The organism is Nocardioides baekrokdamisoli (genome assembly GCF_003945325.1).
Taxonomy (GTDB): Bacteria; Actinomycetota; Actinomycetes; order Propionibacteriales; family Nocardioidaceae; genus Nocardioides; species Nocardioides baekrokdamisoli.
Window position 1 is genome coordinate 285,223 of sequence record NZ_AP019307.1, and the last position, 115,343, is coordinate 400,565.

The following is a 115,343-nucleotide window of genomic DNA, read 5'->3' on the forward strand; positions in this document are numbered from 1 at the left end:
ATCGCGAGCGGCAGCATCGGGAAGACATGTCCGTACGCCGGGAGCGCTGAGAACAAGATCCGCACCGCGCCAGTATGTCGGGGTTGAATGGCACCCGTGGAGTGGACCGTCTGTGGCGTGGTCGTGGAGTGGCGTGGACCGTCGCCGTACTTCTTCCTGCCGATGAGCGTCGAGGACAGCGCCGAGCTCAAGATCGAGGCCGCCGGCCTGGAGTACTGGGGCCAGGTGGCTGTCCTTGTCGAGCTCGGTGGCGCCACCATCGAGACCGCGCTGTTCCCGCAGGGGGACCGTTACATGGTGCCGCTGCGGGCCGCGGTCCGGCGTGCCGAAGGCCTCGAGGTCGGCATGGAACTCACCGCCACCGTACGAATCCGCTACGACCGGTGACGCGGCACTAGATTGACGCGGGTGAAGCGCCACACCCGCCCCCGTCAGAACAAGGGCGCAAGCCACGTCGGTGAACGATTCGAGGTCGAGGTCGGGCCTGTTGCCCACGGCGGCTTCTGGATCGCACGGCACGAGGGGCGGGTGATCTTCGTACGCCATGCCCTCACCGGCGAGAAGGCGATCGTCGAGGTCACCGAAGGGTCGGACGGCGACACGTTCTGGCGCGCAGATGCGGTCGAGATCCTCGAGGCATCCCCCGACCGGGTGCAGGCACCGTGTGAGTACGCCCGCCCCGGCGGTTGCGGTGGCTGCGACTTCCAGCATGTCGCGGTCACGGCCCAGCGTGATCTGAAGGCACAGGTCATCAAGGAGCAGTTCCGCCGGTTGGCGAAGCTGGAGGTCGACATCACGGTGCAGCCCGTACATGGCGACAAGGAGGGACTGCGGTGGCGGACCCGGCAGACCTACGTCGGCCCCGGCAAGGGCATGCGCAAGCATCGGTCCCACGACGTCATCCAGATCGACGACTGCCTCATTGCCCGGCACGACGCGCGCGAGGGCGGCGAAGGCAGCCTCACCGAGACGGTGGACGCCGCTGGCACGCAGCGGACGTTCCAGGTCGCAGCGGACGGGTTCTGGCAGGTGCACCCCGGCGCGCCCACCGCACTCGTCGAAGCCGTGCTCGATGCGCTCCAGCCACAATCCGGCGAGTCGGTGCTCGATCTGTACTCGGGCGTCGGACTCTTCAGCTCGTTCCTCGCCGAGCGAGGCGCGTCCGTGACGGCGATCGAGGGCGAGAAGGTCGCCAGTGAGTACGGCGCCGGCAACGTGCTGAAGGCCCGGTCCATCACCTCGGACGTGGCTGCCTGGCTTGCCCTGAACCCGGGGGAGTCGGACCTCGTCGTCCTGGACCCGCCGCGGGCCGGTGCTGGCCGGAAGGTGGTCACCGCCATCGCCGACCGTTCGCCGCGGGCGATTGCGTACGTCGCCTGCGATCCGGCCGCGCTGGCGCGCGACGTGGCGACGTTCGCCGAACTCGGCTATCGGATGTCGGATCTCAAGGCGTTCGATCTCTTCCCGATGACGCACCACGTGGAGTCGGTGGCGCTACTCGTTCCCGACCGGGTCCTCGCCTAACAGGCTCTTGCGGGTCGTCTCCGTGAAGCCCTCGCCGGCAGTCTCGATGGCTCGATAGAGCGACTGCGACAAGGTGTCGTGCGCTTCCTGCAGTTGTTGACTGCGGGCCCGCGTACGCGGGATGCGGTTGAAGACTCCGAACGAGACCGAGGCCAGCGCGCCGTGGCCCACCCGAGCGAGCGATGCACCGATCTGGACGACGTCGTTCACGGCGTCGGTGGCGTCGGCGACCGGTTGCCGCCAGGCGCGAATCCGCCGGGCCTCAGCACGCCACGCCTCAGTGCGTACGAGCCGGTTGCGAACGGTGCGCGCGTGGGCGCTCAGTGTCTGCCAGCGGATGTAGAGGTTGAGGGTGAGTGCGGTCACGCCGGTGGCGGCGCCGAGCGCGAGCAGCGCCAGGATCAGATCAGTCCGCAGCATGGATCAGCACCTCGGCGACGACGCCTTCCTCAGCGAGCTGTGAGGAGATCTGCTTGGCCGCCTCGTTGTAGACCATCTTGGTGATCGCGTCCGGCTTCCAACTGCCGACCAGCGATGCGGCGCGTACCTGCGAACTCGCGAGCTCGATCGGGTTGAGGATCTCGATCGTGATGATCGGCCGGTTCGGCACAGCGGGCACCGGGGGAGCCGGGGGCGCGTCGACGATGCCGTCGAGTTCAGCGGCCAGATCGGCGATCCGCAGCTCCAGCACCTGAGCCTGACGGCGCATCAGCACGTACGCGGTCAGGCCGCACGTGGCCACGATCAGGGCGGCTGCGGCGATGGCGATGCTGATCCAGGTCACGCGCACATCTTTGCCTATCGGAGGGCCTCGCGGCAGGTGCGACTCGACAGTGGTATCTTGACATCAAGAGACATTTGAGATGTGGACACCCGTCTATCCCTCCTCGCATTGGACGCGGCAGGATGAGAGTGTTGGCCGGATCACATCGGGACTGCCTCTGACAGGCACAGCACCGCATGGATGTACCTCACAAGGAGATGAGCGAGTTGGCGAGCAAGGACAGCTTCGGGTCCAAGAGCACCCTGGACGTGAACGGGACCGCGTACGAGATCTTCCGTCTCGACAAGGTCGTCGGCGAGGGGCTTGACGTCGCCTCGCTCCCGTACTCGCTCAAGGTCCTGCTGGAGAACCTGCTTCGTACCGAGGACGGTGCGGACATCACCGCCGCCGACATCAAGGCGCTGGCCGGCTGGGACGAGACCGCCGAGCCCGACAAGGAGATCCAGTTCACGCCGGCGCGCGTGATCATGCAGGACTTCACCGGCGTGCCGTGCATCGTCGACCTGGCCACCCTGCGCGAAGCCGCTGCCGAGCTCGGTGGCGACGCATCCAAGATCAACCCGTTGTCCCCGGCCGAGATGGTCATCGACCACTCCGTCATCGCCGAGGTCTTCGGCAGCGCCGACGCCTTCGAGAAGAACGTCGAGATCGAGTACCAGCGCAACCGCGAGCGCTACCAGTTCCTGCGCTGGGGCCAGACCGCGTTCGACGACTTCAAGGTCGTCCCGCCGGGCACCGGCATCGTGCACCAGGTCAACATCGAGCACCTGGCTCGTACGGTCTTCACGCGCGTGGTCGACGGCGAGCTCCTCGCGTACCCCGACACCTGCGTCGGCACCGACTCCCACACGACCATGGTCGACGGCCTCGGCGTCCTCGGCTTCGGCGTCGGTGGCATCGAGGCAGAGGCCGCGCTGCTGGGTCAGCCGGTTTCCATGCTCATCCCGCGGGTCGTCGGCTTCAAGCTGACCGGTGACCTGCCCGAGGGCACCACTGCCACCGACCTCGTCCTGACCATCACCGAGCAGCTGCGCAAGCACGGCGTCGTCGGCAAGTTCGTCGAGTTCTACGGCGCCGGCGTCGCGAAGCTGCCGCTCGCGAACCGCGCCACCATCGGCAACATGTCGCCGGAGTTCGGCTCCACGGTGGCGATGTTCCCGATCGATGACGAGACCATCAACTACCTGCGTCTGACCGGTCGTGACGAGCAGCAGCTCGCGCTCGTCGAGACGTACGCCAAGGAGCAGGGCCTCTGGCTCGACCCGAACGCCGAGCCGCGCTTCTCCGAGAAGCTCGAGCTCGACCTGTCGACGGTCGTCCCCTCGATCGCCGGCCCCAAGCGTCCACAGGACCGTGTCCAGCTGACCGACGCCAAGACCTCGTTCGAGGGCTACCTGCCGTCGTACACCTCGCAGCCGAACGCCTCGATCCCGGTGACCCTCGCAGACGGTACGAGTTTCGAGCTCAGGAACGGCGCGGTCACGATCGCCTCGATCACCTCGTGCACCAACACGTCGAACCCGTCGGTCATGCTCGGTGCTGCGCTGCTGGCGAAGAAGGCCGTCGAGAAGGGCCTGACCAGCAAGCCGTGGGTCAAGACCACCCTTGCTCCCGGCTCGAAGGTCGTCACCGACTACTACGACAAGGCCGGCCTCACGCCGTACCTGGAGAAGCTCGGCTTCGACCTCGTCGGCTACGGCTGCGTCACCTGCATCGGCAACTCGGGTCCGATCATCCCCGAGGTCTCCGCCGCGGTGAACGAGCACGACCTGGCCGTCGTCTCGGTGCTCTCCGGCAACCGCAACTTCGAGGGTCGCATCAACCCCGACGTGAAGATGAACTACCTGGCGTCGCCGCCGCTCGTCATCGCGTACGCGATCGCGGGCAACATGGACGTCGACCTGTTCCACGACGCCCTGGGTCAGGACACCGACGGCAACGACGTGTTCCTCAAGGACATCTGGCCGACGCCGGCCGAGGTCGAAGCCACCATCGCCTCCGCGATCGACCAGGACATGTTCACCAAGGACTACGCCGACGTGTTCGCTGGTGATGCCCGCTGGCAGAACCTGCCGACCCCGACCGGTGACACCTTCACCTGGGACGAGGACTCCACGTACGTCCGCAAGGCGCCGTACTTCGACGGCATGTCGAAGACCCCGTCGCCGGTCACGGACATCGAGGGTGCCCGCGTCCTGCTCAAGCTGGGCGACTCGGTCACGACCGACCACATCTCGCCTGCCGGCAACATCAAGAAGGACTCGCCGGCCGGTCAGTACCTGACCGAGCACGGCGTGGAACAGCGCGACTTCAACTCCTACGGCTCGCGCCGAGGCAACCACGAGGTCATGATCCGCGGCACGTTCGCGAACATCCGTATCCGCAACCAGATCCTCGACGGCGTCGAGGGCGGCTACACCAAGGACTTCACGGTCGACGGCGCTCCGCAGGCGTTCATCTACGACGCCTCGCAGAACTACCAGGCCGCAGGCATCCCGTTGGTCGTCCTGGCCGGCAAGGAGTACGGCTCAGGGTCGTCGCGCGACTGGGCCGCCAAGGGCACCTCGCTGCTCGGCGTCAAGGCTGTCATCGCCGAGTCGTACGAGCGCATCCACCGCTCGAACCTGATCGGCATGGGTGTCATCCCGCTGCAGTTCCCGGCTGGCCAGAACGCCGAATCGCTCGGCCTGACGGGCGAGGAGACGTTCTCGATCTCGGGCATCACCGAGCTCAACGAGGGGCGTACGCCGAAGACCGTCAAGGTCACCGCCGGCGACAAGTCCTTCGACGCGGTCGTCCGTATCGACACCCCCGGTGAGGCGAACTACTACCGCAACGGGGGCATCCTGCAGTACGTCTTGCGTAACCTGCTCAACGGCTGATCAAGCCACGACGAGGGCCCCCACCGCATCGGCGGTCGGGGGCCTTCATCGTCGTGAGGCACGATCCGGTGGTGGGTCCGTCAGCGGGTCGGCATGACCAGACCTCGCGCGATGCGGAGGACGACGTCGGTCGGGAGTGCATGTCTGTTGCCAGCGCCGGGTTCGCTCGTCACTGTGATGGTCACGCCGGCGACCTTCCACCAGATGTACGTGATTCCCGCCGGGCCGCGCTCGTCGATGAGAAATGCGGTGTGTCCGCTCACCGTGATCGGCTCGATCGGAGTTCCGGTCATCTTGGACAGGTCCGGAGCCGACGGCCATGGCGTCTGGCTGATGCGGATCGGACCATGCTGGTCGTCTCCTCGGAGTCCGTACACCCGCGTCCACCCGTCGGCCGGAAGATTCAGGACCGGTGTCACATTCGACGGCAGGAAGCCGGGTGCAGACAGGCTCTGCTCGGTGACATACGGGATTGGCTTCCCGGTACTGTCGTCGATCAACCGGCGCCTTCCCAGCGGTTGCTGCAGCACCAGCGAGATTCGTGTGAGTCGGAGGTCGATGGGCATACAGACCATGTCTCCGTCCGGCTCATGCCCGGTCAGACGGATCCGTACGTCGGCGTGTGTCGCCATCACGACAGCCGAGAAGTTGCTCTCGCAGGCGCCGTGCTGACCGGGAATGATGACCGTGCGGCCGTCGGTGGAGACGAGGGCCTCGCGGACCGGCAGAACGCTGACAGGGCCGTTCGGTACGGCAAACGTTGCCCGCGAAGTGGTCGGGGCTGCAGCGGGCGTGGCGGTGCCGCAGGCGCTCACGACCAGAGCCAACACAGCAAGGGCAACTGGACGGCGCACTGTCTCCTCCAACGATCGGTGTTGCTCCTGATGACGTTGCGACCCGAAGCTTTGGTTCCGTCTCAGACCGGGCAGGGAGATCCTTCGCAGCACGGCCGGATATAGCCGCAGCCGTCGCAGCGTTCGTGCGAGGTCTCCCAGCGCATCCGGGTGCTGCAGTTGGGGCATGGTTCGGTCAGATCACCCATGCCTCCCACGGTAGCCAGACAACAGCCTTCCTCGGGGTAGCGTTGGGCCCGTGTTGGTCGCCTTCTCCGTCGCCCCCAACGGCACCGGTCGCTCCGACGGCTCAGTCGCGGACGCGGTCGCCGCCGCGGTCCGGGTCGTCCGCGAGTCAGGCCTGCCGAACCGGACGTCCTCGATGTTCACCGAGGTCGAGGGGGAGTGGGACGAGGTCTTCGATGTCGTCAAGCGCGCCACTGACGCGGTGGCTGCGTACGGATCGCGGGTGTCCTTGGTGCTCAAGGCTGACATCCGGCCGGGGTTCACTGGCGAATTGGATGCCAAGCTCGAACGCCTCGAGTCCCACCTGCACGGTTCCGGCGAGTGAAATTTGACCACCGGGACGCGGCAGGGAACCTTGTCTCTGTGAAGCGTTGGAGACGTCTGTCGACCGGCCTGGTGGCCGCAGCGTTACTGGCCACCTCGGCGTGCGGCTCATCAACATCGCAGACTGCCCCTTCGACAACCACGACGACCACCACCTCTGTCGTGACCCCCAGTGGGACGCCTACCAAGAGTGTCGTGTGCGCGAGCGGCACGCCGATCTACATGGTTCAGCCGTACGCGGCGGTGCAGGCGCTGACCGCGGCGTACAAGCCAGTGATCGCCTCGCTGTCGAAGTCGCTCGGTTGCGCGGTCAGGTTCCAGGTTGCGAGTTCGATCCGGGCGGAACTCTGGAGTGCATCTCACGGCAAGGTCACCTTCGCGGAGTTCGCGGGCCTCGGGTCAGGGTTCGCCCTGGGGGGCAAGCACCCGGCGATCGAGGTCCTGGCGACGTACGAGTCCGACTTCAACGGGACGCCGGCGGCCTTCATCTCCGCTCTCTACGACGATCCGCGGTACGGGGACGTCGACCTGATGGGTCTGGCCGGCAAGCGGGTGGCGTTCACGACACCCGGCAGCCTCAGCGGCGACTACTTCCCGCGTGCTGCGCTCACCGAGGCCGGCGTGATCTCCAAGGTGACGATGGTTTACACCGGGTCCCACCTGAAGGCTTTGCGAGCCCTCACGTGCCCGCTACGCGCGGAGGTACTGCGCACGTCCTGCACGAAGTTCAACTACGCCTCGCTCAACTCGCGCGTGATGGGCCCGGCAGCGGAGTCCCACGAGTGGGATCCCGGCAAGTACACCCAGATCTGGCACTCAGACGCGATCCCGTACACCGCGATCGGGGTGTCGACTGCCCTCCCGTCGGAGACGCGCAAGCAACTCCAGGCAGCTCTGCTGGCCGTTCCTGCGGCGGCCGTGCACGGCATCGCGCGCCTGATTCAGTTCGATGCCCCGAAGATCGGCACCGGGATGGTTGCCATCAGCAGCAGCAACTACTGCCTGAGCTCGAACCTCGACCTCTGTGACGTGATCAAGACCCTCAAACTGACGCCGGCCCAGGTGCGACCACTCGACGGCGAAGGGCTCTAGTCCGAACCTGATGTGGGCACGTCATCGCCGACCGGCAGAAGCCCTGACGATACGATCAACCGCATGGGTCATCTCGAGTCGCTCACCGGTCCTCGCGACCTCGACCCGCTTGATCACGACCAGTTGCTTGCCCTCGCCGCGGAGATCCGCCAGGCACTGATCAGCACGATCGCCCGGACCGGCGGCCACCTCGGGCCCAACCTCGGCGTCGTCGAACTGACCATGGCCATCCACCGGGTCTTCGAGTCGCCGAAGGACCGGGTCATCTTCGACACCGGCCACCAGTCGTACGTGCACAAACTGCTCACCGGCCGCGCGGCCGAGTTCGACAGTCTCCGCCAGGAGGGCGGCCTGTCGGGCTATCCGAGCCAGACGGAGTCCGCCCACGACATCGTGGAGAACTCCCACGCCTCCACCGCGCTCTCCTACGCAGACGGGCTCGCGAAGGCGTACACGATCACCGGCGAGGACCGACACGTCGTCGCGGTGATCGGCGACGGGGCGCTGACGGGCGGCATGGCCTGGGAGGCCCTCAACAACATCGCGATCGCCCACGACAGCAAGCTCGTGATCGTGGTCAACGACAACGGCCGGTCCTACACACCCACCATCGGTGGCCTGGCGACGGCGCTGACGGCACTGCGCACGAACCCGAAGTACGAGCCGTTCCTCGACATGGTCAAGCGACGCCTCAACGCCGTCCCCGGCGTCGGCCCCACGGCGTACGAGGTCTTGCACGCGGCCAAGAAGGGACTCAAGGACGCGCTGGCGCCTCAGGGTCTGTTCGAGGATCTGGGACTCAAGTACGTCGGCCCGGTCGACGGTCACGATCTCGAGGCCATGGAGCATGCTCTGCGCCAGGCCAAGCACTTCGGGGGCCCGGTGCTGGTGCACGCGATCACCCGGAAGGGCTTCGGCTATCAGCCAGCCGAGGACCACGAGGCCGACCAGTTCCACGCCCCCGGCGCGTTCGACATCGAGACGGGGGAGGAGACGCCGAAGGGCAGGATCTGGACCGACGTCTTCTCCGACGAGATCGTCGCCATCGGTGAGCGCCGTCCGGATGTCGTCGCGTTGACCGCGGCGATGATGCATCCGGTGGGCCTGGACGCGTTCCAGAAGCGGTTCCCGGAGCGTACGTTCGACGTCGGGATTGCCGAGCAGCACGCGGCCACGTCTGCGGCGGGTCTTGCGCTGGGCGGCCTGCACCCCGTCTTTGCGGTGTACGCCACCTTCCTCAACCGTGCGTTCGACCAGGTGCTGATGGACATCGCGCTGCACAAGCTCGGCGTGACGCTGGTCCTGGACCGGTCCGGTGTGACCGGCCCCGACGGTGCCTCGCACAACGGCATGTGGGACATGTCTATCCTGCAGCTGGTGCCGGGCCTGCGCCTGGCAGCTCCGCGTGATCCGGCCCGACTGGTCGAACTGCTCAACGAGGCGATCACCGTGTCCGACGCCCCGACCGTCGTACGTTTTCCCAAGGGCGGGCCACCGGCCGACATGGACGCCGTCGATCGGATCGGTTCAGTCGACGTACTCCGGGCCGACGGCTCCAAGGATGTGCTGATGGTCGGCGTCGGCGCCATGGCCGCCGTGGCGATGCGAGCCGCGGACCTGATCGCTGCCGAAGGCATCGGGGTCAACGTCATCGACCCCCGCTGGGTGAAGCCGGTCTCGCCCGATCTGGTGGCGTTGGCGGCTGAGCACTCCCTCGTCGTCCACATCGAGGACAACGGGGTCCAGGGCGGCTCCGGCGCAGCGCTGATGCAGGAACTCGCCGCCCAGGGCGTTCAGCGGCCGATCCGGCTGCATGGCATTCCGCAGGAATTCCTCGAGCATGCCGAGCGCGGCGCGATCCTCGAACGGATCGGCCTCACTCCGCAGGCGATCGCCCGCGACACCCTCGCGGCCTTCTCCGCCCTCTGACCCGCCGAAACCCGGCATCCGTCACGCCGAAACCCGACGTCGGCCACCCCGAGACCCGACACTTGGCGTACGAAAACCAACGAGGGCGCCGGCCGAAGCCGACGCCCTCGCTCGAGTCTGTGACTCAGTGGAACTTCTTGCCCGTGACCTTCTCCGAGATCCCCTCGCGGTCGAGGAGTTGGGTCAGACCACCGTTCCAGAACTGGAAGCCAGCGCCGGTGATCATGCCGAGGTCGATGTCCTCCGGGCCCTGGGCCACGCCCTCGTCGAGCATCCGCCGAGCCTCGTCAGCCAGCGCCTCCAGCGTCTGCTGGCGTACGTCCGACGCCTCAAGCACAGTGGTGCCTACGGTGAGGAGCGCCTCGACCTCCGGGTCGACGGTGCGACCGTCGGGGCCGAAGTACGACGCCTTCTTCGCCTCGACGACCTTGTGAAGGTTCTCGGACAGGTAGAACCGGTCCGGGAAGGCTTTCGCCAGCGTTTCGTTGTTGTGGTAGGCGATGGCCGGTCCGACGAGCGCCATCAGAGCGAACGGCGGCATCGGCGTGACACCGGCGAATGCCGCGTCGACCGTGGCGATGGGCGTGCCCTCGTCAGCGATCTTCGCAACGGCGCCCATGAAGCGACCGAGCAGACGGTTCACGATGAACGACGGGCTGTCCTTGACCAGGATGGTCGTCTTGCCGAGACCCCGACCGGTCGCGAAGGCGGTGGCCAGTGCGGCGTCGGAGGTGTTCGAGCCCTTGATGATCTCGAGTAGCGGCATGATCGCGACCGGGTTGAAGAAGTGGAAACCCACGACTCGCTCCGGGTGCTTGAGCTCCGAACCCATCTCAGTGATCGACAGTGACGAGGTGTTGGTCGCGAAGACAGCCGTCTCCGGCGCAACGGCCTCGGCCGCAGCAAAGACCTTCTTCTTGACCGACATCTCTTCGAAGACCGCTTCGATGATGAAGTCGGCGTTGCCGAACGCCTTCGCATAGTCGACCTCGGCGGTGACCAGGGCCTTGAGGCGGTTCGTCGTACCGACCGAGGCGCGGCCCTTGGCGAGCTTCTTGTCGAGTTCGGCGTGGACGTACGCGACGCCCTTGTCCGCACGCTCCTGGTCCAGGTCGACCATGACGACCGGCACCTTGAGCTTCGAGACGAACAACAGTGCGAACTGCGAGGCCATCAGACCGGCGCCGATGATGCCGACCTTGGTCACAGGCTGCGCCAGCGACCGGTCCGGGGCACCTGCAGGACGCTTGGCGCGCTTCTGCACGAGGTCGAACGAGTACAACGACGCGAGCAGCTCCGGGGTCGCGGCCATGGCGACCAGCGCGTCGTCCTCGGCGGCGAACCCTTCGTCGCGGGTCGCGGTCTTGGCGCCGGCAAGGAGCTCGACGGCCTTCTTGGCTGCCGGGGACTTGTCGCCGGTCTTGGCCCAGGCGAAGAAGCCGGCGTTCTTGACGGCCTCGTCCCAGGTCTCGTCCCGGGCGATCTCCGGACGCTCGATCTTGATCTGGCCGTTGAGCACCGCGTCGGCCCACAGCATCGACTGCTCGAGGTAGTCCGCACCGTTGAACTCGACATCGGCGATGCCGGCCTCGACGACCTCGGAGCCCTTGATCACCTTGCCCTGGTTGAGCGGGTTGCTGATGAACAGTTCAGCGGCCTTGGCCGGACCGATGAGGTTCGGCAGCAGGTACGCGCCACCCCAGCCGGGCACCAGACCGAGCATGACCTCGGGCAGACCCACGGCCGGGACGGAGTCGATCACGGTGCGGTAGTTCGCATGCAGGGCAACCTCGAGGCCACCGCCCAGGGCGAGACCGTTGATGAACCCGAACGACGGTTTGCCGCCCTCGTCACCCAACTTGCGGAAGACCGCGTGTCCGAGCTCGGCGATCGTACGGATGCCGTCCGAGCCGCCCGACTGCAGAGCAGTCAGATCCGCACCGGCAGCCAGGATGAACTGCTTGCCGGTCACGGCGATCGCGTCGATCTCGTCGTCGGCCAGCGCCGCGTCGTACGCGGTGTTGAGGGAGACGAGGCCCTTCGGGCCGAACGTGTTCGGACGGGTGTGGTCGAGACCGTTGTCGAGCGTGACCAGGCCGAGGACCTTGCCCGAGGGCAGGGTGACCTTGCGCAGCTTCGCCTCGGTGACGACCTCGTCGTCGCTGAACAACTTCTCGACGTCTGCGAGCAGCGTGTTGATGTCAGTCATCACTTGTCACCCTTCCAGTTCGGGTTCTCCCAGATCACGGTGCCGCCCATGCCGATCCCGATGCACATCGAGGTCAGGCCGTACCGGACCTCCGGACGCTCCTCGAACTGCCGCGCGAGCTGCGTCATCAGGCGCACGCCCGAGGAGGCCAGTGGGTGGCCGAACGCGATCGCGCCGCCGTACGGGTTCACCCGAGCGTCGTCATCCGCGATGCCGAAGTGCTGCAGGAATGCGAGCACCTGGATCGCGAAGGCCTCGTTGAGCTCGAAGGCCTGGATGTCGTCAATCGTGAGGCCGGCCTTGGCCAGCGCCTTCTCGGTCGACGGGATCGGGCCGACGGCCATGATCTCGGGGGCAACGCCGGCGAAGGCGAACGAGACCAGACGCATCTTGATCGGCAGACCGAGTTCGAGAGCCACGTCCTCGGCGGCGAGGAGACACGCGGTGGCACCGTCGTTGATGCCCGCCGCGTTGCCCGCGGTCACACGACCGGCGGGACGGAACGGCGTCTTGAGGCCCTGCAGCGACTCGAGCGTCGTCTGCGGACGCATCGGCTCGTCGGTGGTGGCCAGACCCCAGCCGTGCTCGGCTGACTTCGTCGCCACCGGGACCAGGTCCGGCTGGATCTTGCCGGCGGCGTACGCGGCGGCAGCCTTCTGCTGCGAGGCCACGGCGTACGCGTCGCAGCGCTCCTTGGTGATGTCCGGGTAGAGGTCGTGCACGTTCTCCGCGGTGTTGCCCATGACGAGCGCGTCCGGGTTCACGATCCGCTCAGAGACGATCCGCGGGTTCGGGTCGACGCCCTCACCCATGGGGTGACGGCCCATGTGCTCGACGCCGCCGGCGATGGCCACGTCGTACGCACCGAAGGCAATGCCACCAGCGACCGCGGTGACCGAGGTCATCGCACCGGCACACATGCGGTCGATCGCGAAGCCGGGCACCGTGTTCGGCAGACCGGCGAGGAGCGAGGCGGTACGCCCGATCGTCAGACCCTGGTCGCCGATCTGCGTGGTCGCCGCGATGGCGACCTCGTCGATCCGCTCCGGCGGGAGGTTCGGGTTGCGGCGAGTCAGCTCGCGGATGCACTTGATGACGAGGTCATCGGCTCGCGTCTCGGCGTACTGTCCCTTGGCCTTGCCAAAGGGGGTACGTACGCCGTCAACGAACACGACCTCACGGGCAGTTCGGGGCACCGTGTCTCCTGATGAGAGGGGATTGAGTCGAAACTGGATGTTACTCCTCAGTAACTTTGAGTACAGCCCGTGGGACTGTGGCTCGCGTCACGGGAATATCCTGTCCCTTGGAGGGGCTGCACAACAGTGCATCCGCTTACCGGACTTCGAGGGGGATTTACTGATGGGCAAGTCCCGCTTCGTGCACATCGTCGATGACGTGCCGGCCATCAACGAGGCTGAGCGTCTGACGATGGTCGTCGTGCTCGATGGATTCCTCGATGCCGGCAATGCGAGCGCCCGCGCGGCGCGACACCTCGTGGAGGCCTCGCGTACGGCGCCCGTGGTGGCGACGTTCGACGTGGACGCGTTCCACGACTACCGGGCCCGCCGGCCGGCGATCTCCTTCATCCGTGATCACTATGAGAACTACGACGCGCCGCGGCTGGTCGTCCGGCTGCTGCGCGACGCCGGGGACGAGCCGTATCTGCTCCTGCACGGTGCCGAGCCCGACAACCGCTGGGAAGCCTTTGCGAAGGCCGTCCGCGACGTCGTTGAACGTCTGGGCGTGACCCAGGTGATCTCCATGGGATCAGTGCCGATGGCCGTGCCGCACAGCCGTCCGCTGAACATCACCCACCACGCGAACAACAAGGACCTCGTACCTGACGGCAGTTCGTTCGTCGGCGAGCTCCGGGTGCCGTCGAGCGCGCAGTCGTTGGTGGAGCTGCGGCTGGGGGAGTGGGGCCACGACATGCAGGGATTCGTCGTGCACATCCCGCACTACCTCGCCCAGCTCGACTACCCGCAGGCGTCGGTGGTGCTGCTGGAGCGAGTCGAGCGCGCAGCCCGGATCACGGTCGACCTCTCGACCGTGCGGTCGGAGGCTGTGACCCGCGAGGAGGAGATCACGAACTACCTGCGCGAGCACGACGAGGTCGCCGAAGTCGTCCAGGCGCTGGAACGTCAGTACGACGCGTTCGAACGCGCCGAAGCCAGCGAGTCGAATCTGCTCGCTCCCAACCAACCACTTCCCACTGCGGAAGACTTGGGTCGAGAGTTTGAACAGTTCCTTGCCGGCCTTGACGAAGGTAACCAGAACGAATGACGGAGATGGCAGATCGGACGGCGCGCCAGGCCGTCGATGATCTCGTACGCGTCCTCGACCTCGAAGAGGTCGACGAGGACCTGTTCCGCGGAGCACCGGCTCCCAACGAGCGTGGCCGGGCCTTCGGCGGACAGGTCGCCTCACAGTCGTTGATGGCGGCGATCCGTACGGTCGGCGAGGGACTCACCGTGCACTCGATGCACTCGTATTTCCTACTGGCGGGCGACCCTGACAAGGCGATCGTCTATGACGTGGACCGGATCCGGGACGGCCGCTCGTTCGCCACCCGTCGAGTCGCGGCGCGCCAACACGGGCGCCCGATCTACTACATGACGGTGAGCTTCCACCGGCACGAGGACGGCTACGACCATCAGGACCTGATGCCGGAGGTGCCGCCTCCCGCCGCCGGCCTCGACATGCTCGAGATGATGGCGAAGGGCGGCTTCGCCGAAGGCGAGGCGCTGGCGAAGGAGTGGGCAGCAGTCGATGTCCGCACCCTGGGCAACTCCCAGCGCGGCCTGGTCCCGTCGAAGGAGCGCCCGTCACAACAGCGCGTGTGGTTGCGGATCGCCGAACGCCTGCCGGACGACCCGAACCTGCACCTCGCAGTCTTCACCTGGGCCTCTGACATCTCGCTGCTCGGGGCGGCGCTGGCAGCGCACACCGTACGCAGCGCGCACGTCCAGATGGCGTCGCTGGACCACACGATCTGGTTCCACCGACCGTTCCGTGCCGATGAGTGGTGGCTGTACGACCAGGAGTCTCCCTCCGCCCAGGGCGGCCGGGGTCTGTCGATCGGCCGCGTCTTCACCGAGGACGGGGTCCTGGTCGCCACCACCGCCCAGGAGGGCATCATCCGACCGCCGCGTACGTCGTCGGCCGAAGTCGGCACCCTCGCCTGACGTCGAACGCAAGAAGGCCGCCGGTCCGTGAGGATCCGGCGGCCTTCTGTGCAGCTCAGAGTGCTTGCGTACGCCCCAGCAGGTGGATCGTGTCCGACCCGGACTTCGTGAGCGAGAACGCGTACCCGCCGGGGATCGGCTTCGAACCGAACGCCACCTTCGACGGCAGGAACGTCGGCTTGCGGAACGACGCATCGACCTTCACGGCATCCGGCAGACGGCTGTCGATCGCGGCGACGCTGCGCGCCATCGTCCAGAAACCGTGGGCGATCTGACGCTTGAACCCGAGCGCCTTCGCCGTGATCGGCGTGAGGTGGATCGGGTTGATGTCACCTGACACCGCTCCGTACTTGCGGCCGAGGTTGGCCGGAAGGTTCCACGTGACAGGGCCGGCCGGGACACGCTCGTACGTGTCGGGCCACTCGGCGTCGGGGTTGCGCTTGCCGCGGCTCAGGTACGCCGACGTCTCCTCCCAGACCAGCTCGCCGTCGATGCGAACCGCAGTCTTGAACAGGAAGATCGACCCGGCCGGGTGCGGAACGGCTGCGCCCACCGACATCTCCACGTCGAGGGTCTCGCCGATCCGGATCGGACGGTGCTGCGAGATCGAGTTGTCCAGATGCACCATGCCCATCGCCGGCACCGGGAAGGAGCGATCGCTCAGAGCCTTCAGTTGCAGCGGGAACGACAGCATGTGCGGGTACGGGAGGGGGAGCGTGTCCTTCAGTTCGAAGCCACACACCTCCGCGAACGGCGCCACCATCTCGCGAGTCACCGTCACCGGCGGACGCGTGAAGACGAAGCCGTCGTAGCCACCGACCTTGCTGATCCCGGGAAGGGACCCGATGACCGGAATGGCCGGGAGGGCGGCCTTGACCAGGTCCGCCACCCCCGACTTTCCGTCGAACGTCTTGGTGGTCGGCATCTCAGGCGCCCAGCATCATCTGGCCGCAGACGCGGACCACGTTGCCGTTGACCGCGGTCGAGGCCGGCGAGGCGTACCAGGCGATCGTCTCGGCGACGTCGACCGGCAGACCGCCTTGCGACATGGCGTTGAGGCGCTGGCCGACCTCACGGGTGGCGAACGGGACCGCGGCGGTCATGGCCGTGATGATGAACCCCGGGGCAACAGCATTGATCGTGATGCCGTCCTTGAGCTGGGTGGCGAGCGAGTCGACGAAGCCGATGACGCCGGCCTTGGAGGCGGCGTACGAGGTCTGCCCGAGGTTGCCGGCAATGCCGGCGATGGAGGCGACGCCGACGACGCGACCGTTCGCGTTGATGACCTTCTGCTTGAGCAGTTCGTCGGTGATCAGTTCCGGGGCGAGCAGGTTGATCTCGAGGACCTTGCCGAAGCGCTCAGGGGTCTGGTTGGCGAGCTTCTTGTCCATCGTCACACCGGCGTTGTGCACGACGATGTCGACGCCACCGTGGTTGTCCTTGAGGTGCTGGGCGATCCGCTGCGGAGCGTCTGCGGCCGTGATGTCGAGCGTCAGCCAGTCGCCGCCGAGTTCATTCATGACCTTGACGAGGTCGTCCGCTGCCTGCGGCACGTCCAGGCCGACGATCTTCGCGCCATCGCGGTGCAGGACGCGGGCGATTTCCTCGCCGATGCCACGGCTTGCGCCGGTCACGAACGCGACCTTGCCCTCGAGCGGCCTGGTCCAGTCGGCGACGGCAGCAGCCTTCTTCTCCTTGTGCGCACCGATGCGGGCGACCTGGCCCGAGACGTAGGCCGATTTCGGGCTCAGGAAGAAGCCGAGCGTGGAGAGCAGCGAGTTCTCGTACCCCTCGGCCACGTAGACGAGCTGAACGGTGCTGCCCTTGCCGATCTCCTTGCCGAGGCTGCGCGTGAAGCCCTCCAGACCGCGCTGAGCGATCTTCTCGGCACCTTCGACGAGCTCCGGCGGCGTACCGATGACGATCACCCGGGCGCACGACTTCAGGCTGCGCAGCACCGGCGTGAAGAACTGCTGGAGCTCGACCAGACCCGCGACATCCGTGATGCCGGTGGCGTCGAAGACGAGGCCCTTGTACTTCTGGCCATCGGCGTGGGCGTCCACGCTCTCGATACCGAGCTGGGCGAGGAGGCCGGCGAGGTCGTCAGCGATGCGACCACGACCGCCCGTCAGGACGGTTCCCTTCACCAACGGGTCACCTGCGGAGTAGCGGTCCAGGGCGGTCGGCTGGGGGAGACCGAGGTTCTTGGCCACGATCTGGCCGATCTTCGACTGGGTGAAGCTCTGGTACTTGTCGCTCATCGGGACTCTTCCTTCAGGGAGGGCTGTATAGGGAAAATGTAACTCCGTGTTGCAGAATTGGATCAACCCGCCCTCCAACGGAGAAGGAAACACTTCATGTCTGACCTGCGTCGCGTCGCGATTCTCGGCGGCAACCGCATCCCGTTCGCTCGCTCGAACGGTGCCTACGCCACTGCCTCCAACCAGGAGATGTTCACCGCCGCTCTTGACGGTCTCGTAGCCCGTTTCGGCCTCGAGGGCCAGCGCCTCGGCGAGGTCGCCGGTGGTGCGGTCCTCAAGCACAGCCGGGACTTCAACCTGATCCGCGAGTCGGTCCTCAGCACGAAGCTGTCGCCGCAGACCCCGGGACTCGACATGCAGCAGGCATGTGGCACCGGCCTGCAGGCGATCAACTACATCGCCAACAAGATCAAGGTCGGCCAGATCGAGGTCGGCGTCGGCGGCGGTGTGGACACCACGTCTGACGCCCCGATCGCGATCGGTGAGAAGCTGCGCAAGAAGCTCCTCAACGTCAACAACCAGCGCTCGACCGGCGACAAGATCAAGGCGCTCGCCAAGATCCGCCCGGCGGACATCACCATCTCGGCACCGTCCAACGGCGAGGTACGTACGGGCCTGTCGATGGGTGACCACGCGGCCATCACGGCCCTGGAGTGGAAGATCACCCGTGAGGCCCAGGACGAGCTCGCGGTGAAGTCGCACCACAACATGGCAGCGGCGTACGAGGCCGGTTTCATGGATGACCTGATCACGCCGTTCCGTGGCCTCGACCGCGACAACAACATGCGCGGCGACTCCTCAGTCGAGAAGCTCGCCACGCTCAAGCCGGTCTTCGGCAAGGGCGAGGCCGCCACGATGACGGCGGCCAACTCGACGCCGCTCACCGACGGTGCGTCGGTTGTCCTGCTGTCGACCGAGCAGTGGGCCAAGGACAACAACCACGAGGTGCTCGCGTACTTCGTGGACTCCGAGGTCGCGGCTGTCGACTTCGAGCACGGCGCCGAGGGCCTGCTGATGGCGCCGGCGTACGCGGTTGCCCGGATGCTGAAGCGCAACAACCTCTCCCTGCAGGACTTCGACTTCTACGAGATCCACGAGGCGTTCGCCTCGGTCGTGCTGTCGACGCTGGCTGCCTGGGAGGACCCGGTGTTCTGCAAGGAGCGCCTCGGCCTCGACAAGCCGCTCGGTTCGATCGACCGTTCGAAGCTCAACGTCAAGGGCTCATCCCTCGCCGCCGGGCACCCGTTCGCCGCGACCGGCGGTCGCATCGTTGCGCACACGGCGAAGATGCTGGCGGAGAAGGGCAAGGGCCGCGCGCTGATCTCGATCTGCGCCGCAGGTGGTCAGGGCGTCGTCGCCATCATTGAGGCGTAGTGAGCGCCTCGTAGCAACTCAGTCAGTGACTGGCCGCGGCCTCCGGGTCGCGGCCAGTGCTGCTTCCCGGAGGTAGCGGCGTACCTGCTCGCGCGGCAGCGGACGAACGATCGGCTCGCCGTCCTCGCCGTACGCGATGAAGATCCCGAGCCGTGCTTGCTGCAGGGCGCCGAGCGCACTGGCGTAGAGCATGTTGGCCATGACCGCGGGCTCCTCCACCTCGAACTCGCCCGATGCGCACCCGGCCTCGACAACGCGTACGAAGCTGCGCAGGCAATCCGCGATCAGCTGGCCCAGTCGCAACAGCGCCTCCTGGGGGACCTCGCCCCGCAGTTCGGCCCAGGCCTGACTGGTGAGGACCTGCGCGCAGTCGACAAAGGCCGGGTGGTCCATCGCATACAACGCAAACGTGTCGACGGTGCGCACCAGACGGTCGGTGGGGGAGTCGCCCTCGTCGGAGGCGACGGCGAGCGTCGCACTGAGCTCGGTCAGGTAGTTGACCATCGTCAGGGCGAAGATCTCGTCCTTGCTGGAGAAGTGGCGATAGACGATCGCGCGGTTGATCCCGGCTGCGCGCGCGATGTCCTCGATCTGGGCGTTGTTGACGCCACGCTCCTCGAACAGGGCACGCGTGGCGCTGAGGATCTCGCGCTTGCGCTCGCGTCGGCGCTCCGCTGTTGCGTTCCGCTGGGCGGTGCGTCCCGGGTCGCCAACGGCGTGCGTACGAGTGGCGGCCATGCCCGAAGTCTAGGCTGCGGCACGTGCAGGAGCAGGGACCGGCTACCAGGGTGTGGCGGCCGGACCACGCGCTCGACCTTCGGCTCCTGCTGGTCCATCGGCACGGCGCGCAGGACTCGTCGTACGGGCTCGAAGGCGGACCGGACGTGCAGGCGGCTCGCCATTGGCGCGGCGTACGCACTCCGATCGGCCCGGGCACCATGGCGATCTCGCGGGCATCGGGTGGCGTCCTGGCGGAGGCGTGGGGACCGGGTCGTGACTGGTTGCTGGACCAGGTGCCGGACCTGCTCGGCGAGTCGGATCGGCCCGAGGAGTTCCGACCGTCCGATCCATTGATCCGTGATCTGCTCGCCCGGCACGGATCGCCGCGTTACGGCAGATCAGGTCGCGTCATCGAGGCACTGGTCCCGACGATCTTCGAGCAGAAGGTGACCGGTCAGGAGGCGTTCGCAGGCTATGCGAACCTCCTCCGGCGATTCGGCGACGTGGCGCCCGGCCCCAGGGACGACCTGAGGATCCTTCCGTCTCCCGACTCACTGCGCAGCATCCCGAGTTGGGACTGGATCAAGCTGCCGATCGACTCGGGCCGATCGCGGCCGCTCCTGCGGGCGATGGCCGTCGCGGACGCGCTCGAGCGCGCCGAACAGCTGTCGGCAGAGGTCCTCGGTCAACGGCTGCGCAGCCTCCCCGGAATAGGGGAGTGGACCGAGGCCGAGGTGCGGCAGCGTACGCACGGAGACCCCGATGCGGTCAGCTTCGGTGACTACCATGTCGCGGCCAACGTCGGATGGGCGCTGACGAACGCACCGTGGACCGACGACCAGATGCGCGAGTACCTGGAACCGTTCACCGGGCACCGCCGCCGAGTGGTCGATCTGATCACCTCGTCGGCCGGCGCACGACCCCGTCGAGGCCCTCGAATGTCGCCGCGTACACACCTGCCGAAGTAGCCCTGAGCGTGTCTCGCTCCGGTCTAGACCAGTGGCCACCGGACGGACATGAAGTCGAGAAACTTGATGTGACCCAAGTAACTGCGACAGTGTGTTCGCCGTTACACTCCTGAATTCCAGATCAACTGAGGGGGCGAGTGGTGGGATCTGTTTCCCATGCCTGCGTGGCGACGTCCACGGGGTGCTCACGATGAGCTTTACCAGCGACATGACCCGGCGCGCGAAGGCTGGGATCACGACAGGTGGCAACCTCGTCCAGCTCGGTGCCGAGTCCTCGACGTTCGTCATGGTCGACATCATTCGGCGCAAGTTCAGTTGGAGTGAGTTCTTCCTCCAGGCGTGGTTCATGGTCCGCGTTTCGCTGGCACCCACGATCCTCGTGTCGATCCCGTTCGGCGTCATTCTTTCGGTCCAGATCGGTGCAGTTGCCTCACAGGTCGGCGCGGTCTCCTTCACCGGCGCGGTCAACGGCATCGGCGTTCTGCGTCAGGGAGCACCACTCGTCGCGTCCTTGATGATCGCCGGCGCGGTCGGATCTGCGATCTGCTCCGACATCGGCGCTCGAACGGTCCGTGAAGAGATCGACGCGATGAAGGTGATGGGCATCAACCCGGTCCAGCGTCTGGTCTCGCCGCGCGTACTCGCCGCGCTGGTCGTGTCCCTCATGCTCGCCGTGATCGTGGCCATGACCTCGATGGCCACTGCCTTCATCCTGGTCGTCGGCGGCGGTCAGGTCTCATCCGGGACGTACGTGAACTCGTTCGTGGCGTTCAGCAAGCCGTGGGACCTCTACATGGCCCTGATCAAAGCCCTGATCTTCGGCTTCATCGCCACCATCGTGGCCTGCCACAAGGGCCTCTCGGCACGGGGCGGTCCGAAGGGCGTGGCCGACGCGGTCAACCAGGCCGTCGTCCTCTCGGTCATCCTGCTGGCGGTCGTCAACGTGGCGCTCACCGAGGTGTACGCGATGTTCTCCGGAGAGGGAGTCTGATGGCGAGCGTCCTGTCCCGAGTGACGAATCCTGTCGTCGACGCGTTCGCGACCGTCGGCGACTTCGCGACGTTTGCTGCCAGCACGTTTGCTGTGGTCCCGAGCACCATCCGGATGTACAGCAAGGAGATCCTCCGCCAGCTGAAGGACATCGCCTGGGGCAGCGGCGCGCTGCTGGTCGGCGGCGGCACCGTGGGCGTCATGGTTCTGCTCTCACTCGCGGCTGGTACCTCGCTTGGCATCGAGGGCTTCAGCGGGTTGCAACTGGTCAGCCTTGCCCCTCTGACCGGCTTCATCTCCGCGAGCGCCAACACCCGCGAGCTCGCCCCGCTCATCGCCGCGCTGGCTCTCGCAGCACAGGTCGGGTGCCGCTTCACCGCCCAGATCGGCTCGATGAAGATCTACGAGGAGGTTGACGCCATGGAGGTCATGGCGATCCGACCGATCCGCTACATCGTCGCCACCCGCGTGATCGCCTGCATGATCGGCATCATCCCGCTCTACCTGATCGGTCTGATCGGCTCGTACCTCGCCTCGCAGTGGTCGGTCGTGTTCCTGTTCCACCAGTCACCGGGCCAGTACCAGCACTACTTCGACACCTTCATCCTCGGCCGCGACGTCCTGTTGTCAGTGATCAAGATCGTGGTCTTCGCCGTGGCGATCACGCTGATCCACTGCTGGTACGGCATGGGCGTGGGTGGCGGGCCTCAGGCCGTCGGGGAGGCTACGGGCGCGTCGATCCGCGCCAGCATCGTGGTGGTCGTTCTGCTCAACATGTTCATGACGCTCATCTTCTGGGGTGGCGCGTCCGGATTCCGGATCTCGGGGTGACGTCGATGTTGAACAAGAACAGAGGGACCAGGCCCCCCACCAAGAATCAGTTGGCGCTACGAGGCCTGATCTTCATCGGCATCATCGCCCTGCTGGTCGGCCTGATCGAGTTGCAGCACAACGGCGCCTTCGGCGGTCAGCCGAAGGTGACCGCTCAGCTTCGCAACGCCGGCGGCTCGTTGCCCAAGAACTCCGACGTCAAGGACAACGGCGTCATTCTCGGCTTCGTGAGCTCGGTCTCGCCCGGACCGAACGGCCTGGTCGACGTTCAGCTCACACTGAAGGACTCGACCATCAAGACGATCCCGGCAGGTGTGGTGGCGCGCATCCTTCCCGCGAACGTGTTCGGTACCTCGTACGTGGACCTGGCGCTTCCGCCGGATGCGACTGCCACCGGCGCCTTGCAGCCGGGCGCAACGATCCCTGCGGACACTCGATTCGACACGATCGAGTTGCAGAACGCTCTCGACGACATCGACCGCCTGGTGAAGGCGCTCTCGCCGAAGGACTTGTCCGCGGCGTTGGGTGCGATCTCGCACGCCCTGGACGGTCGTGGCACGACGATCGGTCAGACGGCTGTCGAGTTCGACAACTACCTGAAGGTGCTGCAGCCCGAGATCCCGACGCTGCGAGCCGACATCGCCAAGAGCGCTCAGGCTCTGGGCGTGGTCAACAAGGTGGCACCCGGTCTGCTCAATGCCACCGGTCACGCGCTCAACCTGCTCGACACGTTCGTGCAGCACCAGGCCGACCTCGATGCCCTGCTGAAGTCGGGCATCAACCTGGCCAACACCTCGAGCGACTTCCTCGCGAAGAACTCGCCCCAGCTGATCAAGTGGCTGCACGACGTGAGCCAGCTGACCGACGCGCTGTACGACAACCGCCGACTCGGCATCACCGGCCTCATCCAGGTCAACGCCCTGCTCGGCCAGTTGCTGAACACCGCCGTCACCCGGGGCTACGTACGCGTCGACATCAACCTCGTTCTCGCCGCTCCGAGGGGCTACTGATATGACCGGGCTCAGGACGGTAATCGTCAAGTTCAGCATCTTCGCAGCCGTGTCGGCGCTGCTGTTGTTCATCCTGCTCAACACGATGCTCAACCCGGTGTCGGGGGCGACGAACACCTACTACGCGAAGTTCCAGGACGTCAGCGGGCTTCGGGTCGGCGACGACATCAAGGTCGCCGGCGTACGCGTCGGCCGGGTCTCCGCGATCAGGACCGACCCAGGTGCGAACGGTTCGTACGACGGCGCCGTCGTCTCGCTGCAGATGCAGCGATCGCAGCCGATCCCGACGAACGCTGACCTGATCATGCGCTACCAGAATCTGGTGGGTCAGCGGTACCTGTCCATCCAGTTCCAGGACGCGAACGGCAACGCAATCGCTCCGGCCACGACGAGCATCCAGAACGGTGGCTGGATCGACAAGACGGACAAGGGCTTCGACCTCACCGATCTGCTCAACGGTTTCCAGCCACTCTTCAAGGAGTTGAAGCCCGAGGACGTCAACACGCTCTCGAGCACCCTCATCCAGGTGCTGCAGGGTGAGGGCCCGACGGTCGAGTCTCTGCTCGTGCAGACCGGGCAGTTGACCACATTCGTCGCCAATCGCGACAAGGTCATCGGCAGCGTTCTCGACAACCTCACCCCGGTACTGCAGGACTTCGCCGCCCACGATGCCGACCTGCGGACCACGGTCCTCAGCCTGAAGGACATGTTCACCAGCCTCGCGAACGATCGGCTGCAGATCGGCGGCGCCATCGACGGCCTCTCCAACCTCGTGGTCACGACCAACAGCATCCTCGGCCAGGTCAAGGCGCCACTCGAGGGTACGGTCGCCGAACTGCGTCAGGCGGCGGACATGCTCGCCGCCAGCCGTACCAACCTGGTCAACGGCATCAACGGCTTCAGAACGGCCATCTCGGGCATCGGACGCGCAACCTCGTACGAGAACGCGCTGAACATCTACGTCTGCGATCTCAGCATCGCGGTCGGAGGCCTCCCCGCAGTCAACCCGGGTAACCCGGCCAACGGTTCGGCGGTGTGCAAGTGAAGTCCGTGTCCACCCGCGACCCGTACAAGGTCGGCCTCGGTCTCATCGCGGTGATCGCGATCCTCGGCGTAGTCCTCGTTCTGCTCGCCAAGGCGAGTTTCGGCACTCACGACCATGAGGCGGTGTTCAAGAACACCGGCGGCCTGCGTCCCGGCGAGGCCGTCGAGGTACGCGGCGTGCAGGTCGGCAAGGTCACCTCGGTCTCGCTCGACTACACCGATCGGGACCCGCAGGGGAGCCCGACGGTCCTCGTCAAGTTCAACATGAACAGCGACATCTCACTGGGACAGCAGACAACAGCGACCGTGAAGGTGGCCACGCTGCTGGGTACCCACTACCTCGAGGTCGACCCGTCCGGCCCCGGCGCTCTCGGCCGGATCCCGTTGGCGAGTACGAACGTTCCGTACAACCTCCAGGACGCCCTCGACAAGGGCTCCGACGTGGTCGGCAAGCTCGACACGAAGGTGATTGCCAAGTCGCTGGTCACCCTGGCCGACACGTTGGGTGACTCGAAGAACGCCATCGGGCCAGCCCTCCAGGGAGTCAGCGCAGTCTCCATGCTGATCGAGAAGCGCGGCGAACAGACTGCCGCGTTGCTCACCGCCGCCTCGGCGGTGACGAAGGAACTCAAGGACAATTCCGGCAACCTCACTGTGCTCATGCAGCAGGCCAACCTGGTGCTGACCGAGATCAACTCCCGTCAGGACGCGATCAAGCAGCTCCTGTCGCAGTCGGTCACGCTGGCCACCATGGTCAGCAGCCTGATCCAGAACTCCCGCGCGGACCTCAAGCCTGCTCTCACGTCGTTGGATGCGGTGATCCAGACCTTGAACAGCCAGTCCAAGCAGTTGCAGGCCGGGTTCGACCTGCTGGCGCCATCGGTCCGCTATGTCGCCAACGCGGCCGGCAACGGTCCGTGGCTCGACCTGTGGGGCCAGGATCCGCTGCTGCCCGCCGATGACTCGACCGGAGGCCTGCTGTGAAGAAGATCGGTATCGCAGTAGTGGCACTGCTGCTGGTGATCGGCCTGGTCATCTGGAGTCCGTGGACCTCGAACAAGAAGCACATCACCGCTGTGTTCCAGGATGCCGCGGGGCTCTTCGTCGGCAACGACGTGGGTGTGCTCGGTGTCCCGGTCGGCAAGGTCACCTCCATCACGCCGAATGGCGCCGATGTGAACGTGGTCATCGAGGTTCCGAACAGCGTCGACGTCCCGGCCAACTCCTTCGCCAAGATCGTGGCCCGCTCGGTTGCAACAGACCGGTACGTCGAGATCCAGCCCTACATCAGTGGTGCCAAGATGCAGGACGGCGGCACGATCCCGGTCTCGAACACCGCCTCACCTGTCGACTTCGACGCAGTGCTCAAGTCCCTCGACGTGCTGTCGACCGGACTCAGCAACTCGCCTGAAGCCAAGCAGGCAGTGCAGCGGCTCGTTGACTCCGCCTACACGGCACTCAACGGCAAAGGCCCGCTGCTGAACCAGACGATCACCAGCCTCGGCGGGTCGACGAAGATCCTGGCGGACCAGCGCCAGAACATCGTCGACCTGATCACGTCGCTCGACGATGTCGTCAAGGTGGTCAACAAGAACCAGGGGACCGCGAACACCTTCATCAAGCAGGTGTCTCAGGCGAGTGTCCTTCTGGCGTCGCAGAAGCAGAGCTTCCATGCTGCTCTGGTCGCGCTCAACACCGTGGTCGCGCAACTTGCCCAGTTCGATCACGACAACCGGGCCCTCATCACGTCGAACCTCACCGACGCGACAACCCTGATGAAGACGGTGCTCAGCCGTCAGAACGAGGTTTCAGAGATCCTGGAGACGTTCCCGGCCGCGTTGCGGAATCTGCATGACGCCGTGTCCGGCGGTCGTCTGCGTGTCCGGCTCGAGCCGACCACGCTGTTGCCGCTCGGGTCACTCCTTCAGAAGCTCTGCACGGGCGCGCTCGATCCTGTGTGCACGTTGATCGACGGCACGTCCGGCCTGACGACCCTCTTCCCGGGACTCTAGGAGCGATGATGCACATTCGACGTACGAGTGGCCTTCTCGCTCTGGCGATGCTCGGCCTGACCGCCTGCGGTCCCACGTTGGGCAGCCTTCCCCTTCCGGGCAAGGGCGTCTCGGGCAACACGATCCACGTGACGATGGAGTTCGGCGACGCGCTGAACCTCGCGCAGGGCGCGCCGGTCAAGGTCAACGGGGTGGACGAGGGCAAGGTCCAGAAGATCTGGGTCGACAACTACCACGCAGTCGCTGACGTCGAGATCAAGACGGACGCGAACCTTCGCAAGAACATGGTCGGGCGTCTGCGCTACACCACCCCGTTGGGCGAGTTGTACGTCGACATCACGAACCCGCCGACCGGGGAGATTCTCAAGGGTGGGGAAACCATCCCGTTGGCGGCCACGACCACGGCACCCACGGTCGAGGACGCTCTGTCGTCGGCTGGTCTGCTGATCAATGGCGGTGGCCTCGGCGCGATCGAGAAGATCTCGACCGAGTTGAAGCACGCTTTTGTCGGCAAGGAGCCGGTGTGGCGTGACCTGCTGGTGCGGATCAACTCCACGGTCACCCAGGCCAACGCCTCGACCAAGGACTTCGACGCGGCCCTGACCGCTCTCAACGGGGTTTCGGTGACGCTCGGGAAGAACCGCCAGGTCATCGACCGAGCCCTCAAGGAGATCGCCCCGGCGGCCGCCGTACTGAACTCGGAGGCGCCGAATCTCACTCAACTCCTGACGGCGGTCGAGAAGTTCGGCAGCCAGGCGAACTCGACACTCCAGGCGAGCAAGACCGACCTGCTGACCACCTTGTCCGAGGTGCAACCGGTGCTGGCGGAGCTGGCAGCAAACAAGGGCAGCTGGGCCAAGAGCCTCGATGCACTCGTGCTGGCGGCGAACGCCGTCAAGCGGATCATTCCGGGCGACTACCTGAATCTGGGCGGCAGCCTCAATCTGACGACCGATCTCCTGAGCGGTCTCGGAGGTACCGGTGGAACGGGCGGGACCGGTGGCGGCGGAGGTACGGGGGGCGGCGGGGTGTCCGGCATCACAGGCACCGTTGGCGGCATCATCAACAAGCTCATCAACGGAATCGTCGGGAAGCCGGGCCCACAGAAGTGCACCGGAATTCTCGTCGCGGGCATCTGCCTCTAAGGGGACGTGACCATGTTGAAGAAGATCCTCACGGACAAGCTCTACCTCAGCCTCGTCGGCGTGATCGCCGTGTTCCTGGCGGCGGTCGCCTGGGTGTACTCAGGCGTCCTCGGCGTCCCGCTGTTCCGCAGCACACCGTCGGTGACCGTCAACCTTGCAGCAACCGGTGGGCTCTACGTCGGCTCGCCGGTGACCTTCCGGGGCGTGAAGGTCGGCAAGATCACCTCGATCAACCTGTCCGGCAAAGGCGTGGCGGCGCATTTCGACATCACTACCGGAACCAGCGTTCCCGGCCCGACAGCGGCCAACAACGTGGTCGGCAAGGACGGCACTCCGGTCCAGCCGTACGCCCGTGTACGCAGTCTGTCACCAGTCGGGGAGCAGTACCTCGACCTCGAGCCGCTGTGCACCCAGCCGGTGCAACCCGGCCAGACCTGTCCTCAGTCGGACTACGCGCAGCCTCTCAGGAACGGCGACACGATCAACGCCGCAGCGACCGACATCCCGGTCACCCTGGGTCACACGGTGGAGGGCCTGGACCAATTGCTCAAGCAGATCGATGAGAAGAAGTTGAAGGCGTTGCTGACCACCGCCGCGACCGGCTTCGGTGGCACTGGTGACGCACTCGGCAGCTCGTTCGACAACATGCACCTCCTGCTGGACGACCTCGCGAAGGTGCAACCGCAGACGATCGACCTGATCCACAACGTCAGCCCGACGCTGGACATCATCAACAACAACTCCGGCGACCTCCAGGCGCTCGCCAACAGCGCCAACGACTGGGCGACGTACCTGGACGCCAACAAGTCCGACCTGGTCACGCTGCTGCAGCAGACGCCGGCAAACCTGGCCACGCTCCAGGGCCTGGTCAACTCGTGGGCGCAGATCCTGCCGACGTTCTTCCCGACGGCGCTGCAGTTCGGCACGCTGACAACGCAGCACAACAACGCGATCCGGCAGTTGCTGGCGTCGTACGCGCCTGGTCTTGCCGCCGTCGAGAGCACCGTCTGGCAGGGTCGGTTGAACCTGTTGCTGATCGGAAGCCACGACATGCGCTGTGGCAACTACGGGACGACGCGACACACGCCGAAGACGACGGGTACGACGCTTCAACCCAACGCGCACTGCACCGCGGTCCCGCGCGGCGAGAGGGCCAAGGTCACGAACTGACGGCGGCTCTCAGAGCAGCGGTCGCAGGGGGCGCAGGATCAGCTCGGTGAACTTGCGGTGCACGTCGCGCGCCTGCCACTCGGCTTCAGTGAGTTCGAGCGAGTTGGTGAGGTCGAGCCGGAACGTGTCCTCGAGTTGTTGTGCGAGGCCGGGGTCGACGACCTCCATGTTGACCTCGTAGTTGCCCGACAGGCTCAGCCGGTCGATGTTTGCAGTGCCGACCGTCGACCATTCGCCGTCGACGGTCGCGCACTTGGCGTGGATCATCGCGTCACGGAAGCGGAAGACGCGTACGCCGCCGTCGAGGAGCTGCTGGAAGTAGCCGCGGGCGATCCAGTCGGCCACGATGTGGTTCGACTTCAGCGGGAGCAGGATGCGTACGTCGACCCCGCGAAGGGCAGCATCGTTGAGTGCGTCGACAAAGTCCTGGTCCGGCATGAAGTACGCGGTCGTCAGCCAGACGTTCCGGCTCGCCCGGTTGATGGCATCCAGATACATCGCCCGGATCGGGAACAGCCAGAGCCGCGGGACGTTCTTCTGGACGCGTACGTGCGGGTCCCAACTGGTCTGGCCGTTGTCGTGGATCAGCGGACGTTCGCGGCGACCGAACCGCCTGCGGTGGTGCAGGTTCCAGAAGTCGACGAACGTGCGACGTAGCTCACGGGCCGCCATGCCGGTGACCTGCAGGTGCGTGTCGCGCCATTCGGTGGCGTACGTGGTGCCGATGTTGTATCCGCCGACGAACCCGACCTCGTCGTCGACCACCATGATCTTGCGGTGGTCCCGGCCGTACCGGCTCATCCGCAGGAAGCCGAGGCCCGTCGGAATGGTCGGGTAGCGCAGCACGTGGATGGCCGCGGGAAAGCGTTTGAACCGTGGCGGCACGACCATGTTCGCGAAGGAGTCGTAGATCGCGTACACCTCGACGCCGCGGGCTGCGGCTGCAACGAGCGCGTCCTTGAAGCGCCTGCCGATCGCGTCGCCCTTCCAGATGTAGGTCTCGAAGAGGATCTCGTGCTCAGCGGTGTCGATCGCCGCGATCATCTCGTCGTACAGGTCACTCCCGTACGTGTGGAGCGTGAACGACCCGTCTCCGAGTGGTGTGGTCGTCGGTCGCTGGTGCGGGAAGGGGAGGGTACGCCGTCCCTGCCGGCGGTACATGTCGACGAGCGTCATCCCGATCGCCAGGACGAACGGCACAGCCAGGGTGGACACGAGCACACGACGCAGGTGACGCAGCAGCCTCAGCACGGTCGCCAATCTATCGGCTGGCCCACGGCAGCGACCGCGTTTCTGTCGGTGGTGGGTCGTACGCTCTGAGCCATGCGACCAGTCACTGATCTCGAGCGCCGCGTCGCCCCCTTCGAGGTGATCTCGGACTACGAGCCCGGGGGCGACCAGCCGGCGGCGATCGCGGAGATCACCCAGCGCCTGCAGGCGGGGGAGAAGGACATCGTCCTGCTCGGCGCAACCGGTACGGGCAAGACCGCGACCGTCGCGTGGGTCGCGGAGCAGGTGCAGCGCCCGGTGCTGGTGCTCCAGCCGAACAAGACCCTCGCCGCCCAGTTCGCCAACGAGCTCCGGCAGCTGATGCCCAACAATGCGGTGGAGTACTTCGTCAGCTATTACGACTACTACCAACCCGAGGCGTACGTCCCTCAGACGGACACCTACATCGAGAAGGACTCCTCGATCAACGAGGAGGTCGAGCGGCTGCGTCACAGCGCGACGAACTCGCTGCTGACCCGACGCGACGTGATCGTGGTGTCGACGGTGTCCTGCATCTACGGTCTCGGCACGCCCCAGGAATACATCGACATGATGCTGCGGCTGCGGGTCGGCGAGCAGCATGACCGGGACACGATCCTGCGACGCCTCGTCGACATCCAGTACACGCGCAACGACATGGCCTTCACCCGGGGCACGTTCCGCGTGCGCGGCGACACCCTCGAAATCTTCCCGGTGTATGAGGAGCACGCCGTCCGGGTCGAGTTCTTCGGTGATGAGATCGAGCGACTGATGTCGTTGCACGCCGTGACCGGCGAGGTGCTGACCGAGGACCAGGAGCTGTACGTGTTCCCTGCGACGCACTACGTGGCCGGTCATGAGCGGATGGAACGCGCGATCGGCGGGATCGAGTCGGAGCTCACCGCGCGCCTTGCCCAGTTCGAGACGGAGGGCAAGCTCCTCGAGGCGCAGCGACTTCGGATGCGCACCACGTACGACATCGAGATGATGCGTCAGGTGGGCAGTTGCTCGGGGATCGAGAACTATTCGATGCACATCGACGGCCGCTCGCGCGGCACGGCTCCCAACTGCCTTCTGGACTACTTCCCCGAGGACTTCGTCGTCGTGGTCGACGAGTCGCACGTGGCGATCCCGCAGATCGGCGGCATGTACGAGGGCGACATGTCTCGCAAGCGCAACCTCGTGGATCACGGATTCCGTCTGCCAAGCGCGATGGACAACCGCCCGCTCAAGTTTGAGGAGTACCTGGAGCGCATCGGACAGACGATCTACCTCTCGGCGACGCCCGGCAACTACGAGTTGGACAAGGCCGGCGGCGACCGGCCGCCGTACGTGGTGCAGCAGATCATCCGTCCGACAGGTCTGATCGATCCCGAGGTGATCGTGAAGCCCACCAAGGGCCAGATCGACGATCTGATCCACGAGATCCGTACCCGCACGGTGAAGAGCGAGCGCATCCTCGTCACCACACTGACCAAGAAGATGTCCGAGGACCTCACTGACTATCTGCTCGAGGCCGGGATCCGTACGCGGTATCTGCACTCCGAGGTCGACACCCTCAAACGGATCGAGTTGCTGCGCGACCTGCGACTGGGTGAGTACGACGTACTGGTCGGGATCAACCTTCTGCGGGAGGGGCTCGACCTGCCCGAGGTCTCGCTCGTCGCGATCCTGGACGCCGACAAGGAGGGCTTCCTCCGGTCGGACAAGTCGCTGATCCAGACGATCGGACGCGCCGCCCGCAACGTCTCTGGCCAGGTGCACATGTACGCCGACCGGATCACGCCGTCGATGGCTGCGGCGATCGACGAGACGAATCGTCGTCGCCAGATCCAGGTGGCGTACAACACCGAGCGTGGCATCGACCCGCAGCCGCTGCGCAAGAAGATCGCCGACATCACCGAGATGCTGGCGCGCGAGGATGAGAACACCCAGGAGCTGCTCGACACCTGGGCCGGGACTGAGGCGAAGCGCCGGGGCGGGAGCAGCGCCCGGATCCGTCAGACCGTGCCGGTTCTCGGTGATGCCACCCAGTTCGCGGCACGTGATGCGGTCGGTATGCCGAGTGCCGAGTTGGCGGGCCTGATCCAGGACCTGACGGACCAGATGAAGGCCTCTGCTGCCGAGCTTCAGTTCGAGGTCGCTGCCCGTCTACGAGACGAGATCCAGGACCTCAAGAAGGAACTGCGACAGATGATGGAAGCAACGAAGTGAGGAGCGAGCACCGGGCGCCGAAGGCGCACGAGTGCTCGCGACGAACGAGGAGCAGTGGCGCGCAGCGCCACTCGGCAACGAAGTGAGGTCCCGGGCGCCGAAGGCGCACGAGTGCTCGCGACGAACGAGGAGCAGTGGCGCGAAGCGCCGGCCGGCGACGAAGTGAGGTCCGACGAACGAGGAGCAGTGGCGCGCAGCGCCACTCGGCAACGAAGTGAGGCCGCGCCGACACCGATAGCCTCAGACTGTGCTCCGCCTGACTCCCTTCACCGCATGGATGATCGGCGTTGCGGCGTACCTGTTCGCCGGCTTCAATCGCTCCAGCCTCGGCGTGGCGGGACTCCTCGCAGTTGATCGATTCCACATCTCGGCGGCCGAACTCTCTGTCTTCACCATGGTCCAGCTCCTGGTGTACGCGTGCGGCCAGGTACCGGCAGGACTGCTGGTTGATCGCTTCGGGCCGAGGGCCGTCCTCACCTGCGGTGCCGTCCTGATGACTGCGGCGCAAGCAGGCTTCGCGCTTGCCACCACCTATCCCGAGGGCATTGCAGCGCGGATCGTCCTCGGCGCGGGCGACGCGATGACGTTCATCTCGGTCGTGCGGCTGATTGCTCTTTGGATGAACCCGCGCGGTGTCGCGCTCTACACCCAGCTCACCGGCGCCGTCGGCCAGATCGGTGGGATCGCTGCAGCCATCCCGCTGTCCATGGTGCTCCAGGCCAAGGGATGGACCACCTCGTACCTGCTGGCGGCGGCACTCGGCCCCCTCGTCATTGCCGCATTGCTGCTCGTTCTGCGAGATGCGCCGGAGGCCAGGACAGTGCGAGGCACTCCGTTGGGTGTTCATGAGGTGTCGCAGAACATCCGGGTCGCGTGGCGTCAGCCCGGCACGAGGCTCGGCTTCTGGGTGCATTTCACGCTGCCTTTCAGTGCCACCGCCCTAGGCCTTCTGTGGGGGTTCCCGTTCCTGGTCAAGGGGGAGGGGCTGTCCCACTCGACAGCGGCCGCACTGTTGTCGCTGCTGACCTTCGCCGCGGCTGTCTGCGGACCGCTCCTCGGCTGGTTCGTCGGCCGGCATCCGTGGCACCGGTCAACCATGGCCCTGGTCCTGATCGCGGCGATGGCGGTCATCTGGGCCGCAGTGCTCTTATGGCACGGCACCACCCCGATCCCGCTCCTGGTGGTGCTGATGCTGGTCTGTGGCGTCGGGGGGCCCGCGTCGCTGATCGGCATCGACATGTCGCGTACGTCCAACGCCGCGCAGCGCCAGGGCAGCGCGTCGGGTCTGGTCAACACCGCCGGATTCTTCGCCTCACTCATCGCCGTGGTCGGCATCGGCTTGGTGCTGGACCTGCAGGGGAGTGGCACCGACTACCCGCTGGGTGCGTTCAGGCCGGCACTTGCGTTCCAGTACGCCCTGTGGTTCACCGGCGTGATCCAGATTGTTCGCTACCGCCTACTTCTGCGTAACCTAGTCTCGCGAGAACAGGTTCTAGGCGGGGATACATCTGTCGATCTCGTTCGTTGATCAGGCTGAGCCGGACGAATGAGTGTTACGCGTTGTACCGGTTAGGCTGTCTCGTCCATCGCACGGTCCGGCAAGGGGGTCAAGAGTGCGCATCGCCTTGCTGTCGTACCGAAGCAAACCACACGTGGGCGGGCAGGGGATCTACCTCCGCCACCTCTCTCGAGAGCTCGTCGCGCTCGGCCATGAGGTCGAGGTCTTCAGTGGACAGCCGTATCCCGAGCTTGACGAGGGCGTACGCCTCACGAAGGTTCCCAGCCTGGATCTGTACCGGGAGCCGGATCCGTTCCGGATCCCGAAGTTCAAGGAGTTCCGCGACCGCACGGATGTTCGCGAATTCCTGGTGATGTCGACCGGCGGATTCCCCGAGCCGGAGACCTTCGCGACCCGCGTGGTGAAGTTGCTCGCCGAGCGGCAGGGCGACTTCGACATCGTGGTCGACAACCAGACGCTCGGATCGGCGATGCGTGACATCGAGGCGTTGGGCTTCCCGTTCGCGGCCACGATCCACCACCCGATCACGATGGACCGCCGGATCGAGCTCAAGGCCGCACGCAATCCGAAGAAGAAGTGGGGCGTGTGGCGGTGGTACGGCTTCGTCAGCCGCCAGATCCGCACCGCCCGGCACATTCGCACCATCATCGTGCCGTCCGAGTCGTCCAAGCGCGACGTCGTACGCGAGTTCGGCCTTGACCCGGCGCGGATCACGACCGTCCTCCTGGGCGTGGAAGACCGGTTCCTTCCGCCGACCACGCCGCGGATCAAGGGGCGGATTCTTGCGATGGCGAGCGCCGACGCGCCACTCAAGGGCATTGCCACCCTTCTCGAGGCATTCGCGAAGCTGCGTACCGAGCGCGACGTCGAACTCGTGCTGGTCACCAAGCCCAAGGCGGGCGGCCGCACTGAGCGGCTGCTGGACAAGCTCGCGATCGCCGACTCGGTGCATTTCGTGCACGGGATCTCTGATGAGGACCTGGTTGCGCTGATGGGTTCGGCCGAGGTCGCCTGTGTGCCGTCGCTGTACGAGGGCTTCTCGCTGCCGACGGCCGAGTTGATGGCCTGCGCCACGCCGCTGGTCGTGTCCCGTGCCGGAGCCATCCCCGAGGTGGTCGGGCCGGATGGGCTGTGCGCTGATCTGGTCGAGCCGGGCGACGTGGGCCAGTTGGCCGCGGCCGTGGGCAAGTTGCTGGACGATCCCGAGCGCCAGGTGGCCTACGGTGCCGCCGGCCGCAAGCGAGTCGAAGAACTTTTCAGTTGGCGTGCTGCGGCGGCCAACACTGCTGCGGTCTTCGAGACCGCGATCGAGGACTACCACCGACGGATCAGTCGGGGCTGAGGAGAACACCATGCTGACTGTTGATTTCGACCGACTGGGCGTCGAGCCCGGCGACCGGGTGCTCGACATGGGTTGTGGCGCCGGCCGCCACGCCTTCGAGCTCTACCGTCGTGGCACCGACGTCGTTGCGTTCGACCAGGACGCCGACGAGCTGGCCAAGGTCACCGAGTGGTTCTGGGCGATGAAGGAGGCCGGCGAGGTCCCGGCGGGCGCCGAGGCGTCCACGAAGGAGGGCGACGCGCTGCAGTTGCCATTCGCCGACGGTGAGTTCGACCGCATCGTCGCTGCCGAGGTCCTTGAGCACATTCCGGCCGACATCCAGGCGATCGCGGAGCTCGTGCGCGTCCTGCGCCCGGGCGGCACGCTGGCCGTCTCCGTCCCGCGCTGGTTCCCCGAAGCAGTGAACTGGGCCCTGTCGGAGGAGTACCACTCGAACGAGGGCGGCCACATCCGCATCTACACCGACGCCGAACTGATCACCAAGGTCAAGAACGCCGGCATGCAGTTCGACGGCAAGGGGTACGCCCACGGATTGCACGCTCCGTACTGGTGGATCAAGTGCGCGGTCGGCGTCAACAAGGACGACCACCCGCTCGCCAAGGCGTACCACCGCCTGTTGGTCTGGGAGATCGAGAAGAACCCGCCGGCCCTGCGAGCCGTCGGCAAGGTGCTCGATCCGATGATCGGCAAGTCGATGGTGCTCTACTTCACCAAGCCTGAGGCCGCATGACGGCAGGTACGCCCCACGCCGCCCCTTCGGTCGACGGCATCCTCACCGCCGAGCAGGTCGTCGCCACCGCACGAGCCATCGTGGCGATGCAGGAGCCGCAAGGCGCCATTCCGTTCACGACCGGCCAGCACGCGGACATCTGGAACCACGTCGAGGCCGCCATGGCGCTTCTCGCCGCCGGACTCGTGGACGACGCCGAGCGAGCGTACGCGTGGGTCCTGCCCTGGCAGCGTCCTGACGGCTCGTGGCCGGCGCGCGTCGAGGCGGGCGTGGTCAGCGACGACCGTGGCGAGTCGAATGTCTCGGCCTACCTGGCCGTCGGTCTCTGGCACCACTGGCTGATCCGACGCGATCGCGCGTTCCTGGACCGCTACTGGCCCGCCGTACGCGCCGGCCTCGACTGGGTCGTCGACCAGCAGTTGTCCTTCGGCGGCATCGCCTGGACCTCGGAGAACCGGTTCGCACTGCTGGCCGGATGCTCCTCGATCTACCAGTCCCTCCGTGCCGGCGTGGCGCTGGCCGACCTGATGGACGAACCGCAGCCCGAGTGGGAGCTCGCAGGCGGCCGTCTTGGACATGCGCTGCGCGAACACCGCGACCTGTTCGAGGACAAGTCGAAGTACTCGATGGACTGGTACTACCCGGTCCTGGGGGGCGCCGTACGCGGGCCTGCCGGATCGGCGCTCCTCGACTCCAAGTGGGACGAGTTCGTGGTCCCGGGTCTCGGCGTGCGCTGCGTCAACACGAACCCGTGGGTCACGGCTGCCGAGAGCAGCGAACTGGTGATGGCTCTGGACGCCCTGGGCCAGGACGACCTTGCGTACGAACTGCTGCGCGATGTGCAGCTGATGCGCGACGCCGACGGTGCCTACTGGACCGGCTGGGTCTACGGCGATCCGAACCATGAGAACGAGCACACGGACGTCTACTGGCCGCCAGAGCACACCACCTACACCGCAGCCGCAATCATCCTTGCCGTCGACGCTCTCGGCGAGCGCCACGGACACTCGACCCCCGGCTCGGGGATCATGCGGGGCACGTCCCTGGCTCCGGACTTCCCGGAAATCGCCTTGGAGTGCGGCTGTGACTCAGAGGCTGCCCGGCTCGCCTGACGTGCGCCGCAGCAGTCGGAGCGAACCGACGTCCTCGATCTCCTCGTACTGGCCGCTCGCCAGCGCCGGCAGGTAGATCTCCTCGTACGGCGGGCGGCCGCCGTCGGCAGGGTCCGGGAACACGTCATGGATGGCCAGCAGGCCGCCGACGGCCACCCAGGGCGCCCACGAGAGGTAGTCCTGCCGCGCTGGCTCCACGCCATGGCCGCCGTCGATGAACAGCATTGAGATCGGCGTGCGCCAGTGCCGTGCGACGACGGGGGAATCCCCGACGATCGGGACGACGGTCCCCTCGAGCTGAGCGACCTGCATCGTCCGACGGAAGTTGGCCAGTGTGTCCATCAGCCCCGTGGTCGGGTCCACGAGGCTGTCGTCGTGATGCTCCCACCCGGCCTGGTTCTCCTCGGAACCCCGGTGGTGGTCGACGGTGAAGACGGTGGAATCGGCGAGTTGAGCCGCAGCACCGAGATAGATCGCCGACTTCCCGCAGTACGTACCGATCTCGACGATCGGTCCATGCGCGGCGCGGGCCAGCGCATACTCATAGAGCGCCTGTCCCTCGTCGTCCGGCATGAAGCCCTTGGTGGCACTGGCGAGGGCGAGAAGGGTGTCGCTCATCGGGTTCATCAAGGTCGCCCTCACTCGCGGACGGCGTTCGGTAGGTCGACAAAGATGTCCGTGATGATGTCGTCGCCAGATCCGTACTTGCTCAGGTCAGTGACGCCCGCCCCGCTCAGCACGTCCACGTCGAGGTAGCTGCGGCCAGTCACCTCCGCGGAGGGCTTCCGGAGGAGCTCGATCGCGGAGTCAGCCATGATCTCCGGGGTACGCGCCCGGCGCATGCCTTCCTCGCCACCGAGGATGTTCTGGACCGCAGCCGTGGCGATCATCGTCTCCGGCCACAAGGTGTAGCCGGCAATCCCTTCGGCACGGAACTCCTCGGCAAAACTCAGCGTCAGCAGTGTCATGCCGTACTTGGCCAGCGTGTACGCCGGGTGGGCGCCGAGCCAGTACGGGTTCATGTTCAGCGGTGGCGACAGAGACACGATGTGAGCGTTCGTGGACGCCCGCAGGTGGGGGAGGGCCGCCTGGGTGAGCAGGAACGTGCCTCGGCACTGGATCTGCTGCATGAGGTCGAACTTCTTGACACTCACGTTCTCGGTCTTGTTGAGATCGATGGCGGAGGCGTTGTTGATGACGACGTCGATGCCTCCGAACCGCTCGGCTGCGAGCTCAGCGGCGCGCAGCGTGCTCTCCTCGTCGCGTACGTCGCCGACAACCGCGAGAGCCTGGCCACCAGCCGCCTCGATCTCTGCAACAGCCGTGTGAATCGTGCCCGGCAGGCGCGGATCCGGTACGTCCGTCTTCGCGAGGAGCACCAGGTTGGCTCCCTCGCGCGCGGCAGCGAGGGCGATCGAAAGACCGATGCCACGGCTGCCCCCGGACATGAGGATGGTGCGGTTGGCGAGTGAAGTCACTCCGGAAGACTAGTGAGTGGCGTACAGATGACAACGGTGTGACCCCGATTTGGCTGTCCGAAAACGGGTCGGCTAGTGTTTCACCCGTTGCCGAGGCCGACAGGCTGAGGAAACATGCGGACGTAGCTCAGTTGGTAGAGCGCAACCTTGCCAAGGTTGAGGTCGCGAGTTCGAGCCTCGTCGTCCGCTCGGAGAGGTCTCTCCACGGTGTGGGCAAGCGTTAGTGACAAGCTCCAGCGTTTGGCCTCGCGGTGGGTTGGCCGAGAGGCGAGGCAACGGACTGCAAATCCGTGTACACGGGTTCAAATCCCGTACCCACCTCGACAAAAATTCATAAGCACGGGCGATTGGCGCAGTGGTAGCGCGCTTCCCTGACACGGAAGAGGTCACTGGTTCAAACCCAGTATCGCCCACCATCACGAAACGGTCCCTGACCTGCGGCAACGCGAGTCAGGGACCGTTTTGGTCAGCCCACCTGGTCCCGGTGACGAGCAGGCGCCATCCAGACTCGCTCACAGAAGTCTGCGGCATGCTCGAGCGCCGCCCGAGCCTCGGGGATCCACCCGGCCATGGCCTGGAAGACGTGGACGTCGAGGTTCCACTGCCGGAGCTCGACGTCGGCCCCTGCGGACTGCAGATCGGCGGCCAGAGCCTCGATGTCCGGGTAGAGCGATTCGCCTGCCGCAGCCTGTATCAGGATCGACGGCAGGTCGGGGCCGACCGCATCCTGCGGTGTGAGGTGAGCGGACGAGATCTCGCGGCTCGTCGCGTACCGAGCCATCGTCGGGATGGCGCGTGGGCCGAAGATGGCGCACCCGGGGTAGTCACGTTGGTCTGATTGGTCACGCCACCCGGGCAGCGGACTGTACGTGACACCGGCGGCCGGCATCGGAAGCCCCTTGGCCGCGGCATGCGCCAGGGTCGAGAAGACCAGGTACCCACCTGCTGAATCACCCATCAGGATGGTCTCGGAGGCAGGGGTCTGAGCCGTCAGGGCTGCGTACGCGGTGGCGCAGTCCTCCACCGAGGCCGAGATCGGTGAGCGGGGGAGCTGTCGGTAGTCGACTGCCAGGATCTCGGCTCCGGTCGTTGCCGCGATCTGGGACAGCATCCCGCGATGCAGGTGCCAGCCGCCGACGATGAACGCTCCGCCGTGGAAGTAGAGGATCCGCCGACCAGTCGCAACATTGTTCGGCGTGACTCGTTGGACCGGCACGCCGCCGAGTTCTGTGCGCTCGAACGACGTTCCCGGGACCACCCACGCGAGCAGGCCTGCGTAGTCGATGGCCCGGTAGGGCCACGGGAACCATGGAGCCAGCGACCAGACACCGATGATGGGGCGGACAGTCCGCCGCAGGACCAGACTCAGGCCACGGGCCCGCAACGACATCGGAGCGAGGGCCGGCGAGGACTCGCCGACGCGCGCGCACAGGGGCAGGAGCACGTTCCATGACCTTCAGTTCGTGCGACGCCTGGCGGCGATCGCGTACCCGGCACTCTTGCATGCAGGAGCCGCACGACGACGTTCATCGACCCAACTTCCGCAAAACGTGTCTGGTCGGACAGGCCGGGACCAACCAAAGAGCCCCTGGGCCCTGATCTAAGGTCGTACGCATGCAGGTGTGGGTGAACGGATCTCTCCTCGCTGACCCGACGCAGCCCGTCGTGTCGGCATTCGACCACGGCCTGACCGTTGGCGACGGTGTCTTCGAGGCGATCAAGATCCTCGAAGGGCAACCCTTCGCGCTGGGACTTCATCTTGATCGCCTCGATCGAAGCCTTGCTGGGCTGGGGCTGCCGTCTGTGGAGCGGTCGTATGTCGAGCAGGGCGTGGCGGCCGTGCTCGGCGCCGCGTTCATTCCGCACGGACGTATCCGCGTGACCGTCACCGGCGGGCCCGCGCCGCTCGGCTCAGGCCGTGCCGATCACCCACCGACCGTGATCGTGGCTGCGTCGGCTGCCCCTGTCTCGCCTGAACAGACCTCTGTCGTCACGGTGCCGTGGCCGCGCAACGAGCGTGGCGCAACAGCGGGCCTCAAGTCGACCTCGTACGCCGAGAACGTCATCGCGCTGGCAGAAGCTCAACGCCATGGTGCGACGGAGGCCATCTTCGCGACGACGACGGGCCTGTTGTGCGAGGGGACCGGCAGCAACGTGTTCTACGTCGTCGGTGGGGAATTGCGTACGCCGACGCTGGCCACGGGCTGTCTTCCGGGAGTGACCCGTGCCCTGGTCCTGATCTGGTTCGGTGGACGCGAGGTGGACGAGCCGATCGAGGTCGCCGAAAGTGCCGACGAAGTCTTCCTGGTGAGCACCCTGCGCGACGTTCAGGCGGTCACGCGGTGGGGCGATCGGGAGCTGGCCGAAGGACCGATCACACGGGCGGCGCGGGCGCGCTGGCGCGAACGCGAACGGGACGAACTAGGCCGCTGAGGACAGCAGCGCCTCAGCGAGGGCGTCGAGGTCCAGGAAGTCGCTCTCGGTGCCGACGGGAACAACCGCGATGGATTCGGCCACGAACTCCTGCAGCTCACGGGTCGGCGCCTGGCCGACCAGGTGACCGTTGGGGGAGCTGAAGTCCAGGACGGTCACGGCGCGCGCGTCCTCATCGATGCTGGGATACACCTTGATGTCGCCCTCGCCCGCAGGCGAGGTCAGACCCTGCAGCAGCAGATGGCGAGCCATCATCCACACGACGTCGCCACTGCCGGCGTGGAAGGTGAGGGTCACCGCGTACGGGTCCGTCTTGTCGTACGACATCGTCGTCGGCACATCCACGGACCGACCCCACGGGTCCACGCAGGCAAGCGTGATGTCCTGATCGATCCCGGTCTGGTGACTACGGCGCATGCCGATGAGACGTACCGTCCGCTGCTCCATGACGCGGATTCCGGAAGACTCAGCGAGTGATCGCGGCCACAACTCGTTCGACCGGCGATCCGAGGTCGTACCGCTGCGTGAGCGCCTGCAGAACCGCTGGGTCGTGCGGCGTACTCGGGGTCTCGGTCCCCACCAACGACAGTGGCAGCGTACGCGCCACGCCGACGACCGTGGGAGCGACCTCGAGGTAGTCGGCGCCGGCCAGGATCTTGCTCCGGACGCTGGGGGAGAGGGCCGTCGCGGGGTCCTGGGCGGCGGACTGGATTCCCGCGAGGTCGCCGTAGGTCTGCAGCAGGGTTGCCGCGGTCTTCTCACCGATTCCGCGTACGCCGGGCAGCCCGTCGGACGCATCGCCGCGCAGGGTCGCGAAGTCGGCGTACTGGGCCGCGTGCACGCCGTACTTGGCAAGGATCCACGCATCGTCGACGCGATCGTGCTGGGCTACGCCCCTGGTCGTGTAGAGGACCCGTACGTTGCGCGCATCGTCGACCAGTTGGAACAGGTCCCGGTCACCCGTGACGATCGCGACGGGCCCGGTGGCCATCGTGCTGAGCGTGCCGATCACGTCGTCGGCCTCGTGGTCATCAGCACCGATGACGGCGATCCCGAGGGCAGCCAGGACGTCGAGAATGATCGGGATCTGCGGCTGCAGATCATCGGGCACCACCTCGACCGCCACGCCGTCGGCCTCGCTGCCGACACGGGCTGACTTGTAGGAGTCGATCAGTTCCACCCGCCACGTGGGGCGCCACGAGTTGTCCCAGCAGCACACCAGGTGGGTCGGTTGATACTGCGAAACGAGCGTCGCGATGAACTCGAGGAGACCCCTCACGGCGTTGACCGGCGTGCCATCAGCCGCACGGGTGTCCGGCACACCGAAGAACGCCCGGAAGTAGAGCGACGCCGTGTCGAGGAGCATGAGTCGGGGTTCCACGTCTGCATCCAACCATGTCGCTACGCTTGCCTCTTCCAGAGCAAGGAGTGCACCGGTGCCTGTTGACGGCTTGGGTCGTGTCGTGATGGTGATCCCCACCTTCAACGAGGTGGAGAACATCGAGTGGATCGTCGGCCGACTTCGTCGCGCGCAGCCCGGTGTGGACGTCCTGGTCATGGACGACAACTCCCCGGACGGCACCGGCGACCTGGCTGACGCCATGGCTTCGGCCGACCCGCACATCCATGTCATCCACCGCACCGAGAAGGCGGGCCTCGGCGCCGCGTACCTCCACGGCTTCGCCTGGGCGCTGGAGCAGGGCTACGACGTCATCGGCGAGATGGACGCGGACGGCTCGCACCAGCCGGAGGAGCTGTACCGACTGCTGAACGGGTTGCACGCAGCCGATCTGGTCATCGGCTCGCGCTACATCCCCGGCGGCTCGGTGCTGAACTGGCCGATCAAGCGACTCATCATGTCGCGTGGCGGCAACTTCTACGTCCGACTCCTGTTGGGCACCGAGATCCGCGACATCACCGCCGGGTACCGCCTCTTCAGGCGCTCCACCCTCGAGGCGATCGACCTGAAGTCCGTGGAGTCGGCGGGCTACATCTTCCAGACGGACCTCGCGGCGCGTACCGTCCGAGCCGGACTCACGGTGGCCGAGGTTCCGATCCAGTTCGTCGAGCGCGTACGCGGGAACTCGAAGCTCGACGGATCCGTCGCCAAGGAGTCCATCAAGATGGTCACCCGATGGGGGATCGCCGAGCGGAAGAGCCGCATCTCCGAGCGCAAGGCTGCCCGGGACGCGTGAGCGAGGCGCAGAAGGTCAGACGGAGGTCTTCTTGCGGCGCGACGGACGGTGCAGGTGCGCCGGCCCGATCTCGCCGTCACGCAGCAACTCCAGGCGCTCCTTGAGGATCTCCTCGAGCTCCTTCTCCGACCGACGTTCGAGCAGCATGTCCCAGTGCGAACGCACCGGCTTCTCGACCTTCGCCTCCGGGTTCTCCACGGCCGCGTTGGTGGCCTCGGAGCCGCAGCGCTGACATTCCCAGTGGTTGGGTACGTCGGCCTCGTCGGACATCGTCACCTCGAACCGGTGACCCCGGGTGCACACAAAGGTGACCTGCTGGCGGCCGGCGAACTCAATGCCGCGCTCATCCTCGAAGCTCTTGCCACCGAGACTTGCTCCGCGCAATGTCCGCTCTGCCATCTGGCACCTCCCAGGTCGTTTGGTGATGAGACTCCCGGGCATCGATGTCATGACGCCGGTCGAGGGTCTGCCTTCTTCAACGGTTGCGCAGTCGGATCCGTTCCCGCAACCCCCGACGCGCCACGAATCGCTAGTTCGTCCGCCAGAGGCCGTGGGTGATCAGGACGTCCTTCAGCAGGTCCGTGCGGTCAGTCATGATCCCGTCGACCCCGAGAGCGATGAGCCGCTCCATCTCGGTGGGCTCATCGATCGTCCACACATGAACATGCTTGCCGGCTGCGTGAGCGTTGCGAACGAACCGGCGGGTGACCACTTCGACCCGACGACCCCTGATGCTGGTGTGGACAGGCACCTGCAGCGCGACGCAGGGGAGGGCACGCAGCAGCCGAGCCACGAGTGGCGACGGGCACAGCACGAAAGCTGCAACCTCCCGCGGATCCGCCGACGTGGGCACCTGGCCGGCGGTCAGACGTCGGAATCTACGCAGCCGAGCCGACGAGAAGCTGCCGACGATGACCCGCCCGGAGAGTTGTCGACGAGTCACGAGATCGGCGAGGGGTCCGGTGGCGTCGTCGGCCTTGATGTCGACGTTGAAGGTCACGTCAGGGAACGCGTCCACGAGCTCGGCGAGTGTCGGGATCGCGTGGCGCCCGCCCACCCGTGCCTGCCCGATGGTGCCGGACGGCAGCTCAGCCAGACGTCCGCTTCCGTCGGTCACCCGATCGAGCTCATCGTCGTGGAACGCGAACAGCACGCCGTCGATCGAGGCATGCACATCGGTCTCGAAGTAGCGGTACCCGAGGTCGTACGCGTGCTGGAACGCTGCGAGCGTGTTCTCCAGGCCCACGATCTCCGGGTGGGTCGCTCCGCCACGGTGCGCGAACGCGAGCACGTCGATCAGATGTCGCGGAAGGGCACGATGTCTGCGCCGAGCTCGTTGAGTCGCTCAGCCAGATCCTCGTAGCCGCGAGCAATGACGTACGTCGACCGGAGCACGCTGGTGCCCTTGGAGGCGAGCATCGCGAGCAGGACGACGACAGCCGGCCGCAGGGCCGGTGGGCACACGACCTCGGCGCCGCTGAAGCGCGTCGGGCCATCGATGAGTACGCGATGCGGGTCGAGCAACTTGACCTGCGCACCGAGCTTGTTCAGTTCGGTGAGGTAGATCGCGCGGTTCTCGTACACCCAGTCATGCAGCAGCGTCTGCCCCGACGCGACCGCCGCGATGATGGCGAAGAACGGCAGGTTGTCGATGTTGAGGCCCGGGAACGGCAGCGGGTGGATCTTGTCCAGCGGCGCGTGCAGGACGGACCGGCGCGTGGTGATGTCGACCAGCCGGGTGTGCCCGTTGGCGGCGAGGTACTCGTCCGTGCGGTCGTACTTGAACCCCATCTCCTCCAGGGTGGCCAGCTCGATCTCGAGGAACTCGATCGGGGCGCGCCGGATGGTGATCTCGGAGTCGGTGACGATGGCGGCTGCCAGCAGCGACATGGCCTCGATCGGGTCCTCGGACGGGGCGTAGTCGACGTCCACATCGATCTCGGCGACGCCGGTCACCGTGAGGGTCGTGGTGCCGATGCCATCGACCTGAACTCCGAGTTTCTCGAGGTAGAAGCAGAGGTCCTGCACCATGTAGTTGGACGAGGCGTTGCGGATCACTGTCGTGCCGGGGTGCAGCGCGGCTGCCATCAAGGCGTTCTCGGTGACCGTGTCGCCCCGCTCGGTGAGGACGATCGGGCGTGCGGGGGCTATCGGTTGGCTCATGGCGTGATAGCTGCCCTCGGTGGCCTTGACCTCGAGGCCGAAGTGGCGCAGAGCAGCCATGTGCGGCTCGACGGTGCGCTCACCCAGCTGGCAACCGCCTGCGTACGGCAACTCGAAATCGTCGGAGCGGTGCAGCAGAGGGCCGAGGAACATGATCACCGAGCGCGTACGCCGTGCAGCAGCTTCGTCGATGTCGCCGAGGGCTAGAACCTTCGGGGGAGTGATCTCCAGATCACCTTCGTCATTGAGCCAGCGCACGCCGACACCCATGGAGGACAACACCTCGAGGAGGCGGTTGACCTCCTCGATCCGCGCGACCTTGCGCAGGGTCGTACGCCCGCGGTTGAGCAACGAGGCACACAGGAGTGCGACGCCAGCATTCTTGGAGGTCTTGACGTCGATCGCACCCGACAACGTCGTGGGTCCGGTGACGCGCAGATGGGTCGGACCGGCTCCGATCTCGACGATCGAGGAGTCGAGCGCATCGCCGATCCGCGCGATCATCTCCAGCGAGAGATTCTGCTGGCCCTTCTCGATCCGATTCACCGCGGACTGGCTGGTCCCCAGTTTGTCGGCCAGCTGCGCCTGGGTGAGCCCACGGTGCTTGCGTGCATCGCGGACGACGTTGCCGATGGTCGATTTGTAGCCCTCAGTCACCCGACAACCTTAACTCACATATGAGATACGGCAAGAGTCTGAGGCCCTCGCACGGCGCGTTGATGGGCTTCGGTCGCTAGGGTGAGGACATGCGCGCGACGATGCTCCACGGCCCCGGTGACATCCGCTTCGAAGAGGTCCCGGACCCGACGATCAGCAAGCCGACCGACGCCATCGTCAAGGTGATCGCGTCCTGCATCTGCGGCTCCGACCTCTGGGGTTACCGCGGAGACAACGGCCCGCAGGAGCAGGCGACGACGATCGGCCACGAATGCCTCGGCGAGGTCGTCGCCGTGGGGTCAGACGCACGCAATTTCAAGGTCGGGGACACCGTCATCGTGCCGTTCGACCACTGCGACAACACCTGCATCCACTGCCTCGCCGGCAACCAGCAGGCATGTGTGAACCTCGGGTTCACCGGCAGCGGCCAGGGGGAGTACACGCTGGTCAACCAGATCGACGGATCCTGCGTGAAGATCGACCCGCCGTCGCCGGAGCAGTTGCCGTCGCTGCTGACACTGGCAGATGTCATGGCCACCGGCTGGCACGCTGCAGTGGCCGCTGGCGTCAGGCCAGGCGGTACGGCTGTCGTAGTCGGTGACGGCGCCGTCGGGCTCCTCGGCGTCCTCTCGGCGGCGACGATGGGCGCCGAGAAAGTCATCGCGCTGTCACGTCACGAGCCGCGACAGAAGGTCGCCACCGCCTTTGGCGCGACCCACATCGTCGCCGAGCGCGGAGAGGATGCGACGAAGGCTGTCATGGAGCTCACCAACGGCACCGGAGCTGACGCGGTCCTCGAGTGCGTCGGCACAGAGCAGTCGATGACGACGGCCTTCGACGTCGCGCGTCCTGGGGCCACGGTCGGGTTCGTCGGCGTACCCCACGGGGTGAAGTTGCCGGTCCGGCGGATGTTCACGCACAACATCGGGCTCGCCGGCGGGATGGCGCCCGTACGTCGCTATCTGCCGGACCTGCTCGCGCGGGTCCAGTCCGGTGCCATCAACCCAGGCCTCGTCTTCGACCTCGCGTTGCCGCTGGAGCAGGTCGCTGCTGGCTACACCGCCATGGCCGACCGCACGGCGATCAAGGTTCAACTGACCTACTGATCGCGTCCGATCACGGAATCAGGATGACTTTGCCCGCGGCATGCCCTTCGGCGACGAAGATCTGCGCCGCGGCCGCTTCTGCCAACCGATAGCGGGCGACGACGCGCGTCCTCAGGTCACCACGGGCGGCTGCGTCGACCAGCGGCTGCCGGGCAGCGGCACGGATCTCCGTCCCGGGGTCGGCGCCGACACCGCGTCCAATCTTCTGGACACCTCGCTGCGTCGGATACGGACCACCGACGATGGTGGTGACCCGCGCGTGGTCTGCGACCAGTTCGAGGGAGGTGTCGATCGCCTCCTCGGTGCCCACCAGATCGATCGCCGCATCGATGCCGTCCGGCGCGCACGCGCGTACGCGGTCGACGAGGCCCGGGCCGTACGCGATCGGCTCGGCCCCGAGCTCGCGTACGAGATCGAAGTTGCGCTCCGAGGACGTGCCGATCACCCGGATCCCATCGGCAACTGCCAGCTGGATCAGCGCCTGCCCGACACTGCCCGACGCTCCGTGCACGAGGACGACGTCACCGCGTACGGCCTGCACGCGCGTCAGGGCGTGAACCGCGGTGACGCCGACCAGCAGGAGGCCGGCTGCCTCATCGAAACTGAGGTTGGCGGGCTTCAGGAACACATCGCCGGCATCGACGATGACCCGCGTCGCGTACCCGCCGAACACCCGGAATGCGAGCACCTCGTCGCCTACCCGGAACGGCGCCCCGGCGCCGACGGCATCGACGACGCCGGCAACTTCGTGACCCGGTCGCAGTGGGAACTCCGCCGGGCCGTCCGCGATGCGCTGCTTCACGTCGACCGGATTCACGCCGATGGCACGGACCCGGATGGCGATCTCGCCGGCGCCCGGCTCGCGGTCCGGCTCCTCGCGGAACTCGAGGACCTGGGGTCCGCCCGGCTGATCTGCAACGACGTAAGTGGCCATATCGGCCCCAACCGCGACGCCGCCGATGTCATTCCTCGGACGACGTGCCACGATCGGGATGTGGACGCGAACCCGGCCTTCCAGCAGCGGTTGCGCGACCTGGAGTTGCTGCGGCGCGTACGCGACCGGATCGACCGCGAGTACGCGCAACCTCTTGACGTGGAGGCTCTCGCCCGCGACGTCCACATGTCGGCAGGTCACCTGTCGCGGCAGTTCAAGGACGCCTACGGCGAGCCTCCGTACGGCTATCTCATGACTCGCCGGATCGAGCGGGCGATGGCGCTCCTGCGGCGCGGCGATCTGTCGGTGACAGATGTGTGCTTCGAGGTGGGCTGCCAGTCGCTCGGCACCTTCTCCACCCGGTTCTCCGAACTGGTCGGGATCCCGCCGAGTGAATACAAGCGTCGTGCCGGCGAGGGTGACCTCGAACTGCCCTCATGCGTCACCAAAGTCGTGCACAGACCGATCAGGAATCGAGAAGCGCCACCGGGTCGGCCTGACTAACGTCGACATCATGAACCTGACGATCCACACCAGCTTCTTGCCACAGACCGACCCTGAGGCTGCTCTGGCCTTCTACCGCGACGCACTCGGTTTCGAGGTCCGCCAGGACGTCGGCAAGGGCGAGATGCGCTGGATCACGGTGGGCCCGGTCGGCCAGCCGGAGACCAGCATCGTCCTCGAGCCGCCGGCCATCGACCCGAGCCTGAACGACGCGGAGCGCCGTACGATCGCCGAACTGATGGCCAAGGGGTCGTACGCCCGGGTCATCCTGGCGACTCCCGACCTCGATGCGTTGTTCGACAGGGTGCAGGCGACGGGGGCAGATGTGATCCAGGAACCCACGGACCAGCCCTACGGCGTACGCGACTGCGCGTTCCGCGATCCGGCCGGCAACCACGTACGCATCAACCAGGTCCGCTCCTGAATTGTCGGCGGAGTCTGGAAGCATCGACCCCGTGACCGAACTCGCCGACAACCACGACTGCATCCGTGTCCGCGGTGCGCGGGAGAACAACCTCAAGGACGTCTCCGTCGACATTCCCAAGCGTCGGCTGACGGTCTTCACCGGGGTCTCCGGCTCCGGGAAGTCCTCCCTGGTGTTCGGCACGGTGGCGGCGGAGTCACGCCGACTGATCGACGAGACGTACTCGACGTTCATCCAGGGCTTCATGCCGAATCTGCCCCGACCCGAGGTGGATGTCCTTGAGGGCCTGACGACGGCGATCCTTGTGGACCAGGAGCGGATCGGCGCGAACCCGCGCTCCACGCTCGGGACGGTCACCGACGCGAACGCGATGCTGCGGTCGCTCTTCAGCCGACTCGGACAGCCCTACATCGGGGGACCGACTGCGTTCTCCTTCAACATCCCCACCACCAAGGTCGGGGGTGTGTCGGTCACCGAGGCGGGGAAGAAGAACGTCGTCCGCAATCAGGTCTATCTCGGCGGCATGTGCCCTGAATGCGAGGGTCGTGGGTCGGTCTCGACACTCGACCTGACCGCGATCATCGACGACTCGAAGTCCCTCGACGAGGGCGCCATCCTCGTGCCCGGCTACACCGCGGACGGCTGGATGGTCGCCGCATTCAAGGACGTCGTGCCTCCGGATGTCCCGATTTCCCAGTTGACCGACGAGCAGCGTCAGGACCTGCTCTATGCCGAGCCGCACAAGCGCAAGGTCAACAACATCAACCTGACGGTCGAGGGACTTATCCCCAAGATCCGGAAGTCGATGTTCAGCAAGGATCCCGAGTCCCTCCAGCCGCACATCAAGGCGTTCGTCGAGCGCGCCGCGGCCTTCGGGGAGTGCACGAGGTGTCATGGCACGCGCCTCAACGAGTCGGCGCGTACGCCCAAGGTCATGGGCAAGGACATCGGCGAGGTCTGCCAGATGCAGGTCACCGATCTGGCTGACTGGGTACGCACCATCGACGACCCGGGGGTCGCACCGCTGGTGGCGACGCTGTTGCACCTGCTCGATGCCCTGACCGAGATCGGACTCGGGTACCTGTCGCTGGATCGTCCGTCCGGGACGCTGTCCGGGGGAGAGGCGCAGCGCACGAAGATGGTCCGCCACCTCGGCTCGGCCCTGACCGATGTGACGTACGTCTTCGACGAGCCCACCATCGGTCTGCACCCGCACGACATCGAGCGGATGAACAAGCTCCTGCTGGAACTTCGCGACAAGGGCAACACCGTGCTCGTCGTCGAGCACAAGCCCGAGACGATCGCCATCGCCGACCACGTCGTCGACATGGGACCGGGCGCGGGAAGTGCCGGGGGAGAGGTCGTCTTCGAGGGTACGTACGACGCCCTCCGGTCGGCTGATACGCAGACGGGTCGGCATCTCGCCTACCGAGCGACGCTCCGCGAGTCCACGCGTACGCCGGCGGGCCAGATCGAGATTCGCGGCGCGACGTCCCACAACCTCAAGAACGTCGATGTCGACCTTCCGACAGGTGTGCTCACGGTCGTGACCGGCGTCGCCGGCTCCGGCAAGAGTTCGCTGATCCACGGGGCGCTGGCTGGTCGGGATGGAGTCGTGACGGTGGATCAGACGCCGATCAAGGGATCTCGACGCAGCAACCCGGCGACGTACACCGGACTTCTTGAGCCGATCCGCAAGACCTTTGCCAAGGCCTGCGGTGTGAAGCCGGCCTTGTTCAGCGCCAATTCGGAGGGGGCCTGCCCGACCTGCAACGGAGCCGGCGTCATCATCACCGAGCTCGGATTCATGGACACCGTCTCGACGCCGTGTGAGGACTGCGGCGGCAAGCGGTTCCAGGCATCCGTCCTGGAGTATCGGGTCGGCGGGCTCAACATCGCAGACGTACTCGATCTGCCGGTTGCTGAGGCGCACGCGTTCTTCGCATCAGGTGAGGCGAAGACACCGGCGGCCGCGAGCATCCTGGGCCGCCTCGAGGACGTCGGCCTCGGCTACCTCCGACTGGGACAGCCGCTCAACACGTTGTCCGGGGGAGAACGCCAACGTGTGAAGTTGGCAATGAGCATGGCCGTCAGTGATGCCCAGGTGATCGTTCTCGACGAGCCGACCACCGGATTGCATCTCGCCGACGTCGCCAATCTGCTTCGCCTGCTCGACAGGCTCGTTGACGCTGGACGAACGGTGATCGTGATCGAGCACCATCAAGCTGTGATGGCCCACGCGGACTGGATCGTCGACCTGGGCCCAGGCGCAGGACACGACGGAGGGCGCGTGGTGTACGAAGGTCCGCCTGCCGAACTCGTCCAGACCAAGTCAACGATCACCGGCGAACACCTGGCTGCGTACGTCGGAATGTGAGTGGGGGAGTCACTCCCCTGTTGACATATCGTCGAGCTTGCCGCGGATGGGTGGCACGTAGGTCGACCTCGCGCGCGGGGACGACAGGGTCTCGTCGCTGTAGTACTGGCGGACGAGCCCACTGTCGAGCAGATCCGGGTTGGCGTCGATGAACGCCTCAAAATTCTCGGCTCCTTGCGCGGCCAGTCGTTCGGCGACGAGCACCAGGAACATGCCAGTGATCGTTTGATGGAACTTCTCAGGCTTCCCAGCTACCGCTGCGAACCGACGGATCCCGTCGGAGTACCGGCCGAATGCGACCGGGAACGGATCGCGGCTCACGGCCAGGAACGCCATGCGTAGGTGGTCGCGGTGTGCGAATCCAGGAGTTTGAATGCGGCCTTCGTAGAACTCGTCAAGCTCATCGACGGCGCCGTCCTCGACGAGGTGGTGCGCGTCTCGACTCGTGAGGCTGACGTCGTACACGGACTTCAACGACGCGATCTTCTGGATGGTGTCCGCACTGAAGGGCACCTTCTTGCCCTCGAAGACGTGCAGGAGCACACCCTCGAGCAATTCGCCCAGCGGCATGTCGAGCGCCTCCGCCAGCCCCTTTGAGGTCTTGAGAATCCCGCGTTCAATCCGAACGCCGGTCTGTACACGCTCGATCGTTACCATGGTACCAGCATACCGCCGGTCGGCATGCGAGGCTGAATCAGGCTGTCCAAATGACCGATAATGTGCGTTATGTCAGATATCGAAGGGACTCGAGCCTCTGTGCACGCGGATCGCCACTCCCCACGATCTCCGCCACCCAGCGGATCGCCTCGTCCAGATCGACCGTCGAATCGTGCGCGAGGAGCATCGACTCGATGTCCGGCCAGTCCTTGGAACGGTTGAACAGCGCCTTGAACACCGTCAGGTCAGTCGCTGACAGGACACGTACAGTTGAATCCATCATCGGCACGAACTCGGTTCGGGTCCGAACGACCTCATGGAAGTCGCCAGCGATGAAGAACAGGTCCAACGGGATGGAAATGCCCGCAGGGTTCGGCCATGTAATCCGGACCTGATCGTCTCGTTCGATTGCTGCGATCGTGTCCGCATCCCAGGGAACGTCGGCGGGCATCAGTTCCAGGACTTCCCTGCCACGCGACGCGAGCACCGACACATTGAGGTCGATGTCCGAGGTGCCCCGCGGGTCATCGACGTGGTAGCCCAGCGCAAGGGCCCCGCCGATTGCGCATTCAATCCCGGCACTGGTCAGGCGTCCATACACGTCTACGGCGCGTTGCAGAACAACCAGGGGGTCCCTCATGAGGCCGCCAGGACCTTGAACGGCGGGAACTCGAGCTCGCCCCGCTCGCGCCTGCGCAGTTCAGTTGCCACCACGACCACTCGCTCAAGGATCTGAGCCCGCTGCGCGGTCGTGGTCGGGCGGGGCTGCATGTCCGGGTTGTTCGGAATCAGCCAGGAAGGGTCCTTCCGCAGCTCGACGGGCGTCCACGCCAGATCCAGTCTGAAACCCGCAGACTCCCCCAGACGCTCCAGCTGAGCCACTGATGGCTGCCGCTTGCCGAGCAGATACTCGTCCAGCGACGAGCGACTGATCCCGGATCGTCGCGCCAGTTCCGCCTTGGAGAGGCCGGAACGGCGTACGACGTCCTCAACGATGGACTGAACTGTCATGCGTCCATTGTATGTACGAGATGTCGTACATACAATGGGTTACCCGGAATCAGGCCAGGGCCAACTCCATGTAGACACTGTTCGGGTCGACGACGTAGTCCGCGAACGGACCGCGAACGGAGAATCCGGCTGCCACATACAGGCCGCGCGCCGGCTCGAAGTACGGCTCGGCTCCGGTCTCCAGCACCACCCGGGCAGCTCCCGACGTACGCGCCTGCTCCAGGGCGAACGCCAACATCTGGCGGCCCACCCCTCTCCCCCTGGCCGCTGCGGTCGTACGCATGCTTTTGATCTCGACGTCGCCGGCACCCAGGTCTTTGAGTGCGACCGTTCCGACGAGCGAGTCGTCGATCCACGCGGACCAGAACCGGATGTTCGGTGCCCTCAGGCCATCGAGATCCAGGGCGTGTACGGACTCGGGCGGTGAGACCGATCGCATGTCGTCCAGATGCTCCCGCAGGTGATCCGCGATCGCCGGTCGACTGAGGTCATCGAGCTCCATGCGAAGATCCGTCACCAGGCAGACACTACGATGCCCGCATGCGTCGTGCCGTGATCATTGCCGCCCTTGCCACTCCACTACTTGCAGCCTGCGGGTCGGGTTCCACCTCCAGCTCATCGATGCCGTCGGACACCTCAACCTCGGGTCCGACCACAACAGTCAGCATCCCGGCGACCACACCGTCGACCACTCAGGCTGGCGGCGGCTCGGCGACCTGCGCTTGGACCGACACCGGCGGTGCCGCCAAGCCGGTCTCGATGCCGCCTGCCACGGTGGCGAAGAAGAACTACACCGCGACGATCGAGACGTCCGTCGGCACCCTGCGGGTCCAGCTGACCGGCTCCGCTACTCCGTGCACGGTCGCCTCGTTCGTCTCACTGGCGAAGCAGGGCTACTTCAACAACACGTTCTGTCACCGGATGGGCAACACGGCGGGATTCGAGTTCCTGCAGTGCGGCGACCCGACCGGCACCGGAACTGGCGGCCCCGGCTACACGATTCCCGACGAGATCACCGGCAGCGAGACGTACAAGGCAGGGACGCTGGCGATGGCCAACACCGGCGCGCCGGACAGCGGCGGGAGCCAGTTCTTCATGGTCTTCGGGGACTCACAGTTCTCGCCGAACTACACCGTCTTCGGCCAGCTCGACGCGGCAAGCATCGCGGTCCTCAAGCGTGTCGGAGCAGCCGGCATCGGCGCTGCCGGCCCGGCCGGTGGCGGCGCGCCGAAGGAGAAGGTCACGTTCAAGAGCGTGACCATCAGCTAGTCCTGGATGGGCCCGGCCAGGTACGTCACGGGCGTGCCGAGCTCGACCGTACGGCTCACGGTGCAGAGACGTTCGTGACTGCGTTGAATGGCACTTGGCAGGATCTCGCGGGCTGCATCGCCACCCTCTCCGTCCGGGAATGAGACATCGAAGGTCACCTGAATGTTGACCAGATGATTCCCGGCTTCGTCCCGGATCTTGTCGGCCTCGGCACGAGCGTCGAACGAGATGAACGGCGCTCGCTTCCCGGTGATGTAGTCGATGTCGATCGCACTGCACCCTGCCAGCGCAGCGAGCAGCAGCTCCACCGGAGTGAAGTCGGGGTCCTCCCCCTCCCCGAAGGTGATCGATCCGCCCCGAACATTGTGTGCTTGGTAGCGGTGCTCACCGATCTTGGTCAGGTCCACGCGCCGCAGGTCATCAGCCATGACGCCAGCCTGCCATGCCTTCCTCGGCGTGGGGTGGCCGAAACTGTCGGTGGTCACTCCTAGCGTGAGAGCCATGGGATTCGTGGTGTTCGTGTTGGGCCTGGTGCTGGGCGCAGCCGTTGGTGCTGGAGTGGCATGGCGACTGTTGTCATCAGCGCGTCAGCGGGCCGTCGACGCGGCAGTTGCCAGAGTCACGGACGAAGCCGCGCACGAGCGTGATCTTCGGGCTGCTCAGCAACAGACTCTGATCACCCAGATCGAAGCCCACGGACTTCAGGGCCGCGCCGAGATCGAGTCTGACCTCGCGGCCGCCCAGGCCGAGATCCGCGGTCTCGACGATGCCCTGCGCCGCGCCCAGGCGCAGCTGGCAGACCTGATGGAGCTCCAGCGTCGCGCGAGCACGGAGCGAGATGAGCGCGACGTCGAACGCAACCGCAACGAGAACGCGCAGGCTCAGGTCCTCAAGACGATCGCCCCGGTCGCCGATCAGCTCAAGAAGATGCAGTCCAAGGTGGAGCAACTGGAGTCGGAGCGCGTACGTCAGCACGGCGAACTCGCCGAGCAGATCCGTACCGCTCAGCGCAGCATGGAGGCTTCCCGCGAGGCGGCATCGAACCTTGCTTCAGCGTTGACCAACAACGCCGTACGCGGCACCTGGGGCGAGACGCAACTGAAGTCGCTGGTCGAGTCCGCTGGCCTACTCCCCCAGGTCGACTTCATGACCCAGGCGACCATCGAGGCCGAGTCCGGCTCGCGACGCCCCGACATGGTCATCAACCTCCCGGGTGGCAAGCACTTGGCCATCGATGCGAAGGTCCCGTTCAACTCCTACTTCGAGGCGCAGCGCGCCGACATCGATCCGGCCACGCGGATGCAATTGCTGCAGGACCACGCCAAGAAGGTTCGTGGCCATGTCGACGCCCTGGCCGCGAAGGGGTACTGGACGGGCCTCGAAGCATCGCCCGAGTTCACGATCGCCTTCATCCCGAACGACGAGTTGCTGCGGGTCGCCCTGGAGACCGATCCGTCCCTTCAGGAGTACGGGTTCGGCAAGGGCGTCATCCTGGCGACGCCGACCAACCTCTGGGGCCTGCTCAAGACGGTCGCCTTCACCTGGAAGCAGGACGTCCTCACTCAGGACGCCAAGGCACTCTTCGACCTGGGTCGTGAGCTCTACGGCCGCGTGGTGAAGTTGTCCGAGCACGCGGAGAAGTTGCGCCGTTCGCTGGAGACCACGGTCAAGTCGTACAACGCCTTCGCCGGCACTCTCGAGACCCGCGTACTCGTCACTGCGCGCAAGCTCGACCGGTTCGACGAGTCCGCCATCATCTCCCCCGCCCGAGAGATCGACACCACTCCCCGCGCGCTGACTGCGGGCGACTTCGAAGCGCTCGCCGACGTCGAGCGCCCGGAGCTGCTGTTCGACGTGGTCGATGCCGAAGTCGTCGAGGACGGATTCTCCGACGCGGTGTAGGCGGGTTGCTTGGTGTTCAAAGAGAATTCGCACGAACCCTTCACAGACGCTGTTACTTGTCAGTAACTTGTGCAGCGGTCCACACACGTGACCGCCATCACACCCCACCATGTCTGGAGGAGTTCGTGTCACCTTCACTGCAGCGCGCACTCGCACTCGGTTCCACGGCAATCGCAGCGATTGCCACCACCCTCGTCACCACCCCGGCCGCCCACGCCGACGGCCCCGGCGTAGGCGTCGCTTGGGTTGTCTCCGTCGGCGACAGCTACATCTCCGGCGAGGCCGGCCGTTGGGCAGGCAACTCCAACAACGGCGAGTCCTACATCGACGCCGGCGGCGCGAGCACCTACTTCGACAACGCCAGTCACACAGCGGAGACGATCAACCGCTGCCACCGCAGTTTCGCCTCCGAGATCAGCGTCGGCAGCGGCGTGAACGGCCTTGACCTGGCATGCTCCGGCGCCACCACGGCCACCGTGGCGTCCGACTCCAACGGCTACTTCAAGCCGGGCCTGGACTTCTACAACGGCTCAGCAGGCCAGGGTCAGGCGTTGATGCTGCAGAACTTCGCGGCGACTCACAACGTGAAGCTGGTCGCCGTCTCCATCGGCGGGAACGACTTCAACTTCGGCTCGATCGTGCAGCAGTGCGTCACCGACTTCCTTGGTTCACCGTCGTGGTGGAAGGACTACTGCAACGACGACAGCGTCGTCACCAACGCCATGGCTTCCAGCAACGTCGCTGCCCAGCGCGCCAACATCAAGAACGCGTTCCTCAACATCCGCACCGCCATGCGCGACGCCGGGTACGCAGACACGTCGTGGACGCTCGAGGTGCAGAACTACGTCTCGCCACTGCCCAACGGCAGCAGCATCCGCTACAGCGAGTCGGGTTACAGCCGTCAGAACACCGGCGGTTGCGGCTTCTGGAACAACGACGCGAACTACGCCAACTCGACCCTGCTCCCGACGATCAACAACGCCGTCTTCGGCGCTGCGACCGACTCGGGCATGACCAACATCAAGACCCTCAACCTCTCCAGCGCGTTCAACGGCCGTCGGCTCTGCGAGAACACGGTCGGACTGATCGAGGAGAAGGGTCTGGCCGGCTGGTGGTCGACCGGGGCTGTTGACCAGACCGAGTGGGTCAACCAGATCCGTACGGTCTCCACGGCCAACTCCGACTACTACATCCAGGAGTCGCTGCACCCGAACTACTGGGGTCAGCGCGCTCTCGCGAACTGCCTCCTGCAGGCGTACAACGGCGGCGCCCCGAAGTCGGGCACCTGCGTACGCGGCGCCAACGGCCTCAACGCCGCTGGTGAGCCGAACATGGTTCTGCAGTAGCGCAGACCAAGTGAGAAGGGCCCGGGGCCGTGCGTTCAACCGCAGCCCCGGGCCCTTCGTCATGACGGAGGGTCAGTCCGCGAAGGACTCGATCGGCGGGCAGGCACAGACGAGGTTGCGGTCGCCGTACGCGTTGTCGATCCGTGCGACCGGCGGCCAGTACTTGTCCGGGTCGATTCCCGCGGGGAACACCGCGAGCTCACGCGAGTATGGCCGCTCCCAGTCGCCGACGAGGGCGCGGCTGGTGTGAGGGGCACCCCGGAGTACGGAGTTCTCGGGGGTCCACTCCCCTGCCGCGACCCGGTCGATCTCGCCCTTGATCTGGATCATCGCCTCGATGAAGCGGTCCAGTTCGGCCAGGTCCTCGGACTCGGTCGGTTCGACCATCAGCGTGCCGGCCACCGGGAACGACATCGTCGGCGCGTGGAAGCCGTAGTCGATGAGGCGCTTCGCGACGTCGTCGACGGACACACCGGTCTCGGCCGTCATCCCCCGGAGATCGAGGATGCACTCGTGGGCCACCAGGCCGGAGTCGCCGCGGTACAGCACCGGGTAGTGCTCGCCGAGGCGAGCAGCCACGTAGTTGGCACTGAGGACAGCAGCCGCCGTCGCACGGGTCAGGCCTTCGGCTCCCATGAGGCGTACGTACGCCCACGAGATCGGCAGGATGCCGGCCGAGCCGTACGGCGCAGCGGAGATCGGACCGATGCCGTCTGCCTTCTCGGTGTCCGGGTGGAACGGGTGCGAGGGAAGGTACGGGGCGAGGTGCTCGCGGACCGCGACCGGACCGACGCCCGGACCTCCGCCACCGTGAGGGATGCAGAAGGTCTTGTGCAGGTTCAGGTGCGAGACGTCGCCCCCGAACTCGCCCGGCTTCGCGTATCCCAGCAGTGCGTTGAAGTTGGCGCCGTCGATGTACACCTGGCCGCCGGCCTTGTGGACAAGTTCGCAGACCTCAGTGATGCCCTCTTCGTACACGCCATGGGTGGAGGGGTAGGTCACCATGATCGCCGCCAGGTCCTCGGCGTGCTCCTCACACTTCGCGCGCAGATCGGCCAGGTCCACGGTGCCGTCCTCCGCGGACTTCACCACAATCACCCGCATGCCGGCCATCACGGCCGACGCCGCGTTGGTGCCGTGCGCGGATGAAGGCATCAGGCAGATGTCGCGGTGCGTGTCTCCGTTGGCGAGGTGGTAGCCGCGAATCGCGAGCAGACCTGCGAGCTCGCCCTGCGACCCGGCGTTCGGCTGGATCGAGACCTTGTCGTACCCGGTGACCTCCGCCAACCAGCCCTCGAGCTCGGAGACGAGCTGCTGGTATCCGGTCGCGTCGGCAGCGGGTGCGAAGGGATGCAGTTCGGCGAAGCCGGGCAGCGAGATCGGCTCCATCTCAGCCGTTGCGTTGAGCTTCATCGTGCACGATCCGAGCGGGATCATCCCGCGATCGAGGGCGTAGTCGCGGTTCGACAGTTTCGCGAGGTACCGCAGCATCTGCGTCTCGCTGCGGTGCGCGTTGAACACGGGGTGGGTGAGGAATTCGCTCGTGCGGACGAGTGACTCAGGCAGCGTGACGGACGCAACGCCGGTACGGCCGACGCCGAAGGCCATCAGCACTGCGGTCACGCTTGCTTCGGTGGTCAACTCCGAGGTCGAGAGCGCGACCGTGTCGGCGTCAACGAGACGCAGGTGGATCCCCACTTCACGCGCGGTCCTGACCACGGCCGCTGCGCGGCCCGGCACGGACACGGTCAGGGTGTCGAAGAACGTCGTGTTGACGACTGCGATGCCAGACGCCGCCAAGCCGGCAGCGATGTCGGCGGCATGCAGGTGCGTACGCTTCGCGATCGCGGCGAGGCCTTCGGGACCGTGGTAGACGGCGTACATCGACGCCGTGACGGCCAGCAGGACCTGCGCGGTGCAGATGTTCGAGGTCGCCTTCTCACGGCGGATGTGCTGCTCGCGCGTGCCGAGCGCCAGACGGTACGCCGGGCGGCCCTCCGCGTCGATGGAAACACCGACGAGGCGACCTGGCATGTGGCGCTCGAGGCCCTTGGCAACCGCCATGTAGCCCGCGTGCGGACCGCCGTAGAAGAGCGGGACGCCGAAACGCTGCGACGTACCGACGACGACATCGGCGCCGAAAGTGCCGGGTGCCTCCAGCATCGTGAGCGCGAGCAGATCGGCAGCGACAACGACGAGAGCGCCCCGGCCATGCGCCGCCTCGATGATCGGCCGCGGGTCGCGGATCTCGCCGGACGCACCCGGGTACTGCACCAGGACCCCGAAGAGGTCGCCCTCGGGCAGGCCCTGCGACAGGTCAGCCACGACGACGTCGATGCCCAGCGCCTTGGCGCGAGTGCGTACGACCTCGATCGACTGCGGAAGCGCATCGGCGTCCATCACGAAGGCGCCCTTGGCGTTGCGCTCGGCGCGACGGACCAGGGTCATCGCCTCCGCGACAGCCGTGCCCTCGTCGAGCAGCGACGAGTTCGCCACCGGCAGGCCCGTCAGGTCGCCGATCATCGTCTGGAAGTTGATCAGGGCCTCAAGACGGCCCTGGGAGATCTCGGGCTGGTACGGCGTGTACGCCGTGTACCAACTCGGGTCCTCGAGCACGTTGCGCCGGATCACACCCGGGGTGACGGTGCCGTAGTAGCCCAGGCCGATCATGGGCTCCCCCGGCACGTTCTGGCTGGCCAACTTCCGCGCCAGGGCGCCGACCTCGACCTCGGACAGCGGCTCGGGAAGGTTGAGCAGATCCTTGGTGCGAATGGCTGTCGGCACTGCCGCATCCATCAGGTCTTCGAGCGACTCGTACCCGAGGCGCTGCAACATCGATGCGATGTCAGCGGGGGCCAGACCGATGTGGCGGTCAACGAAGGCGCGGGCTTCTGACACAACTGCTCCTGGAGGACGACGGAATGCGGCCCTCCCCCTCTGTCAGCGCAGTCGGATGACGGCGACTTCAGAGTTGCAATGCCCGTACGGTCCTGGTGCCTGAGAGGTTCCGGGGAGGAATTGCCCCTTCGGCGCTCCTACGTCCTGCGACTGGAGCTCTCCCGCACGGGTGTCAGCGCACCCAGTCTATCGGGTGCACTGGTGGAAACGCAGAAGCCCGGCCGTCATGAGCGACAGCCGGACCCCCGGAGCTTGTGATGTCGGTGTTCAGACCGCGGTACGCGCCGCCCGCCGGGCCGCCAACTCGTCGCCTGCGACGGTCACGGGCGCCTCGTCGGCGCTGCGCTCGCTCGGAAGCTCGGACAAACTGCCCTCGATCTCGCGCCAGACGCCACCGATCGCGATACCGAAGACACCCTGACCGCCGGCAAGAAGGTCGATGACCTCTTCGCTGTTGGTGCACTCATAGACCGAGGCACCGTCACTCATCAGCGTGACGCGGGTGAGGTCGTCGGTGCCACGCTCGCGAAGGTGGTTGACCGCGATCCGGACCTGCTGCAGCGAGATGCCGGCATCCAGGAGTCGCTTGATGACACGGAGGATCAAGATGTCGCGGAAGCCGTACAGGCGCTGAGACCCGGAGCCGGACGCGCTGCGTACCGACGGCTCGATCAGGCCGGTGCGCGCCCAGTAGTCGAGCTGACGGTAGGTGATGCCGGCTGCGGCACACGCGGTCGGGCCGCGGTAGCCGAGGTCGCTCGGCAGGGGTGCGACGTCGTCGGTGAAGAGCAGGCCTTGGTCGTCGGCAACAGCCTGCGCCTCGGCGTAGGCATGCTCCTGAACCGGCGTGGCTGCCTTGTCGTGCTCGTTCACGTCATCCTCCGTCGTCTCTCTGGTCAGAGTAACCCCGTGAGGGGAAGTTGGGCGATCCATGGATCACACCGTTGGAGTTACACCAGCGACACTTCAAAGTACGGCGGGAGGTGCCCTCGGTCAAAGATGTTCTGCGGCGTGTCGAAAACTCTAACCCTCAAGTTCAGGTTGAGACTTTCGTTCGATTCCCTCAGCGATGGATGCCGGAGCGTACGAGCGTCGCGTGCAGGCGTACGGACAGACTCGCGATCTCGCCCGCCACATCGTCGGCACGGGCGGCAGCAGCCGGGTCCGATGACCGCCGATAGGGCGAGGCAACCTGCTCGATGAGACCGACCTCCCGGTCGGCAGCCGCCTTGAAACCACGCAGGTGCCGCGGCTCCAGGCCGTACGCGTTCATCTCCCGGGCGGTCGTGGCCACGATCAGATCATCCCTGTCGTAGTAGCCAGCTCGTGACGGCGAGACCATACCCATCGCCTCCAGTTCGGCGAAGAAGCTCTCGCTGACATCGGCGAGCTTGATGAGTTCGCGGCGCGAGATCCTCATCGGCTCGCGGCGTACGAACTCACCCGGCTGCGGGGCGCCGTCGGCAGCCAACACCCGCGGCGGAACGGTGGGCTCCTGGGCGCCGATGGCCGGCGGCTCCAACCCTCGGTCCATCGCGTCCAAGTGCTCGGCGATCACCTTGAGCGGCAGGTAGTGGTCGCGCTGCATCCGCAGGATGTATCGCAGTCGAGCCACGTCCTCGTGGGAGAACTTGCGATAGCCCGAGGCCGTCCGCTCAGGAGTGATCAGGCCTTCGGCCTCGAGGAATCGGATCTTCGGAATGCTGACGCCGTCGAAGTCCGACTTGAGCAGATCCAGGACGTGCCCGATCGAGAACCGTTCCTCGCCAGACGCCGAGGCAGGCGCCAGACCCATCACTGGTCCCCGTGACCGGAGTAGAACACCAGCTTGAACTTGCCGATCTGGACCTCGTCGCCGTCCTTCAGCAGGACGCGGTCGATCCGATCGCGGTTGACGTACGTGCCATTCAGACTGCCGGCGTCGCTGACCGCGAAGGTGTCCTCGGTGCGACGGAACTCAGCATGGCGCCGCGAGACGGTCACGTCATCGAGGAAGATGTTGCTCTCCGGGTGACGGCCGACGGTGACGAGGTCCTCGTCCAGCAGGAAACGCTGACCTGCGCCCGGGCCACGCTGCACGACGAGCATGCCGTTGCCGGACGGCAACGCATCCACCGTGGCGGCATCGATCGGGCGGAGAAGGCGGTCAGAGGTGTCGCTGACATCGAGCTGCATCGTCGCGGTCGACTCAAAGTTCAGCGGAGTGCCGCACTGGGAGCAGAACTTGGCATTGCTGCCGTTCTCGCTGCCGCACGAGGTGCACCGCATCGCCGACTCCTAACCGGGCCTGGGGGCGAAAAGTCGCACCCTCAAGTACAACGTGACTGTTCGACCCGAACCTATCAGGTCACTGTCCGAGAGTCGCCTCGTACGCGGCGGCGTCGAGCAGGCCGTCGACCTCGGCGGCGCTCGACGGAACGACCTCGAACAACCAACCGGCGCCGTAGGGGTCCGTGTTGAGCAGTTCCGGCTGACCATCGAGGTCGGCGTTGACCGCGACCACGTCGCCGGACACCGGCGCGTACACGTCCGAGACCGACTTCGTCGACTCGAGCTCGCCCACCGAGGAGCCGGCCGCCACGGTGTCCCCCACCCGCGGCAACGAGGCGTACACGATGTCGCCGAGCGCGTCCTGCGCGAAGTCGGTGATCCCGACACGGACCGAACCGGCGGTCTCGCCCGGCTGACGAACCCACTCGTGCTCGGCGGTGTAGCGCAGGTCGGCGGGGATCGAGGTCACGTGAACTCCTAGGGGGATCGAAGGTTGGGATGAGGCTATCGGGTGACGACTGGACGTACGAGAACCTGGGGCTTCTGGGCCACGTCGACTGTCGCTCCGTTGGGATTGCCCTGCACGTCGTGCTCGAGGATGTACTCGGGTCCACGCGCAAAGGTCACGGCACCGGCGAGCGTGGTCGGGTCACCGATGGCCGTGAGGACGTACGGGGAATGGAGCTGGACCCCGTCAACCGTGATCCCGGCACCCGTGGCGTCAATGGCCGTGTCAGCCACCACGCGTACACGATCATTGAACGACATCGCCTCGACACCGGCAGACCGAAGTTCCTCGATCAGGTCCAGGACGGAGGCGGTCGCGACACCGTTGTCAGGGTCGGTGATGGTGATCGCGATCCCCGGGCCCTGGGCCGGAACCGTACCCGCGAGGATCTTCAGGTCCGACAGCTGTTTGTCGGCCTGGGCGAGGGCTGCCTGCCGGTCGCTGGTGTTCTGCTGGAGATGCAGTCGCGTCTGCTCGAGCTGGGTGATCTGACTCTGCACGCGCTCGGACGTCGCCGACAACGCACTCAGCAGGTCCACGAGGTCCTGCTCCCGGTAAGCCGAGTAGTTGGTGTCGTCGCTGTTCGTACGCACCTGGGTGACCGCGGCGAAGCCCAGGACCGCCAGCAGCACGGCGATCACGGCCTGCCCCCTCTTGCCGCGGAACAGGATCGATCGCTTTGGCCCGTCAGGCATGGAAGATGTGCCGTCTGATCGCCGCGACGTTGGAGAAGATCCGGATGCCGAGGACGACGATGACGCCGGTCGACAACTGGCCGCCGACCCCGAGCTTGTCGCCCATGAACACGATGCCTGCGGCAATCACGACGTTCGACACGAACGACACCGCGAAGACCTTGTCCGAGAAGATCTTGTCGAAGTGCGCACGCAGACCACCGCACACCGCATCGAGAGCCGCCACCACGGCGATCGGGAGGTACGGCTGCAGTCCGACCGGCACCTGCGGCTGGAAGATGAGCCCCAGCACGATGCCCACGAGGAGGCCGATGCCTGCGATCACTGCTGGTCCTTCCCCGAGGGCTTGGCGTAACTCAACGTAAGCATGCCCGATGACCCTGCAGGAACGGTGACACTGCCGGGGTACGCCTCCGAATAGGTGAATCCGAACGTCGAGGCGCCGGACCGGAAGGTGCCCCCACTCACCGTCGCCGACCACGTCCCGACCGCAGGGCCGACCGCCGTCACGACGTAGGGCGAACTGAGTGAGACACCGTTGAGCCGGATCACAGACCCCGAATTGCGCATCGCGCTCCGCGTACTCAATCTCTCCCCGTTGATCGATATCGCCTTCGCGCCCGCGATCCACAGGGCGTTGACCAGCGCCCGAAGGTCGGAGTCCTGGACCTGTCCCCCGGAGGAACCCCCATCGGTCACGGTGACCTGGATACCGGTCCCGCTCACCGGCGCCGAGCCGGCTTGCGCGCCCAGGTTGTTCAGATCGCCAAGCGCGGCGCGCCACTGCCCGTCCACCCGGCCGTAGGCATTCGTCGCGGACGACGTGGACGCCTGCAGGAGGGACAACCGTCGCCCTTCGTCGTTCAGCGCCGCCTTGGCCGCGGTGACGCGCGCGATCAGGTCGTCCTTGTCGGTCCGCTGAAGCGCTGCGCTCCGCGACGTCTGCACGAACGCGATGGTGCCCAGGATCCCCGCCAGAGCCACCACCGTTGCGATCACGGTACGTCGCCGGCCGGGCGGTGCCTGGCTCGGACCGCGGGCCGCCACCACTTCGTAATCGGCGTCGAGCGACTGCTCCGTGATCAGGGTCAAGAGCGGAACCGCTGCCCGCGCGCGGGCTGTCGCCCGGTCAGGCAACGCGCCGCCCTCGACGTGGTGACGGGACGGACCGGATCAGCGAGGCGACCTGGCGGGCGTAGATGATCCCGACCCACCAGTAGAGCCCGACGCCCCACAACGTGAACGCCCAGGCGAAGGTCCGGGCGATCTCGTGCACCGCACCGTGTCCGTTGGCGAGCAACAGCAACGGGAAGGCGTACAACAGATTGAACGTCGCTGCCTTGCCGAGGTAGTGCACCGGCAGCGAGGACACCCGGCGGGAGCGCAACAACGGGACGAGCGTCCACAGGAACACGTCGCGGAGCAGCACCATGGCGGCAAGCCAGGCCGGGATCGAGTGATTCGCCCACAGCGTGACGGCGGCGGCGAGGATGAAGAGGCGATCCACGATCGGATCGAGGAGCTCTCCGATCCGGGTCACGTTGCCGGTACGCCGGGCCAGCCAGCCGTCGAAGAAGTCAGTCGCACCTGCGACGACCAGGACGCCGAGTGCGTACAGATGCCGCTGATGGCTCAGGACGAGCCAGACGAAGATCGGGATCGTGAGCAGCCGGACGACTGTCAACGTGTTCGGGAGCGACCAGCCGGAGCGAGGCTGCGTGGTCACCATGGAAGCCAATTAAAGACCCTCCTCGGCGTGTGCCGCATCGCGGATCTCGCCGACCAGTTCCTCGATGACATCCTCGAGTGTGATGACGCCGAGCGTGTCGCCGTCGGTGCTGACGACGCGTGCCATGTGGGCTCCGTCGCGGCGAAGTATGGCCAGTGCGTCATGCAACTGCTCGCCCACACCCACCACGGCGAACGGCCGGATCCAGTGGGCATCCAAGGTGCGGGTCCGCTGGTCCTCGTCGCCGAGCGCGTCCTTGATGTGGAGGTATCCCACAAGGTCACCACTACGGGCGATGACCGGGAACCGGCTGAATCCGGTCGCGGCGCACGCTGCTTCGACGTCGGCTCCGGTCGCGTCCTGCGCCACGGTCGTGAGGCCCTCGACAGGCAGGAGGATCTGGTCCACAGACTTCTCCGTGAAGCCCAACGCTCCGGCGAGGCGGTCGTACTCGTCGTTCTCCAACAGTCCCTCTCCGTGACTCTCGGTGACCATGGCCTCGATCTCGGCCAGTGTGTACGCCGAGTGCGTCTCGGTCCTCGGCTCGATCCTGAAGAGCCACAGGGTGGCCCCGGCCGCGGCATTGAGCACCACGATCAGCGGACGCAGCATTCGCGCCAGGGCGTACACCGCCGGGACCAGGATGACCGCAGTTCGCTGCGGGCCCGCGAGCGCGAGATTCTTCGGAACCATCTCCCCCAGGACCACATGGCACGCAGCCACGACGGCGAGAGCCAGGGCGTACGCCACCGGTTCAGCCACCGCGTCGTTGATCCGGACGGCGTGAAGCAACGGATGCAGGGCGGCCGCGGCACCGGGCTCGGCGATGGCACCCAGGAGCACGGAGCAGAGCGTCACTCCCAGCTGGATCGCGGCGATCATCGGCGGCATGTTCTCCATCGCCTGCAAGGTCCGCTCGGCGCGTCGCGAGCCACGTTGGGCCAACGGCTCGATCTGCGAGCGACGGGTTGCCACCAAGCCGAACTCAGCCGCCACGAAAACGGCGTTCCCGGCGATCAGCAGGACCGCGACGACGAGGAGCACGAACGGATTCATGACTCCTCCCGCAGTTCGATCTGATCGATCCGCAGGCCGTCCATGGCACGGACCCGGAGATGGGCGGTACCCGAGTCCGTCTCGACCGTCACGTCGTCACCGACGGCCGGGATCTCGCCAGCGAGCCACAGCACCAGCCCAGCGACTGTGTCGTAGTCCTCGTGCTCCGGGAGCGCGATCCCGGTCAGGTCCTCGACCTCGTCGGGGCGGAGAAGTCCGGAGACGGTCCAACGGCCGTCACGCTGCTGCTGGGCACTGGTGTCGGTCGGGTCGTGCTCGTCGGCGATCGCGCCCACGATCTCCTCGATCACGTCCTCCATGGTGACGATGCCCGCCTGGTCGCCGTACTCGTCGGCGACGACTGCCATCTGCATGCCCTGCCGACGGAGCAGTTGGAGCAAGGGATCCAGGCGGAGAGAGTCCGGTACCACCACGGGCCGCGCCATCAGGTTCCGTACGCGCGCGTTCGGCCGTTCGTGCACCGGCAACGCCACCGCGTTCTTCACGTGCACGGTGCCGACCACCTGACCGTCGTCATCCAGCACCGGGAAGCGCGAGTGTCCGGTCGCGCGGGTCAGCTCGATGACGGCCTCGGCGCGGTCCGACTCGTGGAGGCTGGCGGTGCGTACCCGCGGGGTCATGATCTCCCCCGCCGTACGACTGGCGAACTCCACCGACCGCTCCATCAACTCGGCCGTGTCCGCATCCAGGGTCCCCTGGTTGGCGCTGTGCTGGATCAGGGACGTCAGCTCGCCGGAACTGCGAGCACTGCGCAGTTCCTCCTGTGGTTCGGCACCCAGCTTGCGTACGGCTGCGTTCGCGAGCGCGTTGAGCCCGTTGATCGGCCACCGGGTCACCTTCGTCCACGCGCGCAACAGGCCTTGTGTCCCCCGCGCGACCTCGGCCGGGCGGGCAAGTGCGATGTTCTTCGGCACCAACTCGCCGTAGATCATGGTGATGATCGATGCTCCCACCAGCGACACGGCGAGCGAGACGACGTTGGCCAGATGGTGGTTGAGCTCGCCGAGCGCCGGATGCAGCAGCTTTTCGACCGCGGGCTCCGCCAGAAAGCCGATCCCCAGGTTGGTCAGCGTGATCCCGAGCTGAGCGCCCGACAGGTGCGTGGAGAGCGACGACAACGCAGTCACCACGCCCGCAGCCCGCCGGTCCCCTGCCTCTGCCTGTTGTTCGATCAGGACACGGTCCACCGTGACCAGCGCGAACTCAGCAGCGACGAAGATGCCGCACGCGAGGATCAGCAGCACGCTCCCGGCGAGCAGCGCAGCGGTGGTCATGAGGGGGCTCCGTACGCCCGATGATCGCCGTCCATTTGGGCACCACCATACCGACTCGGCGCAGCCGGATTCCGGAGGTTGGAGCCCGGGCTCGTCTGACATATCTGGCCGCCGCGGGGAGGCGCCCACTGGGCCACCGATATGTCAGACGAGCCCTCCTTGCGATAGCGTTCTCGAGCCTCCTCCGGGAGGCATCGGGCTGTGGCGCAGTTTGGTAGCGCACTTGACTGGGGGTCAAGGGGCCGCAGGTTCAAATCCTGTCAGCCCGACCGATGTACGAGCCCCTCCGGCCAGCGTTCTCGCAGGTCAGAGGGGCTCGTTCGTTCCCTGCGTCCTGTGGCCTCGCCGAGAGGCGAGGCGGCCTGAGTGTTGATCGCGAACCGTACGTGAGAATGCACCGGTGAGCCGAACGCGTTTTGTCGTTGATCTGCCAGCCCCCGCCGCCGCCGCGGCACCCGTCGTCGGCGGCGGGCTGCTGGCCGGCGTGGCCGAAGCAGACATCACGCCACCTCCGGGCATGCCCAAGGCCGGCCATTCGAAGAACGCGGTCGACGGGGACGGCTTCCGCACCCGGTTGCGGGTACGCGCCTTCCACCTGGCACACGGGGACACCAGCATCGTGCTACTCGCCTGTGACCTGCTGGCGGGCTCGGCGTACGTCCATCGCGAGGTTGCTCTCCGGATCGCGGACCTGGGGATCCCGGCTTCGGGTCTCTTCATGGCCGTGACGCACACGCATGCCGGGCCCGGGCAGTACAGCGGCAGCGACATGTACAACATCTGGGCGGCGAACCGACCCGGTTTCGACCCGGCGTACACGAACTTCCTGATCGACCAGATTGTCGACGTCGTACGCCGGGCGGTCACCTCGCGCCGACCCGCGCGGGCAGCGTTCGGGACCACCGAGGTCTGGGGCGCGACCCGGAATCGCTCCCACGGCGCCCACGTACGCAACGACAACGTGATCGATAAGCGCACGGACCTGCAGCGGCCCTACAGCACCATCGATCCCGACCTCAGGGTCCTCAGGATCGACGACGCCGAAGGCCCGATCGGCGTCCTCGCCTGGTTCGCGATCCACGGGACCGGCATCCGACCTGCCGAGCCGGCCTATCACGCTGACCACTGGGCGTATCTCAACGACGAGCTCGCCGCCGGCATCCAGGCACAGACCGGAATCCGGCCAGTTGCCGGCTCGGTCGTAGCAGCACACGGCGACATGACGCCCGCGGTCCGGCCCGGCATGACGGTGTATCCCGAGGCGGAGCGTGTCGGTCGACTGATCGGTGCGGCTGGTGCGCGCCTGCACGCAGATCTGGCGGACCAGTTGACCGACGACTTCCCAATTGCCGCCGGACTCCGTGAGATCGACCTGGCTGCTCGTCCGTCCTACGACGGCGTCGTACTCCCTGCACCGAGGGTCGGTTTCCCGAAAGCCGCAGGCGCCCAGGAGAACCTGACGGCGGTGATCGCCCAGGTGCCGCCGTTCAAGGCTGGCTCGACCAGGCTGCGGCCTCATCCCGACCAGGGCGAGAAGCGCATGGTCGGGGTGATCGATCCATTGCACGCGCTGCTCGTGGCCCCCGATCACGCCTTCCCGGAGATCCTGCCCATCCATCTCCTCCGACTGGGACCGGCGGCTGTGGTCGGCCTACCTTTCGAGGTCACGGTGGAGGCTGGCCGACGGATCTCCGAGGCCGTGGGTGCGGAGCTTGCCGACGGCCCTACCACCTTCATCTCCTCCCTGGTCGACGACCACTGCGACTACCTGACGACGCGCGAGGAGTACGCCGCCCAGTACTACGAGGGCGCGAGCACGCTGTTCGGACCTGACCAGACCCGGTGGGTCCAGGCTGCGGCCACGGCCGTGGCGGCCGACCTGGCGCAGCACGGACGGGTCGAGGACGTACTGCCACGGCACTTCGACTTCGGCATCAGGACGTACGTGCCGCGACCGAACGGTGCACCGATTGATCGTCGTCCTGGAGCCGCCGAGTTCCGGGAATCCACGGCGACTGACGACGCCCACTGGCGGATGGGCTGGAGCGACGTACCTCCCGCCGACCTGCACTGGCACGAACCTCTGGTGCGCGTGGAGGCCGAACAACCCGACGGCTCATGGGTCCAGGTTGCCGACGACCAAGGGGTACGCATGGGCGTCAGCCACGTGCAGCGACGCAGTCGGCACGAGTACGCGGTCAGCTGGTACCAACCGCCGCTCGGGCGTCCCGGGCGGCACCGATTCGTGCTGCTGGCGAACGCCGGTCAGCCCGAGGTCTTCGGGCCACCGTTCGATTAGGCTCCGCCCATGTCGTTGCCCCGCCCGCTCGCGTACGCCCTTGCCCCGCTGCTCCTGGCCGGCCTGGTGGCATGCGGTTCTTCGAAGGCCGCACCGTCGGTGAAGGACGCCGCGTTGGCATTCCAGACGGCGCTGCTGAACGACGACCCAGCCGGCGCATGCAGCCACATCGACCCGGCGTTCGTCACCGCGCAGATCGCCAAGGCAGGACCCCTGCTCAAGGGCAAGGACTGCACGACGCTGTTCACGACCGTGCTGACGCTCGCGAAGTCGACCGGTCAACCGATCCGCCCCGCGAAGGACATCACGGTCCTCTCCCAGACGTCCGACACCGCGTCCGTGCGCATCACCGACGCGACCGGAAACGTTCAGATCAGTACCTGGAAGCTCGAGAACGGCGGCTGGAAGGTCACCGCGACCGGAGCCAACTGAGCGCGGCTCCCGGCCTCGCTCACGTCCTCTTGCGCTTCTCGCGTACGCGCTGCTGCAGCACGATAGGCGTACCCACGAAGCCGAACTCCTCACGCAGCCGGCGCTCGATGTAACGCTCGTACGCCGCATCGAGTTTGCCGCTGGTGAAGAGCACGAACGTCGGCGGCGCCGTCGACGGCTGAGTGGCGTACACGATGCGTGGCTGCTTGCCACCGCGGACCGGGTGCGGGTGCTCCGCGACGAGGCGGCCGAGGAAGGTGTTGAGCGCGCCGGTGCCGATGCGGGTCTCCCACCCCTCCAACGCCTTCTCGAGCGCGGGGACCAGACGGTCCACGTGCCAGCCCGTACGCGCGGTGATGTTGATCCGCGGAGCCCACTGGACCTGGACGAGCTCCTGCTCCAACTCACGCTCGAGGAACGACCGACGGTCCTCGTCCACCAGGTCCCACTTGTTGATCGCGACCACGAGTGCCCGGCCGGCCTCGCGAGTCTGCTGCAAGATCCGGATGTCCTGCTCGGAGACCTTCTGGCCGCCGTCCAGGACGAGGACGCAGACCTCGGCCCGGTCGATCGCGCCGGACGTACGCAGAGAGGCGTAGTACTCGAAGCCGGAGGCCTCCTTGACGCGCTTGCGGATCCCGGCCGTGTCGATCAGGAGCCAGTCCTGGCCGCCCAGCGTCACCACCTCGTCGACGGGGTCGACGGTGGTGCCCGCGACGCTGTCGACGACGACGCGGTCGGAGCCTGCCAGCTTGTTGAGGAGCGAGGACTTGCCGACGTTGGGACGGCCGACCAGGGCGATCCGGCGCAGACCGCTGGGTTCGACATCGTCGATCTCAGGTGTCTCCGGCAGCGCGGCCAGGATCGCGTCCAGGAGGTCACCCGAGCCACGGCCGTGCAGGCCGCTGACCGGGTACGGCTCGCCCAGCCCCAGTTGCCACAGGGAGGCCGCTTCGCCCTCCTGACGCAGGTCGTCGACCTTGTTGGCAGCCAGAAGCACCGGCTTGTCGGAGCGACGGAGGATCCTCACGACCGCTTCGTCGGAGTCCGTGATGCCGACGGTTGCGTCGACCACGAAGAGCACGGCGTCGGCCAGGCCCACGGCGATCTCGGCCTGCGCCGCGATCGAGCCGCCCAGGCCCTTGGCGTCGGGGTCCCAACCGCCGGTGTCGACCAACTGGAAGGACCGGCCGTTCCAGTCGGCGTCGTAGAAGACGCGGTCACGGGTCACGCCCGGGACGTCCTGGACGACAGCCTCACGGCGACCGATGATCCTGTTGACCAGGGTCGACTTGCCGACGTTGGGACGTCCCACCACGGCAAGGATGGGCAGGCGGGTGTCTTGGGTCGTCATCAGGCGGCTCCTCGGTCGGTCAGGATGAGTCCGGTCTCGGCCTCGGCTTCTTTGAGCGCAGTCCGCAGGTGTTCCTGGATCTGGTCGCTCACGTCCGCGACGTGAGCGCGTCGACGCGGCCACATCTCGGCGTCGAACTGGATGGGTTCTCCGAACCACATGTCGATGCGGGCGCCACGGGGCGGGGCGTCCTCACGGCTCAGGTGGATGGCCTTCGTACCGAAGGAGATCACGGGTACGACCGGCGCACCGCTGACCAGGGCGAAGTACCCGACGCCGTGAGCGAATGTGTCGAAGAGACCGTTGTCCCGTGCGCCCTCGGGGTAGATCCCGAGCACGCGTCCGGCCTTGAGGACCTCGAGGCCCATCCGGACCGCGCGGGCGTCCGGCGTGTGGCGTACGACCGGAATCTGACCGGCCCAGTTGAGGAACCTGCCGGTCTTACCGACGTACATCTCGGACTTCGTGAGCGCATGCACCGGACGCGGCGCCAGGGTCGCGAGCAGCGGCCCGTCGATGACGTCGACGTGGTTGCCCGCCAGGATCAGCGGTCCGTCGCACACACGGTCCTCGTGGTGCAGCCGGATGTCCCAGCGATGGCGCATCAACCGGCGGACGAGGGGCCTGGCTCTGCGCATCCCGGTTTCCGAGGCGAGATCGGTCATCGCCGCAACCCCGCGACCAGATCGAGAACCTGCGCGACGACCGCGTCGAGGGTGAGGAACGTGCTGTCGATCGTCACTGCACCATCCGCCTGCACCAGCGGAGCCGTCGCGCGGGTCGAATCGATCGCATCCCGGGCAGCCAGGCTGGCCTCGGTGGCAGCGACATCGGCGCTGCCCTCCTCCAGCGTCCGGCGCGCAGCGCGGGCCGCCGGATCGGCGGTCAGGTAGAGCTTGAGATCGGCTGCCGGCCACACCACGGACCCGATGTCCCGGCCCTCGACGACGATCCCCCGGGGCGCCCCGATGATCGCCTCTCGCTGCATCTGGACCATGCGCGTACGCACTGCGGGAACCCGGGCGACCAGGGACACGTGGGCGTTGACCTCGTCGGTCCGGATCGGCTCACTGACGTCATCGCCGTCGAGCAGGATCCACGGCGTCAACGGGTCCGTGCCGACCTCGATCCGCGACAGGGAGGCCTTCTCGGCCACCGCTGCCTCCGACGACGTGTCGACTCCGTGACTCAGCATCCACCACGTCTCCGCGCGGTACATCGAGCCAGTGTCGAGGTAGGCCAGGCCCAAGGCATCGGCGACGCGTCGCGACGTGCTCGACTTGCCTGATCCGCTGGTGCCGTCGACAGCGATCACCAAGGGCCTCATGGGCCCTGATGCTATCGGTGAGCGGGCCAGCCACTCCCATTCAGAGCCTCGAGCACGGCCTCGGCACTCGACTCCTCGACCCAGATGTGTACGGACCCGACGGGTCGCTCCGGTTCGTGGTCGATGCGTACGTCCTCGATGTTGACGCCCAACTCGGCCGCGTCGGCGAACAGCCGGGCCAACTCACCCTGCCGGTCCTGCACGGTGACCCAGAGTTCGGCGAGCGTACGCGCAGGGCCGCCGTGCTTGGCAGGGATGCGACCGACACCGTCGTTGCCCGCCGCCAGGATCTGTTGGATCGCGCCGATGTCGCCTCCTCGAAGCGCATCGATCACGTGGGCGAGATCCCGACGCGCTCGGGTGAGGAACTCGATCAGCGGCTCCGGGTTGTTGGTCAGGATCTGGCTGTACAGCTCAGCAGAACCGCCCGCGACCCGAGTGACATCGCGAACGCCCGGCCCACTGAGCTCGACATGGCGATCGGGTGCGTCCACGAGGCCACCAGCGACCACGGCCGCCATCAGGTGCGGAAGGTGCGAGATCCGGGCGACGGCCTCGTCATGGTCCTCGGGGTCGAACCGCTTCGGTACGGCCCCGACAAGACGCGCCAGAGCTTCGACGAGCAGGATCGCTTCTGGGTCGGAGCCGACGTGCGGGGCCACCGCCCACGGCCGTCCTTCGAAGAGGTCCGCGGTGGCCGACAACGGACCGGAACGCTCCGTACCTGCCATCGGATGGCTGCCCACGTAGCGGGCAACGTCGATGTGATCGGCGACCGCCTTGAGCGGCGCCATCTTCACGCTGCCGACGTCGGTGACGACCGCATCGGTCTCGTCGAGGGCACGGCGGATCGTCTCCCCCAGGTACGTCGGCGGCACGGCGACGACCACCAACTCCGGAAGATCGTCGGCCGTCCGGGGCCGACCGGCTCCGAGACCGCTGGCGGTGCGGAGGTGATCGGGGTTGACGTCGGTCAGCAGCACCTCGACGCCCTGGCGCCTGAGCGCCAGGCCGAGCGACGCGCCCAACAGACCGACGCCGATGATCTCGACCGGCCCGGTGAGGAGGGTGTCAGGCATCAGTGCCGTCAGTGTTCTCATCGTCGGTGTGCACGTTCGTCAGGTCGCGGCGCAGGTGCGCGGCGCCGTGCAGGTAGACGTGGGTCACGTCCGCCTTGGACCGGTCAGTCTCAACGTGAGCGAGCAGCCGGATCACCCGGGGCATCGACCCCTCGATGTCGAGCTCGCGGGCACACAACAGTGGCACGTCGGTGAAGCCGATCTGGCGGGCCGCATACGCCGGGAAGGCGCTGGTCAGATCGTCAGTCGACGTGAAGATGATCGAGATGAAGTCATCGAGGGACAGGTCGTTGGAAGTCATCACCTCGCGGACCAGCTCCTCGGTGCGACCGAGCACCTGCTCACGCTCGTCGACCTCAATCTGAGTGGCGCCCCGAACGGCACGTACGGCCACGATCTCTCCTCCTGAACGACTGGACCACAGGCTAGTCGGCGCGACTGTCAGAGCCCGCCGGTGTCCAGCAACGTCCCGACTTCCTCGGCACCGAGTTCGCGGACCTGACCAGGCTTGAGATTGCCGAGGGCGAGGTCGCCGATCTTCGTCCGCGCCAGCTGCCGGACCGGGTGGCCGACTTCTGCGAGCAGACGACGGACGATGCGGTTGCGGCCCTCGTGGATGACCAGCTCGATGATCGACTGCTCGCTGCGCGCATCGAGGATCTTGGCGTGGCGTACGTCCACCGCGCGATCCTCGATCACGACGCCTTCCTGCAACTGCTTGATGATCCTCGGCCAGACGTGGCCCTTGACATGCGCGACGTACGTCTTCTCCATCTCGTACGACGGGTGCGCCAACCGTTGGGCCAGATCGCCGTCGTTGGTCAGGATGATCAGCCCGCTGGTGTCGGTGTCGAGTCGACCGACGTGGAACAGCCTCTCCGGACGGTCCTCGACATAGTCCTGAAGTGTCGGACGACCCTCCGGGTCGCTCATCGTCGAGACCACTCCGCGCGGCTTGTGCAGCAGCAGGTAGACCTTGTCCGACACGGGCGGCAACCGCTTCCCCTTGACGCGGATCAGGTCGGTCACGGGGTTGACCTTCGTCCCGAGCCTCGTCACCACCTCACCGTTCACGGTCACCTGCTCGCCGAGCATCAGTTCCTCGCTGTGACGCCGGCTGGCGACGCCTGCGAGCGCGAGCAACTTCTGCAGGCGGATCAGACCCTCATCATCGACGGGGATGTCACGCATCGATGTTCTCCTCGACGCCGAGTGCGTCCTCCATGTCGGCCAGGTCCGGAAGGTACGGAGCCAGCTCAGGCAATTCGTCGAGCGATGAAATGCCGATGCGCTCCAGGAAGTACGACGTCGTGCGATACAGGTGCGCGCCACTGATGTCGTCGGTGCCCGCCTCCTCCACCAACGCGCGGGACAGCAACGTACGCATCACGCCGTCCACGTTCACGCCGCGAATCGCGCTGATCCGGGACCGTGACACCGGCTGCTTGTACGCAACGACGGCCAGCGTCTCGAGCGCCGCCTGCGTGAGCCGGGCAGTCTGGCCCTCGAGCACGAAGCCCTCCACGACGGCGGCGTACTGCTCACGTGTGTAGTAGCGCCAACCGCCGGCGACCTGACGTAGTTCGAAGCCCCGGCCGGTCTCGTCGTACTCCGCCTGCAATGCCTTGAGGTTCTCGATGACAGCCTCGACCGGATGCCCGACGGCCGTGGCCAGAGTCATTGCGTCCAGGGGCTCGTCGGCCACCATCAGGACTGCTTCGAGCGCCGGCTGGAGTTCGGCCAGGGGGATGTCGAGTGCTGTCTGGGTGTCGGCCGTCATGCGGGGTCTCCTTCAGCTGCGGGCGGCAGCACGGGCTGCCCGTCGAATTCGTCGGTGATCAGTTCGTCGATGAGCGCGTCGCTGTCCGTGGTCTCATCGCCGGTCCAGCGAACGGTCAACTCCCCCAGCGGGGTGAGCTGGTCGAACGCAACCGCCCCTTCGCGGAACAGTTCGAGAAGACTGAGGAAGCGCGCCACCGTGGTGAGGGTGTCGGGAGAGTCGCTCACCAACGACCGGAAGGTCGAGGCGCCGTTGCGGCGGAGCCGCTCGATGACGATGATCGCCTGTTCCTTGACGCTGACCGCGGGTGCGTGGATGTGCTGCAGGTTCATCTCCGGCGGTCCGGGCTTCGGCTCCATGGCCTTGGCAGCCAGAGCGGCGAACTGGTCCAGGCCGATCCCGATGAGCACTTCCGGCAGCAGGTTCGCGAACCGCGGTTCCAACTGGACCGAGCGCGGATGACGGCCCTGCTCGTCGGCCATCTTCTGGGCGAGCATCGCGGCAACGTCCTTGAACGCGCGGTACTGCAGCAGACGCGCGAACAGGAGATCACGCGCCTCCAGCAGAGCGAGGTCCTCCTCGTCGTCCACGTCCCCCTGGGGCAGCAGCCGCGCCGCCTTCAGGTCGAGCAGGGTGGCAGCCACCACCAGGAAGTTCGACGTCTGCTCGAGGTCCCAGTCGTCCCCTGCAGCCCTCACCTGAGCGATGAACTCGTCGGTCACCTTGGCGAGAGCGACCTCGGTGATGTCGAGCTTGTGCTTCGCGATCAGGCTCAGCAGAAGATCGAACGGTCCCTCGAAGTTGTCGAGGCGTACGGCGAACCCACGATCGACCTCAGCGCCGGCCTCGGCGGTGGTCATCAGGACGTACGCAGCCGCTCGGCGATCTGGGACGCATCTCCGTGCTCGGCGAGGTCACCCAGGATGATCGCGAGGGCCTCGCGTACGACGCGGCCACGGTCCACCGCGGAGCCGGTGATCTTGCGCAGCGTCAGCCGAGCGTGCTCCAACTCGAGCAACTCATCCGAGGTCAGATAGACCGTCATCTTCTCGTCGTGGCGTACCCGGCCACTCGGCTGCTTCTTCGCGGGCTCGGCTTCGGCTTTCGGAGCGGGTACGGCGCGTGGGCCACTGACTTCGGCGGGATCCGACGTCGGCCGGAACAGGTCGTCGGCCGCCGGAAGGGCTACGCGTCGCGCTGCCATCGAGCGAGCACCTCCCGGGCGAGCTGGCGGTACGCCTCGGCGCCCGTGCTGGTCGAGGCATACTCGGTGATCGGCTCGCCGACCACGGTGGCGTCGGAGAACTTCACCGTCCGGCGGATGACCGTGTGGAAGACCATGTCGCCCCACGCCTGGACGAGGCGCTCCATGACCTCGCGCGAGTGCAGCGTACGGCCGTCGAACATCGTGCCGAGCAGACCGCTGATCTTCAAGCCTGGGTTCAGGCGCTGCTGGACCTTGTCGATGGTGCTCTTGAGCAGTGCGACGCCGCGCAGCGCGAAGTACTCGCACTCCAGCGGCACGATCACCTCGTGGCTCGCGGTGAGCGCATTGACGGTGAGCAGGCCCAGCGACGGCTGACAGTCGATCAGGATGACGTCGTACGCGGCGAGCGCCGGCTGCAACACCCGCGCGAGGGTCTGCTCACGACCCACCTCGTGCACGAGCTGGACCTCGGCGGCGCTGAGTTCGATGTTGGCAGGCAGCAGGTCGACACCCTTGACACCCGAGTCGACGATGACCTCGTCCAGCGTGACGGTCGAGTCCATCAGCAGGTTGTAGATGGACATCTCCATCTCGTGCGGGTTGAGCCCGAGCCCGACCGACAGGGACCCCTGGGGATCGAAGTCGACGAGCAGCACCTTGCGGCCGTACTCCGCCAGGGAAGCTCCCAGGTTGATCGTCGTGGTGGTCTTCCCCACGCCGCCCTTCTGGTTGCACATCGCGATCACCCGCGCGCCGCCGTGGCGCTCCAGCGGGGTCGGTTCCGGAATGACCGGCATCGGTCGTCCGGTCGGCCCCAGTTCGGCGCGTTCAGCAGTGATGCTCACGACTCTCCCCTTGCGTTTGCACATGTCGACTTAGCGACCAATTTGGCCGACTCTATGACCGCCCCGGAGGGGCCACAACCCCGGGTCAGCGCCGGGACGCAATCTGTGGAGGGCGTACGCCTGCCCGTGCACAACCGACCCTCTGCCTGTGCAGGAACCTGTGGAACAGATGGTGCTCAGCGGGCGGTTGGGGATCACATCGCTCCGCGGCGCGCCGCGGTCTGGTTGACTCGCGGACGAAACATCGACTCGTTACCGTCCAACCCTGTTTGGCCGTACTACGGTGCGGCGATAGTTCAGCATTCCGCGATCGTCTGAAGGCAAGGTTCCATGCACGTACTCACTCTCGGTCGCGCCGCGTCTGCGGCCATCGTGGTGTTCGCAGGACTCGTCGGTCCAGCCTCCGCGGCTACAGGAACACTGCTCTCGGCGGCGCGCCCGACGCTGCCCACCTCCGTGACCGAGATCGACGCGTCCGAAGGCGCAACTGCGACCTCGCAGATCCCGATTCCTTCAGGGATCACGCCTACCGAGGTGAGGGGTACGTTGCGACTCGATGATCCGAGTGCGACGGCGGTTGTGCTGCTGGGTGGAGCGTCGGTCTTCACCGGGACAGGCAAACGGATCTATGACCTCGACCTCCAGGTGCCACATGGCTCCGTGAGTGAAGGGCAACTACCTATTACCGTGCGCTATCTGTCGGGAGACTCCGCCGATGCGTGTCGCACTGTCGATGCCCAGGCGCGACTCACGGCGATTGCGGTCACGTACACCGGGGTCGAGTCCACACCAACCAGTCTGGCGACGTTCTTCCCCGTGGTTGCTCCCCAGGTGAACGTCAGTGTTGACCCGGGAGGATCTGATGATGTCCTGGAGGCCGCGCTCGTCGCTGTCGGGGCCATCAGCCACCGTTACGGATCTCCCACGAAGGTGACCTTCAACGGCGACGCCGGCGCGGCCCCGGGCACCCGCCGAATTGCGATCGCGGCCGGCCCGGACCCGGTCCGCGCGGCGATTTCCGATGACGGCGGCGTGCCTACGTTGACCCTGACCGGGTCGGGCCGCCAACTGAGCGAGGCGGCCGCGTATCTCGGAGCAGCCGACCCTGTCCGACTTCTCGACTCGGTCGAAGCCAGCGGCCCGGCAGTCACCACCACGCCGAGTCCCGCGCCGCTGCAACAAACCTTGCAGCATGTCGCTGGGACCGACCAGTTGGCGCTGTCCGGATACGGCTCCTCCCAGGCGTACGTAGGCATCAACCAGGACGCCTTCGGCGGGCCGATCGACAGCCTGAGACTCCATCTCCCGTTCACCAACACCGCTGTTCCGAGCGGATCAACCGCTCAGCTCGATGTGTTCTTCAACAATCACCTGATGTGGTCCCGCGACCTGGGTGCGGGTGACGGATACTCAGTCGCGGCCGACTTCACGGTCAACGCCAGCGATCTCAACCGCAGCAACGGTTTGGTGGTACGCCTGTCGGCGACAGCTTCTGTGGGACATTGCCTGAGCGGCCCGCTGGCCTTGCCGTTGGAAGTCCATCTGTCGACAGCGGATGCCACGATGACTGCCAGTCGAGGCTTCGGTGCGCTCTCCGGTTTCCAACGCTTTCCCCAGGTGCTCGCAGGCAGTTTGGCCGTAGCGTTGCGCTCGACAGGGGCGGACCGGATGACGAACGCGGCAGCGGCAGCCGCCATCATCTCCGCTCTTCAGCAGGTCTCCTCGACCCAGTTGAGGATCCATCTGGTCACCCCAGACGCATTCGTCAACGGTCACGACACGGGTCTGCTCGTGGGCGCAACGGGCACCGATGCGAACGCACTCCACGCTCCGCTCCGCCTCGTCTCAAACCGTCTTCTCGGCAACGCGAACACAGAATATGAGGCATCCAACGACCAACCGTTCGCGGCGCTGGAGGCGATCGCGCGATCTGACCGCGACGTCCTTCTGCTGGGTGGTTGGAATCCGGGGTCGACCTCGGGCGAGATGCTCACGTCGCGCTTGACCCGCTATCTCACGATCACCGGCTGGAGCGGGCTCACCGACGATCTCGTCGTCGCCACCCTTCACCAGCAGCCGTTCACGATCTCCAGCGGGGCATATGTTCCGTCGGCTGCGCAGTTGGCCGAGCACGGACGTGCCGCGTACTGGCTCTTCCTTGGAGCGCTCGTCCTGGTCCTCCTGCTGGGGCTGAACTACGCCCTCGCCCGACGCCGGCGGCGTGCTATCGCGGAGATCGTCGATGCTCAGGAGAGAGCGGACGCCGCGGAGGCAGACTGATGTCGCTCGGATCGGGGCTGCTGCGCGCCGGCCGCCCAGCGACAGACCGGTCGTCATCGGACGAATCCGGAGCCGCGACGATGCGGATCAGGCTGTGGACGATGTTGGACGCGACCCCCGCCGGTCGACGTGTCCCGGGGACTGTGCCGGTCTTCCTCGTCGGAGTCGCCCTCGGGGCGGTGGCCTCGGCGTGGGCCGTGCATCGCGGGATCAACATGGACTACGGCGACTCCATGGCGCATCTGACGATCGCCCGCCGGATCGTCGACAGCAAGACCCCCGGCTTGCAACAGCTGGGGACGGTATGGCTGCCGCTGCCACACCTCCTGCTCCTACCGCTGGTGATGAACCTCTGGCTGTGGCACACGGGAATTGCGGCGTGCATCCTCGGCTCGCTCTGTCTCGGCGCGACGTCCGCGGGTTTGTACCGCATCATGGCCAGGCTCGACTTCGATGGCATCGGTCGTCTGGTCGGTCTGAGCATCCTGCTGACCAACCTCAGCCTGCTCTACGCGTGCACCGAGGCTCTCACCGAACCTGTGTTGATCGCTTGCATCGTGTGTTGCCTGGCGGGTCTGGCCGGCTGGACTTTTGCACCACGTCGCTTGTCAGGCGGGGAGTTGTCGGTGTTCGCCGGTATCCCGGCAGCTGGCGCGGTTCTGTCGCGTTACGAGGGCTGGGCTCTCGTGCTCAGTGGCGCACTCTACGTCGGTATCGTGTCGTGGCGGCGCCGCGACACGTGGCGACAGATCCTCGTCTGCTGTTTCGCGTTCGCCGTCGTACCAGCCGCGTCGGTCGGCTGGTGGCTCGCGTACAACATGGCCTGGTACGGCAATCCGCTCGAGTTCCTGACCGGCCCCTACTCGGCGGCCGCGTTCACTCAAACCTTCATCCAGCAGGGACTGCTCAGCACGAAGGGCAATCTGGGCCTTTCGACTGAGGTGTACGTCGAAGCATTGGTGCAGACCTCCGGACTCGTACCAATGCTTCTTGGCGTGTTGGGGGCGCTGGTCATGACCGTGCGGTGGGGGCTCTCCAACCGCGCGTTGCTGATCTGGTTGGCCGGCACCTCGAGCGTCTTTCTGTTGTTCAGCCTGACCACCGGCCAGCACATCATGGTCAACCCGGCCTCTGCCCCACCCGGTGCCGACTACAACAATCGCTATGCGCTCTCAGCTGTGCCATGGTTCGCCCTGCTCACGGCCTTCCTGGTCGGATCAAGCCGCGGGTTCCGCCGTACGCGCATCGCCGGATCGGTGGTGATCATCGCCTTGATGGTCGGACAGGTCGCGTACTGGCTAGGCGATCCTCGCGATCGCCTGAGCGTGATCAATGAAGGCGAGAGCGGCCACGTTGCTTTCGTCGGCGTCAAGGCAGCCGCAACCTGGCTGCGAACCCACTACGACGGCGGCGACATCCTGATGGATGAGAGCTCGGACAAGCTCGCGATCGCCCCGGTGCTGGGCATCCCGATGAACCAGATCTACAACCGGTCTTCTGGTGCGGGTTTCGAGGAAGCCATCGCCGACCCGGCTACGCATGTCCGATGGGTATTCATGCACACGGCACTGCCGAAGAATCTGAGCACCCAATCGGCCTACGACCACGTCGCGATCGTGCTTCTGAAGGACCCCGGATTCACCATGCGGTTCAAGTTGGTCTACTCCCAGGATGGATTCGGCATCTACCGCCGGACGGGGTCCGATCATGGATGAGCGCCGCATTGGTGATGTTCTTCTGGCCCGGGGACTCGCGACGCAGGAGCAGTTGGCACAGGCCGCGTTGGACCAGGAGCGGTATGGCGGGGCGATCGGTCGCCAGCTGATCCTCCGGCAGGTCTGCAGTCGCCTCGATCTCTATTCGGCGCTGGCGGATCTCTGGGACGCCCCGTTGGTTGATCTCATTGCTGAGCCGCCCGAGACGGAGCTCGGTACGGCGATCTCCCACCGGCAAGCCCTGGATCAGGGATGGGTTGCGTGGCGCCGAACCGGGTCCCAGCTCGTGGTGGCGACAACCGTCACGCCCACCGAGCGGATCGCCTCTGCCGCACGGTCCATGTATGGAGCCGGCAGTGTGACCTTTCGGACGACGACCGACTGGGACCTCTGGAACGCGGTGGAGCGTGTCCACCGAGGGACGCTCTTGTTCAAATCGCAGGATGAACTGGCCGAGGCCCAGCCGGCTTCGTCAGCACGTGCGGGCCTGACGGGCTGGCAGTCCCGTACGCCGCTCTCTCTCATCCCACTGATCGCCATTGCTGCCGCCGTCAGCCCTCGTCTGACCTTCGTGGTGGTGCTGACGCTGGCGAACTTCGTCTTCGGCGCGGCGATCCTGTTCAAGACGGTCGCAGCCGTGATGGCTCCGTGGCAGGCGTACCGCACGCAACGCCGACGCCTTGCCGAGTTGCGTGAGCGGAGCAGACGCGGCCTGCCGCCGGTCTGGAGTCCTCACCGCGACGACGCTGACCTTCCCATCTTCACAATCCTGATGCCCGTCTACCATGAGGCGAACATCGTCACGAAGCTCCTGGCCAACATCGGGGCGCTGGACTACCCACGGTCAAAGCTCGATGTCATGTTGCTCATGGAAGAGGACGACCACGAGACAATCGCGGCCGCCAGAGCAATGAATCCGCCTGACTATGTCCGGCTGGTGGTCGTACCACCCGGCACCCCTCAGACGAAACCGCGCGCTTGCAACTACGGCCTTGCGCTGGCGCGCGGCACGTACGCAGTCATCTACGACGCCGAGGACCGGCCCGACCCCAACCAGCTCCGGCTCGCGGTAGAGGCTTTCGATCGCGACGAATTCGAGCGCACCTACCTCGGAAGCAAGCAGAAGCCGCTGGCCTGCGTCCAGGGCAAGCTCTACTACTTCAACGCGGACTACAACGTGCTGACCCGGATGTTCGCCATCGAGTATGCGCACTGGTTCGAAGCCATGCTTCCGGGGATGGACGCCACAGGTGTCCCTCTGCCGCTCGGCGGAACATCGAACCACTTCCATGTGGATCGCCTACTCGAACTCGGAGCCTGGGATCCGTTCAACGTGACCGAGGACGCCGACCTCGGGCTGCGGGCATCGGTCAAGGGATACCGCGTCGCGGTCATCGACTCCGGCACCGGCGAAGAAGCCTGCTCCCAGACCCCCGCCTGGATCCGGCAACGCACCCGGTGGATCAAGGGCTACATCGTGACGGCGGCCGTGAACACGCGGCATCCGATTCGATTTGCGCGCAACACAGGAGTGATGGGGGTCATCGGGATGGTCGGCCTCATCATGGCAACGCCGCTGGCATTCCTCGTGTACCCGCTGTGTCTTGGCTTCACCGCAGCCACCTACGTCGGGGTCCAGTTCCTGGGGCTCTACCTGCCGAGGGTGGTGGTCGTCACCAGTGTTACGACCTTCCTGTTCGGCAACGCCCTCATGATCGTGTCAGCCATGATCGCAGCCACCTCCCGATACAACTGGCGCATTGGCATCTTCGCGATCTTCAGTCCGGTCTACTGGTTCCTCCACAGCACAGCTGCATGGCGGGCGTCCTTCCAGGTCCTGCGCGACCCTCACGGCTGGGAGAAGACCCCTCACGGACTCAGCGAGGACTACGAGAGCGAGGCCCACACATGAGTTCGCCTAGTCGCTCGGGCTTCCCACAACGAGGGGCCCCGATGCGCTGTTCGCCGAGAGTCGGATGTGCTGCGCACATTGTGTCAGAGCGTGGGCGGGCCTGGGCCGAGCTTCAGCGTCCACGTGGGTGAGCGGCCGCGAAGACCTCACGCAGGCTGTCGACCGTCACCATCGTGTAGATCTGGGTGGTCGTGACTGAGGCGTGACCGAGCAGTTCCTGGACGACGCGTACGTCGGCGCCGCCCTCCAGCATGTGCGTCGCGAACGAGTGCCGCAGGGTGTGCGGCGAGACCTCAGCGGTGACGCCTGCGGCTGCCGCCGTCTTGATCAGCAGGTTCCAGGCGGACTGCCGGGAGAGCCGGCCTCCGCGCGCGTTGAGGAACAACGCGGGCCCCGACGCCGCGGCGACCAGACTCGGGCGGCCGCGCACGAGGTAGTTGTCGACCGCCTGGCGCGCAAAGCTGCCGACTGGTACGACGCGCTGCTTGCCGCCCTTACCGCGAAGCAGGACCGTGCCGTCGACCAGATCGACGTCGTCCACGTCGAGCCCGACAGCCTCGGAGATGCGGGCACCGGTGCCGTACAGGACCTCGAGCAACGCCTTGTCCCGCAGGCTCAGGACGGTCTCGCCGTCACCCGTCGCGGCGAGGATGGCTTCGACATCGCTCAGAGCCAGGGCCTTCGGCAGGCGCTTCGGACCCCGCGGTGGTCGGACGGCTGCCGCCGGGTCGATCGTGGTCATCCCGTCGCGGACGGTGAACTTGTGGAACCCTCGCGCAGCGACGACCGTACGGGCAGCCGAACTTGCCCCGAGCTGTGGATGGACGTCGTCACCCTGTCGCAGGTGCGCCAGGAAGGACTGCACCGATTGCTCACTGATCTCATCAAGATCGGTGATCCCGTGGCCACCCAAGTACTCGGCATACCGCTTCAGATCACGGCGATACGACGACAACGTGTTGTCTGCGAGCCCGCGCTCCACGGTGAGGTGATCGAGATACGTACGCACCGCGACCTCGATCTTCACGAGAGGTCACCCCGTTGGCGCCTGACCGCGTATGTCAGGACCGCTGTCGCGGTGGCACCGTTACGCACATCGCCGGCCAGGACGGCGTCCAGGAGCTCTTCGAACGCCACCCACTCGCGGGTCATGTACGCCTCCTCGTGCTCGAGGACGAAGTCGCCGTGGCCGATCTCGGTGAGCTCACGGGCGAGGAAGAAATGAAAGACCTGGGTCGTCATCCCGGGCGAGACCAGCGTGGTCAGCAGGTGTGTCCAGCTTGCGGCGCCGTACCCGGCTTCCTCCTGCAGTTCACGCTTGGCCGTCGCCAACGGCGACTCCCCCACTGCGTCCAGCAACCCGGCTGGAATCTCCACCACGTTGGCCTGCACGGAGTGCCGGTACTGACGCACGACGAGTACGCGGTCGTCCACGTCGACGGCAAGAACCGCAACGGCTCCCGGGTGCTCGACCACCAGTCGCCCGAACGGCTCACCGCCGTCCGGAGTCGTGATCTGGTCCTCCCGAACCGCCACCACCCAGTTGTCGCGGTGGATGTCGCGAGTCCCGACGACCGGCCAGGAGGTCGGTTCGTCGCGCAGCATCAGGGCGTCAACCTCAAGCCTCGTCGGAGATGACGAGGTCGGCGTCGGTGAGTTCGACCTCGCGGTGCAGACCCGACTCGTCCATCGGGAAACGCTGTTCCTTCTGCCGCGCGATCGCAGCGGCGATCAAGCCCTGGAACAGCGGGTGCGGACGCGTCGGACGCGACTTGAGCTCGGGGTGTGCTTGCGTGGCGATGTAGTACGGGTGGACGTCCTTCGGCAGCTCGACGAACTCGACCAGACCGAGATCAGGGTGCTTGCCCGAGAAGACCAGACCAGCACTCTCGAGGCGGTCGACGTACTCGTTGTTGACCTCGTAGCGGTGGCGGTGCCGCTCCTCGATCACGTCTGCGCCGTACACTTCGCGGGCAAGGGTGCCCTTCTTGAGCGCGGCCTTCTGAGCACCCAGACGCATGGTGCCGCCCAGGTCACCGGCACCGTCGACGAACGCCTTCTGCTCGGCGATCGTCGCGATCACCGGCTCCGGGGTCTCCGGATCGAATTCGGTCGAGGCTGCCTTGTCCAGACCCAGTTCGTTGCGGGCGTACTCGATCACCATGCACTGCAGGCCGAGGCAGATCCCCAGAGTCGGGATGCCCTGCTTGCGGGTGAAGTTCAGCGCGCCGAGCTTGCCCTCAAGTCCGCGGATGCCGAAGCCACCGGGCACGACGACACCGTCCACATCACCGAGGTGCTTCGCGGCGCCTTCCGGGGTCTCACACAGGTCCGAGGCGATCCATTCAATGTTGACCTTGGCCTCGTTGCCGAATCCGCCGGCCCGCAACGCCTCCGCCACCGACAGGTACGCGTCCGGCAGGTCGATGTACTTGCCGACCAGCCCGATCGTCACCTCCTCCTTCGGGTGGTGCACCCGGCGGAGCAGGTCGTCCCAGATCGTCCAGTCCACGTCACGGAACGGCAGATCGAGACGGCGTACGACGTAGGCGTCGAGGCCCTCGCGGTGAAGAACCTTGGGAATGTCGTAGATCGAGGGAGCGTCCGCGGCCGTGACGACGGCCTCTTCGTCGACGTCGCACATCAGGGCGATCTTGCGCTTGATGCCCTCCGGCAGTTCGCGATCGGCGCGGCACACGATGGCATCGGGCTGGATACCGATCTGGCGCAGTGCCATCACCGAGTGCTGTGTCGGCTTGGTCTTGAGCTCCTTGGACGGACCGATGAACGGCACCAACGAGACGTGGACGAAGAAGACGTTGTCGCGGCCGATCCGCTGACGTACCTGACGCGCGGCTTCCAGGAACGGCAACGACTCGATGTCGCCGACTGTGCCGCCGATCTCTGTGATCACGACGTCGATGTCGTCGGAGTGCATCGCCAGGATCCGGTCGACAATCTCGTTGGTGATGTGCGGGATCACCTGGACCGTCTCGCCGAGGTAGTCGCCGCGGCGCTCCTTGGCGATGACGTTCGAGTAGACCTGACCGGTGGTCACGTTGGCGTTGCCGACGAGGTTCGTGTCGAGGAAGCGCTCGTAGTGTCCGATGTCGAGGTCGGTCTCCGCGCCGTCATCAGTGACGAACACCTCGCCGTGCTGGAACGGGTTCATCGTGCCCGGATCGACGTTGAGGTACGGATCCAGCTTCTGCATCGTGACCGTGAGGCCCCGGGAGCGAAGGAGGCGGCCGAGGCTGGATGCCGTCAGACCTTTTCCGAGGGACGACGCAACGCCGCCGGTGACGAAAATGTGCTTCGTCGAGTTGTCATGTCCGTGTGCGCGAGGCCCCGATCCCATGGAACTCCAGAGTAGTGGATGGGTCCGACGTTTGGTGAACTGGGCGCGCCGATCAGTTGCGGCCCGCGGCCGCCCTGGCCACCTCACGGAGCTCTCGAGCGTGGGCCAGCGCGGTCTCCGACCCCTCGAGGCCAGCGAGCATCCGGGACAACTCCTGCTCGCGCTCGTCATCGGTGAGTACGCGGAGGTCAGAACTCGTCACACCCTCCTCGCTCGACTTGTTCACCACCACGTGAGTGTCCGCATACGCCGCGACCTGAGGCAGATGGGTCACCACCAGGACCTGTGCCGATCGCGCCAGCATCGCCAGCCGGCGACCGACGTCCACGCCCGCCGACCCGCCGATCCCGGCATCCACCTCGTCGAACACGAACGTCGGCACCGGCGACGTCGCAGCCACCACGACCTCCAGGGCCAACATCACGCGTGACAACTCACCACCGGACGCACTCTTCGCCAGCGGCCGGGGTGGAGAACCAGTGTTGGCGGCGATCAGGAACTCGACCTCGTCCAGGCCGGACGACCCGAACTGCAACCAACCCTCCCCCGTCCAGATCGGCGCGTGGGCACCCAGATCGTTCGCCGGGGCCTCGACCGATCGCTGGCGTACGTCCACGGCGAGGAGGGCATTGGGCATGGCGAGGTGCGTCAGCTCGTCGGTGACCGATGCCGCCAAGGTGCTGGCTGAGGCCTGGCGCCTCGTACTGATCTCCGTCCCCACGGATGCGATCGTCGCCCGCAGCGCAGCGCGCCGCGTACGCAAGGTCTCGATGGTGCCGTCGGTGTCGTCCAGATCCCCGACCCGCGCCGCAGCCTGCTCAGCCCAGGCCAGGACCTCGTCAATGGTGTCCCCGTACTTGCGGGTGAGGCCGGCCAGAACCGCACGCCGCTCAGAAACTGCGGCGAGACGATGCGGGTCGACGTCCAGACCTGCGCCGTACGCAGCCAGGTCCGCTGCTACATCACTCAGCAGGTACTGCACCTCAGCCAGTCGATCGCCGAGCGCCGCGAACGCGGCGTCATGCTCCCGTACGCCGTCGATCTGACGCCGAGCCGCTGCGATCAGTGACATCGCGTCGCTGCCGCCGTCGTTGGAGAGGGCTTCGTGGGCGTTCTCGGCAGCTGTCCGCAGGTTGTCGACGTATCCGAGGCGTTGCTCCTCGGCGCGGAGTTCGTCGTCCTCGCCGAGTTTCGGCTCGGCGGCTTCGACCTCATTGAGGCCGTACCTGAGGAGGTCCGCTTCCTGAACCCGCTCGCGCGCCGCGGACACGAGCACGGCCAGCTGCTCCTCGACAGACGCCAGCTCGCTGTACGCGTCTCGATAGATCCCCAGAAGCTCGCCGAGTCCCGCGTAGCGGTCGAGAATCCCACGCTGGTGCTTGGTCTGCAGCAGGCGCCCCTGATCCGACTGGCCATGGACGACGACGTGGGGACTGATCGTGGCCGCCAGGGTCGAGGTGGGCACCGCAGCGCCGCCCACGAACGTCTTGGGGCGCCCCACGCTCGCGACCGACCGCGACACGAGGACCCGGTCGTCCTCGACCTCGCCGCCGAGCTCGTCGACCGACTCTGCGAGACCGACGGCTCCGCGGACATTGAGGACACCTTCGACGCGAGCCTGCCTGGCGCCGGTCCGGACAGCCCCGCTGTCCGCGCGCTGGCCGAGGAGCAGGTTCAGGGCGGTGACGATCATGGTCTTGCCGGCACCGGTCTCACCGGTGATCACCGTCAGGCCTGGGCCGAGATCGACGGATGCACTGTCGATCACACCGAGCCCGGAGATCCGAAGCTCTTCGAGCATCACGCGTCCCGCCCGGCGCCACGCCAACCGTCGACCGGGAGCTCGAACTTCGCCACCAGACGATCGGTGAACGGCGCCTCGGCCAGGCGCGCCAGTCGTACGCTCTCCCCTCCCCGGGTGATCTCGATCCTCGCCCCCGGGGGCAGCGCATGCGAGCGTCGACCGTCACACCAGAGCACCGCGCCGACGTCGTCAGAACCCGGGCGGTTGAGGACTTCCACAGCGAGATTCGATGTCGGAGAGACCACCATCGGTCGCGCGAACAACGCATGTGCGCTCACGGGCACCATCAGAAGCGCCTCGACCTGGGGCCATACGATCGGTCCGCCGGCGCTGAAGTTGTAGGCGGTCGAACCCGTTGGGGTGGAGAAGACGACACCATCACATCCGAACCGCGACAGAGGCCGGCCGTCGATCTCGATGACGACCTCGACCATGCGACCGCTCATGCCCTTTTCGATGCTCGCCTCATTGAGGGCGAACGTCCGGAACGTCTCAACGCCACCCTCGGTCACACGCACCTCGAGCGTGAGCCGCTCCTCCGCGGTGTACGTGCGGTCGACGATCGCATCGATGACTCGCGCAAGGTCTCCGTGCTCGGCCTCGGCCAGGAAACCGACGTGCCCGAGGTTGATCCCCAACAGCAAGGTCTCGGAACCGTGCACCACCTCGGCGGCTCGCAGGATCGTGCCATCGCCGCCGATGACCAGGGCCAACTCGCACCCGACCGTCAGGTCGCCGACGCGTACCTCAACGCCCTCGGGGAGAGCGAGCTCAGCAGCATCCTCCGCGGGCACGCAGACCGCGAGGCCTGCCGCAGAGAGCGCTTTGGCGCAGTGCTCCGCCACCGCACGCGCCTTGTCGCGTCCGGTGTGCGTGAGGATCAGTACTCGACGCGTCACGGTGACAGCCTCTCACTCACCACCGACAGGATCAGCCAGACCCACCTGAGCGATGACCGCGTCCGTAATGGCGTCGTCACCGATCAGCGAGTCGCCACGCCTGAGCCACAGGAAGAATTCGACGTTCCCGGAAGGCCCCGGAAGCGGGCTCGTCGTCACCGCGCGTACGCCCCACCCACGCGCGCCAGCCGCATACGCGACACCGAGCACCGTCTCCGCGCGCAGGGCAGGATCACGAACCACACCGCCCTTGCCGACGCGGTCCTTCCCGACCTCGAACTGCGGCTTCACCATCAGGGCCATGTCTGCGTCCGGGGCGGCGACGGCCATCAAGGCATCGAGCACCAACGTCAGCGAGATGAACGAGAGGTCGCCGACGATCAGGTCGACAGGAGCACCGATGAGGTCGAGAGACAGTTCCCGGATGTTGGTCCGGTCGTGCACGATCACGCGCTCGTCCAGCTGGATCCGCCACGCCAACTGCCCGTAGCCCACGTCCACGGCCACGACCTCGCGTGCTCCCCGACGCAGCAGCACATCCGTGAAGCCACCGGTCGACGCACCAGCGTCCAGGCAACGGCGGCCTGCGACCGCAAGCCCCAACGGCGTGAAGGCGTCAAGCGCGCCGACGAGTTTGTGAGCGCCCCTGGAGACGTAGTCCGGGCCGTCGGCACCCTCGACTACGACGATCGCGACGTCAGTCGTCACACCTGTCGCGGGCTTGGTTGCCACCACGCCGCTGACCTTGACGCGTCCGGAGGCGATCAGTTCGCTGGCATGCTCACGTGAACGAGCAAGCTGGCGACGTACGAGTTCGGCATCAAGCCGGAGGCGGCGTGGCGGCACGGATCAGTCAGCGTCCAGCGCAGACCGGAGATCCGTGCGTACGTCCTCGAAGATCGCGGCGTGCTGCTCGAGTGGCGCCGCGTCCAGGCCATCCAGTTTGCTCAACGCGGCCGCCACCGCTGCGCTGTCCGGGGCCGATTCTGGGTCGACAACGTCGTCATTCACAGATCGGACTTTACCCGGCGGCGAGGCTGGAAGCCGGTTGCAACAGTCCGCGGAGGTCGTCCGCGACGTACGTCGGCAGCTCGCCCGGACGTGAATGCGCGAGGTCCTCGCGGGTGGTCACCCCGGTGAGGACCAACAAGGAATCGATGCCAGCCCGGTGTGCACCCAGCACATCGGTGTCGAGCCGGTCGCCGACCATCAGTACCGTCTCCCCCGTGATCCGCCGACGTGCCTCCTCAAACAGCGGGACAGCAGGCTTCCCGGCCACCGGAGGTACGACTCCGGAGAACCGACTGAGCAGCTCCACCTGGGCACCATGGCCCGGTGCCTCGCCGAAGGCGGCCGGGATGGTGCTGTCAGTATTCGCCGCGAACCACGGGAGCCCGTCGCGGATTCGGGTCGCCGCACGCATGATGTCGCTCCACGGCACGTCCGGGCCATAGCCGCTGACGATCGCCGCGGCGTCGTGACCGACCGCAACGGGGACGAGTTCGCGCGCCCGCAGGGCCTCTCGCAGCCCGTCCGCCCCGAGAACGGCGACATGGGTCCCTGCCGGGTAGCGCTCGGAGATCATGGTCGCCACCGCCTGCGCGGAGGTGACGACCTCGTCCGGGTCGGCCGGCACGCCCAACTCCGTCAGGTGCTTCGCAATCTGCTCGGGCGTGCGCGACGCATTGTTCGTGATGAAGCCCAACCGGACCCCAGCCGCACGCGCCAGCCGCAGAGTGTCGACGGCGTACGGGACCGCCTGCCCGCCGACATAGACGACCCCGTCAAGATCCAACAGCACCACGTCGTACGCGTCTGCCAGAACACGCCCCGTCACAGAGCCTCCTCTTTAGCCTGAGTTCGCCGACTGCACCCTACGATGACGAGGTGGATGGCAGCCCTGCGGTATCCCCGCCGTACGTTGCTGGACCCCTCCGACTCGACGCGTTTCGCGGTCTCATGCTGTCGCCTCGAGAGGTCGGCAATCCTGCATCCTTCCGGCTGATGGCGCGCCCGTACCGGGCAGTGACGCAACGAATGCGCCGCTGGCGTGAGCGGGGCGATCTCTGGCGCGATGACCAACCAGCCCTCTACCTCCACGAATACACAGACGGCGGCGTCACCATCCGTGGCTTCGTCGGCGCGCTCGACATCTCGCACCGCGCAGCCGGGCCCGAGGACGCCGCGATCTACCCACACGAAGGCATCCATCCCCGCCAGTCGGACGAACTCGCGGCTCGGATGACCGAGATGAAGCTGCAGCCGGCGCCGATCCTGCTCCTGCAGCGCTACCCCGATGACGTACGGGACGTGGCCGAGGCACTGATGCAGACGGCACCGCTGCGTACGTTCACCGACCGTGGCGGCCAGCGACACCGGGTGTGGGCTCTTCGCGACGCGGCCCTCATCCACGTCATGCAGGACCGCTGGGCATCGACCTCGGCAGTCATCGCCGACGGTCACCACCGCTATGCGGCCTACGTACGCACGCAGGCAAGCCGTCCCGGCACGGCACACGACGGCGGCCTCGCGATGCTGATCGACCAGGAGTCGACGCCGCTGTACCCCGGACCGATCCACCGCGTCCTCCGGGGAACGACGCTCGAGGACCTGCGACAAGCCGCACGAGCCCTCAAGCTGACGCAACGGGCGCTCGATGGGGAACACGCCCTGGCCGAGCTCGCCCCGGAACGAATCCTCGCCACAGACGGCACATCGTGGTCGGCCTTCGATGTGCCGACGACCATTTCGGCAGTCGAAACCCTGCATCGGGTGATCATTCCGACCCTGCCGCGAGGCCCCCAGCAGATCTACTTCCGGAGTTCGGTCGACGCCACGTTGCGCGACGTACGCGCAGATCGCGACGTCGCCATCATCCTGCCGCAGTTGAGCATCAGCGACATCTGGGCTGTCGTACGCCGGGGCGACCTGTTGCCCGAGAAGGCAACGTCGTTCCAGCCCAAACCGAGCCCCGGAGTCCTGCTACGAAGTTTGAAAGACTGAAAGGTCCATAAATGCATCAACGGCCCGCCTCGATTTCTCGAGACGGGCCGTTGGAAAGAATTGTCCGGCGGCGTCCTACTCTCCCACAACCTCGTGGTTGCAGTACCATCGGCGCTGAACGGCTTAACTTCCGGGTTCGGGATGTGGCCGGGTGTTTCCCGTTCGCTATGGCCGCCGTAACTCTAGGTTGTTTCCTGGAGTTGCGTCGTCACCAACGTGTGTTGGTGGTGCAAACTGTTCGTGGACGCGAGCAAAGGAGTCTTTTCAGACTTAGTCTTGTAGGTTCTCAACTTTGTTGTTTTTGTTGAGTGTTTGTGAGGTAAGCCCTCGGCCTATTAGTACCGGTCGGCTGGGCATTGCTGCTGTACACCTCCGGCCTATCAACCCCATAGTCTGTGGGAGGCCTTAACCAATAAATGGTGGGAAACCTTATCTTGAAACGTGTTTCCCGCTTAGATGCGTTCAGCGGTTATCACTTCCGAACGTAGCTAACCAGCAGTGCACCTGGCGGTACAACTGGCACACCAGAGGTTCGTCCACCCCGGTCCTCTCGTACTAGGGGCAGGTTTTCTCAAGTTTCCTACGCGCGCAGAGGATAGGGACCGAACTGTCTCACGACGTTCTAAACCCAGCTCGCGTGCCGCTTTAATGGGCGAACAGCCCAACCCTTGGGACCTACTCCAGCCCCAGGATGCGACGAGCCGACATCGAGGTGCCAAACCATCCCGTCGATATGGACTCTTGGGGAAGATCAGCCTGTTATCCCCGGGGTACCTTTTATCCGTTGAGCGACGCCGCTTCCACTTGCCGGCGCCGGATCACTAGTTCCGACTTTCGTCCCTGCTCGAGTTGTCACTCTCACAGTCAAGCTCTCTTGTGCACTTACACTCGCCACCTGATTGCCAACCAGGCTGAGAGAACCTTTGAGCGCCTCCGTTACATTTTAGGAGGCAACCGCCCCAGTTAAACTACCCATCAGGCACTGTCCCTGAACCGGATCACGGTCCTAGGTTAGATATCTAATACGATCAGAGTGGTATTTCAACGTTGACTCCACAACCACTGGCGTGGCCGCTTCACAGTCTCCCACCTATCCTACACAAATCGAACCAAACACCAATACCAAACTATAGTAAAGGTCCCGGGGTCTTTCCGTCCTTCTGCGCGTAACGAGCATCTTTACTCGTAGTGCAATTTCGCCGAGTCTACGGTTGAGACAGTGGGAAAGTCGTTACTCCATTCGTGCAGGTCGGAACTTACCCGACAAGGAATTTCGCTACCTTAGGATGGTTATAGTTACCACCGCCGTTTACTGGGGCTTAAATTCTCAGCTTCGACATTGCTGTCTAACCGGTCCTCTTAACCTTCCAGCACCGGGCAGGAGTCAGTCCGTATACATCGTCTTACAACTTCGCACGGACCTGTGTTTTTAGTAAACAGTCGCTTTCCCCTGGTCTCTGCGGCCCTTCACGCTTCCCCAGCAAGTGGGTACACGATCCGGGCCCCCCTTCTCCCGAAGTTACGGGGGCATTTTGCCGAGTTCCTTAACCATAGTTCGCTCGATCGCCTTGGTATTCTCTACCTGATCACCTGAGTCGGTTTGGGGTACGGGCGGCGCATAGCTCGCTAGAGGTTTTTCTTGGCAGCATAGGATCATCGACTTCCCCATACGGGTCCCCATCAGATCTCAGACATGCAGTGTGCGGATTTGCCTACACACAGTCCTACGTCCTTAGCCGGCGACTACCATCGCGCCGGATCGACTACCTTCCTGCGTCACCCCATCGCTTGACTACTACCAGATCGGATCGTGCGCTACGCACACACGCCTTGACCGAAGTCTTGGTCGCGGTGTTTCGGGCACTTAGCATCACTGGATTCGTCATGGGCGCTATTTTGCCGGTACCAGAATATCAACTGGTTGTCCATCGACTACGCCTGTCGGCCTCGCCTTAGGTCCCGACTTACCCAGGGCAGATTAGCTTGACCCTGGAACCCTTGATCATTCGGCGGAGGAGTTTCTCACTCCTCATTCGCTACTCATGCCTGCATTCTCACTCGTGAACCCTCCACCCCTGGATCACTCCGAGGCTTCACTGGATACACGACGCTCCCCTACCGATCCCGCATAACGGAATCCCATAGCTTCGGCGGGCGGCTTGAGCCCCGCTACATTGTCGGCGCGGAATCACTTGACCAGTGAGCTATTACGCACTCTTTCAAGGGTGGCTGCTTCCAAGCCAACCTCCTGGTTGTCACTGCGACTCCACATCCTTTTCCACTTAGCCGCCGCTTAGGGGCCTTAGCTGATGGTCTGGGCTGTTTCCCTCTCGACTACGGAGCTTATCCCCCGCAGTCTCACTGCTGCGCTCTCACTTACCGGCATTCGGAGTTTGGCTAACGTCAGTAACCTTGTAGGGCCCATCGGCTATCCAGTGCTCTACCTCCGGCAAGAAACACACAACGCTGCACCTAAATGCATTTCGGGGAGAACCAGCTATCACGAAGTTTGATTGGCCTTTCACCCCTATCCACAGGTCATCCCCTCCATTTTCAACTGAAGTGGGTTCGGTCCTCCACGCCGTCTTACCGGCGCTTCAACCTGCCCATGGATAGATCACTTCGCTTCGGGTCTAGAGCGTGCGACTAAACACCCTGTTCAGATTCGCTTTCGCTACGGCTACCCCACACGGGTTAACCTCGCCACACACCGCTAACTCGCAGGCTCATTCTTCAAAAGGCACGCTATCACCCCACAAGGAGGCTCTAACGGATTGTAGGCACACGGTTTCAGGTACTATTTCACTCCCCGCCAGGGGTACTTTTCACCTTTCCCTCACGGTACTTGTCCGCTATCGGTCATCAAGAAGTATTTAGGCTTAGCAGGTGGTCCTGCCAGATTCACACGCCATTCCAGGAGTAGCGTGCTACTTGGGAAATCACTCCACAGCCAATGTCTTACCGTTACGGGACTATCACCCTCTACGGTGAGGCTTTCCAACCTACATCACGCTCAACATTGGTTTCTTACTGTGCGCACTCTCGGCAGAAAATGCTGAATGCTCCCACAACCCCAACCACGCAACGCCTGCCGGCTATCACACGCAATTGGTTTGGCCTCATCCGATTTCGCTCGCCACTACTCTCGGAATCACTATTGTTTTCTCTTCCTGTCGGTACTGAGATGTTTCACTTCCCGACGTTCCCTCCAACATCCCTATAGATTCAGGATGCGGTAACACGACATGACTCGTGCTGGGTTCCCCCATTCGGACACCCCCGGATCAACGCTCCGTTGCCAACTCCCCAGGGCTTATCGCAGGCTCGCACGTCCTTCATCGGCTCTTGATGCCAAGGCATCCACCATGTGCCCTTCATAGCTTGTCTCACAAACACTCAACAAAAACAACAAAACTACAAAGACAGAGTGCTACCACCCACACGACCATGGTGACAGTCGCATGAGCATTGCCAGCAGCACTCAAAGATGCTCGCGTCCACTATCCAGAAAACAAAAACCACAAACCACCGCCCACACCAGCAACCCTGAAGGACCCAACCGGCGAATCCGCCGGCGATCTGGCCCCACAAAGCCACTACCAGGTATGGGTTCCGTGTGATTTCTCAGAACCCCAACAGTGTGTCAAAACCAGCCGCGCTCAACCCCCATCAACGCTTTCCACTCCTCACCCCACAGCAAGCTGTGAAGAATCTTGGTTGTACTCACCAGGGACCAGCAGTTCAACTGATCGTTCATCGACGGTTCCACTAGTGAACACCCACGCAGCCACCACCACTGTTGGTGATGAACTCAAATGGTGTGTGCTCCTTAGAAAGGAGGTGATCCAGCCGCACCTTCCGGTACGGCTACCTTGTTACGACTTCGTCCCAATCACCAGCCCCACCTTCGACGGCTCCCCCCCTTACGGGTTAGGCCACCGGCTTCGGGTGTTGCCGACTTTCGTGACGTGACGGGCGGTGTGTACAAGGCCCGGGAACGTATTCACCGCAGCGTTGCTGATCTGCGATTACTAGCGACTCCGACTTCATGGGGTCGAGTTGCAGACCCCAATCCGAACTGAGACCGGCTTTTTCCGATTCGCTCACCCTCGCGGGATCGCAGCGGTCTGTACCGGCCATTGTAGCATGCGTGAAGCCCTGGACATAAGGGGCATGAAGACTTGACGTCATCCCCACCTTCCTCCGAGTTGACCCCGGCAGTCTCCTATGAGTCCCCACCATTACGTGCTGGCAACATAGGACGAGGGTTGCGCTCGTTGCGGGACTTAACCCAACATCTCACGACACGAGCTGACGACAGCCATGCACCACCTGCACACCAGCCAAAAAGGAACAGACATCTCTGCCTGCGTCTAGTGCATGTCAAACCCAGGTAAGGTTCTTCGCGTTGCATCGAATTAATCCGCATGCTCCGCCGCTTGTGCGGGCCCCCGTCAATTCCTTTGAGTTTTAGCCTTGCGGCCGTACTCCCCAGGCGGGGCGCTTAATGCGTTAGCTGCGGCACGGAACCCATGGAATAGGCCCCACACCTAGCGCCCAACGTTTACGGTGTGGACTACCAGGGTATCTAATCCTGTTCGCTCCCCACACTTTCGCTCCTCAGCGTCAGTACATTCCCAGAGAACCGCCTTCGCCACCGGTGTTCCTCCTGATATCTGCGCATTTCACCGCTACACCAGGAATTCCGTTCTCCCCTGAATGCCTCAAGTCTGCCCGTATCGAAAGCAAGCTCCGAGTTAAGCCCGAAGTTTTCACTCCCGACGCGACAAACCGCCTACGAGCCCTTTACGCCCAATAATTCCGGACAACGCTCGGACCCTACGTATTACCGCGGCTGCTGGCACGTAGTTGGCCGGTCCTTCTTCTGTACATACCGTCACTTGCGCTTCGTCTGTACTGAAAGAGGTTTACAACCCGAAGGCCGTCATCCCTCACGCGGCGTTGCTGGATCAGGCTTCCGCCCATTGTCCAATATTCCCCACTGCTGCCTCCCGTAGGAGTCTGGGCCGTGTCTCAGTCCCAGTGTGGCCGGTCACCCTCTCAGGCCGGCTACCCGTCGAAGCCTTGGTAGGCCATTACCCCACCAACAAGCTGATAGGCCGCGAGCACATCCTGCACCGAAAAACTTTCCAACAACCCACATGCGTGGATTGCTCATATCCAGTATTAATCACCGTTTCCGATGGCTATCCCAGAGTGCAGGGCAGATTACTCACGTGTTACTCACCCGTTCGCCGCTCGAGTACCCCGAAAGGCCTTTCCGCTCGACTTGCATGTGTTAAGCACGCCGCCAGCGTTCGTCCTGAGCCAGGATCAAACTCTCCAAAAAAAATGAAAAACTGATACTGACCAAACAAACACAAGCAAATAGCTTGATGTCCGAATTGTCATACGACAATCTCAAAAGATTGACGGTTAAAAATTAATCCGTCGACTATGACACACTGTTGAGTTCTCAAAAATCACACGCGCACCGCAGCATCGAGGCCTCGTACGCTTCCATTGAAGCGCACTCGTCCCCAGTGTTGGTTTGGGTGACTGTCTGGGGGCCGGGAGCCCGACCTCTCGGTCTTGCTCCCCGTCGCTCCCGGCGACAAAGAGAACATTACACACACGTTGCGTGGCACCCAAATTCGGGGGGCTCTCTTGGACACGTGAGCGTGAACACTCTCCTGTCACGGCGTGTCTAGTTGACTCGAACCCCCGCGAAACGCTTCTTTCCGCGCCGCAGGACGAGCCATTCGCCGGCGATGAGATCCGCCCGCGAGAGCTCGGCGTCGGGGTCCTCGACACGGACGTTGTTCACGTACGCGCCGCCCTCGGTGACCGTGCGGCGTGCCTCGCCTCGCGATGCCGCCAACCCGGACGAGACGAAGAGGTCGACGACGGACCAGCTGTCGCCCGCGATGCTGGAGACGCCGGCCTCGGTCAGCGCCGCGCCCAACGTCGCCGAGCTCAGCGCCGCCAACTCACCGCCGCCGAAGAGTGCAACGGCAGCCGCCTTGGCCTGCTCAGTCTCGGCGGCCCCGTGCACCAACGTCGTGACGTCATCGGCCAATGTCTTCTGGCCGGCACGCAGCCAGGGCGACTCGTCCTGCTGCCGTTCGAGGTCCTCGATCTCCGCGCGGGTGCGGAACGTGAAGATCCGCAGCAACTCGCCGACCTTCGCGTCCTCCACGTTGAGCCAGAACTGATGGAAGGCGTACGGAGACATCATCTGTGGGTCGAGCCACAGCGCGCCGCCCTCCGTCTTTCCGTACTTGGTGCCGTCCGACTTGGTGACGAGCGGTGTGGTGAAGGCGTGCGCCGAACCGCCAGCGGCCCGGCGAATGAGTTCGACGCCGCCGGTGATGTTGCCCCACTGGTCCGATCCACCGAACTGCAGCGTCACGCCGTGAGCGCGGTACAACTCGAGGAAGTCCATCGACTGCAGCAGCACGTAGGAGAACTCGGTGTAGGAGATGCCGCTCTCGAGCCGCTTCCGCACCGTGTCGCGCGCCAGCATCCGGTTGACCGGGAAGTGCTTGCCGACGTCGCGCAGGAAGTCGATCGTCGACAGGCCAGCGGTCCAGTCGTAGTTGTTGACCATGGTCGCGCCGTTCTCACCATCGAACGACAGGAACGGCTCGATCTGCGAACGGACCCGGTCGACCCACTCCTGCACGGTCGCCAGCGAGTTCAGCGTGCGCTCGCCGCTGTCACGGGGGTCGCCGATCATGCCGGTCGCGCCGCCGACCAAGGCGTACGGAGTGTGGCCCGCCCGCTGCAGTCGCATGGCCGTGACGATCTGCAGCAGGTTGCCCATATGCAGGCTCGGGGCGGTCGGGTCGAAGCCGATGTAGAACTTCAATCCCTCGGCCAGCGCCTCGCGAAGTGCGTCGCGATCCGTGGAGTCAGCGACCAGACCGCGCCACTCGAGGTCGTCCAGCAGCGTCTGGTCGATCGTCATCTCAAACCTTCCAACATGTCGTGAGTGGGGCGGGTGGGGCTCGAACCCACGAATCGGCAGATTATGAGTCTGCTGCCTTCACCGACTTGGCTACCGCCCCTCGGCGGACGACCTTACCGGCCTCAGGGCTTGCGAACCTGGTCGGAGATGGTCGCGTACGCCGACGGGCTGCCGTGGTCGGTGATCTTCGCCTTCTGCACCGACCAGTCCTCGAGGACGCCGTTGAAGTCGATGTGGTCACTACCGATGATCTTGTCCATGTTCTGGTTGTTCGGCGATCCGGGGTCGGCGCAGTTCGCCGGGCCATAGATGCTGTGCGCGCTCGCGACCTTCGACTGGAAGGCACACAGGGTTCGGTTCGACGTGTCATTCGTGTCCGCCAGGAACAACACCGGGACATGGGTGGCGAGGAGCGTACGGAAGAGGTCCGACTCCGTGGCCAGGTCGATCCCGAGCGCGGTCGACCAGTTGGGGCTCGTACTCGGCGCGTGGTGCGCCACCATCACCCACACGCGGCGGCCGTTGCGGTGCTGCAACAGGATCGCGCGATCGGTCACATAACTGAAGCCGTTGCCGGAGGCGAAGAACGGCGTTCTGAAGTCCTCGGCCTTGATCAGGTGCCAGTCGGCGGTACGCCACAGGATCGCGGTCTCATAGGTGGAGGTCGACGTCGGGTACATGCCCCAGCCGCTCCCCTGACCGGTCCTCGCACGGAACATCGCCTGGACCGGCGCCTGCACTTCCTCGAACCCGACGATCGAGTGACCCATCGAGTTGATGTAGCTCCACATGCCGCCGAAGCGCTGCTCGCACGGCGCGTAGTGCGACGTGTTGGGGGTACTACCGGGATGACCGTTGTTCCAGGTGAAGCCGCAGCCCAGAAGGTTGAACGTCGCCACGCGAACCGTCACCGGCGGAATGACCTTCTTGACCGGCTTCTTCTTGATCGGAGCCGCATGGACCGTCATCACCGGGGCGAAGGTCGGCATGGCAACTGGCGGCGCCACCGTCCTGCCCGACGACGAGAACGTCAACTCCACCAGGGCCACAAGTACGCCGACCGCCCCGGCCAGCACCATCCCGGCGTGCAGGCGCGAGCGCTTCGCAGGCGGCGCCGTGTGGCGGCCGTGGTGTGCCATGACGAGATCTCCGGAGCGTAGGGACGCCCTGAGGTTACGGCAGAGTCGCCAATGTCGACGGAACTCCGTGATCGGTGATGCCGTACGTCTTGCCGTTGTAGGTCATCCCGCTGGTCTGGGTCGACCAATCGATGACTGTCCCGGAGAACCTGATCCCGCCGGAGCCGATGATCTTCTCGTAGGGCTGGCCTCTGGTGGACGCCGGCTTTGCGCAGCCGCCTGCAGGAATCGGATCCCAGATGCTGTGGGCGGACGGTGCCAGTTTCTGGATGGTGCAAATCGGCAGGACGGTGTCGTCGTTGAAATCACCGATCAGGACCACCGGAATGCCGGTCCCGTAGGCATCCGCGAACGCCGGGGACTCGACCCCCATGTCCTTGCTGAGCATGTACGGGAAGAGCTTCGACAGATACGCGGCGTACGTCGGGTTCGGCGGATTCGGTCGACAGTTCTGCGCGTTCGCGGCGGCATCCATCGTCGAGATGTTGTGGATCGAGATCACCCACACCTTCTGTCCCGCGGCGTTGCGCAGCAGGACCTGGGTCTCGTTCGCAGGCGTCGTGTGGGTGATCGGCTTGCCGGTCGAGCAGTCGGTCCACGCGTACTTGGGGATCTGGAACGCCGATCCACTCAACATCTGCCACTGGTCGGTGCGCCAGAGGACAGCCGTCGTCTGTTGGTGCACGTACTGGGGACTTGTCGGATAGAACGCCCAGTGACTGCCGACGGCGTTCGCCCGGGCCTGGAGAAGCTGGAAGACCGGTGGCTCCAACTCCTGGAGGCCGACGAAGGAAAAGCCGTGCTGGTTGATGTAAGTCCACTGCGGCGTGAAGCGCCCGGTGCAGGAATCCGGTCCGCTCGTGCCTGAGGCCGTGCAGCCGTGCAGGTTGAAGCTCGCCATCCGGAACCCGCCACTGAGGTTCACGGTTGGTGCGCCCGATCCCGGAGCCCCGGTGCAACCGCCGCCGACGGTCGCCTCCGTGCCGAAGGTCGACGTCGTGCCCGGGGTGCCCAGCACGTTCATGATGATGCCGGCGCCTGACCACATGGCGCGGTGGCCCTCGATCGCTGCGCTCGCGTACGCGCCGGTCCTGGCGGCCGCTTCCCACGGAGGCACGTTCTGCCAGTTGGGCACCGCGAGCAGGCGTGAGTAGAACATCTGCGCCGCGGTCGAGAGATTGCCGCGAGCGCTCGCCGAGCCCCACGACGCCGGCAGCGCGAGTACGCCCTGCGACGCCCCTGAGGAGGCCGGCAACTCCGCGCCGAGTCTCGAACCACGCATCGCCGTCATGACAGCGATCTGGATCCCCCATCCGGGGACCCTCATGCGCTGACCAATGCTGACCAAGGTCGCCGCGGTCGACAGTTGCGAGCCCTGCCACAGATCCATCAGCCCCTGCGTCGCCGTCGCAGCCTCAGTCGTGCGTACCGACGTCGACGGCGACCGAAGTACGTGAACTCCGGACCCACCACTGGTCCCGAGGTTGACTCCCCGGGCGCGCATGAAGGCGACCGGATCCACCCAGGTCGCGTGATTGCTGGCGTACGCGTGGACGGTGTTGACGCCGAAATGCAGGTGCGGGCCTGACGAGCCATGGTCTGTCGGCGTCGATGCCACCGTGCCGAGGAGTTGTCCGACCCGGACCTGCTGGCCGTCGGCGACGACATCCGTGGCCAGGTCCTGATAGGCGAACGTGAGGTTGTTGCCCGTGTAGAGCACGAGCGAGCGTGGCCCGCCCGCAGCGGCCACCGCCGCGTTCGATCCCACGAGCCTCACCACACCGCTGGTCACTGCGTAGACCGCGGCGCCGGACGTCGTTGCAAGGTCCACGCCGTCGTGCGTCAGCACATCGAAGCCGGCGGCGACCTTGGTCGATGACACCGGATTGGTCCAGTTGCCCGGGACCGGGATCACAGACGGGTTGGCGTACGTCAGCGGAACACCGCCGCAGACCTGCGACAGCGATCCGACGACGGTCCAGTGGAACGCGGCGTCAAAGATGTTGGCTCCGCGGGACCCGATGCCGCCGATTGGGAGAGCCGAGAGGATCGAGACCCAGTTGCGCCGGGCTGCCGTACGTGCCGCGGCACCCGCCGCGGTCTGCACCATCGTCCGCTGCTCGACGTTGTTGGTCCGGGGGTTGAAGTACGGCTGGTCGGTCGTGCCGGCCAGGAAGTTCACCGCTTCAGCAGTCAATCCCCTGCGATGAATCACCGCTGCCGCCGCGCCCACGAGCCAGTTGCCGCTGCGCCCCGGGTCCGCCATCTCGTTGAACGACAGCGGCTGGATCTGGTACGCCCGGGCGAACGCGTACACGTGGTTGTAAACCAGTTGGTACGGACCCAGCGGTGTGTCGTTCTGAATGGCTGCCATGCGCTCAGCAGACGTGTAGGAGCGCGCAGGCCGGGTCGGATCGGTCCCGTAGACCTGCGGGATCGCCGCCATGATCGCCGCGGGAACGTTGCTGTTCGACGTCAGTGCGCTGGCGAGATTGACTCCCGCGGCGGTCACGCCGGTCGGATAGCCCGAAAGGTCGGCACGGTGGCGTGCGAACGGACGCGCCTCGACGAGCGTCAGCACAGCGGCGACGGCCACCACGCAGATGAAGATGATGAGCCCCGGGCGCACGCGTACGCGCTGGCCCCGAGCGTGCGCGTCAGTCATCGAATCCCCCTGGTGGTCGAACGCGTTCCATCCTGCCTTCGATCCGTCAGGGGTGCGACGAGCGACTCGCGGGAACGCAAAAGCCGCCTCGTGGTGACCATGAGGCGGCTATCTGCTCCCCGAGTTGGACTCGAACCAACAACCGTCCGATTAACAGTCGGAAGCTCTGCCAATTGAGCTATCGGGGATCGCACTGCTGCGGGGCGCAACACTAGCAACACCCTCCAGCGGCTTCTAAATCGGGAGGGCTAATCCCCCACGAGCCGATCGCGCATGCTCCGACGTCTGCGTTCCAGCTGGTTGAGTTCCTCGAACAAGCCCTCGACCGCGTCGCCCTCGGCGCGCTGCAGTCGACTGCGTACGTCCTCGATCTGGCGCTGGATGGTGAGTTCCTGGAGGCGTGCCGTCCAGTTCAGGACGTACGCCTCGTCCGGTGTCCCCACGACTGGCATCGGGTCGACGGCCAACTCTCCGATCAGGCTGCGGAGCGCCGGATTGGGTACGTCTGAGAGACGCGGCACCCAACTGGCATCCGCGCTACCGGCGGACAACCCGCCGAGCTCCTCGACGCGCTCCCAGACCGCACGGTAGCCCGGATGGGTGAAGTCGACACCGCTCAGATCGTGGGTGGTCCGGCCGACGACCAACGGGTGCTGCAGCAGAACCTTGAGGGTCTCCCGCTCGTAGGCGTACCGGGGATCGCGCAGGGACGGCGACTCCCGACCCGTCCCCTGGGCAGCGGCGGGCGTCTCGCCCGGCTTGGCCCGGCGCGCCGCCGCGCCGACCGCTCGGCGCGCCTCGTCGATGTCGACACCCACCAAGGACGCCAACTCACGGGTGAAGGCCCCGACCTTGCTGGCATCCCGAACGCTTGCCACCAGACGGGCGCCTTCACGCAGAGCGTCCACACGACTGTCGGCGCGGTTCAGGTCGTACGCACCCACAAGGTTGCGGAGCACGAACTCATACAGCGGCTTCCGGGCGGCGATGAGGTCGCGTACCGCTGTCTCACCCTCGCGCAGGCGCAGGTCACACGGGTCCATGCCGTCCGGCGCGACAACCACGTACGTCTGGGAGGAGAAGCTCTGGTCCTCGTTGAACACCTTCATGGCAGCGGCCTGGCCGGCCTTGTCACCGTCGAAGGTGAAGATCACCTCGCCGTGGCTGCCCTTGAAGTCCGCGATGAAACGCCGAACGATCTGGCCGTGATCGGAGGTGAAACTGGTGCCGCAACTCGCCACCGCCGTGGTGACCCCGGAGAGATGGCACGCCATCACGTCGGTGTATCCCTCGACGATCACTGCCTGTCCGGTCTCGCGCATCGGCTTGCGCGCCATGTCGATGCCGTACAGGACATGTGACTTCTTGTAGATCGGGGTCTCGGCGGTGTTGACGTACTTGCCGGCCATCCGGTCGTCGTCGAAGAGCTTCCGGGCGCCGAATCCGAGCACGTCGCCGCCGGCCTCACGGATGGGCCACAGCAACCGGCTCTGGAAGACGTCCCAGCCGTTCTGTCGACAGAGCCCGGCCACCACCAATTCCTCGTCGCTGAATCCGCGAGCGCGCAGGTGCTTGTGCAGGGACTTGCCGTCCGTCGGCGCGAAGCCCAGACCGAACTGTTCGGCGACGGTCCGGTCGAAGTCGCGATCGCTGAGGAATTTGCGCGCAACGGACGCGTCGGCCGAATTCAACTGCTCGGCGTAGAACTCCCAGGCGAGCTTGTTGGCCTCGACCAGCTTGCCACGACCGGGCCCGCGCGGACCCTGCGGTTCCCCGCCCTCCTCGCGCTTGAGTTGGACGCCGACCTTGTCGGCCAGACGCTCGACGGTCTCGCCGAAATTCAACGCGTCGATCTTCATCACGAAGGCGATCACGTCGCCGCCCTCACCGCAGCCGAAACAGTGGAAATACCCCCTGCTCGGGGTGACATGGAAGCTCGGTGACTTCTCGTCATGGAACGGGCACAGGCCCTTGAGCGAGCCGCCACCTCCGTTGCGCAGCGTCACGTACTGGCTGACGATGTCCTCGATCTTCGCCTTCTCACGCACCTCCTGGATGCTGGAATCGAGAATGCGGCCGGCCACCCGGCGATCCTATGGGCAACGTGGAGAGGCGAGTCCCTCAGCGAGACAAACGTCCGTGCCAGGCTGCGGCGGCGGGATCGGTCAGGCTGGCCAGTTGATCGATCACGACCCTGCGCCTGTCGGCATCGTTGGCCGCGCCCTGCCAGTCATCGAAGAACTGCCGCTCCATCGCCTCCGGCCTGGCCAACAACGTGTCGTTCAGGCTGTGAAGCACATCTCGCTCGCGATCGTGAGCCGCGAGGCGCTCCGGCGTACGCATCACGTAGTGGCCGGCGATCGCCTTGAGCACAGCGATCTCCTCCGCCGTTGCGTCCGGCACGACCACGGACCCGCGATACCGGGCGTACGGGCCTTCCGTGGCTGCGAAGGTCGCTTCCTGGACTGCAGCGCAGAAGCGTCCGATCAGGTCGCTCGTGAGGTTCTTGAGGACCCCCAGCGAGTCCCTACTGCCGGTGTAGGCGGCAGTCGGCCAGGTGCCGACCGCCCGCAACCGTTCGAACGTCACCGTGACGAGTTCGGTGTCAGCCTCAGGGAGATACCAGGCGCGCAGGTCCGCCAGAACCGCGTCCTCGTCGAGCGACGTCAGGTCGATCCAGCCTGCAGCGATGCCGTCCTCGACGTCATGCACCGAGTACGCCACGTCATCGGCGAAATCCATGATCTGTGCCTCGACGCAGGTGCGCTCAGGGGCGTCGGACCGCATCCACGCGAAGACATCGCGATCCGCGTCGTACACACCGAACTTGGAGCCGGGTCGCTCCCCCAGACCCCACGGGTACTTTGCGCACGCGTCCAACGTCGCCCGAGTGAGATTGAGTCCGGCGCCGGGAGTCTTCGCCTCCAGACGGGTCAGGATCCGCAGTGTCTGCGCGTTGCCCTCGAAACCGCCGATGTCGGCAGCCATTTCGTTGAGTGCTTCCTCGCCGTTGTGCCCGAACGGCGGGTGGCCCAGGTCGTGAGCCAGCGCCGCCGTCTCGGCGATGTCGGGCTGGTCGGTCCGGGGACCGTTGAGCGCGCGCGACAGGTCACGAGCGACCTGGGCCACCTCGAGGGAATGGGTCAGCCGATTGCGTACGAAATCGTCCGCCTGCGGGCCGACGACCTGTGTCTTGGCTGCCAGACGCCGGGTCGAGGCGGCGTGTACGACCCGAGCCCGGTCGCGTTCGAACGGCGTACGCTCCGGCGCGTTGACGCGTTTGGGAGGCTCCGCCACCCAGCGTTCCCGCGCGGCGTCGTCGTAGAAATCGACCACGCGCGCAGACTATCGGCCCTCAGTTGACCGAGACGTGCACGTGGTCGAAGTGGTTGGCCGTGATCGACCCACGGTCCGGCATCAGGCGCCAACCCTCTCCGGCGCGTACCGGCGTCCAGATGTGCTGGCGATAGATGACGTCGAAGAGGCCCAGCTCAGCGGCGTGCGCCTTCAGGAAGTCCGCGATCTCATAGCCGAGTGCGACGTCCGTCGTCATGATGTCGATCGCCTTGCCGTTGGCGTGCTCGCCAGCGCCCAGACCGCCGTAGCGGGCGATCTGCGGGAAGGCGTTGCACACAGCGCGGTGGACGCGGACGGCAGCGGGCTGCAGGCCGGCCTCGACGCCGTCACTCGGGCACGGGACCATCGAGAGTCCGGCGGTCCGCGGCGTCATCAGTGCGGAGCGGGCGTCGGAGCGGGATACCGCACGTCGAGGCGTGTGCACCGCGGTGAGGGTGACGCTGTGGACGACGGCAGGTGCGGTCGCGGAGGTCTGGGTGCCGGGGTTGGCACCCGCGCTCACGGCGACCACGGCAGCCATGGCGGCTGAGGCTGCAACGGTGGGCAGCACGAACGCGGTCATGGCGCCCTTGAGGGCGTCAGGACGGCTGCCGCGGCGAGTCCGGTGTCGTTGAGTCATCCGTCGACGGTAGGTTGCTAACTGCCAGTTAGCAAATCGCTAACACGGTTAGCAGGTGTGACCTCAGCCACCCGAGATGGTGTCCTCGGCGATGACACAACCCGTGCCGTCGGTGTCGTCGTACCACCCCTCGGGGACGACCACTTTGTCCCGCGGCGACCCCTGACGGCCACGTGCGGCACCCAGCTCGGACGCGGGGAACGGGGCCGACGGATCCAGATCCGCGATCAGCCGATCGATGCCCGCGAGCGTGCTCACCAGACCCAGATCACGGCGCATGTCGCCACCGGCAGGGAAGCCCTTCAGATACCAGGAGATGTGCTTGCGGAACTCCTTGCAACCCCGCTCCTCCCCCATGTGCTGACACAGAAGCTCCGCATGGCGGCGCATCATCGACGCCACCGCGCCGAGGGCCGGCAATGCCTGGGACTCGACACCGGCGAACGCGTCCGCCAGATCACGGAACAACCAGGGTCGACCGAGACACCCGCGGCCGACGACGACGCCATCGACGCCGGTCTCCTCGACCATTCGGAGCGCATCCGCGGCCTCCCAGATGTCCCCATTCCCGAGCACCGGGATGTCGAGTGAGGCCTTGAGGGAGGCGATCGCGTCCCAGTCGGCGTTGCCCGAGTACGCCTGGCTGACAGTTCGGCCGTGCAGTGCGATCGCTGCGATGCCGGCGTCCTGCGCGATCCGACCCGCGTCCATGTAGGTCAGGTGGTCGTCGTCGATGCCCTTACGGGTCTTCATCGTGACCGGGACGCCGTAGGGCTCGGCCGCAGCAACGGCAGCCTCCAGGATGTGACCCAACAACGTCCGCTTCCACGGCAGTACGCCGCCTCCGCCCTTGCGGGTCACCTTGGGGACTGGGCAGCCGAAGTTCAGGTCGACGTGCGCGACGCCGTACTCCTCGCACAGGATCTTGGTGGCCTCACCGACGTAGTGCGGGTCGGTGCCGTAGAGCTGAACGCTCCGGATCGTTTCGAGTTCGTCGAAGACGAGCATGTCCTGGGTGTGCGCGTCGCGCTCGACCAGGCCGCGCGACGTGATCATCTCGCAGACATAGAGGCCTGCGCCCTGTTCGGCGCACAGGCGTCGGTACGCCGCGTTGGTGATCCCGGCCATCGGGGCCAGGACGACGGGCGTCTCCAGCTCGATGGGTCCGATCTTCAGCACGCGACCATTGTCACGGCGCAGACCCCTGAGCCTGAAATCTCGTTCTCCACGCGTGCTGTCGCAAGGCGCCGGAGGGAAGGCGGCCTCGGACGGCCGCCGACCGAAGAGCAACGAAGCGAACGCTCCGTGGCGGACGAGATCAGACGGGCAGCTTCTCCAGGAAGTAGGCCTCGAGCTTGTCGAGCGAGATCCGCTCCTGCGTCATGGTGTCGCGGTCGCGTACGGTCGCGGCCTGGTCGTCGAGCGAGTCGAAGTCCACGGTCACGCAGTACGGCGTACCGATCTCGTCCTGTCGGCGGTAGCGCTTGCCGATCGACTGGGAGTCGTCGTAGTCGACGTTCCAGCGTTCCCGCAGGTCAGCGGCCACCTTCTTGGCGGTCGGAGACAGTTGCTCGTTCTTGGACAGCGGGAGCACGGCGACCTTGACGGGTGCCAGGCGCGGGTCAAGCTTGAGGACCGTACGCACGTCGGTGCCACCGTTAGCGGTCGGCACCTCCTGCTCCTCGTACGCGTCGACCAGGAAAGTCATCAAGCTGCGCGAGAGACCAGCGGCCGGCTCGATGACGTACGGCGTGTAACGCTCGCCGGTCGCCTGCTCGAAGTACTCGAGCTTCGTGCCCGAGTGCTGCGAGTGCGTGGTCAGGTCGAAGTCCGTACGGTTCGCGACACCCTCGAGCTCGCCCCACTCGGAACCGGCGAACTGGAAGCGGTACTCCACGTCGACGGTGCGCTTGGAGTAGTGCGACAGCTTCTCCTTGGCGTGCTCGAAGAGGCGCAGGTTGTCCGGGTTGATGCCAAGGTCGACGTACCACTGGAGACGCGTGTCGATCCAGTACTGGTGCCACTCCTCGTCCTCGCCCGGCTTGACGAAGAACTCCATCTCCATCTGCTCGAACTCGCGGGTGCGGAAGATGAAGTTGCCCGGGGTGATCTCGTTGCGGAACGACTTGCCGATCTGCGCGATGCCGAACGGCGGCTTCACGCGCTGGGTGTCCAGGACGTTCTTGAAGTTGAGGAAGATGCCCTGCGCGGTCTCCGGGCGCAGGTAGTGCAGCCCGGACTCGTCGTCGACCACTCCGAGGTAGGTCTTGAGGAGGCCCGAGAACGCCTTCGGCTCGGTCCACTGACCGCGCGTGCCGCAGTCAGGACACGGGACGTCGCTCATCGGGACGTCGTCCGGGTTGATCTCCTGGCCCTTCTTGGCAGCCTTCTCCGCGTACGACTCCTGCAGGTGATCCTGCCGGTGGCGCTTGTGGCAGCTCAGGCACTCGATCAGCGGGTCGCTGAAGGTCGCGACGTGGCCCGATGCCTCCCAGGTCTGGCGCGGCAGGATGACGCTGGAGTCGAGACCGACGACGTCGTCACGCCGGGTGACCATCGACTTCCACCACTGGCGCTTGATGTTCTCCTTGAGCTCTACGCCGAGCGGGCCGTAGTCCCAGGCCGAGCGAGTGCCTCCGTAGATCTCGCCGCACGGGTAGACGAATCCGCGGCGCTTCGCAAGCGAAACGACCTGATCGACCTTGGTTGCGGGGGCCTTCGCCACGGAAAATCACTCCTGCCTGTGCGGCCGACTGGATGCCGGTCCACGGTGTGTCTGATGCGCGGTCAGCCTACCGGCGCGGCGTCGGACTCCGGTCCCACGGATACGCAGGCAGGACAGATGCCGAAGACCTCGAGCGTGTGGTTAACAGCCGTGAAGCCGTACTTCGTGGCGATCTCCTCGGCCCAGCGCTCAACGGCCCGACCCTCGACCTCCTCGGCGCGCCCGCACGAGCGGCACACAAGGTGATGGTGATGACTGGTGTGGGCCTCGCCGCAGAAGCGGTAGGTGGTCTCGCCGTCGGGGTTGTGGATCGCGTCGGCCACGCCGCGCTCGGTGAACGCCTGCAGGTGGCGATAGACGGTCGAGAGTCCGATCTTGTGACCATCCGCGCGGAGTTGGGCGTACACGTCCTGAGCGCTGCGGAAGCCGTCCTGCGCCGCCAATGCGTCCCGCACCGCCGTGCCCTGCACGGTGGAGCGCTGAGCCGTTGTCATGAAGCCATCTTAGCGGGAATCGTTACCAACAGCGTGACAATCGTTTTCAATAGGGCTATGGTCGAATCGCTAATGAACATCATTTCTACTAAGGTGGTTCCCGTGATCCGACGCCTCAGCCTCGCCCTGATCCTGGTCGCGGGTCTCTGCCTGACTGCCTGCGGCACCTCCCCCGCGTCGGACGGACGGATCCGCCTGGTCGCCTCGACGAACGTCTGGGGCGAGATCGCCCAGGAGATCGGCGGGGACCACGTCGACGTGACCTCCTTCATCAGCAATCCCTCAACTGACCCGCACTCGTACGAGGCCGACGCGCAGAACCAGCTCGCGATCGCCAACGCGAAGGTCGTCATCGAGAACGGCGGCGGGTACGACGACTTCATGGACACGATGCTGAAGGCGTCGGGATCGAAGGCGACGGTGATCAACGCGGTCAAGGTGGCGTCAGTGGCCCAGGAGCGGCCCTGCCTCAGTTGCGGCTCGATACTCAACCCGCGTCCGGTGGCGGTGACCAACGAACACGTCTGGTACGACCTGAGGACCGTGACCTTGATGTCGTCGAAGATCGAGGCCGCGCTCGCAGCGGCTGACCCGACTCATGCGACTACGTACAAGGCCAATCAGCAGGCATTCGCCGCGAAGATCGATGCCCTTGACGCGACCATCGGTGCGTTCTTCAGCACTCACCTGCTCCACCTACGGTCAGTCGGCATCACCGAGCCGGTCCCGGTCTATCTCCTCAACGCCATGGGCATCCGGGTCATCACCCCGACCGCGTTCAGCAAGGCGATCGAGGAGGGCTCCGGCGTACCGGTGCTGGTGATGCAGCAGGTCAAGCAGCAGATCAGCGGCCACCAGATCAGGGCGCTGGTCTACAACGCCCAGACGTCCGGTCCGGAGACCAGCCAGGTCCTGGCCACGGCCGGTTCCAGCAACGTCCCGACGGTCCCAGTGACCGAGACGATCCCGTCCGGGATGACGTACGTGTCCTGGATGACCTTGCAGGTCGACGCCATCATCAAGGCGGTCGGATGAACGCCCTCGAGCTCCGCGGTGCCGGGCTGTCGTACGGATCCCGAACACTGTGGTCCGGGCTGGACCTGACGGTCGAGCCGGGCGAGTTCATCGCCGTCCTCGGCGCCAACGGCTCCGGCAAAACCTCCCTGCTGCGGGCCATTCTCGGGCTCCAGCCACTCACCCACGGCTCGGTCCTCGTCGCCGGTCAGCCGCCGCGCAAGGCCAGTCGAGCCATCGGCTACGTGCCGCAGCACCGGCGCCTCGATCCGATCACGCCACTGCGCGGCAAGGATGTGGTGCGCCTCGGCCTCGACGGCCACCGCTGGGGTCCCGGCTGGCTGCGCGGCGACGATCGCCAGCGGATCTCGGCGGCACTGGAGGAGGTTGATGCCACCTCATTCGCCGAGGCTCCGGTCGGCGAGCTGTCCGGCGGCGAGCAACAGCGCGTACGCATCGCCCAGGCGGTGGCGAGCGATCCGGCCGTGCTGCTCTGCGACGAGCCTTTGCTGACGCTCGACCTGGCCAGTCAGCGCACGATCACCAGCCTCATCGACCGCCGTCGGCGGGCACGCCAGACAGCGGTGCTCTTCGTGACGCACGAGATCAATCCCGTACTCCCCTACGTCGACCGAGTGCTCTACCTCGCCGGCGGACAGTTCCGCGTCGGCCCGGTGGACGAGGTCCTGACGAGTGCGACCCTGAGCACGTTGTATGGAGCGGAGATCGAGGTCGTACGCAGCGGCGACCGCATCCTGGTCGCCGGTCTCCCGGAGCAACCCGAACACGCCCACGACCACTGCATCGAACCGGAAGGGCCGCTCGGATGACCGACGTATGGCACCGGATCTTCAACTTCACCGACTACGGGCAGTTGCTCTCGATCGTCCACAACTCCATCATCGCCGCGGCAATCCTGGGCCTTCTCGGCGGACTCATCTCGACGTTCGTGATGATGCGTGACCTGCCGTTCGCAGTGCACGGGGTCAGTGAACTGTCCTTCGCCGGTGCAGCCGCAGCGCTACTGGCCGGCATCGACGTGGTCGTCGGATCGATCGCGGGCTCGATCGTGGCGGCCCTGATCATCGGCGCGCTGGGATCGCGAGCGCGCGATCGGAACTCGATCATCGGTGTGCTGATGCCGTTCGGCCTGGGGCTCGGAGTGTTGTTCAACAGCCTGTACGAAGGCCGCTCGGCCAACAAGTACGGCCTGTTGACCGGCCAGATCGTGGCCGTCGACGCTCCCGAGCTCAAGTGGCTCATCATTGCCGCGCTGATCGTGGTGCCCACACTGCTCGTGATCTGGCGGCCGCTGGTGTTCGCGTCGATCGACCCGGAACTGGCCGCCGCACGCGGGGTTCCGGTCGCGTGGCTCTCCCCCATCTTCATGTTGCTGCTCGGCATCACGATCGCCGTAGCCGTGAAGGTGATCGGTGCGCTCCTGGTCCTGAGCGTCGTCGTCACGCCGGCCGCGGCGGCCATGCGGGTCACTGCATCACCGGTCAAGGTGCCGCTGCTGAGCATGGCGTTCGGACTGACCGCGACGGTCGGCGGGATCCTGCTGGCAGTCGGTGGCAGCCTGCCGATCAGCCCGTACGTCACGACGATCTCGTTCACGATCTACATCGTGTGTCGGATCATCGGAGTGGTGCGTACACGACGCGGTTGGGTCGTACGTCCCGCCTAGACCTGGTTCGGGAGCGCGCCGCCGTAGCGGCGGTCGCGGCGGGCGTACTGCTCACAAGCGGCCCAGAGATGGCGCCGATCCACATCCGGCCACAAGACGTCGGAGAAGACGAACTCCGAGTACGCGCTCTGCCAGGTCATGAAGTTCGAGAGCCGCTGCTCGCCGCTCGTACGCCAGATCAGGTCGGCCTCGGCCCATTCCGGCACGTACAGGTAGGACGCGATGGTGTCCTCGTCGATCTGGCGCGGCTTGAGCCGGCCCGCGCGTACGTCCTCGGCGATCCGGCGGGTCGCGTCGACCAGCTCCGGGCGGCCGCCGTAGTTCACGCACATCGTGAGCGTGCAGACGTCGTTGCCCCTGGTCAGTTCCTCGGCGATCTCGAGCTCGCGGATGACGGACTTCCACAAACGCGGTCGGCGTCCGGCCCAGCGGACCCGCACGCCGAGTTCGTGCATCTCGTCGCGCCGCCGGCGGATCACATCGCGGTTGAACCCCATCAGGAACTTGACCTCGTCCGGCGAGCGTGACCAGTTCTCAGTGGAGAAGGCGTACGCGCTGACGGCTTTGACCCCGAGCTCTATGGCGCCCTCGACCACGTCGAACAACGAAGCCTCGCCAGCCTCGTGACCCTTCGTCCGCGGCAGGCCGCGATCCTTGGCCCAGCGACCGTTGCCATCCATGATCACGGCGACGTGCTTGGGCACGAGGTCGGCCGGGATCGGCGGTGGGGTCGCGCCGGAGGGGTGCGGATTCGGTGTGCGGTACGTCATGGCGAGCCCAGACTAGCCAGCCGGGGCCGGCTCATCAGGAGCGCTCGACGTACGCCATCGAGCGCAGGCCCCGCTCCACGTGCCAGGTGAGGTACGCCGCGACCAGTCCGCTGGCTTCGCGGGCCGCCCGATCCTCCGCCCCTGCCACCGCGTCCCAGTCGCCGGTGAGCAGCGCGGAGAGGAGGATCAGCGTCTCTGCCGCAACCGTTGCCGACCCGGGAATGCGACACGTGCTGCAGAGCACGCCACCGGCCGACGGGTTGAACCAGCGATGAGGGCCTTCGAGGCCACACAGAGCGCAGGCGTCGAACGACGGTGCGTATCCGGCCACCGACAATGAGCGCAACAGGTACGAGTCGAGGACCGCCCGCGGTGCCTTCTCCCCCGCCGCCAGCGCCCTCAGGCCACCGACCAACAGCAGATACTGCTGGACAGCAGGCTCGCGCTCCTCGGTCACCAGACGCTCGGCGGCCTCGAGCATCGCGGTCCCCGCTGTGTAGCGCTCGTAGTCAGCGCCCATCGCGGCGCCGAACGGCGCCAGGGTCTCGGCCTGCGTGATGGTGTCGAGATTCCGCCCGTCCGCCAGCTGCAGGTCGACATGGGTGAACGGTTCGAGCCTCGACCCGAACTTCGACGTCGTGCGGCGTACGCCCTTGGCGACAGCACGTACGCGCCCGTTCTGGCGGGTCAGAAGCGTGATGATCCGGTCTGCCTCGCCCAACTTGTGCGTCCGCAGCACGATGGCTTCGTCGCGATAGAGGGGCACCCCGATATTCTGCGCCCCATGAGCGCATCTCGGACGTCCGGCACTCCGTCAGCCCCGTTTACACATGCGGCGGAGGCCGCGGCCGACTTTGCCCATGAGGTCGCTGGACGCGTCGGCCCCAGGACCACCCAGGCCACCGACAAGGCTTCTGCAGCTGTCATGGAGGCCGCCGTCACGGCCGACGAGGTGTGGGCGAAGCTCAGCGGCAACCGCCGGACCGCAACGAACTTCGTCCTC

General features: G+C 65.8%; 106 protein-coding genes, 6 tRNA genes, 3 rRNA genes and 1 riboswitch (2 of these 116 only partly in view). Of the genes, 46 read left to right on the forward strand and 69 right to left on the reverse strand.

Annotated features, from left to right (window positions below; all coding sequences use genetic code 11):
- Window positions 1-65 carry the beginning of a glycosyltransferase gene (locus KCTC_RS01265; protein ID WP_125566037.1) on the reverse strand. It extends 1,039 nt beyond the left edge of the window, so only the first 65 of its 1,104 coding nucleotides appear in the window; it begins with the start codon at window positions 63-65; its stop codon lies off the left edge, out of view.
- Between the two features lie 31 nt (window positions 66-96).
- Here KCTC_RS01265 and KCTC_RS01270 point away from each other — a divergent pair, with 31 nt between their 5' ends.
- Together KCTC_RS01270 and KCTC_RS01275 are read left to right on the forward strand one after the other, a co-directional pair.
- Entirely contained in the window at window positions 97-387 is a 291-nt protein-coding gene (locus tag KCTC_RS01270) for a DUF1905 domain-containing protein (RefSeq protein WP_164512425.1), read from the forward strand.
- A 21-nt stretch (window positions 388-408) separates the two neighbouring features.
- Window positions 409-1,524: a class I SAM-dependent RNA methyltransferase gene (locus tag KCTC_RS01275; RefSeq protein ID WP_125566041.1), complete on the forward strand. Its 1,116-nt coding sequence runs from the start codon at window positions 409-411 to the stop codon at window positions 1,522-1,524.
- Here the strand turns inward: KCTC_RS01275 and KCTC_RS01280 are convergent.
- Window positions 1,495-1,944: a hypothetical protein gene (locus KCTC_RS01280; protein WP_125566043.1), complete on the reverse strand. Its 450-nt coding sequence runs from the start codon at window positions 1,942-1,944 to the stop codon at window positions 1,495-1,497. The genes KCTC_RS01275 and KCTC_RS01280 overlap by 30 nt on opposite strands.
- The gene (locus KCTC_RS01285) at window positions 1,931-2,308 is read right to left on the reverse strand and encodes a hypothetical protein (RefSeq protein ID WP_125566045.1); all 378 of its coding nucleotides are present in this window, start codon (window positions 2,306-2,308) and stop codon (window positions 1,931-1,933) included. The genes KCTC_RS01280 and KCTC_RS01285 overlap by 14 nt, the downstream gene beginning before the upstream one ends.
- 197 nt (window positions 2,309-2,505) lie before the next feature.
- Between KCTC_RS01285 and acnA the strand changes: the two genes are divergently transcribed.
- On the forward strand, window positions 2,506-5,190 hold the full coding sequence (gene acnA, locus KCTC_RS01290; RefSeq protein ID WP_125569943.1) for an aconitate hydratase AcnA: 2,685 nt from the start codon (window positions 2,506-2,508) through the stop codon (window positions 5,188-5,190).
- An 80-nt stretch (window positions 5,191-5,270) separates the two neighbouring features.
- Here the strand turns inward: acnA and KCTC_RS01295 are convergent, their stop codons facing one another.
- Window positions 5,271-6,044, reverse strand: coding sequence for a hypothetical protein (locus tag KCTC_RS01295; RefSeq protein ID WP_125566047.1), 774 nt, complete (start codon window positions 6,042-6,044; stop codon window positions 5,271-5,273).
- A gap of 238 nt (window positions 6,045-6,282) precedes the next feature.
- Between KCTC_RS01295 and KCTC_RS01300 the strand changes: the two genes are divergently transcribed.
- From KCTC_RS01300 to dxs, 3 genes are all read left to right on the forward strand, one after another.
- Window positions 6,283-6,594, forward strand: a complete 312-nt coding sequence (locus KCTC_RS01300) for a thiamine-binding protein (protein WP_125566049.1) — start codon at window positions 6,283-6,285, stop codon at window positions 6,592-6,594.
- Window positions 6,595-6,788: 194 nt separating this feature from the next.
- The gene (locus tag KCTC_RS01305; RefSeq protein WP_125566051.1) at window positions 6,789-7,685 is read left to right on the forward strand and encodes a PhnD/SsuA/transferrin family substrate-binding protein; all 897 of its coding nucleotides are present in this window, start codon (window positions 6,789-6,791) and stop codon (window positions 7,683-7,685) included.
- 63 nt (window positions 7,686-7,748) lie between these two features.
- Window positions 7,749-9,614 (forward strand): 1-deoxy-D-xylulose-5-phosphate synthase, encoded by a 1,866-nt coding sequence (gene dxs / locus KCTC_RS01310; RefSeq protein WP_125566053.1) that lies wholly within the window; start codon window positions 7,749-7,751, stop codon window positions 9,612-9,614.
- A 124-nt stretch (window positions 9,615-9,738) separates the two neighbouring features.
- Here dxs and KCTC_RS01315 read toward each other — a convergent pair whose 3' ends face one another.
- Window positions 9,739-11,823, reverse strand: coding sequence for a 3-hydroxyacyl-CoA dehydrogenase NAD-binding domain-containing protein (locus KCTC_RS01315; protein WP_125566055.1), 2,085 nt, complete (start codon window positions 11,821-11,823; stop codon window positions 9,739-9,741).
- Window positions 11,823-13,019, reverse strand: a complete 1,197-nt coding sequence (locus tag KCTC_RS01320) for a thiolase family protein (RefSeq protein ID WP_125566057.1) — start codon at window positions 13,017-13,019, stop codon at window positions 11,823-11,825. The genes KCTC_RS01315 and KCTC_RS01320 overlap by 1 nt, the downstream gene beginning before the upstream one ends.
- A 163-nt stretch (window positions 13,020-13,182) precedes the next feature.
- On the opposite strand from KCTC_RS01320, the gene KCTC_RS01325 reads away from it, so the two are divergent.
- Window positions 13,183-14,106 (forward strand): proteasome assembly chaperone family protein, encoded by a 924-nt coding sequence (locus tag KCTC_RS01325; RefSeq protein ID WP_125566059.1) that lies wholly within the window; start codon window positions 13,183-13,185, stop codon window positions 14,104-14,106.
- Between the two features lie 5 nt (window positions 14,107-14,111).
- Window positions 14,112-15,008 (forward strand): acyl-CoA thioesterase, encoded by an 897-nt coding sequence (locus KCTC_RS01330; RefSeq protein WP_125566061.1) that lies wholly within the window; start codon window positions 14,112-14,114, stop codon window positions 15,006-15,008.
- Window positions 15,009-15,063: 55 nt separating this feature from the next.
- Here the strand turns inward: KCTC_RS01330 and KCTC_RS01335 are convergent, their stop codons facing one another.
- On the reverse strand, window positions 15,064-15,933 hold the full coding sequence (locus tag KCTC_RS01335; RefSeq protein WP_125566063.1) for a MaoC/PaaZ C-terminal domain-containing protein: 870 nt from the start codon (window positions 15,931-15,933) through the stop codon (window positions 15,064-15,066).
- 1 nt (window position 15,934) lies between these two features.
- A complete protein-coding gene (locus tag KCTC_RS01340; protein WP_125566065.1) occupies window positions 15,935-17,269 on the reverse strand; it encodes a 3-oxoacyl-ACP reductase in 1,335 nt (444 codons plus the stop codon).
- Window positions 17,270-17,365: 96 nt separating this feature from the next.
- Between KCTC_RS01340 and KCTC_RS01345 the strand changes: the two genes are divergently transcribed.
- Complete coding sequence (locus tag KCTC_RS01345) at window positions 17,366-18,643, forward strand: acetyl-CoA C-acetyltransferase (RefSeq protein ID WP_125566067.1); 1,278 nt, start codon at window positions 17,366-17,368, stop codon at window positions 18,641-18,643.
- Between the two features lie 18 nt (window positions 18,644-18,661).
- Here the strand turns inward: KCTC_RS01345 and KCTC_RS01350 are convergent, their stop codons facing one another.
- Window positions 18,662-19,381 carry a TetR/AcrR family transcriptional regulator gene (locus tag KCTC_RS01350; protein WP_125566069.1) on the reverse strand — a complete coding sequence of 240 codons (720 nt, stop codon included), beginning with the start codon at window positions 19,379-19,381 and terminating at the stop codon, window positions 18,662-18,664.
- Window positions 19,382-19,404: 23 nt separating this feature from the next.
- Here KCTC_RS01350 and KCTC_RS01355 point away from each other — a divergent pair, with 23 nt between their 5' ends.
- From KCTC_RS01355 to KCTC_RS01395, 9 genes are all read left to right on the forward strand, one after another.
- On the forward strand, window positions 19,405-20,331 hold the full coding sequence (locus KCTC_RS01355; protein ID WP_231998782.1) for a DNA-3-methyladenine glycosylase family protein: 927 nt from the start codon (window positions 19,405-19,407) through the stop codon (window positions 20,329-20,331).
- Between the two features lie 190 nt (window positions 20,332-20,521).
- Window positions 20,522-21,322 carry an MlaE family ABC transporter permease gene (locus tag KCTC_RS01360; protein WP_125566071.1) on the forward strand — a complete coding sequence of 267 codons (801 nt, stop codon included), beginning with the start codon at window positions 20,522-20,524 and terminating at the stop codon, window positions 21,320-21,322.
- Window positions 21,322-22,152: an MlaE family ABC transporter permease gene (locus KCTC_RS01365; RefSeq protein ID WP_125566073.1), complete on the forward strand. Its 831-nt coding sequence runs from the start codon at window positions 21,322-21,324 to the stop codon at window positions 22,150-22,152. The genes KCTC_RS01360 and KCTC_RS01365 overlap by 1 nt, the downstream gene beginning before the upstream one ends.
- A 5-nt stretch (window positions 22,153-22,157) precedes the next feature.
- Window positions 22,158-23,162 (forward strand): MCE family protein, encoded by a 1,005-nt coding sequence (locus tag KCTC_RS01370; protein WP_231998913.1) that lies wholly within the window; start codon window positions 22,158-22,160, stop codon window positions 23,160-23,162.
- A gap of 1 nt (window position 23,163) precedes the next feature.
- Window positions 23,164-24,207: an MCE family protein gene (locus KCTC_RS01375; RefSeq protein ID WP_125566077.1), complete on the forward strand. Its 1,044-nt coding sequence runs from the start codon at window positions 23,164-23,166 to the stop codon at window positions 24,205-24,207.
- Window positions 24,208-24,212: 5 nt separating this feature from the next.
- The gene (locus tag KCTC_RS01380) at window positions 24,213-25,190 is read left to right on the forward strand and encodes an MlaD family protein (protein WP_164512426.1); all 978 of its coding nucleotides are present in this window, start codon (window positions 24,213-24,215) and stop codon (window positions 25,188-25,190) included.
- Window positions 25,187-26,218, forward strand: a complete 1,032-nt coding sequence (locus tag KCTC_RS01385; protein ID WP_125566081.1) for an MCE family protein — start codon at window positions 25,187-25,189, stop codon at window positions 26,216-26,218. Before KCTC_RS01380 ends, KCTC_RS01385 begins: the two co-directional genes overlap by 4 nt.
- Before the next feature lie 8 nt (window positions 26,219-26,226).
- Window positions 26,227-27,363 carry an MCE family protein gene (locus KCTC_RS01390; RefSeq protein WP_164512427.1) on the forward strand — a complete coding sequence of 379 codons (1,137 nt, stop codon included), beginning with the start codon at window positions 26,227-26,229 and terminating at the stop codon, window positions 27,361-27,363.
- A gap of 12 nt (window positions 27,364-27,375) precedes the next feature.
- A complete protein-coding gene (locus KCTC_RS01395) occupies window positions 27,376-28,533 on the forward strand; it encodes an MlaD family protein (RefSeq protein ID WP_125566085.1) in 1,158 nt (385 codons plus the stop codon).
- Window positions 28,534-28,542: 9 nt separating this feature from the next.
- On the opposite strand, the gene KCTC_RS01400 is transcribed toward KCTC_RS01395, so the two are convergent.
- Window positions 28,543-29,784, reverse strand: coding sequence for a phospholipase D-like domain-containing protein (locus KCTC_RS01400; RefSeq protein ID WP_125566087.1), 1,242 nt, complete (start codon window positions 29,782-29,784; stop codon window positions 28,543-28,545).
- 72 nt (window positions 29,785-29,856) lie between these two features.
- On the opposite strand from KCTC_RS01400, the gene uvrB reads away from it, so the two are divergent.
- The 5 genes from uvrB to KCTC_RS01425 all read left to right on the forward strand — a co-directional run bounded on the left by uvrB (window position 29,857) and on the right by KCTC_RS01425 (window position 36,698).
- Entirely contained in the window at window positions 29,857-31,995 is a 2,139-nt protein-coding gene (uvrB, locus tag KCTC_RS01405; protein WP_125566089.1) for an excinuclease ABC subunit UvrB, read from the forward strand.
- A gap of 247 nt (window positions 31,996-32,242) precedes the next feature.
- Window positions 32,243-33,523: an MFS transporter gene (locus KCTC_RS01410; protein ID WP_231998783.1), complete on the forward strand. Its 1,281-nt coding sequence runs from the start codon at window positions 32,243-32,245 to the stop codon at window positions 33,521-33,523.
- An 85-nt stretch (window positions 33,524-33,608) separates the two neighbouring features.
- Complete coding sequence (locus KCTC_RS01415; RefSeq protein WP_125566091.1) at window positions 33,609-34,856, forward strand: glycosyltransferase family 4 protein; 1,248 nt, start codon at window positions 33,609-33,611, stop codon at window positions 34,854-34,856.
- 10 nt (window positions 34,857-34,866) lie between these two features.
- Entirely contained in the window at window positions 34,867-35,586 is a 720-nt protein-coding gene (locus KCTC_RS01420) for a class I SAM-dependent methyltransferase (protein WP_125566093.1), read from the forward strand.
- On the forward strand, window positions 35,583-36,698 hold the full coding sequence (locus KCTC_RS01425; protein ID WP_125566095.1) for a prenyltransferase: 1,116 nt from the start codon (window positions 35,583-35,585) through the stop codon (window positions 36,696-36,698). The genes KCTC_RS01420 and KCTC_RS01425 overlap by 4 nt, the downstream gene beginning before the upstream one ends.
- On the opposite strand, the gene KCTC_RS01430 is transcribed toward KCTC_RS01425, so the two are convergent.
- Together KCTC_RS01430 and KCTC_RS01435 are read right to left on the reverse strand one after the other, a co-directional pair.
- Window positions 36,675-37,316: a class I SAM-dependent methyltransferase gene (locus KCTC_RS01430; protein ID WP_197715221.1), complete on the reverse strand. Its 642-nt coding sequence runs from the start codon at window positions 37,314-37,316 to the stop codon at window positions 36,675-36,677. The two genes, KCTC_RS01425 and KCTC_RS01430, sit on opposite strands and share 24 nt — an antisense overlap.
- A gap of 20 nt (window positions 37,317-37,336) precedes the next feature.
- Window positions 37,337-38,176, reverse strand: coding sequence for an SDR family oxidoreductase (locus KCTC_RS01435; RefSeq protein ID WP_231998784.1), 840 nt, complete (start codon window positions 38,174-38,176; stop codon window positions 37,337-37,339).
- A gap of 116 nt (window positions 38,177-38,292) precedes the next feature.
- Between KCTC_RS01435 and KCTC_RS01440 the strand changes: the two genes are divergently transcribed.
- The 3 genes from KCTC_RS01440 (at window position 38,293) to KCTC_RS01450 (ending at window position 38,592) form a co-directional block, all read left to right on the forward strand.
- Window positions 38,293-38,365, forward strand: a tRNA-Gly gene (locus tag KCTC_RS01440).
- A 61-nt stretch (window positions 38,366-38,426) separates the two neighbouring features.
- Window positions 38,427-38,497 (forward strand) — tRNA-Cys (locus KCTC_RS01445).
- 20 nt (window positions 38,498-38,517) lie between these two features.
- Window positions 38,518-38,592 (forward strand) — tRNA-Val (locus tag KCTC_RS01450).
- A gap of 50 nt (window positions 38,593-38,642) precedes the next feature.
- On the opposite strand, the gene KCTC_RS01455 is transcribed toward KCTC_RS01450, so the two are convergent.
- Window positions 38,643-39,620: an alpha/beta hydrolase gene (locus KCTC_RS01455; protein ID WP_125566100.1), complete on the reverse strand. Its 978-nt coding sequence runs from the start codon at window positions 39,618-39,620 to the stop codon at window positions 38,643-38,645.
- Window positions 39,621-39,790: 170 nt separating this feature from the next.
- Here KCTC_RS01455 and KCTC_RS01460 point away from each other — a divergent pair, with 170 nt between their 5' ends.
- Window positions 39,791-40,609, forward strand: a complete 819-nt coding sequence (locus KCTC_RS01460; protein WP_125566102.1) for an aminotransferase class IV — start codon at window positions 39,791-39,793, stop codon at window positions 40,607-40,609.
- On the opposite strand, the gene KCTC_RS01465 is transcribed toward KCTC_RS01460, so the two are convergent.
- Window positions 40,598-41,056: an SsgA family sporulation/cell division regulator gene (locus KCTC_RS01465; protein WP_231998785.1), complete on the reverse strand. Its 459-nt coding sequence runs from the start codon at window positions 41,054-41,056 to the stop codon at window positions 40,598-40,600. The genes KCTC_RS01460 and KCTC_RS01465 overlap by 12 nt on opposite strands.
- A gap of 19 nt (window positions 41,057-41,075) precedes the next feature.
- Window positions 41,076-41,990 (reverse strand): 5'-3' exonuclease, encoded by a 915-nt coding sequence (locus KCTC_RS01470; protein ID WP_125566104.1) that lies wholly within the window; start codon window positions 41,988-41,990, stop codon window positions 41,076-41,078.
- Window positions 41,991-42,045: 55 nt separating this feature from the next.
- Between KCTC_RS01470 and KCTC_RS01475 the strand changes: the two genes are divergently transcribed.
- Window positions 42,046-42,804 (forward strand): polyprenol monophosphomannose synthase, encoded by a 759-nt coding sequence (locus KCTC_RS01475; protein ID WP_408636098.1) that lies wholly within the window; start codon window positions 42,046-42,048, stop codon window positions 42,802-42,804.
- Window positions 42,805-42,819: 15 nt separating this feature from the next.
- Here the strand turns inward: KCTC_RS01475 and KCTC_RS01480 are convergent, their stop codons facing one another.
- The 3 genes from KCTC_RS01480 to KCTC_RS01490 form a co-directional block, all read right to left on the reverse strand.
- Window positions 42,820-43,203: an RNA polymerase-binding protein RbpA gene (locus tag KCTC_RS01480; RefSeq protein ID WP_125566106.1), complete on the reverse strand. Its 384-nt coding sequence runs from the start codon at window positions 43,201-43,203 to the stop codon at window positions 42,820-42,822.
- Between the two features lie 130 nt (window positions 43,204-43,333).
- Window positions 43,334-44,095 carry a glycerophosphodiester phosphodiesterase gene (locus tag KCTC_RS01485; protein ID WP_125566108.1) on the reverse strand — a complete coding sequence of 254 codons (762 nt, stop codon included), beginning with the start codon at window positions 44,093-44,095 and terminating at the stop codon, window positions 43,334-43,336.
- A 5-nt stretch (window positions 44,096-44,100) separates the two neighbouring features.
- Window positions 44,101-45,624 (reverse strand): UDP-N-acetylglucosamine 1-carboxyvinyltransferase, encoded by a 1,524-nt coding sequence (locus KCTC_RS01490; protein WP_125566109.1) that lies wholly within the window; start codon window positions 45,622-45,624, stop codon window positions 44,101-44,103.
- 89 nt (window positions 45,625-45,713) lie between these two features.
- Between KCTC_RS01490 and KCTC_RS01495 the strand changes: the two genes are divergently transcribed.
- The gene (locus KCTC_RS01495; RefSeq protein ID WP_125566111.1) at window positions 45,714-46,730 is read left to right on the forward strand and encodes a zinc-dependent alcohol dehydrogenase family protein; all 1,017 of its coding nucleotides are present in this window, start codon (window positions 45,714-45,716) and stop codon (window positions 46,728-46,730) included.
- Between the two features lie 10 nt (window positions 46,731-46,740).
- Here the strand turns inward: KCTC_RS01495 and KCTC_RS01500 are convergent, their stop codons facing one another.
- On the reverse strand, window positions 46,741-47,664 hold the full coding sequence (locus KCTC_RS01500) for a quinone oxidoreductase family protein (RefSeq protein ID WP_125566113.1): 924 nt from the start codon (window positions 47,662-47,664) through the stop codon (window positions 46,741-46,743).
- A gap of 60 nt (window positions 47,665-47,724) precedes the next feature.
- On the opposite strand from KCTC_RS01500, the gene KCTC_RS01505 reads away from it, so the two are divergent.
- Genes KCTC_RS01505 through KCTC_RS01515 form a run of 3 tightly spaced genes read left to right on the forward strand, consistent with a single transcriptional unit; the run spans window position 47,725 to window position 50,969 of the window.
- Window positions 47,725-48,168: a helix-turn-helix transcriptional regulator gene (locus KCTC_RS01505; RefSeq protein ID WP_125566115.1), complete on the forward strand. Its 444-nt coding sequence runs from the start codon at window positions 47,725-47,727 to the stop codon at window positions 48,166-48,168.
- Between the two features lie 10 nt (window positions 48,169-48,178).
- Complete coding sequence (locus KCTC_RS01510) at window positions 48,179-48,592, forward strand: VOC family protein (RefSeq protein ID WP_125566117.1); 414 nt, start codon at window positions 48,179-48,181, stop codon at window positions 48,590-48,592.
- A 31-nt stretch (window positions 48,593-48,623) separates the two neighbouring features.
- Entirely contained in the window at window positions 48,624-50,969 is a 2,346-nt protein-coding gene (locus KCTC_RS01515) for an ATP-binding cassette domain-containing protein (protein WP_197715222.1), read from the forward strand.
- Window positions 50,970-50,978: 9 nt separating this feature from the next.
- Here KCTC_RS01515 and KCTC_RS14870 read toward each other — a convergent pair whose 3' ends face one another.
- The 4 genes from KCTC_RS14870 to KCTC_RS01535 all read right to left on the reverse strand — a co-directional run bounded on the left by KCTC_RS14870 (window position 50,979) and on the right by KCTC_RS01535 (window position 53,154).
- The gene (locus KCTC_RS14870; RefSeq protein ID WP_197715223.1) at window positions 50,979-51,626 is read right to left on the reverse strand and encodes a hypothetical protein; all 648 of its coding nucleotides are present in this window, start codon (window positions 51,624-51,626) and stop codon (window positions 50,979-50,981) included.
- Window positions 51,627-51,693: 67 nt separating this feature from the next.
- Window positions 51,694-52,227 carry a hypothetical protein gene (locus KCTC_RS01525; protein WP_125566121.1) on the reverse strand — a complete coding sequence of 178 codons (534 nt, stop codon included), beginning with the start codon at window positions 52,225-52,227 and terminating at the stop codon, window positions 51,694-51,696.
- Window positions 52,228-52,262: 35 nt separating this feature from the next.
- The gene (locus tag KCTC_RS01530; protein ID WP_125566123.1) at window positions 52,263-52,637 is read right to left on the reverse strand and encodes a helix-turn-helix domain-containing protein; all 375 of its coding nucleotides are present in this window, start codon (window positions 52,635-52,637) and stop codon (window positions 52,263-52,265) included.
- Window positions 52,638-52,686: 49 nt separating this feature from the next.
- On the reverse strand, window positions 52,687-53,154 hold the full coding sequence (locus tag KCTC_RS01535) for a GNAT family N-acetyltransferase (RefSeq protein ID WP_231998786.1): 468 nt from the start codon (window positions 53,152-53,154) through the stop codon (window positions 52,687-52,689).
- Window positions 53,155-53,177: 23 nt separating this feature from the next.
- On the opposite strand from KCTC_RS01535, the gene KCTC_RS01540 reads away from it, so the two are divergent.
- Window positions 53,178-53,906, forward strand: coding sequence for a peptidylprolyl isomerase (locus KCTC_RS01540; RefSeq protein WP_125566126.1), 729 nt, complete (start codon window positions 53,178-53,180; stop codon window positions 53,904-53,906).
- On the opposite strand, the gene KCTC_RS01545 is transcribed toward KCTC_RS01540, so the two are convergent.
- Window positions 53,903-54,334 (reverse strand): OsmC family protein, encoded by a 432-nt coding sequence (locus KCTC_RS01545; protein WP_125566128.1) that lies wholly within the window; start codon window positions 54,332-54,334, stop codon window positions 53,903-53,905. The two genes, KCTC_RS01540 and KCTC_RS01545, sit on opposite strands and share 4 nt — an antisense overlap.
- Before the next feature lie 73 nt (window positions 54,335-54,407).
- Here KCTC_RS01545 and rmuC point away from each other — a divergent pair, with 73 nt between their 5' ends.
- Complete coding sequence (rmuC, locus tag KCTC_RS01550) at window positions 54,408-55,808, forward strand: DNA recombination protein RmuC (protein ID WP_231998787.1); 1,401 nt, start codon at window positions 54,408-54,410, stop codon at window positions 55,806-55,808.
- Between the two features lie 125 nt (window positions 55,809-55,933).
- Window positions 55,934-57,154, forward strand: a complete 1,221-nt coding sequence (locus tag KCTC_RS01555) for an SGNH/GDSL hydrolase family protein (RefSeq protein ID WP_197715224.1) — start codon at window positions 55,934-55,936, stop codon at window positions 57,152-57,154.
- A gap of 72 nt (window positions 57,155-57,226) precedes the next feature.
- On the opposite strand, the gene gcvP is transcribed toward KCTC_RS01555, so the two are convergent.
- The 11 genes from gcvP to KCTC_RS01610 form a co-directional block, all read right to left on the reverse strand.
- Window positions 57,227-59,989 carry an aminomethyl-transferring glycine dehydrogenase gene (gene gcvP, locus KCTC_RS01560; protein WP_231998914.1) on the reverse strand — a complete coding sequence of 921 codons (2,763 nt, stop codon included), beginning with the start codon at window positions 59,987-59,989 and terminating at the stop codon, window positions 57,227-57,229.
- Between the two features lie 140 nt (window positions 59,990-60,129).
- A riboswitch (glycine riboswitch) is annotated at window positions 60,130-60,226 on the reverse strand.
- Window positions 60,227-60,319: 93 nt separating this feature from the next.
- Window positions 60,320-60,925 (reverse strand): MerR family transcriptional regulator, encoded by a 606-nt coding sequence (locus tag KCTC_RS01565; protein ID WP_269461436.1) that lies wholly within the window; start codon window positions 60,923-60,925, stop codon window positions 60,320-60,322.
- A 190-nt stretch (window positions 60,926-61,115) separates the two neighbouring features.
- Complete coding sequence (gene ftsR / locus KCTC_RS01570) at window positions 61,116-61,847, reverse strand: transcriptional regulator FtsR (protein ID WP_125566134.1); 732 nt, start codon at window positions 61,845-61,847, stop codon at window positions 61,116-61,118.
- A complete protein-coding gene (locus KCTC_RS01575; RefSeq protein WP_125566136.1) occupies window positions 61,847-62,320 on the reverse strand; it encodes an FHA domain-containing protein in 474 nt (157 codons plus the stop codon). Before KCTC_RS01575 ends, ftsR begins: the two co-directional genes overlap by 1 nt.
- Window positions 62,321-62,399: 79 nt before the next feature.
- Window positions 62,400-62,792: a glycine cleavage system protein GcvH gene (gcvH, locus tag KCTC_RS01580; RefSeq protein WP_125566138.1), complete on the reverse strand. Its 393-nt coding sequence runs from the start codon at window positions 62,790-62,792 to the stop codon at window positions 62,400-62,402.
- Window positions 62,793-62,827: 35 nt separating this feature from the next.
- Complete coding sequence (locus tag KCTC_RS01585) at window positions 62,828-63,472, reverse strand: DUF881 domain-containing protein (RefSeq protein ID WP_164512428.1); 645 nt, start codon at window positions 63,470-63,472, stop codon at window positions 62,828-62,830.
- A gap of 46 nt (window positions 63,473-63,518) precedes the next feature.
- Window positions 63,519-63,851: a small basic family protein gene (locus KCTC_RS01590; protein WP_125566142.1), complete on the reverse strand. Its 333-nt coding sequence runs from the start codon at window positions 63,849-63,851 to the stop codon at window positions 63,519-63,521.
- A complete protein-coding gene (locus KCTC_RS01595; protein WP_164512429.1) occupies window positions 63,848-64,618 on the reverse strand; it encodes a DUF881 domain-containing protein in 771 nt (256 codons plus the stop codon). Before KCTC_RS01595 ends, KCTC_RS01590 begins: the two co-directional genes overlap by 4 nt.
- A 37-nt stretch (window positions 64,619-64,655) precedes the next feature.
- Entirely contained in the window at window positions 64,656-65,255 is a 600-nt protein-coding gene (locus tag KCTC_RS01600) for a CDP-alcohol phosphatidyltransferase family protein (RefSeq protein WP_125566146.1), read from the reverse strand.
- Window positions 65,256-65,264: 9 nt separating this feature from the next.
- Window positions 65,265-66,311, reverse strand: coding sequence for a hemolysin family protein (locus KCTC_RS01605; RefSeq protein ID WP_125566148.1), 1,047 nt, complete (start codon window positions 66,309-66,311; stop codon window positions 65,265-65,267).
- Window positions 66,308-67,606: a hemolysin family protein gene (locus KCTC_RS01610; RefSeq protein WP_125566150.1), complete on the reverse strand. Its 1,299-nt coding sequence runs from the start codon at window positions 67,604-67,606 to the stop codon at window positions 66,308-66,310. Before KCTC_RS01610 ends, KCTC_RS01605 begins: the two co-directional genes overlap by 4 nt.
- Window positions 67,607-67,801: 195 nt before the next feature.
- On the opposite strand from KCTC_RS01610, the gene KCTC_RS01615 reads away from it, so the two are divergent.
- The 3 genes from KCTC_RS01615 (at window position 67,802) to KCTC_RS01625 (ending at window position 70,337) form a co-directional block, all read left to right on the forward strand.
- Window positions 67,802-67,875 (forward strand) — tRNA-Pro (locus tag KCTC_RS01615).
- Between the two features lie 131 nt (window positions 67,876-68,006).
- On the forward strand, window positions 68,007-69,905 hold the full coding sequence (locus tag KCTC_RS01620) for a neutral/alkaline non-lysosomal ceramidase N-terminal domain-containing protein (RefSeq protein WP_125566152.1): 1,899 nt from the start codon (window positions 68,007-68,009) through the stop codon (window positions 69,903-69,905).
- A gap of 9 nt (window positions 69,906-69,914) precedes the next feature.
- Window positions 69,915-70,337: a hypothetical protein gene (locus KCTC_RS01625; RefSeq protein WP_125566153.1), complete on the forward strand. Its 423-nt coding sequence runs from the start codon at window positions 69,915-69,917 to the stop codon at window positions 70,335-70,337.
- Window positions 70,338-70,356: 19 nt separating this feature from the next.
- Here the strand turns inward: KCTC_RS01625 and der are convergent, their stop codons facing one another.
- The 10 genes from der to KCTC_RS01675 are packed head-to-tail and all read right to left on the reverse strand — an operon-like array spanning window position 70,357 to window position 77,881.
- Window positions 70,357-71,691 carry a ribosome biogenesis GTPase Der gene (der, locus tag KCTC_RS01630; RefSeq protein ID WP_125566155.1) on the reverse strand — a complete coding sequence of 445 codons (1,335 nt, stop codon included), beginning with the start codon at window positions 71,689-71,691 and terminating at the stop codon, window positions 70,357-70,359.
- Window positions 71,691-72,356, reverse strand: a complete 666-nt coding sequence (locus KCTC_RS01635; RefSeq protein ID WP_125566157.1) for a lysophospholipid acyltransferase family protein — start codon at window positions 72,354-72,356, stop codon at window positions 71,691-71,693. The genes der and KCTC_RS01635 overlap by 1 nt, the downstream gene beginning before the upstream one ends.
- The gene (gene cmk, locus KCTC_RS01640) at window positions 72,353-73,018 is read right to left on the reverse strand and encodes a (d)CMP kinase (protein WP_125566159.1); all 666 of its coding nucleotides are present in this window, start codon (window positions 73,016-73,018) and stop codon (window positions 72,353-72,355) included. The genes KCTC_RS01635 and cmk overlap by 4 nt, the downstream gene beginning before the upstream one ends.
- An 11-nt stretch (window positions 73,019-73,029) precedes the next feature.
- Window positions 73,030-74,097: a prephenate dehydrogenase gene (locus KCTC_RS01645; RefSeq protein WP_125566161.1), complete on the reverse strand. Its 1,068-nt coding sequence runs from the start codon at window positions 74,095-74,097 to the stop codon at window positions 73,030-73,032.
- Complete coding sequence (gene aroH, locus KCTC_RS01650; protein ID WP_125566163.1) at window positions 74,090-74,491, reverse strand: chorismate mutase; 402 nt, start codon at window positions 74,489-74,491, stop codon at window positions 74,090-74,092. Before aroH ends, KCTC_RS01645 begins: the two co-directional genes overlap by 8 nt.
- 47 nt (window positions 74,492-74,538) lie before the next feature.
- Entirely contained in the window at window positions 74,539-75,288 is a 750-nt protein-coding gene (locus tag KCTC_RS01655; protein ID WP_125566165.1) for a pseudouridine synthase, read from the reverse strand.
- Window positions 75,281-75,877 carry an SMC-Scp complex subunit ScpB gene (gene scpB, locus KCTC_RS01660; protein WP_125566167.1) on the reverse strand — a complete coding sequence of 199 codons (597 nt, stop codon included), beginning with the start codon at window positions 75,875-75,877 and terminating at the stop codon, window positions 75,281-75,283. Before scpB ends, KCTC_RS01655 begins: the two co-directional genes overlap by 8 nt.
- Window positions 75,874-76,737, reverse strand: coding sequence for a segregation and condensation protein A (locus tag KCTC_RS01665; RefSeq protein WP_125566169.1), 864 nt, complete (start codon window positions 76,735-76,737; stop codon window positions 75,874-75,876). The genes scpB and KCTC_RS01665 overlap by 4 nt, the downstream gene beginning before the upstream one ends.
- A complete protein-coding gene (locus tag KCTC_RS01670) occupies window positions 76,737-77,081 on the reverse strand; it encodes a hypothetical protein (RefSeq protein WP_125566170.1) in 345 nt (114 codons plus the stop codon). The genes KCTC_RS01665 and KCTC_RS01670 overlap by 1 nt, the downstream gene beginning before the upstream one ends.
- Window positions 77,063-77,881 (reverse strand): ParA family protein, encoded by an 819-nt coding sequence (locus KCTC_RS01675; RefSeq protein ID WP_231998876.1) that lies wholly within the window; start codon window positions 77,879-77,881, stop codon window positions 77,063-77,065. Before KCTC_RS01675 ends, KCTC_RS01670 begins: the two co-directional genes overlap by 19 nt.
- Window positions 77,882-78,259: 378 nt before the next feature.
- On the opposite strand from KCTC_RS01675, the gene KCTC_RS01680 reads away from it, so the two are divergent.
- The 3 genes from KCTC_RS01680 (at window position 78,260) to KCTC_RS01690 (ending at window position 83,836) form a co-directional block, all read left to right on the forward strand.
- The gene (locus KCTC_RS01680) at window positions 78,260-80,209 is read left to right on the forward strand and encodes a hypothetical protein (protein WP_125566172.1); all 1,950 of its coding nucleotides are present in this window, start codon (window positions 78,260-78,262) and stop codon (window positions 80,207-80,209) included.
- A gap of 101 nt (window positions 80,210-80,310) precedes the next feature.
- A complete protein-coding gene (locus KCTC_RS01685) occupies window positions 80,311-81,924 on the forward strand; it encodes a hypothetical protein (RefSeq protein WP_125566173.1) in 1,614 nt (537 codons plus the stop codon).
- On the forward strand, window positions 81,917-83,836 hold the full coding sequence (locus KCTC_RS01690) for a glycosyltransferase (RefSeq protein ID WP_125566176.1): 1,920 nt from the start codon (window positions 81,917-81,919) through the stop codon (window positions 83,834-83,836). Before KCTC_RS01685 ends, KCTC_RS01690 begins: the two co-directional genes overlap by 8 nt.
- Before the next feature lie 112 nt (window positions 83,837-83,948).
- Here KCTC_RS01690 and xerD read toward each other — a convergent pair whose 3' ends face one another.
- From xerD to KCTC_RS01725, 8 genes are read right to left on the reverse strand one after another with little or no spacing between them, the layout of a single operon-like run.
- A complete protein-coding gene (xerD, locus tag KCTC_RS01695; RefSeq protein ID WP_231998789.1) occupies window positions 83,949-84,863 on the reverse strand; it encodes a site-specific tyrosine recombinase XerD in 915 nt (304 codons plus the stop codon).
- Entirely contained in the window at window positions 84,860-85,441 is a 582-nt protein-coding gene (locus KCTC_RS01700; protein ID WP_125566178.1) for an NUDIX domain-containing protein, read from the reverse strand. Before KCTC_RS01700 ends, xerD begins: the two co-directional genes overlap by 4 nt.
- A gap of 13 nt (window positions 85,442-85,454) precedes the next feature.
- Window positions 85,455-87,194: a CTP synthase gene (locus KCTC_RS01705; protein WP_125566180.1), complete on the reverse strand. Its 1,740-nt coding sequence runs from the start codon at window positions 87,192-87,194 to the stop codon at window positions 85,455-85,457.
- Window positions 87,195-87,246: 52 nt separating this feature from the next.
- The gene (recN, locus tag KCTC_RS01710; RefSeq protein ID WP_125566182.1) at window positions 87,247-88,995 is read right to left on the reverse strand and encodes a DNA repair protein RecN; all 1,749 of its coding nucleotides are present in this window, start codon (window positions 88,993-88,995) and stop codon (window positions 87,247-87,249) included.
- Window positions 88,995-89,897, reverse strand: coding sequence for an NAD kinase (locus KCTC_RS01715; RefSeq protein WP_125566184.1), 903 nt, complete (start codon window positions 89,895-89,897; stop codon window positions 88,995-88,997). The genes recN and KCTC_RS01715 overlap by 1 nt, the downstream gene beginning before the upstream one ends.
- 12 nt (window positions 89,898-89,909) lie before the next feature.
- Window positions 89,910-90,743 (reverse strand): TlyA family RNA methyltransferase, encoded by an 834-nt coding sequence (locus tag KCTC_RS01720; RefSeq protein WP_125566186.1) that lies wholly within the window; start codon window positions 90,741-90,743, stop codon window positions 89,910-89,912.
- Between the two features lie 3 nt (window positions 90,744-90,746).
- Window positions 90,747-90,908, reverse strand: coding sequence for a hypothetical protein (locus KCTC_RS14600; protein WP_164512430.1), 162 nt, complete (start codon window positions 90,906-90,908; stop codon window positions 90,747-90,749).
- 10 nt (window positions 90,909-90,918) lie between these two features.
- Window positions 90,919-91,734, reverse strand: coding sequence for an HAD-IIA family hydrolase (locus tag KCTC_RS01725; RefSeq protein WP_125566188.1), 816 nt, complete (start codon window positions 91,732-91,734; stop codon window positions 90,919-90,921).
- Window positions 91,735-91,901: 167 nt separating this feature from the next.
- On the opposite strand from KCTC_RS01725, the gene KCTC_RS01730 reads away from it, so the two are divergent.
- A complete protein-coding gene (locus KCTC_RS01730; RefSeq protein ID WP_164512431.1) occupies window positions 91,902-92,900 on the forward strand; it encodes a DUF1015 family protein in 999 nt (332 codons plus the stop codon).
- Window positions 92,901-92,962: 62 nt separating this feature from the next.
- On the opposite strand, the gene rrf is transcribed toward KCTC_RS01730, so the two are convergent.
- The 14 genes from rrf to KCTC_RS01800 form a co-directional block, all read right to left on the reverse strand.
- Window positions 92,963-93,079, reverse strand: a 5S ribosomal RNA gene (gene rrf / locus KCTC_RS01735).
- A gap of 136 nt (window positions 93,080-93,215) precedes the next feature.
- Window positions 93,216-96,287, reverse strand: a 23S ribosomal RNA gene (locus KCTC_RS01740).
- A 446-nt stretch (window positions 96,288-96,733) separates the two neighbouring features.
- Window positions 96,734-98,250 (reverse strand): 16S ribosomal RNA (locus KCTC_RS01745).
- Together the 16S, 23S and 5S rRNA genes form the textbook arrangement of a ribosomal RNA operon.
- A 357-nt stretch (window positions 98,251-98,607) precedes the next feature.
- A complete protein-coding gene (gene tyrS / locus KCTC_RS01750; RefSeq protein WP_125566193.1) occupies window positions 98,608-99,870 on the reverse strand; it encodes a tyrosine--tRNA ligase in 1,263 nt (420 codons plus the stop codon).
- A gap of 25 nt (window positions 99,871-99,895) precedes the next feature.
- Window positions 99,896-99,970, reverse strand: a tRNA-Ile gene (locus KCTC_RS01755).
- Window positions 99,971-99,992: 22 nt separating this feature from the next.
- Window positions 99,993-101,009 (reverse strand): exonuclease/endonuclease/phosphatase family protein, encoded by a 1,017-nt coding sequence (locus KCTC_RS01760; RefSeq protein WP_125566195.1) that lies wholly within the window; start codon window positions 101,007-101,009, stop codon window positions 99,993-99,995.
- A 34-nt stretch (window positions 101,010-101,043) separates the two neighbouring features.
- Window positions 101,044-103,674, reverse strand: a complete 2,631-nt coding sequence (locus tag KCTC_RS01765) for a M23 family metallopeptidase (RefSeq protein ID WP_125566197.1) — start codon at window positions 103,672-103,674, stop codon at window positions 101,044-101,046.
- 115 nt (window positions 103,675-103,789) lie between these two features.
- A tRNA-Asn gene (locus KCTC_RS01770) sits at window positions 103,790-103,862 on the reverse strand.
- A 60-nt stretch (window positions 103,863-103,922) separates the two neighbouring features.
- The gene (gene dnaG, locus KCTC_RS01775; RefSeq protein WP_125566199.1) at window positions 103,923-105,758 is read right to left on the reverse strand and encodes a DNA primase; all 1,836 of its coding nucleotides are present in this window, start codon (window positions 105,756-105,758) and stop codon (window positions 103,923-103,925) included.
- Between the two features lie 37 nt (window positions 105,759-105,795).
- Window positions 105,796-107,010, reverse strand: coding sequence for a deoxyguanosinetriphosphate triphosphohydrolase (locus KCTC_RS01780; protein WP_125566201.1), 1,215 nt, complete (start codon window positions 107,008-107,010; stop codon window positions 105,796-105,798).
- A gap of 19 nt (window positions 107,011-107,029) precedes the next feature.
- The gene (locus tag KCTC_RS01785; RefSeq protein ID WP_125566204.1) at window positions 107,030-107,650 is read right to left on the reverse strand and encodes a hypothetical protein; all 621 of its coding nucleotides are present in this window, start codon (window positions 107,648-107,650) and stop codon (window positions 107,030-107,032) included.
- A gap of 63 nt (window positions 107,651-107,713) precedes the next feature.
- Complete coding sequence (gene dusB, locus KCTC_RS01790; protein WP_125566206.1) at window positions 107,714-108,829, reverse strand: tRNA dihydrouridine synthase DusB; 1,116 nt, start codon at window positions 108,827-108,829, stop codon at window positions 107,714-107,716.
- A gap of 139 nt (window positions 108,830-108,968) precedes the next feature.
- Window positions 108,969-110,375 (reverse strand): glycine--tRNA ligase, encoded by a 1,407-nt coding sequence (locus KCTC_RS01795; RefSeq protein ID WP_125566208.1) that lies wholly within the window; start codon window positions 110,373-110,375, stop codon window positions 108,969-108,971.
- Between the two features lie 62 nt (window positions 110,376-110,437).
- Complete coding sequence (locus KCTC_RS01800; RefSeq protein WP_125566210.1) at window positions 110,438-110,869, reverse strand: Fur family transcriptional regulator; 432 nt, start codon at window positions 110,867-110,869, stop codon at window positions 110,438-110,440.
- A gap of 102 nt (window positions 110,870-110,971) precedes the next feature.
- Between KCTC_RS01800 and KCTC_RS01805 the strand changes: the two genes are divergently transcribed.
- Genes KCTC_RS01805 through KCTC_RS01815 form a run of 3 tightly spaced genes read left to right on the forward strand, consistent with a single transcriptional unit; the run spans window position 110,972 to window position 113,570 of the window.
- Window positions 110,972-111,904 carry a metal ABC transporter solute-binding protein, Zn/Mn family gene (locus KCTC_RS01805; protein WP_197715225.1) on the forward strand — a complete coding sequence of 311 codons (933 nt, stop codon included), beginning with the start codon at window positions 110,972-110,974 and terminating at the stop codon, window positions 111,902-111,904.
- Complete coding sequence (locus tag KCTC_RS01810; protein ID WP_125566212.1) at window positions 111,901-112,713, forward strand: metal ABC transporter ATP-binding protein; 813 nt, start codon at window positions 111,901-111,903, stop codon at window positions 112,711-112,713. Before KCTC_RS01805 ends, KCTC_RS01810 begins: the two co-directional genes overlap by 4 nt.
- Window positions 112,710-113,570 (forward strand): metal ABC transporter permease, encoded by an 861-nt coding sequence (locus KCTC_RS01815; RefSeq protein WP_125566214.1) that lies wholly within the window; start codon window positions 112,710-112,712, stop codon window positions 113,568-113,570. The genes KCTC_RS01810 and KCTC_RS01815 overlap by 4 nt, the downstream gene beginning before the upstream one ends.
- Here the strand turns inward: KCTC_RS01815 and KCTC_RS01820 are convergent.
- Both KCTC_RS01820 and recO read right to left on the reverse strand, forming a co-directional pair.
- Window positions 113,567-114,340: an isoprenyl transferase gene (locus tag KCTC_RS01820; protein ID WP_125566216.1), complete on the reverse strand. Its 774-nt coding sequence runs from the start codon at window positions 114,338-114,340 to the stop codon at window positions 113,567-113,569. The two genes, KCTC_RS01815 and KCTC_RS01820, sit on opposite strands and share 4 nt — an antisense overlap.
- A 34-nt stretch (window positions 114,341-114,374) precedes the next feature.
- Window positions 114,375-115,106, reverse strand: a complete 732-nt coding sequence (recO, locus tag KCTC_RS01825; RefSeq protein ID WP_125566218.1) for a DNA repair protein RecO — start codon at window positions 115,104-115,106, stop codon at window positions 114,375-114,377.
- Between the two features lie 18 nt (window positions 115,107-115,124).
- Between recO and KCTC_RS01830 the strand changes: the two genes are divergently transcribed.
- On the forward strand, window positions 115,125-115,343 hold the 5' portion of the coding sequence (locus tag KCTC_RS01830) for a hypothetical protein (protein WP_125566220.1). 714 nt of this gene lie beyond the right edge of the window; 219 of the gene's 933 nt are visible here — the first part of the coding sequence; the start codon lies at window positions 115,125-115,127; its stop codon lies beyond the right edge, outside the window.

Coding starts and splice junctions, on each gene's coding strand:
- KCTC_RS01280 (WP_125566043.1), bottom strand. CDS start 1,944: ATGCTGCGGACTGATCTGATCCTGGCGCTGCTCGCGCTCGGCGCCGCC.
- acnA (WP_125569943.1), top strand. CDS start 2,506: ATGAGCGAGTTGGCGAGCAAGGACAGCTTCGGGTCCAAGAGCACCCTG.
- dxs (WP_125566053.1), top strand. CDS start 7,749: ATGGGTCATCTCGAGTCGCTCACCGGTCCTCGCGACCTCGACCCGCTT.
- KCTC_RS01315 (WP_125566055.1), bottom strand. CDS start 11,823: ATGACTGACATCAACACGCTGCTCGCAGACGTCGAGAAGTTGTTCAGC.
- KCTC_RS01325 (WP_125566059.1), top strand. CDS start 13,183: ATGGGCAAGTCCCGCTTCGTGCACATCGTCGATGACGTGCCGGCCATC.
- KCTC_RS01330 (WP_125566061.1), top strand. CDS start 14,112: ATGGCAGATCGGACGGCGCGCCAGGCCGTCGATGATCTCGTACGCGTC.
- KCTC_RS01335 (WP_125566063.1), bottom strand. CDS start 15,933: ATGCCGACCACCAAGACGTTCGACGGAAAGTCGGGGGTGGCGGACCTG.
- KCTC_RS01340 (WP_125566065.1), bottom strand. CDS start 17,269: ATGAGCGACAAGTACCAGAGCTTCACCCAGTCGAAGATCGGCCAGATC.
- KCTC_RS01345 (WP_125566067.1), top strand. CDS start 17,366: ATGTCTGACCTGCGTCGCGTCGCGATTCTCGGCGGCAACCGCATCCCG.
- KCTC_RS01350 (WP_125566069.1), bottom strand. CDS start 19,381: ATGGCCGCCACTCGTACGCACGCCGTTGGCGACCCGGGACGCACCGCC.
- KCTC_RS01360 (WP_125566071.1), top strand. CDS start 20,522: ATGAGCTTTACCAGCGACATGACCCGGCGCGCGAAGGCTGGGATCACG.
- KCTC_RS01365 (WP_125566073.1), top strand. CDS start 21,322: ATGGCGAGCGTCCTGTCCCGAGTGACGAATCCTGTCGTCGACGCGTTC.
- KCTC_RS01370 (WP_231998913.1), top strand. CDS start 22,158: ATGTTGAACAAGAACAGAGGGACCAGGCCCCCCACCAAGAATCAGTTG.
- KCTC_RS01375 (WP_125566077.1), top strand. CDS start 23,164: ATGACCGGGCTCAGGACGGTAATCGTCAAGTTCAGCATCTTCGCAGCC.
- KCTC_RS01390 (WP_164512427.1), top strand. CDS start 26,227: ATGCACATTCGACGTACGAGTGGCCTTCTCGCTCTGGCGATGCTCGGC.
- KCTC_RS01395 (WP_125566085.1), top strand. CDS start 27,376: ATGTTGAAGAAGATCCTCACGGACAAGCTCTACCTCAGCCTCGTCGGC.
- uvrB (WP_125566089.1), top strand. CDS start 29,857: ATGCGACCAGTCACTGATCTCGAGCGCCGCGTCGCCCCCTTCGAGGTG.
- KCTC_RS01420 (WP_125566093.1), top strand. CDS start 34,867: ATGCTGACTGTTGATTTCGACCGACTGGGCGTCGAGCCCGGCGACCGG.
- KCTC_RS01425 (WP_125566095.1), top strand. CDS start 35,583: ATGACGGCAGGTACGCCCCACGCCGCCCCTTCGGTCGACGGCATCCTC.
- KCTC_RS01430 (WP_197715221.1), bottom strand. CDS start 37,316: ATGAGCGACACCCTTCTCGCCCTCGCCAGTGCCACCAAGGGCTTCATG.
- KCTC_RS01460 (WP_125566102.1), top strand. CDS start 39,791: ATGCAGGTGTGGGTGAACGGATCTCTCCTCGCTGACCCGACGCAGCCC.
- KCTC_RS01465 (WP_231998785.1), bottom strand. CDS start 41,056: ATGGAGCAGCGGACGGTACGTCTCATCGGCATGCGCCGTAGTCACCAG.
- KCTC_RS01480 (WP_125566106.1), bottom strand. CDS start 43,203: ATGGCAGAGCGGACATTGCGCGGAGCAAGTCTCGGTGGCAAGAGCTTC.
- KCTC_RS01495 (WP_125566111.1), top strand. CDS start 45,714: ATGCGCGCGACGATGCTCCACGGCCCCGGTGACATCCGCTTCGAAGAG.
- KCTC_RS01500 (WP_125566113.1), bottom strand. CDS start 47,664: ATGGCCACTTACGTCGTTGCAGATCAGCCGGGCGGACCCCAGGTCCTC.
- KCTC_RS01510 (WP_125566117.1), top strand. CDS start 48,179: ATGAACCTGACGATCCACACCAGCTTCTTGCCACAGACCGACCCTGAG.
- KCTC_RS14870 (WP_197715223.1), bottom strand. CDS start 51,626: ATGGTAACGATCGAGCGTGTACAGACCGGCGTTCGGATTGAACGCGGG.
- KCTC_RS01530 (WP_125566123.1), bottom strand. CDS start 52,637: ATGACAGTTCAGTCCATCGTTGAGGACGTCGTACGCCGTTCCGGCCTC.
- KCTC_RS01540 (WP_125566126.1), top strand. CDS start 53,178: ATGCGTCGTGCCGTGATCATTGCCGCCCTTGCCACTCCACTACTTGCA.
- KCTC_RS01545 (WP_125566128.1), bottom strand. CDS start 54,334: ATGGCTGATGACCTGCGGCGCGTGGACCTGACCAAGATCGGTGAGCAC.
- rmuC (WP_231998787.1), top strand. CDS start 54,408: ATGGGATTCGTGGTGTTCGTGTTGGGCCTGGTGCTGGGCGCAGCCGTT.
- gcvP (WP_231998914.1), bottom strand. CDS start 59,989: ATGTTGCAGCGCCTCGGGTACGAGTCGCTCGAAGACCTGATGGATGCG.
- ftsR (WP_125566134.1), bottom strand. CDS start 61,847: ATGGGTCTGGCGCCTGCCTCGGCGTCTGGCGAGGAACGGTTCTCGATC.
- KCTC_RS01575 (WP_125566136.1), bottom strand. CDS start 62,320: ATGCGGTGCACCTCGTGCGGCAGCGAGAACGGCAGCAATGCCAAGTTC.
- KCTC_RS01600 (WP_125566146.1), bottom strand. CDS start 65,255: ATGGTGACCACGCAGCCTCGCTCCGGCTGGTCGCTCCCGAACACGTTG.
- KCTC_RS01605 (WP_125566148.1), bottom strand. CDS start 66,311: ATGAATCCGTTCGTGCTCCTCGTCGTCGCGGTCCTGCTGATCGCCGGG.
- KCTC_RS01610 (WP_125566150.1), bottom strand. CDS start 67,606: ATGACCACCGCTGCGCTGCTCGCCGGGAGCGTGCTGCTGATCCTCGCG.
- KCTC_RS01625 (WP_125566153.1), top strand. CDS start 69,915: ATGTCGTTGCCCCGCCCGCTCGCGTACGCCCTTGCCCCGCTGCTCCTG.
- der (WP_125566155.1), bottom strand. CDS start 71,691: ATGACGACCCAAGACACCCGCCTGCCCATCCTTGCCGTGGTGGGACGT.
- KCTC_RS01635 (WP_125566157.1), bottom strand. CDS start 72,356: ATGACCGATCTCGCCTCGGAAACCGGGATGCGCAGAGCCAGGCCCCTC.
- cmk (WP_125566159.1), bottom strand. CDS start 73,018: ATGAGGCCCTTGGTGATCGCTGTCGACGGCACCAGCGGATCAGGCAAG.
- KCTC_RS01645 (WP_125566161.1), bottom strand. CDS start 74,097: ATGCCTGACACCCTCCTCACCGGGCCGGTCGAGATCATCGGCGTCGGT.
- KCTC_RS01655 (WP_125566165.1), bottom strand. CDS start 75,288: ATGCGTGACATCCCCGTCGATGATGAGGGTCTGATCCGCCTGCAGAAG.
- scpB (WP_125566167.1), bottom strand. CDS start 75,877: ATGACGGCCGACACCCAGACAGCACTCGACATCCCCCTGGCCGAACTC.
- KCTC_RS01665 (WP_125566169.1), bottom strand. CDS start 76,737: ATGACCACCGCCGAGGCCGGCGCTGAGGTCGATCGTGGGTTCGCCGTA.
- KCTC_RS01670 (WP_125566170.1), bottom strand. CDS start 77,081: ATGGCAGCGCGACGCGTAGCCCTTCCGGCGGCCGACGACCTGTTCCGG.
- KCTC_RS01675 (WP_231998876.1), bottom strand. CDS start 77,881: ATGCCGGTCATTCCGGAACCGACCCCGCTGGAGCGCCACGGCGGCGCG.
- KCTC_RS01680 (WP_125566172.1), top strand. CDS start 78,260: ATGCACGTACTCACTCTCGGTCGCGCCGCGTCTGCGGCCATCGTGGTG.
- KCTC_RS01685 (WP_125566173.1), top strand. CDS start 80,311: ATGTTGGACGCGACCCCCGCCGGTCGACGTGTCCCGGGGACTGTGCCG.
- KCTC_RS01690 (WP_125566176.1), top strand. CDS start 81,917: ATGGATGAGCGCCGCATTGGTGATGTTCTTCTGGCCCGGGGACTCGCG.
- KCTC_RS01700 (WP_125566178.1), bottom strand. CDS start 85,441: ATGCTGCGCGACGAACCGACCTCCTGGCCGGTCGTCGGGACTCGCGAC.
- KCTC_RS01705 (WP_125566180.1), bottom strand. CDS start 87,194: ATGGGATCGGGGCCTCGCGCACACGGACATGACAACTCGACGAAGCAC.
- recN (WP_125566182.1), bottom strand. CDS start 88,995: ATGCTCGAAGAGCTTCGGATCTCCGGGCTCGGTGTGATCGACAGTGCA.
- KCTC_RS01730 (WP_164512431.1), top strand. CDS start 91,902: ATGGCGCGCCCGTACCGGGCAGTGACGCAACGAATGCGCCGCTGGCGT.
- tyrS (WP_125566193.1), bottom strand. CDS start 99,870: ATGACGATCGACCAGACGCTGCTGGACGACCTCGAGTGGCGCGGTCTG.
- KCTC_RS01760 (WP_125566195.1), bottom strand. CDS start 101,009: ATGGCACACCACGGCCGCCACACGGCGCCGCCTGCGAAGCGCTCGCGC.
- KCTC_RS01765 (WP_125566197.1), bottom strand. CDS start 103,674: ATGACTGACGCGCACGCTCGGGGCCAGCGCGTACGCGTGCGCCCGGGG.
- KCTC_RS01785 (WP_125566204.1), bottom strand. CDS start 107,650: ATGACTCAACGACACCGGACTCGCCGCGGCAGCCGTCCTGACGCCCTC.
- KCTC_RS01800 (WP_125566210.1), bottom strand. CDS start 110,869: ATGACAACGGCTCAGCGCTCCACCGTGCAGGGCACGGCGGTGCGGGAC.
- KCTC_RS01810 (WP_125566212.1), top strand. CDS start 111,901: ATGAACGCCCTCGAGCTCCGCGGTGCCGGGCTGTCGTACGGATCCCGA.
- KCTC_RS01815 (WP_125566214.1), top strand. CDS start 112,710: ATGACCGACGTATGGCACCGGATCTTCAACTTCACCGACTACGGGCAG.
- KCTC_RS01820 (WP_125566216.1), bottom strand. CDS start 114,340: ATGACGTACCGCACACCGAATCCGCACCCCTCCGGCGCGACCCCACCG.